This window comes from Fictibacillus macauensis ZFHKF-1 (genome assembly GCF_000269865.1).
Taxonomy (GTDB): domain Bacteria; phylum Bacillota; class Bacilli; order Bacillales; family Fictibacillaceae; genus Fictibacillus_C; species Fictibacillus_C macauensis.
The window spans coordinates 57,672-170,677 of record NZ_AKKV01000025.1 but is presented as its reverse complement, the minus strand read 5'-3'; the positions used below and the strand labels follow the sequence as shown (position 1 = coordinate 170,677).

The 113,006-nt window shown below is 41.2% G+C and carries 127 protein-coding genes, 1 tRNA gene, 3 riboswitches and 2 other annotated features (2 of these 133 cut by a window edge); of the genes, 80 read left to right on the top strand and 48 right to left on the bottom strand.

The genetic code is table 11. The features are described 5' to 3' along the window. The 12 genes from A374_RS10160 to A374_RS10115 all read left to right on the top strand — a co-directional run. Positions 1-831 carry the 3' portion of a Na+/H+ antiporter NhaC family protein gene (locus tag A374_RS10160; protein WP_007202117.1) on the top strand. It extends 468 nt beyond the left edge of the window, so the window shows 831 of its 1,299 coding nt (coding positions 469-1,299); its start codon lies off the left edge, out of view; it ends in the stop codon at positions 829-831. Positions 832-912: 81 nt separating this feature from the next. After that, entirely contained in the window at positions 913-1,914 is a 1,002-nt protein-coding gene (locus A374_RS10155) for an LLM class flavin-dependent oxidoreductase (protein WP_007202116.1), read from the top strand. Positions 1,915-2,245: 331 nt separating this feature from the next. Then, positions 2,246-2,376, top strand: a riboswitch (cyclic di-AMP (ydaO/yuaA leader). A 71-nt stretch (positions 2,377-2,447) separates the two neighbouring features. Then, a riboswitch (cyclic di-AMP (ydaO/yuaA leader) is annotated at positions 2,448-2,609 on the top strand. Positions 2,610-2,718: 109 nt separating this feature from the next. Next, on the top strand, positions 2,719-3,129 hold the full coding sequence (locus A374_RS10150) for a hypothetical protein (RefSeq protein WP_007202115.1): 411 nt from the start codon (positions 2,719-2,721) through the stop codon (positions 3,127-3,129). A gap of 25 nt (positions 3,130-3,154) precedes the next feature. Then, complete coding sequence (locus A374_RS20605) at positions 3,155-3,292, top strand: hypothetical protein (protein ID WP_156793194.1); 138 nt, start codon at positions 3,155-3,157, stop codon at positions 3,290-3,292. Between the two features lie 49 nt (positions 3,293-3,341). After that, the gene (locus tag A374_RS10145; protein WP_007202114.1) at positions 3,342-3,626 is read left to right on the top strand and encodes an HPr family phosphocarrier protein; all 285 of its coding nucleotides are present in this window, start codon (positions 3,342-3,344) and stop codon (positions 3,624-3,626) included. Positions 3,627-3,743: 117 nt separating this feature from the next. Then, entirely contained in the window at positions 3,744-3,821 is a 78-nt protein-coding gene (gene kdpF / locus A374_RS21455; RefSeq protein WP_083842010.1) for a K(+)-transporting ATPase subunit F, read from the top strand. A 33-nt stretch (positions 3,822-3,854) separates the two neighbouring features. Further along, positions 3,855-5,534, top strand: a complete 1,680-nt coding sequence (kdpA, locus tag A374_RS10140) for a potassium-transporting ATPase subunit KdpA (protein ID WP_007202113.1) — start codon at positions 3,855-3,857, stop codon at positions 5,532-5,534. A 16-nt stretch (positions 5,535-5,550) separates the two neighbouring features. Continuing rightward, entirely contained in the window at positions 5,551-7,587 is a 2,037-nt protein-coding gene (gene kdpB / locus A374_RS10135) for a potassium-transporting ATPase subunit KdpB (protein WP_007202112.1), read from the top strand. Between the two features lie 17 nt (positions 7,588-7,604). Then, positions 7,605-8,168: a potassium-transporting ATPase subunit KdpC gene (kdpC, locus tag A374_RS10130; protein WP_156793193.1), complete on the top strand. Its 564-nt coding sequence runs from the start codon at positions 7,605-7,607 to the stop codon at positions 8,166-8,168. Between the two features lie 10 nt (positions 8,169-8,178). Further along, the gene (kdpDN, locus tag A374_RS10125) at positions 8,179-9,375 is read left to right on the top strand and encodes a KdpD-like non-kinase potassium sensor (protein ID WP_050979735.1); all 1,197 of its coding nucleotides are present in this window, start codon (positions 8,179-8,181) and stop codon (positions 9,373-9,375) included. Positions 9,376-9,522: 147 nt separating this feature from the next. Next, positions 9,523-9,768: a hypothetical protein gene (locus A374_RS10120; RefSeq protein ID WP_007202109.1), complete on the top strand. Its 246-nt coding sequence runs from the start codon at positions 9,523-9,525 to the stop codon at positions 9,766-9,768. A gap of 10 nt (positions 9,769-9,778) precedes the next feature. Beyond that, a complete protein-coding gene (locus A374_RS10115) occupies positions 9,779-10,108 on the top strand; it encodes a hypothetical protein (protein ID WP_007202108.1) in 330 nt (109 codons plus the stop codon). Here the strand turns inward: A374_RS10115 and A374_RS10110 are convergent. From A374_RS10110 to A374_RS10100, 3 genes are read right to left on the bottom strand one after another with little or no spacing between them, the layout of a single operon-like run. After that, entirely contained in the window at positions 10,105-10,416 is a 312-nt protein-coding gene (locus A374_RS10110) for a hypothetical protein (RefSeq protein WP_040340500.1), read from the bottom strand. The two genes, A374_RS10115 and A374_RS10110, sit on opposite strands and share 4 nt — an antisense overlap. Position 10,417: 1 nt before the next feature. Then, positions 10,418-10,789, bottom strand: a complete 372-nt coding sequence (locus A374_RS10105) for a hypothetical protein (protein ID WP_050979734.1) — start codon at positions 10,787-10,789, stop codon at positions 10,418-10,420. Between the two features lie 29 nt (positions 10,790-10,818). After that, complete coding sequence (locus A374_RS10100) at positions 10,819-11,046, bottom strand: hypothetical protein (RefSeq protein ID WP_007202107.1); 228 nt, start codon at positions 11,044-11,046, stop codon at positions 10,819-10,821. Between the two features lie 41 nt (positions 11,047-11,087). Between A374_RS10100 and A374_RS10095 the strand changes: the two genes are divergently transcribed. Beyond that, entirely contained in the window at positions 11,088-11,594 is a 507-nt protein-coding gene (locus A374_RS10095) for a hypothetical protein (protein WP_007202106.1), read from the top strand. On the opposite strand, the gene A374_RS10090 is transcribed toward A374_RS10095, so the two are convergent. Next, a complete protein-coding gene (locus tag A374_RS10090; protein ID WP_007202105.1) occupies positions 11,569-12,018 on the bottom strand; it encodes an Hsp20/alpha crystallin family protein in 450 nt (149 codons plus the stop codon). The two genes, A374_RS10095 and A374_RS10090, sit on opposite strands and share 26 nt — an antisense overlap. Positions 12,019-12,213: 195 nt before the next feature. On the opposite strand from A374_RS10090, the gene katA reads away from it, so the two are divergent. From katA to A374_RS10075, 3 genes are all read left to right on the top strand, one after another. Continuing rightward, positions 12,214-13,668, top strand: a complete 1,455-nt coding sequence (katA, locus tag A374_RS10085; protein ID WP_007202104.1) for a catalase KatA — start codon at positions 12,214-12,216, stop codon at positions 13,666-13,668. A gap of 89 nt (positions 13,669-13,757) precedes the next feature. After that, a complete protein-coding gene (locus A374_RS10080) occupies positions 13,758-14,183 on the top strand; it encodes a Fur family transcriptional regulator (RefSeq protein ID WP_007202103.1) in 426 nt (141 codons plus the stop codon). 82 nt (positions 14,184-14,265) lie between these two features. After that, entirely contained in the window at positions 14,266-14,958 is a 693-nt protein-coding gene (locus A374_RS10075; RefSeq protein ID WP_007202102.1) for a DsbA family oxidoreductase, read from the top strand. A 21-nt stretch (positions 14,959-14,979) separates the two neighbouring features. Here the strand turns inward: A374_RS10075 and A374_RS10070 are convergent, their stop codons facing one another. The 11 genes from A374_RS10070 to A374_RS10025 form a co-directional block, all read right to left on the bottom strand. Beyond that, positions 14,980-15,669: a DUF421 domain-containing protein gene (locus A374_RS10070; RefSeq protein WP_007202101.1), complete on the bottom strand. Its 690-nt coding sequence runs from the start codon at positions 15,667-15,669 to the stop codon at positions 14,980-14,982. A 12-nt stretch (positions 15,670-15,681) separates the two neighbouring features. Further along, positions 15,682-16,062, bottom strand: a complete 381-nt coding sequence (locus A374_RS10065; protein WP_007202100.1) for a DUF4363 family protein — start codon at positions 16,060-16,062, stop codon at positions 15,682-15,684. Between the two features lie 442 nt (positions 16,063-16,504). Then, positions 16,505-18,262: a metallophosphoesterase family protein gene (locus A374_RS10060; RefSeq protein ID WP_007202099.1), complete on the bottom strand. Its 1,758-nt coding sequence runs from the start codon at positions 18,260-18,262 to the stop codon at positions 16,505-16,507. Between the two features lie 147 nt (positions 18,263-18,409). Next, positions 18,410-18,562, bottom strand: coding sequence for a YpzG family protein (locus tag A374_RS20000; protein ID WP_007202098.1), 153 nt, complete (start codon positions 18,560-18,562; stop codon positions 18,410-18,412). A 95-nt stretch (positions 18,563-18,657) separates the two neighbouring features. Continuing rightward, positions 18,658-19,953, bottom strand: coding sequence for an MFS transporter (locus tag A374_RS10055; RefSeq protein WP_007202097.1), 1,296 nt, complete (start codon positions 19,951-19,953; stop codon positions 18,658-18,660). Between the two features lie 39 nt (positions 19,954-19,992). Then, on the bottom strand, positions 19,993-21,303 hold the full coding sequence (locus A374_RS10050) for an alkaline phosphatase family protein (protein WP_007202096.1): 1,311 nt from the start codon (positions 21,301-21,303) through the stop codon (positions 19,993-19,995). 179 nt (positions 21,304-21,482) lie between these two features. After that, positions 21,483-22,556, bottom strand: coding sequence for an ABC transporter substrate-binding protein (locus tag A374_RS10045; protein WP_007202095.1), 1,074 nt, complete (start codon positions 22,554-22,556; stop codon positions 21,483-21,485). Beyond that, complete coding sequence (locus A374_RS10040) at positions 22,553-23,356, bottom strand: ABC transporter permease (protein ID WP_007202094.1); 804 nt, start codon at positions 23,354-23,356, stop codon at positions 22,553-22,555. The genes A374_RS10045 and A374_RS10040 overlap by 4 nt, the downstream gene beginning before the upstream one ends. 4 nt (positions 23,357-23,360) lie before the next feature. Continuing rightward, positions 23,361-24,164, bottom strand: a complete 804-nt coding sequence (locus A374_RS10035; RefSeq protein WP_007202093.1) for an ABC transporter permease — start codon at positions 24,162-24,164, stop codon at positions 23,361-23,363. Further along, entirely contained in the window at positions 24,154-25,260 is a 1,107-nt protein-coding gene (locus A374_RS10030; protein ID WP_007202092.1) for an ABC transporter ATP-binding protein, read from the bottom strand. The genes A374_RS10035 and A374_RS10030 overlap by 11 nt, the downstream gene beginning before the upstream one ends. 383 nt (positions 25,261-25,643) lie before the next feature. Further along, entirely contained in the window at positions 25,644-26,372 is a 729-nt protein-coding gene (locus A374_RS10025; protein ID WP_007202091.1) for a hypothetical protein, read from the bottom strand. Between the two features lie 219 nt (positions 26,373-26,591). Here A374_RS10025 and A374_RS10020 point away from each other — a divergent pair, with 219 nt between their 5' ends. Both A374_RS10020 and A374_RS10015 read left to right on the top strand, forming a co-directional pair. Further along, positions 26,592-27,449: a DUF4396 domain-containing protein gene (locus A374_RS10020; protein ID WP_007202090.1), complete on the top strand. Its 858-nt coding sequence runs from the start codon at positions 26,592-26,594 to the stop codon at positions 27,447-27,449. Positions 27,450-27,642: 193 nt separating this feature from the next. Next, positions 27,643-28,311: a C40 family peptidase gene (locus tag A374_RS10015; protein WP_007202089.1), complete on the top strand. Its 669-nt coding sequence runs from the start codon at positions 27,643-27,645 to the stop codon at positions 28,309-28,311. A gap of 167 nt (positions 28,312-28,478) precedes the next feature. Here the strand turns inward: A374_RS10015 and A374_RS10010 are convergent. Further along, positions 28,479-28,554 (bottom strand) — tRNA-Ala (locus A374_RS10010). Positions 28,555-28,685: 131 nt separating this feature from the next. Between A374_RS10010 and A374_RS10005 the strand changes: the two genes are divergently transcribed. From A374_RS10005 to nagE, 8 genes are all read left to right on the top strand, one after another. Then, positions 28,686-28,952: a hypothetical protein gene (locus tag A374_RS10005; RefSeq protein ID WP_007202088.1), complete on the top strand. Its 267-nt coding sequence runs from the start codon at positions 28,686-28,688 to the stop codon at positions 28,950-28,952. A gap of 16 nt (positions 28,953-28,968) precedes the next feature. Next, positions 28,969-29,307 carry a spore coat protein gene (locus A374_RS10000; protein WP_007202087.1) on the top strand — a complete coding sequence of 113 codons (339 nt, stop codon included), beginning with the start codon at positions 28,969-28,971 and terminating at the stop codon, positions 29,305-29,307. A gap of 159 nt (positions 29,308-29,466) precedes the next feature. Next, complete coding sequence (nagA, locus tag A374_RS09995) at positions 29,467-30,675, top strand: N-acetylglucosamine-6-phosphate deacetylase (protein WP_007202086.1); 1,209 nt, start codon at positions 29,467-29,469, stop codon at positions 30,673-30,675. Continuing rightward, complete coding sequence (gene nagB, locus A374_RS09990) at positions 30,653-31,408, top strand: glucosamine-6-phosphate deaminase (RefSeq protein WP_007202085.1); 756 nt, start codon at positions 30,653-30,655, stop codon at positions 31,406-31,408. The genes nagA and nagB overlap by 23 nt, the downstream gene beginning before the upstream one ends. Further along, positions 31,398-32,126 carry a GntR family transcriptional regulator gene (locus A374_RS09985; RefSeq protein ID WP_007202084.1) on the top strand — a complete coding sequence of 243 codons (729 nt, stop codon included), beginning with the start codon at positions 31,398-31,400 and terminating at the stop codon, positions 32,124-32,126. The genes nagB and A374_RS09985 overlap by 11 nt, the downstream gene beginning before the upstream one ends. Positions 32,127-32,147: 21 nt before the next feature. Then, entirely contained in the window at positions 32,148-33,545 is a 1,398-nt protein-coding gene (locus A374_RS09980; protein WP_007202083.1) for a PTS transporter subunit EIIC, read from the top strand. Continuing rightward, the gene (gene murQ / locus A374_RS09975) at positions 33,542-34,444 is read left to right on the top strand and encodes an N-acetylmuramic acid 6-phosphate etherase (RefSeq protein ID WP_007202082.1); all 903 of its coding nucleotides are present in this window, start codon (positions 33,542-33,544) and stop codon (positions 34,442-34,444) included. The genes A374_RS09980 and murQ overlap by 4 nt, the downstream gene beginning before the upstream one ends. 17 nt (positions 34,445-34,461) lie before the next feature. Further along, positions 34,462-35,826 carry an N-acetylglucosamine-specific PTS transporter subunit IIBC gene (gene nagE, locus A374_RS09970; RefSeq protein WP_007202081.1) on the top strand — a complete coding sequence of 455 codons (1,365 nt, stop codon included), beginning with the start codon at positions 34,462-34,464 and terminating at the stop codon, positions 35,824-35,826. 42 nt (positions 35,827-35,868) lie between these two features. On the opposite strand, the gene A374_RS19995 is transcribed toward nagE, so the two are convergent. After that, positions 35,869-35,988 carry a YjcZ family sporulation protein gene (locus A374_RS19995; protein ID WP_083842006.1) on the bottom strand — a complete coding sequence of 40 codons (120 nt, stop codon included), beginning with the start codon at positions 35,986-35,988 and terminating at the stop codon, positions 35,869-35,871. Positions 35,989-36,318: 330 nt separating this feature from the next. On the opposite strand from A374_RS19995, the gene A374_RS09965 reads away from it, so the two are divergent. After that, positions 36,319-36,972: a 3'-5' exonuclease gene (locus A374_RS09965; protein ID WP_007202080.1), complete on the top strand. Its 654-nt coding sequence runs from the start codon at positions 36,319-36,321 to the stop codon at positions 36,970-36,972. A gap of 209 nt (positions 36,973-37,181) precedes the next feature. After that, positions 37,182-37,409, top strand: coding sequence for a hypothetical protein (locus A374_RS09960; protein ID WP_007202079.1), 228 nt, complete (start codon positions 37,182-37,184; stop codon positions 37,407-37,409). 37 nt (positions 37,410-37,446) lie between these two features. Here A374_RS09960 and A374_RS21295 read toward each other — a convergent pair whose 3' ends face one another. After that, positions 37,447-37,581 carry a hypothetical protein gene (locus tag A374_RS21295; protein WP_274517054.1) on the bottom strand — a complete coding sequence of 45 codons (135 nt, stop codon included), beginning with the start codon at positions 37,579-37,581 and terminating at the stop codon, positions 37,447-37,449. Positions 37,582-37,825: 244 nt separating this feature from the next. Here A374_RS21295 and A374_RS09955 point away from each other — a divergent pair, with 244 nt between their 5' ends. The 4 genes from A374_RS09955 (at position 37,826) to A374_RS09940 (ending at position 41,302) form a co-directional block, all read left to right on the top strand. After that, positions 37,826-39,709 (top strand): OPT family oligopeptide transporter, encoded by a 1,884-nt coding sequence (locus A374_RS09955; RefSeq protein ID WP_007202078.1) that lies wholly within the window; start codon positions 37,826-37,828, stop codon positions 39,707-39,709. Further along, on the top strand, positions 39,706-40,056 hold the full coding sequence (locus tag A374_RS09950; RefSeq protein WP_007202077.1) for a PqqD family protein: 351 nt from the start codon (positions 39,706-39,708) through the stop codon (positions 40,054-40,056). Before A374_RS09955 ends, A374_RS09950 begins: the two co-directional genes overlap by 4 nt. A 70-nt stretch (positions 40,057-40,126) precedes the next feature. Continuing rightward, entirely contained in the window at positions 40,127-40,879 is a 753-nt protein-coding gene (locus A374_RS09945; RefSeq protein ID WP_007202076.1) for a GDSL-type esterase/lipase family protein, read from the top strand. A gap of 129 nt (positions 40,880-41,008) precedes the next feature. Then, on the top strand, positions 41,009-41,302 hold the full coding sequence (locus A374_RS09940) for a ribosomal eL19 family protein (protein WP_007202075.1): 294 nt from the start codon (positions 41,009-41,011) through the stop codon (positions 41,300-41,302). Between the two features lie 125 nt (positions 41,303-41,427). Here A374_RS09940 and A374_RS09935 read toward each other — a convergent pair whose 3' ends face one another. Then, positions 41,428-41,622 (bottom strand): hypothetical protein, encoded by a 195-nt coding sequence (locus A374_RS09935; protein WP_007202074.1) that lies wholly within the window; start codon positions 41,620-41,622, stop codon positions 41,428-41,430. Positions 41,623-41,812: 190 nt separating this feature from the next. Between A374_RS09935 and A374_RS09930 the strand changes: the two genes are divergently transcribed. Next, positions 41,813-42,499, top strand: coding sequence for a hypothetical protein (locus A374_RS09930; protein WP_007202073.1), 687 nt, complete (start codon positions 41,813-41,815; stop codon positions 42,497-42,499). A 39-nt stretch (positions 42,500-42,538) separates the two neighbouring features. Here A374_RS09930 and A374_RS09925 read toward each other — a convergent pair whose 3' ends face one another. Next, entirely contained in the window at positions 42,539-43,138 is a 600-nt protein-coding gene (locus A374_RS09925) for a DNA-3-methyladenine glycosylase (protein WP_007202072.1), read from the bottom strand. A 106-nt stretch (positions 43,139-43,244) separates the two neighbouring features. Between A374_RS09925 and A374_RS20600 the strand changes: the two genes are divergently transcribed. After that, the gene (locus A374_RS20600; RefSeq protein WP_156793192.1) at positions 43,245-43,409 is read left to right on the top strand and encodes a hypothetical protein; all 165 of its coding nucleotides are present in this window, start codon (positions 43,245-43,247) and stop codon (positions 43,407-43,409) included. Between the two features lie 109 nt (positions 43,410-43,518). Here the strand turns inward: A374_RS20600 and A374_RS09920 are convergent, their stop codons facing one another. After that, on the bottom strand, positions 43,519-43,731 hold the full coding sequence (locus tag A374_RS09920; protein ID WP_007202071.1) for a hypothetical protein: 213 nt from the start codon (positions 43,729-43,731) through the stop codon (positions 43,519-43,521). Between the two features lie 176 nt (positions 43,732-43,907). Here A374_RS09920 and A374_RS09915 point away from each other — a divergent pair, with 176 nt between their 5' ends. From A374_RS09915 to ytkD, 3 genes are all read left to right on the top strand, one after another. Beyond that, entirely contained in the window at positions 43,908-44,201 is a 294-nt protein-coding gene (locus A374_RS09915) for a holin (RefSeq protein ID WP_007202070.1), read from the top strand. A gap of 74 nt (positions 44,202-44,275) precedes the next feature. Continuing rightward, positions 44,276-44,788, top strand: a complete 513-nt coding sequence (locus A374_RS09910) for a hypothetical protein (protein ID WP_007202069.1) — start codon at positions 44,276-44,278, stop codon at positions 44,786-44,788. 188 nt (positions 44,789-44,976) lie between these two features. Further along, on the top strand, positions 44,977-45,447 hold the full coding sequence (gene ytkD / locus A374_RS09905) for an RNA deprotection pyrophosphohydrolase (RefSeq protein ID WP_040340519.1): 471 nt from the start codon (positions 44,977-44,979) through the stop codon (positions 45,445-45,447). A gap of 42 nt (positions 45,448-45,489) precedes the next feature. Here ytkD and A374_RS09900 read toward each other — a convergent pair whose 3' ends face one another. Genes A374_RS09900 through A374_RS09890 form a run of 3 tightly spaced genes read right to left on the bottom strand, consistent with a single transcriptional unit; the run spans position 45,490 to position 48,085 of the window. Continuing rightward, a complete protein-coding gene (locus A374_RS09900) occupies positions 45,490-46,287 on the bottom strand; it encodes an ABC transporter permease (protein ID WP_040340518.1) in 798 nt (265 codons plus the stop codon). Next, the gene (locus tag A374_RS09895; RefSeq protein ID WP_007202066.1) at positions 46,274-47,053 is read right to left on the bottom strand and encodes an ABC transporter ATP-binding protein; all 780 of its coding nucleotides are present in this window, start codon (positions 47,051-47,053) and stop codon (positions 46,274-46,276) included. Before A374_RS09895 ends, A374_RS09900 begins: the two co-directional genes overlap by 14 nt. A 21-nt stretch (positions 47,054-47,074) precedes the next feature. Further along, positions 47,075-48,085: an ABC transporter substrate-binding protein gene (locus A374_RS09890; RefSeq protein WP_007202065.1), complete on the bottom strand. Its 1,011-nt coding sequence runs from the start codon at positions 48,083-48,085 to the stop codon at positions 47,075-47,077. A gap of 105 nt (positions 48,086-48,190) precedes the next feature. On the opposite strand from A374_RS09890, the gene A374_RS09885 reads away from it, so the two are divergent. Continuing rightward, the gene (locus tag A374_RS09885; protein WP_007202064.1) at positions 48,191-49,000 is read left to right on the top strand and encodes an alpha/beta hydrolase family protein; all 810 of its coding nucleotides are present in this window, start codon (positions 48,191-48,193) and stop codon (positions 48,998-49,000) included. Here the strand turns inward: A374_RS09885 and A374_RS09880 are convergent. The 3 genes from A374_RS09880 to pckA all read right to left on the bottom strand — a co-directional run bounded on the left by A374_RS09880 (position 48,995) and on the right by pckA (position 52,545). Further along, on the bottom strand, positions 48,995-49,624 hold the full coding sequence (locus tag A374_RS09880; RefSeq protein ID WP_007202063.1) for a TetR/AcrR family transcriptional regulator: 630 nt from the start codon (positions 49,622-49,624) through the stop codon (positions 48,995-48,997). The two genes, A374_RS09885 and A374_RS09880, sit on opposite strands and share 6 nt — an antisense overlap. Beyond that, complete coding sequence (locus A374_RS09875) at positions 49,560-50,834, bottom strand: MFS transporter (RefSeq protein WP_007202062.1); 1,275 nt, start codon at positions 50,832-50,834, stop codon at positions 49,560-49,562. The genes A374_RS09880 and A374_RS09875 overlap by 65 nt, the downstream gene beginning before the upstream one ends. Positions 50,835-50,958: 124 nt before the next feature. After that, positions 50,959-52,545 (bottom strand): phosphoenolpyruvate carboxykinase (ATP), encoded by a 1,587-nt coding sequence (gene pckA / locus A374_RS09870; RefSeq protein ID WP_007202061.1) that lies wholly within the window; start codon positions 52,543-52,545, stop codon positions 50,959-50,961. Positions 52,546-52,840: 295 nt separating this feature from the next. Further along, positions 52,841-52,973, top strand: a riboswitch (SAM riboswitch). Between the two features lie 191 nt (positions 52,974-53,164). Here pckA and metK point away from each other — a divergent pair. Further along, positions 53,165-54,364: a methionine adenosyltransferase gene (metK, locus tag A374_RS09865; RefSeq protein WP_007202060.1), complete on the top strand. Its 1,200-nt coding sequence runs from the start codon at positions 53,165-53,167 to the stop codon at positions 54,362-54,364. A 121-nt stretch (positions 54,365-54,485) separates the two neighbouring features. Here the strand turns inward: metK and A374_RS09860 are convergent, their stop codons facing one another. Genes A374_RS09860 through A374_RS09850 form a run of 3 tightly spaced genes read right to left on the bottom strand, consistent with a single transcriptional unit; the run spans position 54,486 to position 55,578 of the window. Continuing rightward, positions 54,486-55,055 carry a manganese catalase family protein gene (locus tag A374_RS09860; RefSeq protein ID WP_007202059.1) on the bottom strand — a complete coding sequence of 190 codons (570 nt, stop codon included), beginning with the start codon at positions 55,053-55,055 and terminating at the stop codon, positions 54,486-54,488. 20 nt (positions 55,056-55,075) lie between these two features. Then, positions 55,076-55,342: a spore coat protein CotJB gene (locus A374_RS09855; protein ID WP_007202058.1), complete on the bottom strand. Its 267-nt coding sequence runs from the start codon at positions 55,340-55,342 to the stop codon at positions 55,076-55,078. A gap of 5 nt (positions 55,343-55,347) precedes the next feature. Next, a complete protein-coding gene (locus tag A374_RS09850) occupies positions 55,348-55,578 on the bottom strand; it encodes a spore coat associated protein CotJA (protein WP_040340498.1) in 231 nt (76 codons plus the stop codon). Positions 55,579-55,724: 146 nt separating this feature from the next. Here A374_RS09850 and A374_RS19540 point away from each other — a divergent pair, with 146 nt between their 5' ends. Then, complete coding sequence (locus tag A374_RS19540) at positions 55,725-56,048, top strand: VOC family protein (RefSeq protein WP_007202056.1); 324 nt, start codon at positions 55,725-55,727, stop codon at positions 56,046-56,048. Position 56,049: 1 nt separating this feature from the next. Here A374_RS19540 and A374_RS09840 read toward each other — a convergent pair whose 3' ends face one another. Next, a complete protein-coding gene (locus A374_RS09840) occupies positions 56,050-56,565 on the bottom strand; it encodes a gamma carbonic anhydrase (protein WP_007202055.1) in 516 nt (171 codons plus the stop codon). On the opposite strand from A374_RS09840, the gene A374_RS09835 reads away from it, so the two are divergent. Together A374_RS09835 and A374_RS09830 are read left to right on the top strand one after the other, a co-directional pair. Continuing rightward, the gene (locus tag A374_RS09835; RefSeq protein ID WP_007202054.1) at positions 56,548-57,444 is read left to right on the top strand and encodes an alpha/beta hydrolase; all 897 of its coding nucleotides are present in this window, start codon (positions 56,548-56,550) and stop codon (positions 57,442-57,444) included. The genes A374_RS09840 and A374_RS09835 overlap by 18 nt on opposite strands. 41 nt (positions 57,445-57,485) lie before the next feature. Beyond that, a complete protein-coding gene (locus tag A374_RS09830; RefSeq protein WP_007202053.1) occupies positions 57,486-58,550 on the top strand; it encodes a tetraprenyl-beta-curcumene synthase family protein in 1,065 nt (354 codons plus the stop codon). Between the two features lie 55 nt (positions 58,551-58,605). Here the strand turns inward: A374_RS09830 and mnmM are convergent, their stop codons facing one another. Next, on the bottom strand, positions 58,606-59,181 hold the full coding sequence (gene mnmM / locus A374_RS09825; RefSeq protein WP_007202052.1) for a tRNA 5-(aminomethyl)-2-thiouridylate-methyltransferase MnmM: 576 nt from the start codon (positions 59,179-59,181) through the stop codon (positions 58,606-58,608). 3 nt (positions 59,182-59,184) lie between these two features. Next, positions 59,185-60,135, bottom strand: a complete 951-nt coding sequence (gene mnmL, locus A374_RS09820) for a tRNA modification radical SAM protein MnmL/YtqA (RefSeq protein WP_007202051.1) — start codon at positions 60,133-60,135, stop codon at positions 59,185-59,187. Between the two features lie 135 nt (positions 60,136-60,270). Between mnmL and A374_RS09815 the strand changes: the two genes are divergently transcribed. From A374_RS09815 to A374_RS09790, 6 genes are all read left to right on the top strand, one after another. Next, positions 60,271-61,464, top strand: a complete 1,194-nt coding sequence (locus A374_RS09815; RefSeq protein WP_007202050.1) for an MDR family MFS transporter — start codon at positions 60,271-60,273, stop codon at positions 61,462-61,464. Positions 61,465-61,477: 13 nt separating this feature from the next. Beyond that, complete coding sequence (locus A374_RS09810) at positions 61,478-62,146, top strand: site-2 protease family protein (protein WP_007202049.1); 669 nt, start codon at positions 61,478-61,480, stop codon at positions 62,144-62,146. Positions 62,147-62,257: 111 nt separating this feature from the next. Continuing rightward, positions 62,258-62,494 (top strand) — a binding site (T-box leader). 74 nt (positions 62,495-62,568) lie between these two features. Further along, positions 62,569-64,986: a leucine--tRNA ligase gene (gene leuS, locus A374_RS09805; protein ID WP_007202048.1), complete on the top strand. Its 2,418-nt coding sequence runs from the start codon at positions 62,569-62,571 to the stop codon at positions 64,984-64,986. Between the two features lie 25 nt (positions 64,987-65,011). Beyond that, positions 65,012-65,311 (top strand): rhodanese-like domain-containing protein, encoded by a 300-nt coding sequence (locus tag A374_RS09800; RefSeq protein ID WP_007202047.1) that lies wholly within the window; start codon positions 65,012-65,014, stop codon positions 65,309-65,311. 154 nt (positions 65,312-65,465) lie between these two features. Further along, positions 65,466-66,074, top strand: coding sequence for a hypothetical protein (locus A374_RS09795; RefSeq protein WP_007202046.1), 609 nt, complete (start codon positions 65,466-65,468; stop codon positions 66,072-66,074). A gap of 286 nt (positions 66,075-66,360) precedes the next feature. Then, on the top strand, positions 66,361-66,555 hold the full coding sequence (locus tag A374_RS09790) for a sporulation protein Cse60 (RefSeq protein WP_007202045.1): 195 nt from the start codon (positions 66,361-66,363) through the stop codon (positions 66,553-66,555). 562 nt (positions 66,556-67,117) lie between these two features. Here A374_RS09790 and A374_RS09785 read toward each other — a convergent pair. Further along, positions 67,118-68,374, bottom strand: coding sequence for a BaiN/RdsA family NAD(P)/FAD-dependent oxidoreductase (locus tag A374_RS09785; RefSeq protein ID WP_007202044.1), 1,257 nt, complete (start codon positions 68,372-68,374; stop codon positions 67,118-67,120). A 196-nt stretch (positions 68,375-68,570) separates the two neighbouring features. On the opposite strand from A374_RS09785, the gene A374_RS09780 reads away from it, so the two are divergent. Beyond that, on the top strand, positions 68,571-70,208 hold the full coding sequence (locus tag A374_RS09780) for a putative polysaccharide biosynthesis protein (protein ID WP_007202043.1): 1,638 nt from the start codon (positions 68,571-68,573) through the stop codon (positions 70,206-70,208). Positions 70,209-70,258: 50 nt separating this feature from the next. Here A374_RS09780 and A374_RS09775 read toward each other — a convergent pair whose 3' ends face one another. After that, positions 70,259-70,687, bottom strand: a complete 429-nt coding sequence (locus tag A374_RS09775; RefSeq protein ID WP_007202042.1) for a DUF6884 domain-containing protein — start codon at positions 70,685-70,687, stop codon at positions 70,259-70,261. A 114-nt stretch (positions 70,688-70,801) separates the two neighbouring features. On the opposite strand from A374_RS09775, the gene A374_RS09770 reads away from it, so the two are divergent. Then, positions 70,802-71,524, top strand: a complete 723-nt coding sequence (locus A374_RS09770) for a pseudouridine synthase (protein ID WP_040340513.1) — start codon at positions 70,802-70,804, stop codon at positions 71,522-71,524. 39 nt (positions 71,525-71,563) lie between these two features. Then, the gene (locus A374_RS09765) at positions 71,564-72,208 is read left to right on the top strand and encodes a PRC-barrel domain-containing protein (RefSeq protein ID WP_007202040.1); all 645 of its coding nucleotides are present in this window, start codon (positions 71,564-71,566) and stop codon (positions 72,206-72,208) included. A gap of 50 nt (positions 72,209-72,258) precedes the next feature. Here A374_RS09765 and A374_RS19985 read toward each other — a convergent pair whose 3' ends face one another. Next, on the bottom strand, positions 72,259-72,477 hold the full coding sequence (locus A374_RS19985; protein WP_007202039.1) for a DeoR family transcriptional regulator: 219 nt from the start codon (positions 72,475-72,477) through the stop codon (positions 72,259-72,261). Positions 72,478-72,897: 420 nt separating this feature from the next. Between A374_RS19985 and pepV the strand changes: the two genes are divergently transcribed. Both pepV and A374_RS09755 read left to right on the top strand, forming a co-directional pair. Beyond that, entirely contained in the window at positions 72,898-74,295 is a 1,398-nt protein-coding gene (gene pepV, locus A374_RS09760) for a dipeptidase PepV (protein ID WP_156793191.1), read from the top strand. A 40-nt stretch (positions 74,296-74,335) separates the two neighbouring features. Beyond that, positions 74,336-75,520: an MFS transporter gene (locus A374_RS09755; protein ID WP_007202037.1), complete on the top strand. Its 1,185-nt coding sequence runs from the start codon at positions 74,336-74,338 to the stop codon at positions 75,518-75,520. 18 nt (positions 75,521-75,538) lie between these two features. Here A374_RS09755 and cysK read toward each other — a convergent pair whose 3' ends face one another. Beyond that, a complete protein-coding gene (gene cysK / locus A374_RS09750; RefSeq protein ID WP_007202036.1) occupies positions 75,539-76,480 on the bottom strand; it encodes a cysteine synthase A in 942 nt (313 codons plus the stop codon). A 124-nt stretch (positions 76,481-76,604) separates the two neighbouring features. Between cysK and thpR the strand changes: the two genes are divergently transcribed. The 4 genes from thpR to A374_RS09730 all read left to right on the top strand — a co-directional run bounded on the left by thpR (position 76,605) and on the right by A374_RS09730 (position 79,267). Further along, positions 76,605-77,168 carry an RNA 2',3'-cyclic phosphodiesterase gene (thpR, locus tag A374_RS09745; protein ID WP_007202035.1) on the top strand — a complete coding sequence of 188 codons (564 nt, stop codon included), beginning with the start codon at positions 76,605-76,607 and terminating at the stop codon, positions 77,166-77,168. Positions 77,169-77,230: 62 nt separating this feature from the next. Next, positions 77,231-77,605: a CidA/LrgA family protein gene (locus A374_RS19980; protein WP_007202034.1), complete on the top strand. Its 375-nt coding sequence runs from the start codon at positions 77,231-77,233 to the stop codon at positions 77,603-77,605. Then, positions 77,598-78,275, top strand: a complete 678-nt coding sequence (locus tag A374_RS09735; protein ID WP_007202033.1) for an LrgB family protein — start codon at positions 77,598-77,600, stop codon at positions 78,273-78,275. Before A374_RS19980 ends, A374_RS09735 begins: the two co-directional genes overlap by 8 nt. A 215-nt stretch (positions 78,276-78,490) precedes the next feature. Continuing rightward, positions 78,491-79,267, top strand: coding sequence for a phosphotransferase family protein (locus tag A374_RS09730; RefSeq protein WP_007202032.1), 777 nt, complete (start codon positions 78,491-78,493; stop codon positions 79,265-79,267). Positions 79,268-79,285: 18 nt separating this feature from the next. On the opposite strand, the gene A374_RS09725 is transcribed toward A374_RS09730, so the two are convergent. Further along, on the bottom strand, positions 79,286-79,570 hold the full coding sequence (locus tag A374_RS09725) for a YtzH-like family protein (protein WP_162098293.1): 285 nt from the start codon (positions 79,568-79,570) through the stop codon (positions 79,286-79,288). A gap of 191 nt (positions 79,571-79,761) precedes the next feature. Between A374_RS09725 and trmB the strand changes: the two genes are divergently transcribed. The 3 genes from trmB (at position 79,762) to A374_RS09710 (ending at position 81,990) form a co-directional block, all read left to right on the top strand. After that, the gene (gene trmB / locus A374_RS09720; protein ID WP_007202030.1) at positions 79,762-80,406 is read left to right on the top strand and encodes a tRNA (guanosine(46)-N7)-methyltransferase TrmB; all 645 of its coding nucleotides are present in this window, start codon (positions 79,762-79,764) and stop codon (positions 80,404-80,406) included. 109 nt (positions 80,407-80,515) lie between these two features. Then, positions 80,516-81,355, top strand: coding sequence for a YtnP family quorum-quenching lactonase (locus A374_RS09715; protein WP_007202029.1), 840 nt, complete (start codon positions 80,516-80,518; stop codon positions 81,353-81,355). A 98-nt stretch (positions 81,356-81,453) separates the two neighbouring features. Beyond that, the gene (locus tag A374_RS09710; RefSeq protein WP_007202028.1) at positions 81,454-81,990 is read left to right on the top strand and encodes a hypothetical protein; all 537 of its coding nucleotides are present in this window, start codon (positions 81,454-81,456) and stop codon (positions 81,988-81,990) included. Positions 81,991-82,035: 45 nt separating this feature from the next. Here A374_RS09710 and A374_RS09705 read toward each other — a convergent pair whose 3' ends face one another. Continuing rightward, a complete protein-coding gene (locus tag A374_RS09705) occupies positions 82,036-82,344 on the bottom strand; it encodes a PepSY domain-containing protein (RefSeq protein WP_007202027.1) in 309 nt (102 codons plus the stop codon). A gap of 243 nt (positions 82,345-82,587) precedes the next feature. On the opposite strand from A374_RS09705, the gene queD reads away from it, so the two are divergent. The 5 genes from queD (at position 82,588) to A374_RS09680 (ending at position 86,127) form a co-directional block, all read left to right on the top strand. After that, positions 82,588-83,070 carry a 6-carboxytetrahydropterin synthase QueD gene (queD, locus tag A374_RS09700; RefSeq protein WP_007202026.1) on the top strand — a complete coding sequence of 161 codons (483 nt, stop codon included), beginning with the start codon at positions 82,588-82,590 and terminating at the stop codon, positions 83,068-83,070. Beyond that, positions 83,054-83,785, top strand: coding sequence for a 7-carboxy-7-deazaguanine synthase QueE (locus A374_RS09695; protein ID WP_007202025.1), 732 nt, complete (start codon positions 83,054-83,056; stop codon positions 83,783-83,785). Before queD ends, A374_RS09695 begins: the two co-directional genes overlap by 17 nt. Before the next feature lie 2 nt (positions 83,786-83,787). Beyond that, a complete protein-coding gene (gene queC / locus A374_RS09690) occupies positions 83,788-84,465 on the top strand; it encodes a 7-cyano-7-deazaguanine synthase QueC (RefSeq protein WP_007202024.1) in 678 nt (225 codons plus the stop codon). A gap of 98 nt (positions 84,466-84,563) precedes the next feature. Next, entirely contained in the window at positions 84,564-85,628 is a 1,065-nt protein-coding gene (locus tag A374_RS09685) for a M42 family metallopeptidase (protein WP_007202023.1), read from the top strand. Position 85,629: 1 nt separating this feature from the next. Continuing rightward, on the top strand, positions 85,630-86,127 hold the full coding sequence (locus A374_RS09680; RefSeq protein ID WP_007202022.1) for a DUF84 family protein: 498 nt from the start codon (positions 85,630-85,632) through the stop codon (positions 86,125-86,127). Between the two features lie 37 nt (positions 86,128-86,164). Here A374_RS09680 and A374_RS09675 read toward each other — a convergent pair whose 3' ends face one another. Continuing rightward, the gene (locus tag A374_RS09675; protein ID WP_007202021.1) at positions 86,165-88,111 is read right to left on the bottom strand and encodes a methyl-accepting chemotaxis protein; all 1,947 of its coding nucleotides are present in this window, start codon (positions 88,109-88,111) and stop codon (positions 86,165-86,167) included. A gap of 133 nt (positions 88,112-88,244) precedes the next feature. Between A374_RS09675 and A374_RS09670 the strand changes: the two genes are divergently transcribed. From A374_RS09670 to murC, 6 genes are all read left to right on the top strand, one after another. Further along, positions 88,245-88,568 carry a thioredoxin family protein gene (locus A374_RS09670; protein ID WP_007202020.1) on the top strand — a complete coding sequence of 108 codons (324 nt, stop codon included), beginning with the start codon at positions 88,245-88,247 and terminating at the stop codon, positions 88,566-88,568. A 75-nt stretch (positions 88,569-88,643) separates the two neighbouring features. Continuing rightward, positions 88,644-89,060 (top strand): preQ(1) synthase, encoded by a 417-nt coding sequence (gene queF / locus A374_RS09665; protein ID WP_007202019.1) that lies wholly within the window; start codon positions 88,644-88,646, stop codon positions 89,058-89,060. 66 nt (positions 89,061-89,126) lie between these two features. Then, complete coding sequence (locus A374_RS09660; RefSeq protein WP_007202018.1) at positions 89,127-89,924, top strand: DUF1444 domain-containing protein; 798 nt, start codon at positions 89,127-89,129, stop codon at positions 89,922-89,924. 227 nt (positions 89,925-90,151) lie between these two features. Further along, positions 90,152-92,692: a DNA translocase FtsK gene (locus A374_RS09655; protein ID WP_007202017.1), complete on the top strand. Its 2,541-nt coding sequence runs from the start codon at positions 90,152-90,154 to the stop codon at positions 92,690-92,692. Between the two features lie 197 nt (positions 92,693-92,889). Beyond that, entirely contained in the window at positions 92,890-94,008 is a 1,119-nt protein-coding gene (locus A374_RS09650; RefSeq protein WP_007202016.1) for a nicotinate phosphoribosyltransferase, read from the top strand. 186 nt (positions 94,009-94,194) lie between these two features. Further along, positions 94,195-95,514 (top strand): UDP-N-acetylmuramate--L-alanine ligase, encoded by a 1,320-nt coding sequence (gene murC, locus A374_RS09645; RefSeq protein ID WP_007202015.1) that lies wholly within the window; start codon positions 94,195-94,197, stop codon positions 95,512-95,514. A 37-nt stretch (positions 95,515-95,551) separates the two neighbouring features. On the opposite strand, the gene A374_RS09640 is transcribed toward murC, so the two are convergent. Further along, a complete protein-coding gene (locus A374_RS09640; RefSeq protein WP_007202014.1) occupies positions 95,552-96,664 on the bottom strand; it encodes an aminopeptidase in 1,113 nt (370 codons plus the stop codon). A 189-nt stretch (positions 96,665-96,853) separates the two neighbouring features. Here A374_RS09640 and A374_RS09635 point away from each other — a divergent pair, with 189 nt between their 5' ends. From A374_RS09635 to A374_RS09615, 5 genes are all read left to right on the top strand, one after another. Continuing rightward, positions 96,854-97,300, top strand: coding sequence for a DUF948 domain-containing protein (locus A374_RS09635; protein WP_007202013.1), 447 nt, complete (start codon positions 96,854-96,856; stop codon positions 97,298-97,300). 11 nt (positions 97,301-97,311) lie between these two features. Then, on the top strand, positions 97,312-97,716 hold the full coding sequence (locus tag A374_RS09630) for a YtxH domain-containing protein (RefSeq protein WP_007202012.1): 405 nt from the start codon (positions 97,312-97,314) through the stop codon (positions 97,714-97,716). A gap of 73 nt (positions 97,717-97,789) precedes the next feature. Further along, positions 97,790-98,116 (top strand): bacillithiol system redox-active protein YtxJ, encoded by a 327-nt coding sequence (gene ytxJ / locus A374_RS09625; protein WP_007202011.1) that lies wholly within the window; start codon positions 97,790-97,792, stop codon positions 98,114-98,116. A gap of 223 nt (positions 98,117-98,339) precedes the next feature. After that, positions 98,340-99,347, top strand: a complete 1,008-nt coding sequence (ccpA, locus tag A374_RS09620) for a catabolite control protein A (RefSeq protein ID WP_007202010.1) — start codon at positions 98,340-98,342, stop codon at positions 99,345-99,347. A gap of 23 nt (positions 99,348-99,370) precedes the next feature. Further along, the gene (locus A374_RS09615) at positions 99,371-100,072 is read left to right on the top strand and encodes a 5'-methylthioadenosine/adenosylhomocysteine nucleosidase (protein WP_007202009.1); all 702 of its coding nucleotides are present in this window, start codon (positions 99,371-99,373) and stop codon (positions 100,070-100,072) included. 26 nt (positions 100,073-100,098) lie between these two features. On the opposite strand, the gene A374_RS09610 is transcribed toward A374_RS09615, so the two are convergent. From A374_RS09610 to A374_RS09600, 3 genes are read right to left on the bottom strand one after another with little or no spacing between them, the layout of a single operon-like run. Next, positions 100,099-101,259 carry an acetoin utilization protein AcuC gene (locus tag A374_RS09610; protein ID WP_007202008.1) on the bottom strand — a complete coding sequence of 387 codons (1,161 nt, stop codon included), beginning with the start codon at positions 101,257-101,259 and terminating at the stop codon, positions 100,099-100,101. After that, positions 101,256-101,903: an acetoin utilization AcuB family protein gene (locus tag A374_RS09605; RefSeq protein WP_007202007.1), complete on the bottom strand. Its 648-nt coding sequence runs from the start codon at positions 101,901-101,903 to the stop codon at positions 101,256-101,258. Before A374_RS09605 ends, A374_RS09610 begins: the two co-directional genes overlap by 4 nt. Positions 101,904-101,936: 33 nt before the next feature. Next, on the bottom strand, positions 101,937-102,569 hold the full coding sequence (locus tag A374_RS09600) for a GNAT family N-acetyltransferase (protein WP_007202006.1): 633 nt from the start codon (positions 102,567-102,569) through the stop codon (positions 101,937-101,939). Positions 102,570-102,739: 170 nt separating this feature from the next. Here A374_RS09600 and acsA point away from each other — a divergent pair, with 170 nt between their 5' ends. Beyond that, a complete protein-coding gene (acsA, locus tag A374_RS09595) occupies positions 102,740-104,455 on the top strand; it encodes an acetate--CoA ligase (RefSeq protein WP_007202005.1) in 1,716 nt (571 codons plus the stop codon). A 107-nt stretch (positions 104,456-104,562) separates the two neighbouring features. Here acsA and A374_RS09590 read toward each other — a convergent pair whose 3' ends face one another. Continuing rightward, positions 104,563-107,259 carry a transglycosylase domain-containing protein gene (locus A374_RS09590; RefSeq protein WP_007202004.1) on the bottom strand — a complete coding sequence of 899 codons (2,697 nt, stop codon included), beginning with the start codon at positions 107,257-107,259 and terminating at the stop codon, positions 104,563-104,565. 149 nt (positions 107,260-107,408) lie between these two features. Next, positions 107,409-107,629: a binding site (T-box leader), on the top strand. A 45-nt stretch (positions 107,630-107,674) separates the two neighbouring features. Between A374_RS09590 and tyrS the strand changes: the two genes are divergently transcribed. Beyond that, a complete protein-coding gene (tyrS, locus tag A374_RS09585; protein ID WP_007202003.1) occupies positions 107,675-108,934 on the top strand; it encodes a tyrosine--tRNA ligase in 1,260 nt (419 codons plus the stop codon). Between the two features lie 162 nt (positions 108,935-109,096). On the opposite strand, the gene rpsD is transcribed toward tyrS, so the two are convergent. Further along, positions 109,097-109,699, bottom strand: a complete 603-nt coding sequence (gene rpsD, locus A374_RS09580) for a 30S ribosomal protein S4 (protein WP_007202002.1) — start codon at positions 109,697-109,699, stop codon at positions 109,097-109,099. A 322-nt stretch (positions 109,700-110,021) separates the two neighbouring features. On the opposite strand from rpsD, the gene megL reads away from it, so the two are divergent. Continuing rightward, a complete protein-coding gene (gene megL / locus A374_RS09575) occupies positions 110,022-111,236 on the top strand; it encodes a methionine gamma-lyase (protein ID WP_007202001.1) in 1,215 nt (404 codons plus the stop codon). Positions 111,237-111,300: 64 nt separating this feature from the next. On the opposite strand, the gene A374_RS09570 is transcribed toward megL, so the two are convergent. Continuing rightward, complete coding sequence (locus tag A374_RS09570) at positions 111,301-111,786, bottom strand: GAF domain-containing protein (protein WP_007202000.1); 486 nt, start codon at positions 111,784-111,786, stop codon at positions 111,301-111,303. Between the two features lie 152 nt (positions 111,787-111,938). Here A374_RS09570 and refZ point away from each other — a divergent pair, with 152 nt between their 5' ends. Next, the gene (refZ, locus tag A374_RS09565; protein WP_007201999.1) at positions 111,939-112,601 is read left to right on the top strand and encodes a forespore capture DNA-binding protein RefZ; all 663 of its coding nucleotides are present in this window, start codon (positions 111,939-111,941) and stop codon (positions 112,599-112,601) included. On the opposite strand, the gene hisJ is transcribed toward refZ, so the two are convergent. After that, positions 112,587-113,006 carry the 3' portion of a histidinol-phosphatase HisJ gene (gene hisJ, locus A374_RS09560; protein ID WP_007201998.1) on the bottom strand. 417 nt of this gene lie beyond the right edge of the window, so 420 of the gene's 837 nt are visible here — the last part of the coding sequence; its start codon lies off the right edge, out of view — the gene reads right to left on this strand; it ends in the stop codon at positions 112,587-112,589. The genes refZ and hisJ overlap by 15 nt on opposite strands.

Sequence of the window (113,006 nt, the reverse complement as noted above, 5' to 3'; positions counted from 1 at the left end):
GCTGTGATTGGTGGTGCCATGTTTGGAGATAATTTATCCATTATTTCTGATACGACGATTGCTGCAGTTCGTACACAACAAACACAAATGCGCGATAAGTTTAAGGTGAACTTTATGATTGTTTTACCAGCTGCCATTATAACTTGCCTCATTTTATTTTTTGTAACGATGGGAAATGTATCACACGTTACAAGCGGATCATATACGATCATTAAACTATTACCTTATGTGCTCGTATTAGTAGCGGCACTGCTTGGACTTAACGTATTTATCGTTCTTGGCGGAGGGATCGTTCTTTCTGGAATCATCGGCTTAGCAGATGGAAGCTATCATATAACAAGTTTCTTAAAAACGATAACAGATGGCATGTTTGGCATGTCAGAGCTTGTTTTTTTAGCGATTTTTATAGGAGGAACGGTTGAGCTTATTTCCTATAACGGTGGTATTTCTTTTCTGCTAAATATTTTTACAAAGCGAATTTCTACGAAAAAAGGAGCGGAATTTGGTATTGCGGGTCTTGTTAGTGCGACGAACCTATCGACCGCAAACAACACAATTTCAATCATAACGGCAGGACCGTTAGCGAAGCAAATTGCAGATGAGTATGGAATTGATCGCCGTAAATCAGCGAGTTTGTTAGATATATTCTCTTGTAGCATTCAAGGTTTAATTCCTTATGGTGCTCAAGCATTAACCGCTGCAAAAATCGGTAGTATTTCGCCTGTAAGCTTGGTTGGTTATTCGTTTTATCCAATTTTGATTGCATTGTGTGGAATGGGCGCCATTTTAATCGGCTATCCAAAGCGTTTATCAAAAAATAAGGGAGAATGAAGCAGTTTTTGAGCAAATTATTTAGTAACTGAAACATTTATTGTTACAATCGATGGTAAGAAAACGAAGGAGAGATAATTGATGAAGAAATCTTTACAAGATATTCGCTATTCTGTGCTTGATCTTTCTCCTATAAAAGAAGGAGAAGAAGCGACGCATGCTCTTCGAAATTCTTTAGATCTTGCACAACATGCTGAAAAATGGGGATTTAATCGGTATTGGGTTGCCGAACATCATAGTATGCCTGGCATTGCAAGCTCAGCAACATCGGTTGTTATTGGTCATATAGCGGGAGGCACTTCGACGATTCGCGTTGGATCGGGAGGCATTATGCTACCCAATCATTCTCCGCTTATTATCGCTGAACATTTCGGTACGCTAGAGTCTTTATACCCGGGGCGAATTGACCTAGGATTAGGACGAGCGCCAGGTACAGACCAAACGACCGCTCGTGCTCTCCGACGTGAAAATATGAGCAATGGCGAAGACTTTCCTGAGCAAGTTGACGAGCTTCGTCAGTATTTCCAACCTGTAGAACAACAACCCGTGCGCGCCATTCCAGGAGAAGGACTTCACGTTCCGATCTGGCTATTAGGCTCAAGTGGTTTTAGTGCCCGCTTAGCTGCGCAACTAGGATTGCCATTTTCATTTGCTAGTCATTTTTCACCAGATAATACGTTACCAGCACTCGATGTTTATCGCCGCAACTTTAAAGCAAGTGAAGAATTAGCGAAGCCTTACGCCATGGTCGGCGTAAATATTATTGCAGCAGATACAGAAGAGCAAGCACAATTCATCGCTACAAGTATGCAACAACAATTTCTAAATTTAATTCGTGGCATTCCTTCTAAGTTAAAAGCGCCTGTTTCATCGATGGAGGGACTTTGGTCACCATTTGAAAAAGCAACGCTCATGCAACAGCTGCGAACGACGTTTATAGGGACAAAAGAAACAATAGCAGAAAAACTTCAAACCTTCATTGAAGAAACGCAGGCAGATGAATTAATTGTTAATGCCCAAATTTACGATCACGAAGCACGTCTTCGTTCGTATGAACTTGTTTCTGAACTGATGAAAAAGTAAGAAATAAAGATACTCCATTGTTCAAATATGAGCAGTGGAGTATTTTTTTGCAATAATAATCAGAAGGCAATTCCACCGATAGTTTTTACAAAAGAAGGCAATAAAATGGTAAATTTTAAGAAAATTATAACAGTTTTATTTTCAGGTACCTTTAATAAAAAAAGGAGAAAAAGGATGAAATAAGTTGATTAGGTATGTGTAAATTCATTAAAATACACATAAATCCCATGAAATGATTGTATTTTATCGGATTTAGCGTATTTTATTAGCTTTACAAGTGCCTATAACGAGAGTAAGATAAATTTCATCAACAACACGATAGCCACACAGAAATGCTTAAACGCTGAATCGATTAAAAAGAGCGGAGGAACCATGTACGTGGGGTGAAGCAATTTTTTTGCCAGGCGACCTTTGCCGTCTGAACCCGTCAGCTAACTTCGTAAGCGTGGCAAGGGAGAAGGTGAATACGTAAGAAATCAATAGTATGAATAGCAATAAACCGATTGGATCCGTTTAAAACGATCCAAAAACTAGCGTCTATTTCGCTTAATTCTCTATGACTATAGAGAAACGGGGGAACCAACCGTAGTTAGTAATAACTACATGGGGTGAATCTTGAACGATAATGTTCGAGTAGGGCGACTCTCACGCCCGAATCCGTCAGCTAACCTCGTAAGCGTACCGAGAGAGGCAACAAATTCCGTGTGTTTGCACGCTTATTTAGCTGTGCTTAGAAGCCGCGTGAAGAGTTCCTCTTCGCAAGGCTTCTTTTTTGTTGCTTTTTTTTATAGGAGGAGTAAATAAATGGATGTAAACAGTGGAGACATTCTCATTATGTTTCCTGATGAAGTGTCGGAGCACATCGTTTCAAAGCTAACAAGTCTTGAGAAACAATCTATTATGCTATGTGTGCCGAGCTGGTCAGAAGCAGAGAAGTTAGAAAAGGAAAACTACAAGCAAATTTACGTGATGCCAACGCTCCGTAATACAAAAGTGCCTGAAGTTTTTCATCGTCCGCTTTCAAAGGTCATCATTGTGGAAACATCGTTTGTAGGCTGCTGTAATGCCATCGAATGGATCCGAGCATTTTATGATCTTCCTGTGTTCGTCATTAAATCGGATACGCACTATCTCTCGAGGATCTATAAAGATCTAGGCGCAACTTATATTATTCACAACAAAACTGGTAATTTATCATTTTTACTTTCTTCATAAAAAGAATGAAAAGGAGACTTGGAAAATGAAAATGAGTCCTAGTGAAATTGATACGTTAGTGAGTAAAGCGATTCGAGATCAACAATCTGCGTCGATTGCACGTCTAGTAACTGCGCGTGTGACGAGACCGTTTGTCCCAGGAGAAATACGTAAAGACAAATAAAAGGTATGAGGGGGGAGCCCCCCTTCATGCTTTAACAGGAGGATAAAAAATGGGGATTCCAAATTCCGTTCAAATGATGATTGCCTTTCCGAATCGGTTGTCTAGAGAACAAATGCTCGAATTTGTTACAGCTGCCGGAAGTTTTGAAAGCAATGTCTTTATCTGTGATCAGGAGGTGCGCATCAACGGTAAAGGGTTGTTAGGAATGAACTTATTCTTTTTATCACATAATTCAAATGAAGCTTTTCGTACCATTACATTAAAAATTGATGGCCGCGATGCAATGGCCGCTTCAGAATATTTATCAAATTTAGTGAAAAGTTACTTGAACTAAGGCGGAGGTGAAGATGTTGCTCGATGTGTATATGATTGTGCTCCTAGCAGCTTGTTATAGTTTGTATTTAGGATTCGTGAAATGGAGCAATGGCATTGTCGGAGGTGACAATGAGTCATGATTTTTACACTGATCGTGTCGGCGCTCCTCCTAATCTATTTAGGGTATGCGCTCATTCATCCTGAAAAATTTTAATATGAAGCACTATAAATAGGGGGAACTAACAACATGGGTGTTTTACAAATAGCAGTAGTGATACTTCTGCTGCTTCTCATCGTAAAACCGCTAGGAACGTATATGTATCATGTGTTTTCCAATCAACCGAATAAAACAGATAAAGTGTTTGGTGGATTTGAAAAACTCATTTATAAGATCAGCGGTTTAACGGAAAGAAAAGCAATGACTTGGAAGAAATATACGATTTCATTAATTTTAACAAACGTTGTTTTAGTAGCTGTAGGCTATTTAATCTTACGTTTACAAAACTATTTGCCGTTTAATCCAAATGGTATTGATAATATGGAACCGACAACGGCATTTAATACGATTATAAGCTTTATGACGAATACAAACCTACAGCACTATAGTGGGGAAACGGGCTTATCGTATTTTGGTCAGATGGCTGTCATTATTATGATGATGTTTACATCAGCTGTGACGGGAATCGTTGTTGCCATTGCCTTTATTCGTGGGATTACGTCTAAAGGAAAAACACTCGGTAACTTTTTCGAAGATTTTGTAAAAGGCCACACACGCTTACTACTTCCGATGGCTGTTGTCGTGACACTCGTGCTCGTCGGCTTGAAAGTGCCGCAAACACTAGATGCTAACATTACGGTAACAACTGTAGAAGGCGTTAAACAAACGATTGCTACAGGACCGGTTGCATCCCTCGTGTCAATCAAGCATTTGGGCACAAATGGTGGTGGATTTTTCGGTGTAAACTCTTCACATCCTTTTGAAAATCCAACGCCTTTAACAAACGTTATTGAAATGCTTTCCATGTGGTGTATTCCAGCTTCACTGACGTATACGTATGGAAAATTTGCGAGAAATCGTAAGCAAGGCTGGGTCATTTTTGGAGCGATGAGCGTATTGTTCTTACTGTTCTTATCGCTAGCTTACGTTTCAGAAAGCAATGGGAATCCTGCGTTAACAAAACTTGGCTTGAACACAGAGCAAGGAAGCATGGAAGGAAAAGAAATGCGTTTTGGGATTGCCCAATCAGCTCTTTTCACGACTGTGACGACGGCAGCAACAACAGGTACCGTCAACAATATGCATGATACACTTACGCCGCTTGGTGGTATTACACCACTCGCTCAAATGATGTTAAACGTTGTTTTTGGGGGCGATGGGGTAGGTCTTGTAAACATGCTTATGTATGCGATTATCGGTGTGTTCATTTGTGGCCTTATGGTAGGGCGTACACCAGAATTTCTAGGCAGGAAAATTGAGCCTAAAGAAATGAAGCTAATTACAGTAGCCTTGCTAGCACATCCTTTAATTATTTTAGGACCTACAGCTATTGCATTCTTAACAGATTTAGGAAAAGGAGCGATTAGTAACCCTGGTTTTCATGGAATCTCGCAAATTCTTTATGAGTACACTTCTTCTGCGGCGAATAACGGGTCGGGATTTGAAGGATTAGCGGACGGTACAACCTTCTGGAACGTAACAACGGGTCTTGTCATGCTCTTTGGACGATATATTTCCATCGTAGCACTATTAGCGGTCGCTGGATCGCTTGTGAAGAAGCAACCTGTTCCAGAAACAATCGGTACATTCAGAACAGATAATACACTATTTACCGGGATTCTCATCGGAGTGGTTTTAATCATTGGAGCGTTAACATTCTTACCTGTTATCGCACTCGGCCCGATCGCAGAATACCTGTCCATTCGCTAATAAAGAGGTGTGAGGAATGAATCAATCGAATAAAGGGAGCTTAAACGCTACATTAATAAAAACAGCAATAGTGGATAGCTTTCGGAAATTAAATCCACTTGTTATGATGAAAAACCCTGTGATGTTCGTCGTTGAAGTAGGAACGATTCTCGTGTTCTTAATGATGATTTTACCGTCTTATTTTAACGCAGAAGGTCGCTTTGGTTATAACTTAGCAGTATTTTGTATTCTGTTCTTTACGATCTTGTTTGCCAACTTTGCTGAAGCATTGGCAGAAGGACGAGGAAAGGCACAAGCGGATAGCCTAAAACAAGCTAAAAAAGATACAGAAGCTAAAAAGCTACAAAAAAATGGAACGATTAAAGTTGTTTCGTCAGAAACGCTGCGAAAAGGCGATATTGTCCTCGTAGAAATCGGCGACCTAATTCCTGGAGACGGAGAAATTATCGAAGGATTAGCATCCATTGATGAATCTGCCATTACAGGGGAATCCGCTCCTGTAATTAAAGAAGCAGGTGGTGACTTTAGCTCGGTAACCGGGGGAACAAAAGTAGTCAGTGATTCTATTAAAGTGAGAATTACAGCTGATCCGGGAGAATCGTTTTTAGATAAGATGATTTCTCTAGTTGAAGGTGCTAAACGCCAAAAAACACCAAATGAAATTGCGCTAAATATTTTATTAGTTACTTTAACGATTATCTTTTTACTCGTCGTCGTAACGCTCGTACCGATTGCAAAATACGTCGGTGTAAATCTTGAAATATCAACACTCGTAGCGTTGCTCGTTTGTTTAATACCAACGACAATAGGTGCCTTATTATCAGCAATCGGTATCGCTGGTATGGACCGCGTCACGCGCTTTAATGTGTTAGCTATGTCAGGTAAAGCAGTGGAAGCAGCCGGCGATATTAACACAATTATTTTGGATAAAACAGGAACGATTACGTTTGGTAATCGTTTGGCGGCACAATTTGTACCAGCCGGTGATGCTTCAGAAAATGACGTTCGAGAAATGGCAGTCATTACGTCCCTATATGACGAAACACCAGAGGGAAGATCGGTGTTAGAACTTGCGAAAAAGCAAGGCGGACAATGGGATGCTACGCATTACGAAGGCTGTGAAATCATTCCTTTTACTGCGGAAGAGCGCATGAGTGGTCTTGATTTAAATGGAGTAAGTTGGCGTAAAGGGGCGGTTGATTCCATTCGTCAATATGTAACGAAGCTTGGTGGTAAAGTGCCCCATGATTTACAAGAGAAAAGCGATGAGATTTCTAAAAAAGGCGGCACACCGCTGGCAGTAGCAATTGATGACCGTATTGTTGGCTTAATTTATTTAAAAGATACAGTAAAACCTGGTATGCGTGAACGCTTTGATGAATTGCGTAAGATGGGAATTAAAACGATCATGTGTACCGGTGATAATCCATTAACAGCAGCAACAATTGCAAAAGAAGCAGGAGTCGATGAATTTATTGCTGAATCGAAGCCTGAGGATAAAATCCGGGTGATTCGAGAAGAACAAGAAAAAGGAAAGCTTGTTGCGATGACAGGCGATGGGACGAACGATGCCCCAGCACTAGCGCAAGCAGATGTTGGATTAGCGATGAACTCTGGCACAATTGCGGCAAAAGAAGCTGCTAATATGGTGGACTTAGACTCCGATCCAACGAAAATTATTGAAGTCGTTGCCATTGGTAAACAGCTTCTCATGACGCGTGGATCGTTAACAACCTTTAGTATCGCCAATGATATTGCGAAGTACTTTGCCATCATTCCAGCGATGTTCATGGTAGCCATTCCACAAATGCAAGTATTAAACATTATGGGACTTCATTCCCCGACAACAGCTATTTTATCGGCGTTAATTTTTAATGCGATTATTATTCCATTGCTCATTCCATTAGCGATGAAAGGTGTTAAATACGTACCGATGAGCGCAAATAAACTGTTATCACGCAATATTTTAATCTATGGTTTAGGCGGTGTGATTGTACCGTTTGTCGGTATTAAAATCATCGACTTACTCGTTACGTTATTTACAGTAAGCTAAAATATGGGGGGTTCACCTTGTTTAAAATAGTAAGGTTATCATTAATTATGATTGTAATATGTGGGGTTATTTATCCGCTAGCAATGACGGGAGTTTCTCAGCTTGTATTTCCAGATCAAGCAAATGCCAGCTTGACTAAGAATAAGGAAGGAAAAGTCATCGGTTCTGAACTCATTGGTCAAGATTTTAAAGGTAAACAGTTCTTCCATGGCCGTATTTCTTCTATTGAAAATAATGCAGCGGCATCTGGATCAAACAACTATGCTCCTTCAAATAAAGATTTAATTAAGCGCGTCGAAAAATCGATTGTTGCTCTAAAGAAGGAAAATGGAAATGTAGAAACGAAAGATATACCGGTTGATCTCTTAACAAATTCGGGTTCGGGATTAGATCCGCACATTTCTGTTGAAGCGGCTAAGTTTCAGGTTCCGCGTGTGAGTAAAGAAGCTGGAATCAGTATCGAAAAACTCGATGAACTCATTAAAGATACGACGGAAAAACGAAGCCTTGGTGTATTCGGAGAACCGCGTGTAAATGTTTTGCTATTGAATTTAAAGGTGCAAGAACTACAAAAGAAATGAGCATGGGAGGATGGCTATTATAGTCATCCTCTATTGCCCTGTAGAGGTGAGAGAATTGGTTCCGGGATACAAACGAAAAACACCGGAGGAAATATTACAAGAAATTGAGCAATTGAAGTATGGCAAGTTAAAAGTGTATATTGGCTCTGCCCCAGGGGTAGGGAAAACGTATCGGATGCTACAAGAAGCGCATGAACTTGTGGCAGAAGGTGTCGATGTTGTTATTGGCATTATAGAAACACATAATCGTAAAGAAACGGCTGATCTCGTTTCATCGTTAGAAATCATTCCAAAGCAACAAATTCAATACAAAGGACATATCCTTGAAGAATTAGATACCGAGGCGATCATTAAACGGGCACCAGATGTCGTTCTTGTGGATGAGCTTGCACATACGAATGTTCCAACTTCAGCGCGTGAGAAACGCTACATGGATGTTGAAAAAATATTGCAGGCGGGCATTAATGTGCTATCAGCGGTTAATATTCAGCATCTTGAAAGCTTACATGATATCGTTGAGAAAATTACAGGTGTAAAAGTGAGAGAGCGTATTCCGGATAGCTTTTTGCATACTGCTGATGAAGTTATCTTAATTGATGTGACGCCAGAAATCTTAAGAAAACGCCTAAAAGAAGGAAAGATCTATCATCAGAGTAAAATCGAACAATCATTAGCGAATTTTTTTACAAAAGGAAACTTAAGCTCGTTACGAGAGCTTTCCTTGCGTGAAGTGGCAGATGATGTAGATGAACGCAGTGAAAAAGCAAAGCTTCGTGATGGGCAAACAGGTCCGATTGGTACACATGAAAAAATCATGGTTTGTGTTCAACATGGAGGTAATGCAGAGCGCTTAATTCGTCGCGGCTGGCGAATTGCGAGCCGTTTAAAAACGAGCTTAACCATTTTGCACGTATCAAATGAAGCATCGATGAATCGTTCACAGGAAGAACGGAAAAAAATTCAAGATTGGAAAAAGTTAGCGACTCAATTTAATGCCAGTTTTATTGTGGAGCAAATGAATAAACGGAAAATATCGCAAGTTATTACAGACGTAGCTGTTTCAGAAAAAATCACTCAAATTATACTAGGACAGTCTGCGCGCACCCGCTGGGAAGAAATAAAAAAGGGCTCGATCGTGAATAACATTATGAGAGAAGCAACGGGCATTGATATTCACATAGTCTCTGATCAAACGAAACGAGGTTGAGGGGAGGGCGGCATTATGCCGCACCTTCTATATTTTTATTATACATATAGAACGTACGTTCGTAAATAACTTTTCACAAAAAAAGTGTAAATGAATAAGCTAATGAATAATCACAGCCCGTAAAATAGGGAAAGTGGAGGGTTGCCCGTGCCGGTTTCAGTCGTATTTAATCAGATTAATATAAATAACCAAGAAGGCAACGCTGCTGTATCGGCAGGTCAAAACAATATGCCCGATTGGACAGCAATCGTAAAGATTAACCATGGCAATGGATCTCAAGTTGGAATTTCGTTTACTTCCGGTAATATAAATACAGTGTTTGATAATGATGTTACCGATACACCGGTTGCTCAGCCTGAGTTCGGTAATCCGCAACCGACTTCGCAAATTTAGGAGGACGCGCATGAAGAAAGACAAGATGAACGTCCTTTTTCATTGTATTAATGTGAATGTCATCGCCCAAAATGCTGGGGTATTTGTGGGAACCAATACGCAACTTAATTGGAATTCAATCGTAAAAATGAATACAGGAGCCGGCAATGTTGTAGGCTCCAGAAATTTTTCTCTCTATAATAAAAACGTTTTATACGATAACGATGTAGTGGATACGTACTATAGGCAAAATCAATACAATGATGATGATAGTTTTCCCAGTGAATCCAGTGAGCAAAATGAACCCCCATCCTTTACGGAGACGGCTCCGCCACTAGAGGAGGAAGATTCCTCTTCTTAAGCATTGCTTGCTGTGGGTGATTCCTCTTTTTCTTCGGTGAGTTTTTCTTGAATCAGTGATTGAATCCAGGGAGGAATGGATGAATCGCCTCCTTGTGTTAGCATATCAATGACGTCAGCATCATCTAACAGTGTGCGCAATCCATCAAATTGATTATTGTCACCACTAATAGTTCCAAGACCTTGATTTTGTTTTTTATGACTTTTGAAATTAACAGGAAAGTTATTTCCCATATTAATGCACGAGGCACCTTCGACAGAACCAATTCGAAAGGTGCCGATGAAGAAATTAGGATTGAGTGAGGACATATTACTCTCCTTTCTGGTTGCGTGCAAAACTAAAGGAGTAGCCAGATTCATTTTTGGTCATTGTGCCCTGTGAGAACAGAGATTGATTTTCTCGTTGTTCCCTCTCTTTCGTTGAAGTGGTTTGATTGTCAACAGACACGCCGAAATTATTGCCAAGATTTAAGGCGCCACTCAGTTCTTCTATATCAATGGACTCTAAATTGAAGGAAAGGTTTTCAATCATCGGCTGTTGTAGCTCAATCTTTTCAATATGATAATGATGGTGTGTAGAAGCTGTTAATTTCTCTATCATCGTTTCTAATTGTTGAATACGGTTTTCTAACGATTGTGTATATTCTTTATTCATTTCGTTACGAGGAAACCAATTAGCCATTGCAATCACTCAGTTCTTAACCGTTTTTTCTAGCTTTTTGACTGTTGCTCTGTTTCATGTTGATAAAAGTCATATTCATCGCTATCAATGACGAGGGAACGATTATTCACACTTATGGTTCGAGAACCTGAGATTCGTCCTGTTCCTTCGTTATGTTTGCCGATGGCCGATGTACCGATGTGAATGTTTTCGCCAGAAAAAACACCAGATGATTGCGATAACTGATCAATAATAAGGTCATTAAATACAATACGCATTTTGTCATCATCCTTTATGTTAGATTGGAGGGACTTCTTTAATGACATCATTTTTTAAATCTTTTGATCCATTCAAATGGGTACAAAGTCAAAGTGAAGCGTACAATCACAATCAACAAGCTTTTGATCCTTTTAAATGGCTAGAAAATCACCTCACTCCCACTCACGATCAAGCATCGTTTGATGTGCGAAACCACGTGCAGCAATCAATGACGCAATCGCTAGTAAACACAGGTTATCATGAACGCAGTAACGAGCAAGAGTATAATTATGAAATTCATGATTTGAATGAGTATATTGTTGTTCGCATGACGCTATCCCATGAGAACGATCTCTCAATGATTTCACTGTACCAAAGTAACATTGAGCTCGTAGTTGCCAACAGAGCAACGGGACGAGAAACAAGAATTCCACTTCCAGCAGTTGTCAGCAGTCAGCATGTAACGGCACATTTTCATGCACCTGTCGTAGAAGTTACGTTACCTAAAAAAAGACGTAGCGATCAACTTCGAGAAATTCATATTACGATGGATCAGCGCCATCCTTAGTAAACGAGACTGAAATCGGTTTCGTTTTTTTTATTTTAACTAAACGAATTTCTAACAATCCTTGTTTGTAGGCTGCTGAAACTTGATCTGGGTGATACAAAAAAGGAATGTGTATTTCTTTCGTAAAAGGACCCGTTAATCGTTCTTGCATGGTAAGCTCATCTTGACTCACAGGATAGCGGTACGGAATATTTCCTTGGACTATAAGTTTGTTTGATTCTAAGGAAATGGACAAATCCTCCGTCGATGATAAACCTGGAAGTTCTATTATAACTACACCTTCCGTATCATTTTCGTATAAGTCTGTGCAGGCAGTTCGTTTCGGGACGACACGATTTAACTCGTGCCAAAATTCACTTCCAAGAACTGAATCCACTTTGTCTTGAAGCGATGCCCAGTCGAAATGGACCTTTTTCTTGCTCATGAGAACCTCCTGATTTCTTGTTTAAAGTCAGTTTATGCGGGGAATGAGATAAAATGATGGATGAGAAAGGTAAAAAGTTGGTAAAAATTAAAGTGGTTATTTTTTTATAATCATTATAAAAAAGTATTGATTTTATTTTAAGAAGTGATAGTATTAGATTATAGTGATTCTAAATAACTTTCCGAGGTGATTTTCATGGCTAACAATAAACATTTAACAACAAGCTGGGGTGCACCAGTTGGTGATAACCAAAATTCCATGACGGCAGGTTCTCGAGGGCCAACCCTCATTCAAGATGTTCATTTATTAGAAAAGTTAGCGCATTTTAATCGCGAACGTGTGCCTGAACGCGTTGTGCATGCAAAAGGTGCAGGTGCACACGGATACTTTGAAGTGACAAATGATGTTTCTAACTATACAAAAGCAGATTTGTTTAATGGACTTGGCAAGCAAACGCCACTTTTCATTCGTTTTTCAACGGTAGCGGGCGAAAATGGTTCAGCGGACACGGTTCGTGATCCCCGTGGTTTTGCCGTGAAATTTTATACAGAAGAAGGCAACTATGACATCGTAGGAAACAATACACCAGTCTTTTTTATTCGCGATGCGATTAAGTTTCCTGATTTCATTCATACACAAAAAAGAGATCCGCAAACACATTTAAAAAACCCAACAGCTGTATGGGATTTCTGGTCTCTTTCGCCAGAATCACTTCACCAAGTGTCCATCTTAATGAGCGATCGTGGGATTCCAGCAACATTCCGTCATATGCACGGATTTGGTAGCCATACGTTTAAATGGGTAAATAAAGCAGGTGAAGGCTTCTGGGTGAAGTATCACTTTAAAACAGAGCAAGGTGTGAAAAACTTATCACCTGATTTAGCTGCGAAACTTGCGGGCGAAAACCCAGACTATCATACAGAAGACTTGTTTAATGCGATTGAAAAAGGGGAGCATCCATCGTGGCGTCTATGCGTGCAAATTATGCCGCTTGAAGATGCAAATACGTATCGTTTTGATCCATTTGATGTGACAAAAGTATGGTCACAAAAAGACTACCCGCTAATTGAAGTAGGTCGCATGGTGTTAAATAAAAACCCTGAAAACTACTTTGCTGAAGTAGAGCAAGCAACCTTTTCACCAGGAACGCTTGTACCAGGTGTAGAAGTATCTCCAGATAAGATGTTACAAGGTCGCTTGTTTGCATACGCAGATGCACATCGTTATCGCGTGGGAGCAAATCATCAAGCATTACCGATAAACGCACCTAAAAACGGTGTTCATAACTATCAACGTGATGGTCAAATGCGCTTTGATAGCAATGGTGGTCGCAGTGTATATTATGAGCCAAATAGCTTTGATGGACCACAAGAATCACCAGAAAACAAGCAAACACCGTATCCGGTGGAAGGAAATGCGGATGCCGTTGGCTACGATCATCATGACCACTACACGCAAGCGGGAGATTTGTATCGCTTATTAACAAAAGACGAACGTACACGTTTAGTTCATAACGTTGTCGAAGCAATGAAGCCTGTAGCGTTGGAAAAAATTAAACTTCGCCAAATTCAACACTTCTACAAAGCTGATCCAGAATATGGAACGCGTGTAGCGGAAGGCTTAGGATTAAGCGTTCCACAAGAAGTATAATATTCTCAATTAGCTTTCATTTTCTCAACTAACAGGTATTCTTTTCCGAAAGAATACCTGTTTTCTTTTAGGAAAGGGGTTAGAAGCAGGTGAACGTGGAGGAAAAGGTTAAACGTACGTTAAAAGAACATGACTTACGAATTACACCACAGCGAGTGGCCATTCTGCAGGCGATTTTTTCGGCGGAGGTTCATCTTTCAGCAGAAGATATCCATCGCCAAATGCCGCCTTATATGACTCTTGCCACCGTATATAATAATTTAAAAACGTTTATTCAACATGAGATTATTAATGAGCTTTCTTTTGGGGAAGGAAGTAGCCTATATGAAGTAAACCGTTCGCCCCATTATCATGTTATTTGTGAGCAATGCGGGATGATCGTTGATTTTCATTATCCGGTATTAGATGAAGTTGAGTCTGTGGCTGCTAAATGGGCCGATTTTGATATTCGTGGTCATCATTTAGAATTTTATGGTACATGTACAGCGTGTCAAGCAAAGCAACAAAGAGCATAAGTCACCTCAGTAGTGATTTATGCTTTTTTTGTGCTTTTGGTGACCGATACGGATACAATAGAGAGAAAGGGAGGAGAACGATATGAAAGTTGATATTTGGTCAGATTATGCGTGTCCATTTTGTTATATTGGGAAGCGTGAATTTGAAAAAGCGTTGCAACAGTTTGCTGGCAAAGAAAACGTAGAAGTGACATATCGTAGCTTTGAATTGGATCCACATTTTTCAAATGAAGCGCAAGCAAGTGCTGTTCAACTCTTAGCACAAAAATTTGGCATGTCAGAGCAACAAGCAAAAGAGATGATGGGACAAGTAGCTGCACGAGCGCAAGAAGTGGATTTAGCGTATAACTTTGAGGAGATGGTGCCAGCGAACACGTTTGATGCCCATCGCTTATCTCACTACGCAAAAACAGTTCAAGCAGCGAATGAAGTAACAGAAAAGCTGTTACGAGCTCATTTTATCGAGGCGAAGGATCTTGATGATCATCAGACGTTGCTACAAATAGGGGAGTCATGTGGGCTGGACCGTGAAGAACTAACGGCTTTATTGCAAGGTGACCGATTTGCAGACGACGTTCGAAGAGATGAAGCGTTCGCACAACAGCTTCAAATTCAAGCGGTTCCGTTTTTCGTTTTTAATGATACATATGGTGTATCTGGTGCACAGCCTGCTGCTATTTTTAGCGATGTGCTACAAAAAGCATCGGAAGATTCTCTTTCTGCTGAAGGAAAAGAAGCTAGCACAACAGAAGCGTGTCGTGAGGATCACTGTTAACGCAACAAGGAGGCATCGCAATTATAGAGATGCTTCCTTGTTTTTTTTGTATAAGTCTACGAAAAGGACATGATTGTCATCTACTTCGGCATATAACACATCAGAAATGTGAGCTTGATACTGAACCTGCAATTCATGAACAAGCCATTGTTTCGTTAAGTGGACGGCGCATAGCGCTTGCTCTGAGAGTTGTCCATCAATAATTACTGCATACGTTAACACCTCTTCCGCAGGAGAAAGCGTTAAGTCTGAGGTCGTCACAGGTCGAGCGCTTGCTTTTGGAATAATGGCAATGTCTCCTGTTGTTTCAAGAACAGCGTAGCGGATGTCGGCGAGCTTAAAATAACCTTGCACGCGCAGTAAAGAACGCAACATGTAAATGCTCATGCGATTTTTTTTTAATTCAGCTTCGTTTATACGCCCATTTTCAATAATAACACTAGGTGAGGAATCTAATTTGTAAAAGACTTTTAGCAAGGAAAGGCGTGCAATTAAGACGATGCTTAAGCCGAGAAGAATCATGCCAAAAGCAGTTTTAAATGAATCATGGCTTACAAGTGGCTGAGCAGCTACATTTGAAATAATAAATAAGATGGCTAAATCATAAGGCGTAATTTGGGCAATAGATTTTTTTCCGATAAAATTAGTTATGAGCCATGTAGCAAGAATAATAATGAGGCAGCGAATGATAAATACGAATAAATCCGTCATTTCCTTGTCCCCCTATGAACTACGCGGTGAAATAGAAGTTATGTTTTCAAATAAATAAAGCGTCGTTTTCACACTTTTCGCTGCTGTATGAGGATCACGTGTGCGAATGGCAGCTTTTAGTTCACCTAAAGCGATATTAAGTAAGGTGAAACTACTGCCAGCATATTTTATCGAAATAAGCACTTCGCCTTTATTCCATTGTTTTTCAACAAGCTCTGCTTCGTGAAGTGCTTCGTTCCATTTCTCAGCTTCTATGTAGCGTTCGGTTGTCCGTAGGCGCACTATAAAGGAAGATGATTTCTGAAAAAACAGCTCATGTTGCATATAAAACATTACACTAAAGAGGAGAAGAAGAGTGAGTAATAATGCTAAGGTAATGGATCGCTGGGTCATCTTTATAGTCATCCTTTTTTACCATCAGCATCACCTAGAACGAGAGGACCTATACGTTCTTACGAAAAAAGACTTGGACACAATACTCCCTCTGTTTCGTGGCATGTGGGGAATTGACTTGATTGTACACGAATGAACCTGTCCGTGCGCTGCACTCTTTCGGAATGGTTAAACGCATTGAAGAGCTTTACGCTATTTCTTCTCATTTTTTGAGCGCATTTACGAGAGGATCTCTTCATTTGCTCTAACTTTCATCCCTTACCTACGTTGGTAGAAGCCATTTACCTGGTCTGCGCGTGTTTACAGAAGACTCCAATTTTTGGTGCATTCGCTGGCTGCATACATACGCAAGACAATCTAAAACAAACGAACGAGCGACATGAAAAAAATGGCTTGATCACCGAAACGGATGATGAAGCCATTTTTTATGTGCTTAGGCTGTTTATGTCCCAGCCGGCGTTACTTGTATTGTTTTTGAACTGTTTTTAGGAATGGTGATGACAACTTCTAGTTTTTGTATGGTGCCAACAGCCTCGTTTGTTTTAATTGTGCCATCGGATACGCGATACGTTCCTTGCGCTAAATAAAGAGGAACGGTAACCGTCATATCTTCGTGAAAGCGATTTGTAAGGGTGACGGTTTGTTGCTTTTGTGTTCCATCATTTGCTTGGGCATAAATTGCTTCCAATGACATCGTCCCCTCATAGGAAATGCCATTCGCATACACCGGCTGAGAAGCGTGCGTACCTTCATAAACGTACGATGTAAAGGAAGGTTGATTTGTTTTCTTTTGAAAAATACGATAGCCAACCCACGGCTTGCCATCAAGTTCGATTGATGCAGTCGTTGCGTAGAGGATGCCATCTTTTTCCGTAATATGATCAGCATGTGTATGACCGTGAAGTGCAAGTGTAACATCGTTGTCATGCATTAATTTGATAAGATCATCAGCGCCTTCACCGTGCCATTGCTGATCGTATTTTAAGCCAAGAAACTGTCCTTTAATTAGCGTGGATAGACGCTGTGGATTATGTTGTTGATCATACTCTTTCCAAAACGAAGCGACTTTTGCATCGGATGCGGGCCAAATGTCACGGTCTTTCCATAAAGGATTATGATGAGAAAACATGGCGCGCACTTGATCAGGTGATTTCTTTGTTTTTTGCCAATCTTCTTTTAGCCAATTTAATTGGTCTTGGCGCACTTGACCTCCCCATGTTGGAACAAAAAGTCCACTATGACCTTGGCGATCAAATGTATTCCAGTCATAAGAGTTGTAACCGACCATGTGTGCATAGGGACCGTAATCAAAAGAATAATAGCTCGGCCCAAAGTATTGACTCCAATATTTCGCGCCATCAGTCAGCATGGCATCTTGTGCATACAAGTCATGGTTACCAGGAACAACGTAGACAGGCACATTGAATTTTTTTAGCATACGAAAGGCTTCTTTATATTCATACGTATACTCTAAAGGATTAAGTTGACCATAGACAAGGTCACCCGTTAATACTACAAAATCGGGCTTCAGTAAGTTCACTTCTTGGATGGTTTTTTGCAAGTATAGCCATCGTTTGTTTTCTTGTGGGTGCCAAAAACCAGCTTCTTTAGCATTGCGTAGGTCACTTAGATTTCGCGGTGAACCAACGTGAATATCGGAAAGGTGTATAAAACGGAAATCTTTTTTGAAGGCGGTTACAATCTGAAGAGCATTCGGTTGTTCATCGGTAATTGTTTTTCCTTTCGTATCATATGTAACCAAAACATTATAGAGCTGATCGCGTAAGGTAGTTGGCAACGAAACCGTCACATCGTATATGGATTCGCTTTTGTGCCAATAAGAAGTTCCTTTTGAGACGTTTTGAACAGGAAGTGATACTTGCTGTTTCGTTGGTGAATCTTCTTTGTCTTTTACGATAACGTTCCAATTTGACGGGACGTCACCTTTTGTATCCACCTGAAGAGTTAGGGTGCTGCCACTTTTTTTAATGGCGGGTGTTGAAAGCAGTGGATAGATTATTTTATCAATGGTTACACTTCCGGAAAAAGGGCTAGCTTCTGGGTTTCTCGTTGCAATGTGTGGTGCTTTTAACCCACCAATAGACGCATCAGGATGAGTCGTGCGTTCGGCTGCATAAACAGCAGGACTAAACGAAGAAAAAGAAAAAAGTAAAAGCAGTAATGAGAGTAATTTTTTCAAAAGAACGCCTCCTTTTCATGTATAAGAAAAGTATAGCAAAGCTAAGTAAGAACGGTATGAAGAATTCATTTAAATTTTGTAAAAAAATGTAGAAAAGCTGTTCGAAAGGTTGCTTTCGAACAGCTTCCATTGTTTCTTTTTTCTATCTTACCAGTGATGGGCCTTGGCGTTGGCTTTTAGGATGATGTTCTGTTGAGACATTTCCGTATGGCCATTTACTTGGGATTTCCCACGCTTGGGGCGTGTCCAATTATGGTGAAACTTACTTGAGTGTGGATCTAAATGATCTTTATAGCTCATGCTTTTTCACCTCATTCGTAAGAATAGGACATAAGAAACAGGGATGATGTTTGCATTGCAACATCATCCCTTATCGTTTGTTGTTAGCCTGTTATTTATGTGAGTGGTTCTACTTTTTTTTCATCGCTCATCGACGTTGCACCGAGCTTTTTATCACTTGGTACGTAGGCAAGGAGAATCATACCAATTAAGAACAAGAAAATTAAGCTAAAGACACCGCTGCTCGTGTTTCCAGTAACTTGTGCCGTGATACCGACGAGCAAGGGACCAAGCACCGAAGCAAATTTTCCAAAAATACTATAAAAGCCAAAAAACTCATTTGCATTGTGCTTGGGAACGAGTTTGGCAAAGTATGCACGACTAATTGCTTGAATGCCACCTTGTGAAGAGGAAACGAGCATCGCAATAATCCAGAAATCTAACGTTGTTCGTAAGAAGTAGGCATAAATGCAAACAAAAATATAAATAATGATTCCAACGTAAAGCATCACTTTACCGGTGTATTTCTCTGCTAATTTTCCGTAGAGAATGGCACACGGAGCGGCGACAACTTGGTTAATGAAAAGGATTATTAACAAGCTCGTGGAGCTAATCCCTAAATCCGTTCCATAAGCAGTAGCTAGTGAGATAATCGTACCTACACCATCAATAAAGAAAAAGTACGCAAATAAAAAGAGAAATAATGATTTGTATGCGCGTATTTGCTTAAACGTATTTCCAAGTCGCTTAAAGCTTGCGCGAATCAACCGCGGTTCTCTCTCTACGTAGTATAATTGTTTAACGTTACGAAAGAGCGGAATCGCAAAGAGTCCCCACCATACAGCTGTAAGTAAAAAGGCAATGCGACTTGCTGCTACGACCGAAAGTGGAATCCATTCATTTTGGGCAAGAACAATAATGGCAATTGCAAGTAAAAAGGGAATGGTCCCCCCGACATAGCCTAGGGCAAAGCCACGTGCAGAAACGTTATTCATACGCGCTTCTGTCGTAACATCAACGATAAATGCATCATAAAACACAATGGAGCCGTTAAAACCGAGAGCTGTTAACGTATAGAAGATGAGCAACAACATCCAATCATCGCTCGGTATAAATACGAGCGCGGCGGTTGATAGGATCCCCATACTAAAAAAGAAGGTGAAAAAACGTTTCTTTAAGCCTTTGTAGTCAGCGATTGTTCCTAAAATAGGTCCAAGCAAGGCTAATATAAAGGTTGTAATTGCAAGCGTATAGCCAAGATAAGCTGTTGAATCCGCAGGACGGATGCCAGCATTTGTCGCGGCCGCTTTATAAAAGAGTGGAAAAACAGCGGTTGTAATGATGATCGAATAAGCAGAGTTTGCCCAATCGTAATACATCCAACTTCGTTCTTCCTTAGAGTAAGGTTTCATTTTCTGATCCCCTTTTTTTCATTTCGATACATAAATTGTTTAGTCGTAGTGTAATAATTCTTCAATAACATTTCCATCTGTGTCACCGAGGGAGAGTCCGAGGAGACGAGCGAACGTCGGTCCTTCATCGACCAGACGCATAGATGAAATCTCTTGATGTGGTGTAATGCCTGCACCGGCCGCGATAAAGATTGTATCATAGTTCTCCTTTGACGGCGAATAGCCATGTGTTGCTAATGTATATTCGTGGCGATCAGCTTCTTCTTGTGTTACTTCATGGAGAAAGCCACCATGCAGCGCTTCGCTAAAATAAAAGCCTTTTTTTGCCTCAAGCATAAACGTACACTGACCATCCGCTCCACGTTTGTTCGCTTCTTCACCTGAAATCATCGCTTCTATACCATTGGCTTCATCTTTCATTTTCTCTTCTAACAACTGTTTTACCTGCTCTTTAAGCGCTGAATCTGCTTGTTTGTGAAGATAAATATAGGCAGAACCATCGCAGGAATGACAAAATGCTTGCCATTTCGTTACTTTATTTGCTTCATTCATGGTGATTAGTCCTTTTTCTAAAAAGAGTGTATTCACTTGAATGGCGATTGATTCATCAAGTGCACTATGATCACCTAAGGCAACGAGTGTTGAAGATTCATACAAATCGTTTTCCTTTAAAGCTTGCATTATACGTCCTAACCGCACATCGTGCCGACGAAGAGACGCTAGTGCTTCTTCTGATGAAAAGCCGTGATAATGACGTTGCGTATCAAGATCTGTGAAATGAATAAGCATTAAATCGGGTTGTTTCGTTACCAGTGTATGTACTGTAGCTTCGAGTACAAAGTCATCAAGTGCAGGTTGATGAATGCCATTACGAATGTGTCGGAAGCGGCGATGCATATCTAGCTGAAAGCCCATGCTACCATTCCATAACGAAACAGGAATTTGGAATTGCCATGGTCGATTAGCGAAGATCTCCGGCATATTGTAATCTATTTTGGCACGTGCCGTAACAGGCCAAAGTAAGGCGGCTGTTTTCATGCCCGCTTTTTTGGCTTCATCGTATAAGGTCGTCCCATTAATATCTTTGCGATGCCAATGCCAATCCGGGGACAGTGCACCAGGCTGAATGTACGTATTATTAACAATGCCATGTTTGTTTGGAAAGTTACCAGTAACAATAGACGCATGCGATGGATACGTAACAGAAGGGTAAATCGGTTCCACACTCTTACAATAGGAACCTTGTTGTAAGAGTTCTTTAAAATGCGGAAGCTCTTTAAGCATAGGTAAATCGAGCGACGATAAGCAATCAAAGGATATTACGATTAAACGTTTTGTTAGTCGTTTCATAGATAAAGCCTCCAACTTCAAAAGTAGTTCTCATAAATGATAGCATATTTTAAGTTCTCATTTAGGGAAAATGCATAGAAAGATAAAAATGAGTAAAAATTGCTAGAAATTAGGGGTTTACCCGTTCATATAAAAAAGTTCTGATCAACAACAGTGATCAGAACTTCTTTTATTAGTCTTTATTTTCGATGCATTTTAAATTCAAGAAACAGCTCATTAAAATAAGAAATGTCCTTTTGACTTAAGTTTCGATAGACTTCAAGTTGATCTGTTATTTTTTTTGGAGGATAGAAACGTTTGTCCGTTGAAATTTCTTTAGGCAAATACTTCAATGCTGCTTTATTAGGTGAAGAGTAGTGAACATATTCCGTATTTTGAGCGGCTACTTTTGGATCAAGCATAAAATTCATAAACTGTAGCGCTGCTTTTTTATTTTTGGCTGTTTTTGGAATAACCATGTTATCAAACCATAGGTTAGAGCCTTCTTTTGGAATAACATAATCTAAATCAGGATTCTCGTCAATAATTTCAGCGGCATTTCCTGACCAGCCAATGCCAATAGAGGCATCACCATTTGCTAATAATAGCTTCGTTTCATCCCCTACTATGGCGCGAACGTTAGGAATTAACGTGTCGAGCTTACGCTTCGCTTTTTGGAGATGCTGATGATTCGTATCATTTAAGGAATAGCCGGTTGTCGTTAAACCGATTCCCATAATTTCGCGTACCCCATCAACGAGGAAAATTTTATTGCGTAAATCTTTATCCCATAAATCTTGCCAACTTGTAATGTTTTTATTACCGAGCAATTTTTTGTTATACACAATACCTACCGTTCCCCAAAAGTACGGAACAGAATACGTATTGCCTCGATCGAAAGGCAGGTCAAGAAACCGTTTATCGATGTTTTTTATATTTGGAACTTTTGATAAATCAATCGGAAGCAATAAATGTTCTTGCTTCATTTTTTCAATCGTGTACTCAGAAGGGATCGCAACATCATACGTTGTACCACCTTGTTCAATTTTCGTTAACATCGCTTCATTGGAATCAAATGTTTCGTATATAACTTTAACGCCCGTCTTTTTCTCGAACTTTTTAATCAAATCAGGATCAATATAGTCGCCCCAGTTATAAATCGTTAACGTGTTTTTACTCGTATAGCCTTGAGACGTGTTTACTTGTGAAACAATGTAAAATAAAATCCCAGATAAAACGATGATCGTAATAAAGAAACGAAGCAGTTTACTCATTTCTTAACCCCCAATCTACTTGACTTGTTTCGTTGGGAGATAAAATAATACACAACGACTAACAGCATTGTAACGAGAAACATTAAAGCAGACAACGCATTAATGTTTAAGGAAATACCACGTCGTGCAAGTGAATAGATTTCTACGGATAACGTAGAGAAGCCGTTCCCTGTAACGAAAAAAGTCACCGCAAAATCATCAAGTGAATACGTGAGTGCCATAAAAAATCCGGCAAAGACACCTGGTGTTATATAAGGGAAAATAACTTTTGTGACTACGTTCCAGCGACTTGCCCCAAGATCTCGTGCCGCATCAATAAGCGATGGGCTCATCTCTTGTAGCTTTGGTAGTACCATAAGGACGACAATCGGGATACTAAAGGCAATGTGTGACAACAGAACAGAGCCCATACCAAGCTTAATTCCAGCGAGTGTAAAAAGAATTAAAAAAGAAGCACCAACAACGACGTCTGAGCTAACAATTAATACGTTATTTAAAGCAAGTAACGCATTTTTTGGACGCTTCTTTCGAATAGAATGAATGCCCAGCGCACCAAATGTCCCTACAATACAAGCAATTAATGATGAAAGCAAAGCAACGAGAACGGTATTGAGAACGATAATTAACAACCGAGAATCGTGAAATAGCTCTTTATACCAATCAAGTGTAAATCCTTTAAAATGGTTCATATTGCCACCGCTATTAAAGGAATAAAAAATTAAAAAGAATATGGGTGCATATAAAATCAAGAAGATGATGAGTAAAAATAATTTAGATAATGGTGTGTTCTTTTTATCCATCACATTACACCCCTTTCTTTCTGCTGCCCGTAATGGTCATAATTAACACCATAATGATAATTAAAAAGACAGCAATTGTAGCGCCCATGCCCCAGTCTCTTGTCACAAGAAAGTGCTGCTCAATCGCTGTACCGAGCGTAATGACACGGTTACCGGCAATAAGGCGTGTGAGCATAAAGAGCGAGAGGGATGGAATAAATACAACTTGACAGCCAGCCTTTACTCCATCAATCGTTAACGGGAAAATGACACGGCGAAACGATGTCCACTTTGAAGCACCTAAATCATTGGCTGCATCAAGGAGTGTTGGATTTAGCTCATTTAAGCTATTAAAAATAGGTAATATCATAAATGGTATAAAAATATAAACAGACACAAAAATAAAGCTAAAATCAGTAAATAAAATTTCTTGCTTACCAATTCCAACGGCTTCAAGAAAAGCATTTGCAAACCCTTGTTGTCCGAAGATCCCGATAAACGCATACGCTTTTAACAACAGATTAATCCACGAGGGGACGATAATTAACAATAGCCAAAGTTGCTTATGCTTCGTTTTTGTTAGTAAGTAAGCGGTAGGATAAGCAACAAGCAAAGACATGACTGTAATTAAAAAAGCGTACCAAAACGAACTAAACGTCATTTGTAAATAAACAGGCGTAAAGAAGGTTTTGTAATTAATAAAAGAAAAGTTTCCATCAACATCAAAAAATGAATAATAAAGAACGAGTATGATTGGTGCAATAACAAAAAGCACAATCCATAGGACATAAGGAAGTAAATACAGATTACGTGTTACTTTATTGTTCATGGGCATCTCCGTGATCATACGCTTCTAAACGGCGATCAAAATCAGCCTCTGATTCCCCAAAACGCATAACATGAATGGCTTCAGGATCAAAGTACAAGCCGATCTCGTCTCCAACATTGGCTTTTTTCGTGGAATGAACAAGCCATTCGTTTTGATCCTCATCATAGCAACTAATTTCATAATGCACACCTCTAAAGAGCTGTGAATCAACTTTTACTTTAAGCTTTCCACGTTCTTTTGTCGTAATTTCTAAATCTTCTGGACGAATAACGATTTCGACTGCTTCATTTGGATTAAGCCCTTGGTCTACACACTCAAAGCGACCCCCAACAAATTCAACAAGGTAATCTTCAATCATTCGGCCTTCTACAATGTTTGATTCACCAATAAAGTCAGCGACAAAGCGATTAATCGGCTCATCATAAATATCAATAGGTGTTCCACTTTGTTGAATTTTACCGCGATTGAGTACGAAGATCTCATCGCTCATCGCAAGCGCTTCTTCTTGGTCATGTGTAACAAAGATAAACGTAATGCCCAGACGACGTTGCAGTTCACGAAGCTCGTACTGCATTTCGGTACGAAGCTTTAAATCGAGGGCAGACAATGGTTCATCTAAAAGAATTACTTCTGGTTCATTGACGATTGCTCGTGCAATGGCCACACGCTGCCGTTGTCCACCTGACATTTCGCGAATTTCACGATTTTCATAGCCAGCCAAGTTTACAAACGTTAACGCTTCTTGCACTTTTTGCTTAATAACGCTCTCTTTTAACTTTTTAATGCGTAAGCCAAAGGCTACATTTTCAAACACATTCAGGTGAGGAAAAAGTGCATAATCTTGAAAGACCGTGTTTACTTGCCGCTTGTTAGCTGGCACATCGTTCATTTTCTTGCCATCAAAATAAATATCTCCTACGGAAGCCTCAGTAAAGCCGGCAATTAAACGTAGGATGGTTGTTTTTCCACAACCAGAAGGCCCAAGCAATGTATAAAATTTACCGCGTTCAATTTCAAAGCTGACATGGTCAAGAACGGGAGAATCATTATCATACTGCTTTGTTACATTTTTAAATTCAATAATTGTATTCGTCATAGCCACTCCTCATCTATCGTTCGATCTATTTTCTTCAATAAAACATCGACATTTTCCAACGAAATGATTCGGAACAATTATACATGAAAACTTCTTAATATTTAACGAAAAACTTATAAATGGCGTGATTTTCTAAAGAAAAAGTTTGGAAATTCCGTAATCTACCTTTGTTTAACTCTTGAAATGCTTTGAAATTCATTGAAATACGTTCATTTTCTTCTTCTTACAAAAATGAAAGCAAAGGAGGAAGAAAGAAAAAAAGTTTTTTAGCAAGGCGGTTAAAATAGCGCTTACATGAAAGTTGCGGGAGAAATGTTAAGAGAGAGGTAAAGAAGAAAAAGAGCGGAAGGTACTAACCTTTTTCCGCTCTTTTGTGTTATGAATTATTCCATGTCTGATGCCATTTCTTTATTGATTTTTTTTAACTCTTTTAAAGTAAAGTCTTGATATTTCTTCTGATCTAAAGATGAGTGCTGTACAAGCAAATTAAATTGAATGGCATTTTTTTTGGCTTGCTCTAGGTACTCTAGTTTGAGGTGATTCATTTTTTTGCGAGATGCGCCTGCATTCTTCACAGAAAGCTTGTGGATAATACCAATCATCTGGTCAACAATCTTCATATAATCTTTGTGCGTGTCAATTAATTTTTTAATTCCCTTTTGATCAGAGAGGTCTGATTGATTTAATAGTTGATAAGCAAGTGCTACTTGTTTGCGTAACTTTTGATCATACTGTCCTTCACTTTTCTTTAATGAATATTTTACAGAGTCAACGATGTTCTGATTAATGCCATTTTGAATTAAAACTTCAGCATTACCAATCGACATGTCAAAGGTCACGGTCACTTTATAGAGCAAGGCATTTACTGTTCCAAGCTGAGCTTCTGGAGCTAACGTATCATAGATTTCTGGTAGCTTTTCATAATTGACCTCTTCAGGGAATGTTTTTTTCTCTTGCGCAGGCGCTGCTTCTGTTTTTTCGTTACTTTTTAGCTCATGTTTCGCCGTGTCATTTGTTTTTTGTTTTGAAACAATAGTCTTTTCGTTCATAGAACAACCACTTAGAACGATGCTTCCTGTAACCGCAAAGCTAACCCACATTTTTTTATTCATCGCAAAAAGGTCCCCTTTTTTATGTAATCGTACACACTCTAAAGTGTAAGTTAAAATTTGTAATTACTCATTATTCCAAACTACTCATTTATTTAGAAGGGCGGTGTAGCGGGATTTTTTATGAAGAAAGGGGTATTTTATACTATGAATAAATGTGATTTGCCCTAGTGAGGGTAGGGAATAGAAAAAGAAATAGCAGAGAAAGGAAGTAGGATACGAATGTTACTCGAAACGTGGTCATGGTTATCAAAAGTAAATCTTATAGGCATTAGTTGGCTAGTTCTGTGTGGATTATCAACGCTATACGTTGCTCTTCATCAATTTCGCTATAATCCCGAACCGCTTGTTATGAAATGGGGTTTTCTCCTCATTACTTTATATATGGGACCACTTGCTTTTTTATTGTATGTGCTCGCTGATCAAGAGCCATATCGAGGAACGCATGAAAGGTTTATAAAGCCTTTATGGAAGCAAGGGGTCGGCTCGACTGTTCACTGTATTGCAGGTGATGCCACAGGGATTATTGCTGCCGCTCTTATTACTAGCACCTTTCAACTCCCAATGTGGGTTGATCTATTAGTGGAATATGGCGCTGGTTTTCTATTTGGCTTATTCATTTTTCAAGCATTGTTTATGAAAAAAATGATGGGTGGTTCGTATTGGCAAAATGTAAAACATTCGTTTACGCCTGAATTTATATCAATGAATGCGATGATGGCGGCGATGGCACCGGTTATGACAATTAGCATGATGAAAAGCGGAGAGGCGGCAATGGATCCAGCACAACCTCTTTTTTGGCTCATCATGTCTTTAGGCGTAACGATTGGCTTTATTGTTGCGTATCCGTTTAACGTCTGGATGGTACAAAAAAACATGAAGCACGGTCTTATGACAGAACGGAAGCAAGAAATGATTCACGAACATCACGAACATCACGAGCATCATGAACATCACCATGCTGCGGAAGCTAAAGAAGATCAAGTCTTTAACGTGACGACTACACAACGGGTGGCAATGGTGCTCTTTACCCTTATCCTTCTTTTTATAGGAGGAATGACCCCGTTACTTTTGTTATAGAATGGGAGAAGATTAGTCGAAAGCTGTCAAGTTGACAGCTTTTTTTCTGTCTAATTTTGTCGAAAAAAGAAGAATACTGATGAATTTGTGAAAAAAATGTAACCTAGTTGTAATCTGCCTAAAAAGGAACTGTTACAAATAAATAGTAGAATGATGGTACAAATGATAGAGATCGTAGTGGAGGGAACATACATTGAAAAAAAGTTTAGTAACAGCAGTACTTGCTTGTAGTTTATTTGCAACAACTTCAGGAGTAGGTCATGCTGCTTTAGGTGATCAAACGTTAAAAAAAGGGATGACTCATCCTGACGTTCAAGAGTTACAAAAGGCGTTAAAAGCAAAAGGCTATTTTTCAGAAAAGAACGTAACAACTTATTTTGGAACTGTAACCGCTTCAGCTGTCGTAAAATTCCAAAAAGAAAAGAAGTTATCAGCGGATGGCATTGTAGGACCAAAGACCTTCCAAGCACTTGGAGTTAAAAATAGTCCAAAACCAAGCCAAACGAATCCACAGGAATTAATTAAAGCTGCTAAAAAATACATAGGTGTTCCTTACGTATGGGGGGGGATGTCGCCAAAAGGCTTTGACTGCAGTGGCTTTATAAAGTATGTGTTCGATGAAAAAACATCGGTAGCCTTACCGAGAACAGTAGCGCAAATGTATGAAAAGGGCGTAAAAGTATCTTCACCAGCAGTTGGGGATCTCGTCTTTTTTGAAACGTACCAACCAGGCGCATCTCACGCTGGCATTTACATTGGTAACAATGAGTTTATCCATAGCGGCTCTTCGACAGGCGTAACGGTTAGCTCGTTGAAAAATACGTACTGGGGCCCAAGATATCTCGGCGCTAAAAAAATGTAAACGATGACAAACGAATGAAGTGAAGTGTGGCGACGCATTTTACTTCGTTTTTTTTTATGGGGGAAAGGGCTAGAGGATTTATTTTATATGGTTAGACAAATAAAAAAACCCCCATCATCTGTATGCAGACAGTGGAAGGAATCGAATTTCTTTATAGTCAATAAAAGTGGTGGAGCATAGCGGGATCGAACCGCTGACCTCTACGCTGCCAGCGTAGCGCTCTCCCAGCTGAGCTAATGCCCCACAATCTCTGACAAGAAAAATTATACAACGACCTCCGTTTAAATGCAAGACTATATAAAAAAATGTATAGTTCTTTATTGCCCTAGGAAAGCTATTTCTGATGAACGAAAAATGAAAAGGAGGTAGGAAAAATGCAATTTCAACATGAACAAGAGGGAACGAAAACCCCTTCATTTACACAACCCCCTGCAGTCATTACAACAAAAGACTATAGCTATCTAACGGATATGCTGTCTTGGAACTTGCTTGGCTTTAAGAAAGCGCATTTTGCAGCAAATCAATGTACCGATCCTGATGTGAAAAAGGTGTTAGAAGAAGCATGTCATTTGCATGAAAAACATTATCAACTGTTATTAAATAGATTAGTGCCACCAAGTCAAGAGTATTGTAACCAATAAGGAGCGACGATAACGAATGAAGCGGCAACCTACGAAAATTCAAAATCCTGAAACTCCGATTTCAAAAACGCCGGAGATGAATGATCGAGATCATTTAAATGATCTACTAGCGTATGAGAAATATATGACAGCTTCTTATTCTACTGCCATGAATGAAGCGAGTCATACCGCATTATACGAAGAAATTCATCATATTTTTGATGAAACGAAAACGATGCAACGCACACTTTATGAACTTATGTTTCAAAAGGGCTGGTATGCGCTAACGCCTGAACAACCTGAAACACTACAACAGGCTAACCAACAATTTACCGGGTACATGTCACAATTTCCCCACCAACCGCCAATGCAGTAAGAAAAAAACGCTCGATGTGACTGTGAAGTGACGTCGAGCGTTTTTTTCTTTTCAAAAGCACAAATCAATGTTATTCTACAAAAAAATAAACTGGTCTAGACAACTAGTTATATTACACGTATAGGAACGATACATTAGTAAAGGGGGGACGAATAAAACATGAAGCCAATCCTACTAAAAGGCGGAACCATTTACACTGAAAAGAAAGCGATTACAAATGGTTATCTGCTCATGGAGGGAGAGAAAATAGTTAGCATCGGTGAAGGAGATAGCCCTGAACCGATAGCTGCTATGACCGTCATTGAACTTCCAACTGAGGCGAAAATCTTACCAGGAATGATTGATCTGCACATTCATGGGGCTGGTGGCTCGGATGTGATGGATGCTACAGAAGATGCTTTAACGACAATGGCCACGCTGCTTCCAAAAGAAGGAACAACAAGCTTTTTGGCAACGACGATGACACAGCGTCCTGTTGCGATTGAAGCAGCCTTAACTACTATTGAACGCTATCGAAAAAAACAAAATAAGCCAGGCAAAGCAGAAGTACTAGGTGTTCACTTAGAAGGTCCGTTTCTTTCTCCTAAGCGGGCGGGCGCACAACCAACTGAATACATTACACCCCCACAAATCGCATTGTTTTCGCAGTGGCAACAGTTAAGTGGAAATAGTATTAAGCTTGTCACATTCGCTCCTGAAGAACGGGATGGTCTTCTTTTTGCACACTATCTTCAACAACAACAAGTAATAGCGTCAATTGGACATTCAGATGCGACGTATGAAGAAGTGAAGAGAGCGATTAAAGCGGGTGTTACCCATGCGACACACGTATACAATGGCATGAGAGGCTTGCATCATCGTGAGCCAGGTGTTGTAGGTGCGGTTTTTTTACATGAAGAAATAACGGCTGAAATCATCGCTGATGGTATTCATGCTACGCCAGAAATGGTAAAGCTTGCTTATCAAAATAAAGGAAGTGAGCGACTAGTACTCATTACCGATGCGATGCGCGCTAAATGCATGGGAGATGGCACATATATTCTCGGTGGGCAAGATGTCATTGTAAAAGGTAAGAAGGCAACGTTAGCTTCAGACGGAGCACTCGCAGGATCCATCCTCAAAATGAACGAAGCTGCGAAAAACATGCAACAGTTTACCCGTTGTTCAACAGAAGCAATCATTCAAATGACGGCAAGCAATCAAGCAAAAGAGCTTGGCATTTATCACAAAAAAGGGAGTTTGACAGCAGGAAAAGATGCCGACGTTGTCGTGATGAACGAAGCATCTCAAGTGCTCTACACGTTTTGTCGAGGAAAGCTTGCCTATAGGATAGAGGAGGGAAATGATGAAAATTGTAGCAGTCGCTGATTATGAAGAGATGAGCAAAGTTGCCGCAGCGTATATTGTTAGTACCATTCGCTCTTCTTCCTCATTTTCCTTAGGGTTAGCAACAGGGGGAACGCCACTCGGTGTTTATCAACAACTGATTAAGAATTACCAAACACAGCAAACTTCGTATGCACACGTACAGACGTTTAATCTTGATGAATATGTGGGCTTATCGCCTCAAGATGATGAGAGCTATCACGCTTATATGAATCATCATCTGTTTCAGGCAATTAACATACCACCTGAGCAAACTCATGTTCCAAATGGGATGGCAGTGAATTTAGAAGAAGAATGCGTACGCTATGAAAACCATTTACAAGAACGGGGAGGTGTTGATTTACAACTATTAGGAATAGGGCAAAATGGCCATATCGGTTTTAATGAACCAGGAACATCATTTGCTTCAAGAACGCATGTTGTTAAGTTAACACCATCAACGCTTGCGGCCAATGCCCGCTATTTTCCTCCTTCAAAAAAGCAACCGACACACGCTCTCACGATGGGCATTGCAACCATTCTTCAAAGCAAGGAAATAATCTTGCTTGCTTCGGGTGAAAAAAAACAACAAGCGATGAATCAGCTGCTGAACGGTCACATGAGCGAATCAGTGCCTGCAACAGCCTTAAGAATGCATGGCGCTGTAACCATTGTTGCCGATCGGAAAGCGCTACAACTCGCTTTAGCGCAGCGGGAGGATTACGATGATCGATAAGCAATCTCCTTTACCCATTTATTATCAAATTGAAAAAGACTTAAAAGACCGTATCGAGCGGGGAGAATGGCAAGAGGGACATATGATTCCATCAGAGCGAGAATATGCCGAACATTATAACGTTAGTCGCATGACCGTTAGACAGGCGATAACGAATCTTGTTAATGATGGCTTCCTAAGACGACAAAGAGGAAAAGGTACGTTTGTTGCCTCAAAAAAAATCCAGCAAAAAATGGTACGACTTACGAGTTTTACTGAAGATATGAAACAACGAAATATGATCGCGACAACGAAAGTTCTTTCTTTTACATTGATGAAAGCGGATTCATTAACGGCAGCATTGTTTCAAATGAATGAAGGGGAAGAGATTGCGGAAGTTCAACGAATGCGTTTGGCAGACGGTTTACCGATGGCACTAGAAACGAGCAAATTAAATCTTCGTCTTCTTCAAGGAATTACAGAAAAAGTGATTCAGCATTCTTTATACGATTATATAGAACATACGTTGAACTTAAAGGTAGGAGCAGCTGTTCAAAAATTGGAGGCCTCTGTTGCTCGCCAACATGAAAGTGCTTTATTACAGATTACAAAAGGATCACCTGTCCTGCTCATGACTCGAGAAACAAAGCTTAAAGATGGGCAAGTATTTGAAAGCGTTAAATCTGTTTATCGTGGCGATCGCTACGCGTTTGTGATGGAAATGAACAGAGAGGGATGACTTTTTGTGGGAGGGAGTAACATGGGGAAAGAGCGCGAACTGGCTCGCACCATTTTACAACACGTTGGAGGACCAGAAAATATAACCAGTGTAATGCATTGCATGACCCGACTGCGTCTTTCGATTATAAATGACGATTCCGTATCACTAGATTCATTGCGCAACGTAGACGGTGTTCTTGGCGTCATAGAAGATGATACGTTGCAAATTGTACTCGGACCTGGAGTAGTAGCCGTCGTAACGAATGAAGTGAAAGACTTAATGAAAGAAAGCAAGAGCTCAAGCGCATCTGCTTCCAAGGAAAAGAATTTAAAGCAAGCACAAGATACGAATTCTGCTATAAAGCGTTTTCTGAAAAAGCTTGCAGCTATTTTCATTCCCCTCATTCCAGCAATCGTTGGCTCAGGATTAATTGCTGGCATTACGAACGCCCTTGTAAATGCGGGTGTTTCTAAAACGTTACCCATTATGCAAATGCTTGAAATGATTGGGATGGGTTTATTCGGATATTTGGCGATTTTCGTTGGAATTAATACTGCTAAAGAATTTGATGGCACACCGGCTTTAGGTGGAGCGGCTGGGATTCTAATCATGAATCCGGCGCTCGCTAGTATTACACTGTTTGGCGAAAAGCTATTACCGGGGCGCGGCGGCTTAATTGGCGTCATCTTTGCTGCTTGTTTCATCGCTTTTTGTGAAAAACGCATCCGGCGCTTCGTACCCGCTTCACTCGATATTATTATAACGCCGACACTTTCTCTGTTAGTAACTGGTTTCGTAACGTTATTCATTTTGCAACCTGTTGGCGGCTTACTGTCTGATTTCATTACAAAAGGTTTGCTTCACATGCTAGACGTTGGCGGGATTGCAGCGGGTCTTGTTCTCGGCGGCACATTTTTACCGCTTGTCGTTACAGGATTGCATCAAGGGTTAACGCCGATTCATATGGAGCTGTTAAATGCCATTAAAAGTGACCCATTGTTGCCGATTTTAGCAATGGGCGGTGCTGGTCAAGTAGGAGCAGCCTTTGCAATCTATTTTAAAACAAAAAATAAACGACTAAAGAAACTCATTAAAGGGGCTCTTCCGGTAGGCTTGCTAGGTATTGGAGAACCGCTTATTTTCGGAGTGACGTTGCCGTTAGGGCGTCCGTTCTTTACCGCTTGCTTAGGGGCGGCAATTGGTGGTGCCTTTCAAGCTGTCTTTAAAGTAGCAACGGTATCAATCGGCGTCTCAGGTTTGCCGCTTGCCTTTTTAATTCATGGCACAGCGGGGCAAATTGTCTATTATCTTTGTGGATTATTACTGGCCTATGTCAGTGGCTTTATTCTCACATGGTTATTTGGCTTTAAAGAAAATCAAGCCAAAGCCTTTACACAACCGGCAGAGAGCAACAAGAAAGGAATTAGCATGCTATGAACATACAGCATTTAAATACAGAACAAAGAAACCCCAATACACTTGAAATTGATGAATGTTCAACGATCGAGTGCTTAGAGAAAATAGCGAATGAAGACGCAGTAGTCGCGGGCATCGTTCGGCAGACACTTCCGTCCATAGCGACTGTCGTTGATCATGTAGTGGCGGCTTTTCAAAAAGGAGGTCGATTAATTTATGTAGGAGCGGGTACAAGTGGTCGTCTTGGCGTGTTAGATGCTTCAGAATGTCCACCGACGTATGGTACACCAGCAACGATGGTAGTAGGTATTATTGCAGGTGGCGAGCGAGCGCTTACGTCGGCTGAAGAAGGCATTGAGGATGATGAACAAGCAGGAGCTGACGATGTTGCCAGGCTTGCCGTTGGGAGAAATGATGTAATTGTAGCGATTGCAGCGAGTGGCCGCACGCCGTATGCGCTCGGTGCGTTACGCTCTGGAAACATAGCCGGTGCGGTTACCGTGGCACTCGTTTGTACGGAAAAGTCGCCAATGAGTAAAATGGCCATGCATACAATTGAAGCGGTCACAGGACCTGAAGTGATTACGGGCTCTACACGAATGAAAGCAGGCACCGCACAGAAACTCATCTTAAATATGATTAGTACAACGAGCATGATTGGGATTGGCAAAGTATATAGTAATTTAATGGTAGACGTGCAGCCTTCCAATGAAAAGTTAGTGAAGCGATCTCAACAGATTGTTATGGAAGCAACTGGTTGTACGGCTGCTGAGGCACAAGCGGTTCTACGCGATCAAAGCGGTCATGCGAAAACGGCCATTTTTCAATATTTATCGGGCTTATCACCAGAAGAAGCACGTCTTCAATTGCAACAGCATGACGGTAAATTAAAGCAAGCTTTACAACATACTGCACGTTAATAAAAGGGGGAAACGGTATGTTAGGTTCTTTGCAACGAATTGGTAAATCTTTAATGCTTCCGATTGCTGTTTTACCAGCAGCAGGGTTATTGCTTCGTTTAGGAGATTTATGGCATATTACCTTTATGGCAAGTGCGGGTAAATCTATTCTCGATAATTTAGCGATGATTTTCGCAATTGGTGTAGCCATCGGATTTGCCAAGGGTGGCGATGGAGTTGCTGGCTTAGCGGGAGCGATCGGTTATTATATTCTTGTGAACGGAACGCAAGCCATCGATAAAAGTATTAACATGGGAATTATCGGCGGAATTCTAAGCGGGATTGTGGCAGGTCTGCTTTACAATCGGTTTCACGCCATTAAACTACCAGACTATTTAGGGTTTTTTGGTGGAAAGCGGTTCGTACCAATTGTAACTGCTGCTGCCATGATTTTATTAGCGTGGGTGTTCGGCTATGTGTGGCCACCCGTTCAACATGTGATTAATGATATTGGTCATTGGATTGTTAATTCTGGAGCTGTTGGAGCTGGTGTGTTTGGCTTCCTCAATCGCTTGTTGATTCCTTTTGGGCTGCATCATATTTTGAATAACTTTATCTGGTTTCTTTTTGGAGACTATCATGGTGCAACGGGTGATTTAAATCGCTTCTTTGCAGGCGATCCATCAGCAGGAATCTTTATGGCAGGCTTTTTCCCAATCATGATGTTTGGGTTACCGGCAGCGTGTTTAGCTATGATTATGGCCAGTAAGAAAGAAAAGCGTAAAGTAATGGCAGGGATGCTTGGCGGATTAGCCTTTACGTCCTTTTTAACAGGTATAACGGAGCCGATTGAATTTTCATTTCTATTTTTATCGCCATTGCTTTTTGTTGTTCATGCTCTCTTAACCGCCTCGTCACTAGCGTTAGCGGCCTTCTTAGATATTCACCAAGGCTTTACGTTTTCTGCGGGAGCGATTGACTTCTTCTTAAACGTTAACATAGCACAGAAACCGTGGCTTCTGCTGCTCATTGGTCTCGTGTATGGTGTCATTTATTACGTAGTTTTCTACTATTTAATTACAAGACGAAACATTAAAACACCGGGTCGTGAAGACGAAGAGGAAGGTCCTAAAGACGTGGTAAAACAAACAGGTGATCAAAAGTATGAGACAGCTGCGCTTCAGTATATTGAAGGTCTTGGAGGAGTGGAGAATATCCTGATTTTAGATCATTGTGTTACCCGTCTTCGCATGAAGGTCAAAGACATGAGTCTTGTCCAAGAGGATGTTTTGAAAAAAGCAGGTTCTAAAGGCGTCATTAAATTAAATAATCAAGAGCTGCAAGTCGTGGTCGGCACGAACGTGGAAGCTGTTGCACAAGCAATGCAACGGCATTTAACGTAAAAAAAAGCGGTTGGAGTGAATACACTCCGACCGCTCTTTTCATTACCAGCCACAACCGCCCCAGCCGCCGCCACACGCGCAGCCGATGATGATCAACAGAATGAATAAAACGACTAGTAATGCAAAGCTATTTCCTAATCCAAAACCATTACCACATGACATGAGGATCACTCCTAATAATTGTGTCTAAGAGTCTGCTCTCTTCCCTTTTATACTATGAAAAGTCAGCAAAGCGGATACGGGGCAAAAGCGGAATTTTAAAGAGAAGGAGCGCCTATCTTAAAGCGAACAATAAACGGTTAACTTTTTTTAAAAAGGATCATAGTGTATAGGCAATAATTACAGGTAAGGTCATACAATAAAAAGATAGCGGTGCTCTGTTGTGAATCTTGAACTGTAAAGTGTGTGCTAGTCATTCCCATACATTCTCCGATTGTTTAAAATGAAAAAGAAACCAATTATGGAAAAAAGAATGGGATGGAGTGAAAAAGGATGGATTATATTGTTTACGATTTAGAAATGACGAATCGTTTATCGGAAATTATAGAAATTGGTGCTGTGAAGTTACGGGATACAGAGGGGAAATTGCAAGTAATTGATCAATTTCAATCATTTATTCAACCGAAAATGGATACGTTAAATACACGGATTATGAATTTAACAGGCATTACAAAAAAAGATGTTATGAACGCACAGCCCTTTTCAGCTGTCATCGAGCTATTTCGGCAATGGATCGGCGAAGAAGAGTATTATTTATGTTCATGGGGACCCGAAGATAAATGGGCTCTAATCACGGATGCCACGTTTCATCACACACCGATTGATTGGATTATCAATCATAATGACTTACAGTTTTTATTTAGCATGTTACATGATAGTGAAAAAGGATTTCGCTACGGATTAGCTCGTGCTCTAAGCAAGTTAGAGATGACTCCGGAAGGCTCGCTCCATCGTGCACTTGATGATGCCCGCAATACAGCAAAAATATTTGCTACCATTTTTCAGCAAGTTACTTTAGAAAAAAATCCACACTCGTACCGAGAATCAAAAATATTTGAACCAGAAAAGCTCGTCTATCAGTCAAAGGATGAAGAGGCAGGCGACAATGTATCCCCATTTGCCTCACTTTCTAATTTATTTGGCTAGCTCCTATAAAAAAATAGGGCATTGTAAGGAGGATAATAAAGGAAGAATGATAGGACAAATGATTGGGAGTTGCGACAAGTTACGACATAAGGGCTAGGAAAATAGCGGGGGTTAACCAAATTAAGTAAGTTATGTCGGCATTTGACGAATTGTTTTTCTAGGAAAATGACCTTATTTCTACAATAATAGGGTGTAGGGGGTGATTAAAGTTGGATTATACTTATTTTATTACCAATAAAGACAACCAACTTTTGCAACTGATCAATACGATAGATTATGTAACGGATGAGGTTACTCAGGAAGAGCAGGATTGCATCGTGAAGCTGAAAGAAGAATTGATTGCTTTGGACGGCATTCATGTAACACCCGAACAATACAACTGTATTATTTCTGTGTTATTAAAATTCGTTCCATCGTACATAAAAAATGTAAGTTAAAAAGAGAACCGTGCAGTCACGGTTCTCTTTTGTTTATTTATTTATCTTTTTTCTGATCCGATTCTTTCTTTTGATCTTTCTTCGTGTCGTTACGTTCCTCGATTGTTCCTTGTTGAAATAAATCTTGTATGTCTTCTTTTGTTTCTTCGTTTCCTTTTTTATTGTTTTCCATTGATAGACTACCTCACTTTCTATTGAGTTCCATAAAGTTATGCTTAGCAATAGCATTCCTTTTCTTTTCGTAATGTAAACATCCTTTCTGCAAAAAATGTAGAAATAGAGGGATAAAAAAGAGAAAAGTAGGGAAGATGAAAAGAGACGATATCGCCTTATATAGGTGCAAAACGTGTTGTGCTGTGGTATATTGTTGGATTAGTAAATGATATTACAATAATAATATTTTAGGCGGTGAGTAAATGAAAGAAAACAAGGAAGGAAGAGAGCCCTTTGTTCCGTACGTACCTTCTTCACGTTCATTACCGGAACTAACGGCAGTAGCTATTATTTTTGGGATTATTTTAGCGGTCGTATTTGGGGCCGCCAATGCTTACTTAGGATTGAAAGTAGGACTAACTGTATCTGCTTCGATTCCAGCGGCAGTCATTTCAATGGGCGTATTGCGCGGTTTATTTCGAAGAGATTCCATTTTAGAAAATAATATCGTTCAAACGATGACAACGGCAGGGGAAGCGATTGGTGCTGGGGCCGTGTTTACATTGCCTGCATTTTTCTTAATGGACATTAGTATTTCGCAAACTGTTATTATTTTTATCGTCCTAACGGGTGGATTGTTAGGCGTATTTATGATGGTGCCATTGCGCCAAATGCTCATTGTTAAAGAACATGCGACCTTACCTTACCCTGAAGGAACAGCCTGTGCGGAAGTGCTAAAGTCAGGGGAAAAAGGTGGCGCAAGTGCAAAGACCGTTATTTATGGTTTTGTCATCGGCGCACTCGTTAAAGTGTTTGGTGATGGCTTTAAGTGGTTTAAAACAGAAATTGAAACAGGTGTTGGAAAAGTTAAAGGAGCCGTCGTTGGCATGGATATTTATCCAGCGCTTCTCGGGGTAGGATACATCATTGGTCCGAGAATTGCTGGGCAAATGATTGCTGGGGGGTTACTGGCATGGGTTGTGCTTATTCCGGCTATTGCCTTTTTTGGAGGCGACAGTTCCGCGGTTATTTTCCCAGCAGAAGCTCCGATTAGCAAATTGGATGCATGGGGCATTTGGAATAATTATATTAAGTACATTGGCGCTGGCGCAGTGGCAGTTGCTGGCTTAATTACACTTTTGAAATCAATGCCAACCTTATTTGGCACAGCTCGCCAAATGGTAAAAAACTTTTCTGGTGCTGGTCAGGGAACAATTGAACGAACGGATCGAGATATTCCTACTCGCTTTGTTTTATTAGGAGTTATTGCGTTAATTATTATTATCGCAGCATCACCAGTGACGAATGTTGGTATTATTGGGGCGATTGCGATTGTTATTTTTGGCTTCTTATTCGTAGCAGTAGCTTCGCGGATTGTCGGCGTAGTAGGTAGCTCCTCTTCTCCCGTTTCAGGAATGACGATTGCTACGTTATTAATCGTTACACTGCTATATAAGCTTAGCGGAATGACAGGCTTAGAAGGAGCAAAAGCATCGCTCACGGTAGCTGCCATCGTCTGTACGGCGCTTGCGGTTGCTGGCGATATCTCTCAAGATTTAAAAACCGGTCATTTGATTGGTGGAACGCCATGGAAGCAGCAAGTAGCCATGTTAATTGGTGTTGTAGCTTCAGGGCTTGTTATCGGCGTCATCTTAATCGTACTGGATCATTCATATGGTCTTGGATCAAAAGACTTGCCTGCTCCAAAAGCGGCCATTATGAAAGTGTTAGTAGAAGGCATATTTGGCGGTAACTTACCGTGGAATTTACTGTTTATCGGGGCCGCCATTGCAGTAGTCATTGAGTTTCTCGGTCTTAATTCATTAGTTGTGGCGGTAGGTTTATATTTACCTGTTCACATTTCAGCTCCTGTTATGTTTGGGGGCGCTGTACGCTGGCTTGTGGAACGTGGGGTAAAATCACGTGAACAACGTGAAGCGCGCATTGATAAAGGTGTTCTCTTTGCGTCTGGATTAATTGCGGGTGAGTCCCTGCTTGGCGTTTTCATTGCCGTACTCATTTTCTTCAATGTTCATATTCCTGATGTACCCTATACGGATTTACGTTGGATTCCATTTGTCGTGTTCTTACTTGTATGTGGCTTATTATATTGGTCATCTGTTTCGGCGAAAGGTCATAAGAAATGAGTAAGCGGCAAAAGAAAAACTTGCTTACGTTAAAACCAACGTTAAAAAAGGGGTACTACAAAGAAGTAAGACAGGATGGTGCTCCCTATTTAATGGTGCCACGAAACAATTGGTTAGAGAAACTTTCTATTAGACTTTTGAAGCAACCTCGTTATTATCCCGTAAAATTAGATGACCTTGGCGGTTTTGTTGTGGATCATTTAACAGGCAACGAGACAGTAGCGGAGATTGCTACACACATCGAAAATGAGTTTCATGAAGCTGCTAAGCCAACATTACCGCGTTTAGCCAAATTTATTGAAATTCTTGAAGTGAATGATTGGATTACGTTTAAAGAAGAGGGCTAATGCCCTCTCTCTTTTCATTTTAAGCAGTAATTGGATGATTTCGGCAAGAATGGCGTAAGGAGGTTTCTTTTTGTTAAGAAAAAAAATGATGGCATGGTGTGTAGTAGGCGTAATGTCTCTCGTTATCGGAGGATGCAGCAGTAATGAAGAGGAGAAAATCGATACGCCACTACCGGAGCATCAGCCTATTCATCAACTACAAATCGTTTCATTGGGTGATTCGTTAACGTATGGAAGAGGCGATCCAACGCGCAAAGGCTACATTGGACGCGTCAAAGATGGGCTGGAAAAAGAAATGCATAAGCCCATAACACTTCATAATTTTGGCGTGCCAAAGCAACGATCCGATCAAACGTTAGCAGCGTTGTCGAAGCCATCGATTGCGAAGGCCATTAGCCGCTCACATTCTATCTTTTTGTTCATTGGAACGAATGACTTTAGAAAAACGGCGCAATGGAATTTTAAACAACTTCAGCCAGAGACGATGCAAGAAGGGCAAAAAACAATGGCTCGTAACGTTACGAAAATTATGGAAACGCTGCGACAGCACAATAAAAAAGCACACATTTATGTGCTCGGATTGTATAACCCGTACACGACGAGTGTGGATGATGTGCTTTCTGCTGATATTATTAAACAATGGAACGTATCGATTAAAAGCATTGCGGATGCAACACCGAATGCTTCGTACATTCCAACGTATGATTTGTTTGTTAATGTTTCAAAAAAGGAGTATTTCTTTGATGCAATTCATCCGAATCCAAAAGGCTATCGTCTGATTGCTAAGCGCGTCATGTCGCAGTTAGATATGAAACAATCATAATCAAGCAATACAAATAGATATTAGAACTTTGGACACAATATTTCCTCTATTTTGTAGCACATTTGCCGAGCTTTGCGCTTAATTTGCTCTCTTTTTGATCTCCTGCTCGTGCTCTGAGGTGGATTCCGCTTGTTTGCGCGCGAATCGAGTGGTCCTGCGCGCGAATCGAGTGGTCCTGCGCGCGAACCGGATGGTCCTGCGCGCGAATCAGGTGGTCCTGCGCGCGAATCAGGTGGTCTTGCGCGCGAATCGAGTGGTCTTGCGCGCGAATCGAGTGGTCCTGCGCGCGAATCGAGTGGTCCTGCGCGCGAATCGAGTGGTCCTGCGCGCGAATCGAGTGGTCTTGCGCGCGAACCGAGTGGTCCTGCGCGCGAATCGAGTGGTCCTGCGCGCGAACCGGATGGTCCTGCGCGCGAAACTTGAACGCAAGACAATCTAAAATAAAATAACAAGCGACATCATAAAAATGGCTTCAGCATCGAAAACCGATGCTGAAGCCATTTTTATGAAAGATAGGGCTATTTATGTCCCAGCCTTTTAGTAGTTTTTTAGCGTTTAATTTCATGCTCAAGCTGACCATTCATATCTATCATAAAGCCAATTTCACGGCCAAGTAATCCGCTAAGCTCTTTTGCTTTTTTGTCGCTTTCATTTTTAATTTGCTCGATCGTTAAATCTCCCTTTAAACGAGAAGCACCCACGATGATACTGAGCTCACCTTTTTCAAAAAATACAATTCTCATACTGTCTCCTCCTAGTTGTCGTTCAGCGTTCTTTATATTTTTCGGTTCATGGTAAATGTCTTTGGGGGAATGGAAGATATTACTCCATGAGCGAATGGTTTTCTACGGTTTGTTTTCCAATAAATCATGCTTTCTTTGTCCAAAAAGTGGTATAGTAATGTTGGGAATTCTTTGTACAGGAGGAAATCATGTGTCGCAACTATGGGAGCTGTTTGTACTAATCGGTAAAATTATATGGAGTAAGACAAGTGCTAGTTTCTTTGCTATTGATGCGTTTTTTACATCTATTTCTGCATATTTTTTCGTGCAAGCTCTGTATGCCATTGTAGTGGGGCTAGTGGTGTTAAAGCTCATTCATAAAGTTACAAGCTATTATTATGATTATAATTACATTCATCGTTCGTTAAAAAGCAGTATTGGCAGTCAGCGTGATCTTGCCGTCTTTTTACAGCCGCTTCTTCGTAAACAACGTTCGGGTGGCTTAATGAACAATTTATTAGAAGTTCGCAAATACTTGATGCATTTACGTCCAGCTGAACTTCAGCTCCTCGGAACGTACTTTAAAGGAAGTATTGCTGCTGTTAAATATCGCAAGCTCCTAGTCTATGCAGGTGCTGTACTTCTTGGTTTACTAACGAGTATGGCACTTGGCATCGTCTCGGTACAAAATATAACCTTTACGCAAACGAGCGCTATCAAAACAGTTGTTCTGATCTTAATCTGGCTTATGCTCGTCTCGATAACGATGCAAAAGAAGCTAAGTCAACTCATTCAACTGCATGGAATGGTGGAAACTTGCTTACAAGAAAAAAAGGACGATCCTTTTGAACCTAATCAAAAACCGTTACAAGAAATTGTTTACGAAACAAGTACGTAAGCATCGTATAAAAAAAGCTCCTTCAATAAGGCGCTTTTTTTATTTAGATACAAATGGATTATTTTTAAGCCAAAAGCGATACGGATAGTGAATGGCTTCTTGTGCATAAGAAATATTAATTCGTTTGCCAGTGGCAATGTTGTTGTTACAAATGGAAAGGCCTTCTTCAAGGTGAAACGCTGAATCGTTCATTTTGGCACCATAGTCATTCATTGTAATGCCAAGTGCCTGACAAAGCTTGCCGGGGCCGTTTGTCAGTTTTTTCTTGAGAGTCGTTGTTGGAGGAGGATGAACGATGTTCCGACGCTGACACATGAGATGAAGACCTTTGTTCGGCTGAAGCGCGCGAATTAAGATTGCTTCCGGCTTTCCCTCGTCTCCAGAGACGATATTAAAGCATGTATGCATGCCATAAATAAAGTATACATAGACGTAGCCAGGGGGTCCGAACATCACTTCTGTTCGCGGTGTTCGCCGTCCTGCGAAAGAGTGAGCAGCGCGGTCTCCAGGTCCGATGTAAGCTTCTGTTTCAACAATATATCCGGACGTCGTTCCTTCCTTTGTTTCGTGAATAAGCTCTTTGCCAAGAAGCTGTTGCGCTAAGGTGAGGGTAGGTAAACCAAACAAAGATGATTTCATGGATAACTCCTTTCTTGCGATAATTGTCAGAATTTTTAGTATGATAACAGAAGGAAATTGAAGTATTTAACAGAATACTAGTATGTAAAGACAGGGGGCGATTCAGGTGGATGATAAAGTGAAAAAAACAGGCATCTATGAAAATCTCTCAAAACGACGCTATGAATATTGGTATGTGAGCAATACTGGTATGAAGCTTATGGTATCCTGGCTTTGTTGGAATGCACCTCAAGCAGTGATGGAGGAATGGAGCAATTCGGTTAGTCAATAATTGAAGTTGTTTAACAATATAACGTAGCTTTATGATGAAAGCAAACAACAAGCTGTCTCTCCTTATATAAAGAAGAGACAGCTTGTCACATTCCAAACGAAATCGTTGTTTACGTATCAAGCAAACCTTTACGTCTTGCTTCCATGCGCCATTCTGCTTCTTTTACGATGCGCTTTGGTAGCTTGCCTTTATTTCTTAAAAAAGACCAGTATGTTTTATATTGTTTCGGCCGCATGCTAGGGGAGACTTTTCTGGCATATTCCCACCAAGTAAGGTCATTCGACTCGAGCATGATCAAATATAGGTCATCTTCTCTTTTCATCAAACGTCACTCCTGTTGAACATGTGAGTTATTTTCTTCTAGTATGCACCATTAATATGAAAATATTTCATACTAACGAATTTAATATATGTGGAAGTTATAAAAGGGTACGGGCTGTCTCTTTTTTAAATGGTCCATAGGATGAACAATAACTATGAATGCGAGGAGGGAAAAGCATGGAACAAATGCTAGCGTTTGCGTCAGTATTAGCGCCAATTGTAACGGGGTTCGTACAACTTATTAAACGTACATTCCCGTTTCGTAAAAAATTCATTCCTCTTTTTAGTTTTTTCGTAGGAATTCTTATTGGTGTGTTGTCTTTTCCTTTAACAGAATTAGAGCTAACGGTTCGAATATGGTCAGGCGGCCTTGCGGGGCTTGCGGCTACAGGTCTATATGAGGCTGGAAAACATAGCTTTACAAATAAGGCGGCGAGGACAAGTAAAGAGAAAGCTTCTGTCGAAAAATAAAAAAAGAGGTTTTCCAGCGGTGATTAACAGGAATGCTACTACTAAGACAATCAAACTATAGGTGGTGTTTTACCGTGAAGAATGTAGTGAACAGATGTCTAGTAGCCCTAGTTACCGTTGGAATGGTTTCAATGAGTGGAGGGATCGCAAATGCTTCAACTGAGAAAGCTGCGCAACCTTCACATAAAACGCAGAAACGAGTGGAAAGTAAGTCTCCGAATGTCGAAAAGCTTGCTGCGACTTTTTTAAAAGACTTACAGCCGAAAAGTGATTCTCATAACAAGGTGTTGCATTATACGACGAAGCGAGCCGTCGTTCATCATATGAACCGAGTGGCTACGAAGAGCGTAGCGTCACGTTATGTGAATGCATTGTTTACAGAAAAGCATGGGAAGTTGTATGTGGTTCCACAAGATCTTCCACCGTGGTTTCAAAAAGGACATCATTATTCTGTAGAGAAAGCCTCTAAACAGCGGTATAAAGTGATACAACATAACAAAAATGAATTATATGGAAAATATAGTATAACGCTTTCTTTTGCAAAAGTGAATAGTCATTGGGTCATTACTTCTGTTCACGTTTCCTAATTCAGAAGGCTTGATTTTCGCTCTTAATCGGACGAGTACAACGGGATTGTTCACACGTTGTCATCTCGTTCGATTTTTTTAGGTATTTTTTAGCGATATTCGGAAAGGCTTTTAAGGAATTGGACAAAAGCATGTTACCTTCTTTACAATAGACGTAACTAGAGCGATTTGGAGCTATGAATATGGATATGATAACTTTTAAAGATTATTATGATAACACAGTCAATCTGTCATTTACGGACCATCCTTTTTCACACGAGCCGAAGCATGTCTGGGTGTTATGTCGGTTTCGAGATCAGTGGTTACTTACCGATCATCCTCGCCGAGGTATTGAATTTCCTGGTGGCAAGGTAGAACCCGGAGAAACAGCGGATGAAGCAGCCGTTCGTGAAGTATTTGAAGAAACAGGTGGACATGTCGCCACGCTTCATTATCTCGGGCAGTATAAAGTAGATGGTAAAGGCGGACTTATCATCAAAAATATTTATTATGCTACTGTTGATCGAATTCTTCTTAAAGAACGCTACTATGAGACGAATGGCCCGGTTTTTTTTCAAACGTTTCCTGATCATTTTGATCGCGATAAGAAATTTAGCTTTATGATGAAAGATCAAGTGCTTATTCGAAGCCTAGAAAAAGCAAAAGCTACCTTTTTGTAAGTCTATGTAAGGCAACAGTGAAGCGCTGTTGCCTTTTTTTCGTTAGTGGTGATGACGAATGAGTTTCTTCTCAAGTACCTCTACGATCTTATACATGATCGTCGCTAAGATGGCGATGACGAGTAGACTCATTAAAACGAGAGTAAAGTTAAATACTTGAAAGCCATAAATAATTAAATAGCCAAGCCCCTCTTTGGATACGAGAAACTCTCCGACGATGACCCCGACCCAGGATAATCCAACATTGACTTTCAGCGATGAAATGATCGCTGGAAAACAAGCAGGTAAAATCACTTCTTTAAAACATTGATACTTTGAACCACCAAACGAACGAATGACCTTTACATAATTTTCATCCACGCCTTGAAATGCGGTGTGAATAACGAGTGTCGTAATGATAATGGAGATTAGAATCCCCATCGCAATAATGGATGTAATGTTCGGACCTAGTGCGACAATTAAGATGGGTCCTACCGCTACTTTTGGCATCGCATTGAGAATGACTAAATAAGGATCAAGAACGCGTGCGAGAAATGGAAACCACCAAATAAGCGTGGCTAGCAATGTACCGAATAGGGTGCCTAGAACAAATCCAATGGCTGTTTCACTTAATGTCATACCAATGTGGGAAAATAACGAACCATCGATCATTTTGTCATAGAGAAGCGTTACGATTTTCGCTGGGGAGCTAAATAACAACGGATCGATCCAGCGTTCAGTTGAACTAAGCTGCCATAACCCGAAAAACAGAAGAAAGATAATCACTTGTGTTATGCGTACATAAATTGTTTTTTTTCGAAGTTGTTGCACATACGAGGCGAGAGGGTCAGTCGGCGTCATTTTGTTCAATTTGCTCCAACTCCTCCCATATTTCTTGAAACATCATACTATAATCTTCATGCTGACGTGCTTCAAAAGGTAGCCTGCGCCGCAACGTCTCCGTGACGGAAAACGATCGAAATAAACGACCGGGTTTCGTTGAAAATAAAATAATACGATCACTCATAGCGATTGCTTCGCCAATATCATGCGTAACGAGAATCGCTGTTTTTCCATGTTCCTTAAGGGTAGACGAAACTAAATCTTCAAGCTTTAACTTCGTTTGATAGTCTAAAGCAGAAAAAGGTTCATCTAGTAGCAGTAATTTCGGATTGGTTGCTAGTGTGCGCACGAGTGCAACCCGTTGCCTCATTCCACCTGACAATGCCTTTGGATATAACGAAAGGGTATCAGATAAGCCAATTTCTTTCATAAGTGCTAGTGTATACTCAATCCGTTCAGGCGTCAGTTGATGTTGAAGCTTTAAGCCGGTCATAATATTTTCCTGAATGGTTTTCCATGGAAACAAGTAATCTTGTTGGAGCATATAACCGATCTTTGGATGAGGCTTTGTAATGTGCTGTCCTCGCAAGGTGACGGTGCCCGTCGTCGGACTAAGCAATCCAGCGATGATGGAAAGCAACGTTGATTTTCCACAACCACTTGGCCCTAGAAAAGAAATGAATTCGCCTTCTGCAACCGAAAACGTAATGTCTTCTAGAGCTGTAGTGGCCGCTTGCTTAGAGTAGTAGGTTTGACCAATGTCTTTCAATTGCAAGAAGGCCACGTTTTCATCCCTCCAAGATGTTTACTTGATAGCGTTTTGTGCAAAGGTTGTATTGACGTATTGCTTATATGGTGCTGGGTGATCTAGCTCTTTGGCACTTTTCATAATACGTTGTAAGTTATTCCATGCTTCTTCTTGTAAAAGTGGCGTTTTGGCATAGCTATGCTGCTCTTTATAACGTTGCACGACTTTTTCAATGAGCGTAACGGACGTATCTTCGAAATAAGGTGCAATAAGCTTTGCTGTTTCTTCAGCAGAATGACTTTCAACGAATTGTTGGGCTTTGTAGAGCGCTTTCGTATAGCGTTGTAAGACGTCACCGTGGCTTTTTAAGAAGCTTTCTTTTGCCATGTATGACGTGTACGGAAGCTTACCAGATTCTTTACCGAACGAGGCAACAACGTGACCAATGCCTTTTTGTTCAAACATACTGGCTTGTGGCTCAAACAATTGTACGAAGTCGCCAGTTCCAGAAGCAAAGGCGTTAGCGATGTTAGCGAAGTCGATGTTTTGCAGTAAGGTAACGTCCTTATGCGGATCGATGCCATGCTTTTTAAGGCTGTATTCACCGGCCATTTGTGGCATACCGCCTTTACGTTGTCCTAGAAACGTTTTTCCTTTTAATTGTGACCATGAGAAATTTTTGAGAGATTTACGCGATACTAAAAAAGTACCATCAGTTTCTGTTAATTGGGCAAAATTAAGAATAGGATCGTTCGTTCCTTGACTGTTCACATAAATAGACGTCTCAGATCCAACAAGGGCGATATCGGCACCATTTGATAACAGTGCTGTCATTGTTTTGTCGCCACCCCATGTTGTTTTTAAATCGATATCAATGCCCGCCTGTTTAAAGTAGCCTTTCTCGATAGCTACATATTGTGGCGCATAGAAAATAGAGCGTGTTACTTCGGCAATTCGAATCTGATCGCGCTTGTTTTCTTTTTCGCTAGCCGTACATGCTGATAGGAAAAGAGAAAGTGAGACAGCCAGAACAACGAGCAGTTTACTGCTTATTTTCAAATGTTTCATGAAAAGGGGCCTCCTTTGGTAACATGTAAAGGACTCGTAATATAGCGTATGTGAGAAAGGAGATTGTGTGTTTGCCTAGAGGAGAAAATTTAAAGGAGGAAAGAGATGAAAATCCAAGGGAGACATCTAATAAGTGCTACACGTTTTCCGTCACCGCACCCACGCATTACGTTATTCAGAATTACGTATAGAAGTGAGGGATTGTCTGTAAAAGGGCTCTTAGCGGTTCCGGATGAGGACAAGAAACGACCAGGGCTTCTTTACTGTCGCGGAGGCATCAAAAAAGTAGGCATGGTTCGAATTGCTCGTGTCATTCAGTTGGCAAGCAATGGTTTTGTGGTGATGGCTCCTTTTTATCGTGGCAATGAAGGTGGCGAAGGAAACGAAGATTTTTGTGGCGAAGACGTTGCTGACGCAACATCCGCTTATGAACTATTGCGCTCGTTAGCATGCGTTGATGAAAGTAACCTACATATCTTTGGTTTTTCGCGAGGCGGTCCAATGGCTTACTTTACGGCGTTAAAACATCCAGACGTTTCTTCTGTTGTTATTTGGGGAGGCGTTTCTGATATGACCCTTACCTATGAAGAACGCGTTGATTTACGGCGAATGATGAAGCGAGTCATTGGCGGCACACCGACAAAGAAAGAAGCGGCATATCGTCAGCGTTCTCCGCTTTACTATAGCTCAGCGTTTGAAGTGCCGCTGCTACTTATTCACGGCAGTAAAGACAAGAATGTAAGTGTAACACATAGCTTGCGTTTAAAAGAGGTGCTAGAGGCAGAGGGCAAACACGTAGAAAGTTGGTTTTTTCCACAGTATAATCATCACGTTCCTCCGCGGGAAAATAGAATCGTAACGGATGCCTTTTGTCGTTGGATGAAGACTCAACAAGAGGAAAAGCCGGATTTATAAAGAGTCCGGCGCCTCTTTTCCTAACATTTGTGCAAGTGAAAGAATAAATAAATCAAGCTGGTCAGAAATAGATGGTGAATGCGTTGTAAGCATAAGTTGGCTAATAGCAATGCCATCTAAAAACGTAATGCAGTAGGAGCTAATCTGTTGGAGTGGGGCAATCGGTTGAAACTCACCAGAAGTAACGCCTTTTTGTAAAAGCGACGTGTAGAGAGCCAGTCCTTGTTGATAACGATCGGAAACAAAGGCTGAATTCTCTGGCCTGCGACCATAAATATACATATATTCTGTAATGGCTGCTGTGAGCTTAGGTATTTCGCTCGTAACCGGTCGATAGGCATGAATGATTGTAAGCAACGTTTGCCAAGCCTTTTTGTTCGTCTGTTCATATACGGTAGCTACCCACTTCGCTTGCTCTTCCATCAATGTTGCTAATAACGCATGAAAAATAGCCTCTTTATTAGCAAAGTACGCATAAATACCACCTCTACTACTCTTCGTAACGTCCATAATGTCTTGAATCGTCGTAGCTTCATAGCCTTTTTGAGCAAAAAGAGTTTTAGCGGCTGTGAGAATTGTATCTCTGCGCTGTTGTTTGTGTGATGCCGGAACTTTTGGCGCCATGTGATGTATCGCTCCGATCTCGGTTTTTATTCCATAATAGAGCAACAATGGAAAGAATGGCAAGACAAGTTCCTACACTTGAAAATAAAAAAGGCAAGCCAAGCAGTTCACCGACTACACCGCCAAGAGGTGGCCCGATTAAAGTGGCAATTGTCGTTAAACTGCTTGATAACCCCATCACTCGTCCAATAAATGCTTCTGGTGTGTTTTTTTGTAGCAGAGATTGATAGGGAATGAAGACAAAGCCAGCCCCAAATGTTGCAGTCATGGTGATGATTGGCAGCCATACGTACGGATAAGGAAGCTCAAAGTAACTGCTAAAACCAACGCCTAAAAAAACGCAACCAATTGTTGCAATGCCGCCAATCATGGCAGCAAGCGTGTTTTTAATGGCGTTTTTCGCTAGCCATAAACTGGAACATAAAAAGCCAGCGCCAGAACTAGCGAGCACGATGCCGGTAAGTGATGGACCAGCATGAGGAAGGGACGCGCTAAGTAAAGGAATTTCGGGATCAGCGCTTTGAATAAGGAGCATCGCTAAAAACAACAAAATGGTACTAACTAACACAAGCGGGTGTTGAGACATAAAAGCCAGTCCACCTCTCATATCTGTAAAAAAGGATGACGGTTGTGGTGGTGAGGATGCTCGCTTTTTTTGTAGTGGTAGTAGCAAAAGAAAGCTTGCGGATAGCAGAAAGCTTAGGCTGTCGATTAGAAATAGAAAAGAAAGGGGGATGAACTGTAACAGTATACCAGCCAGTGCTGGACCGACTATGCGACAGCTATTTTGAATAATGGCCATAATACTATACGCGGATTGTAGCTGTTCTTTACGAATCAGTTGCTTAATCACCTTTGCTTCTGCTGGGGTAAAAAGAGAAGAACATAAACCTAAAAGGAAAAGGAGTACATACATGTGCCATAGTTCGCTGACAAAAAGGAGTAAAAATACCCATAGTGATGAAAGGATATCGGACGAAAGCAGCAGCATCTTTTGCGGAAGACGATCGGCTAAAGTACCAGCGATCGGTCCAAAAAGAGCGGATGGAGCGCCCAAAGAGAGAATCACAAAACTTAGTTGCAGTGGTGAAGCATGATAGTGGAACGTAACCATCGTTAAGAGTGTAACGAGGGTTAGTGCGTTACCGAGATTTGAGATGAATTGAGCAGCGAGTAAGTGTAAAAAAGGTTTATTTCCCCTTAAAATCATTGTAACAGCCTCCTTTAGTTTAAAAAACGACACTCATGTCATTATAATAAATGACATGAGTGTCGTTTTCAACTATTTTCCATAAAAAAAGCTTCGTGCTTGTGGCACGAAGCTTTTTGCTAGGTTATTGACACTGAGGTCCTGCTTTTTTGATTTCGTCGGTTACGTTCGTAAATTTCGTAAAGTTTTGCGTGAATTTAAGCGCTAATTCATTCGCTTTACGATCGTATTCTTCTGGATGATCCCACGTTTTCTTTGGCTGTAACACTTGATCAGGAACACCTGGGCAGTGAATTGGAATATGAAGACCAAATATAGGGTCGGTTACCGTTTCCACTGATTTTAACTCACCTTGTAGCGCTGCTTGCACCATCGCACGCGTGTGTGATAGATTCATGCGTTTACCAACGCCGTATTCTCCGCCAGACCAGCCGGTATTTACTAAGAAGACGTCTACTTCATGATTATCAATTTTCTCCCCAAGCATTTCCGCATACACCGTTGCTTCTAGTGGTAGGAACGGAGCTCCAAAGCACGTAGAGAAGGTTGCTTGTGGAGAAGTGACACCGCGCTCTGTTCCAGCTAGTTTACTCGTATAGCCAGAAAGGAAATGATACATCGCCTGTTCCTTCGTTAGTTTACTAATTGGAGGCAACACACCGAACGCATCCGCTGTTAAGAAAATAATTGTAGTTGGGTGTCCCGCAACACTCGGTTGTATAATATTTGGAATGGCTTGAATCGGGTAGGCTGCGCGCGTATTTTCTGTTAAAGAACCATCGTTGTAATCAGCAATTCGTGATGTTTCATCAAGCACGACGTTTTCTAGCACACTACCGAAGCGAATCGCATCCCAAATTTGCGGTTCTTTTTCTTCAGATAAGCTAATGCATTTTGCATAGCAACCGCCCTCTACGTTAAAGACACCTGTATTAGCCCAGCCGTGCTCATCATCTCCAATTAGAGAACGATGAGGATCAGCGGAAAGTGTTGTTTTACCCGTGCCAGACAGTCCGAAGAACAACGCTACGTCGCCTTCTTGACCGACGTTCGCTGAACAATGCATCGACAGGATGCCTTTTTCAGGTAGAATATAATTCATGACAGAGAAAATAGACTTCTTAATTTCTCCCGCATATTCCGTTCCGCCGATTAAGACAATGCGTTTTTCAAAAGAGATAATAATAAATGTTTCAGATAGAGTGCCATCAACAGCAGGATCTGCTTGGAATCCTGGTGCAGATACAACCGTAAATTCCGGTGTGATTGCTTTTAGCTCTTCTTCTGTTGGGCGAATAAACATTTGATGCGAGAATAGATTGTGCCATGCAAACTCATTTACGACTTGAATCGGCAAGCGATAGGAGTGATCAGCACCTGCAAAGCCTTTAAAAACAAAGAGTTCTTCTTTTTGTCCTAAGTAGTGAAGTACCTTTTTGTAAAGGTTTTCAAATTTAGTTGCATCAAACGGTTTGTTCATTTTACCCCAAGCAATTTTGTCTCTGCTCGTAGGTTCGTCCACGATAAATTTGTCTTCTGGAGAGCGTCCTGTATACTTACCTGTGGTGGCTCTGAGAGCGCCGGTTGAAGAAAGAATTCCTTCATTTCGGAGAAGAGCCTTTTCTACGAGCTTCGGTACAGGAAGATTCTCGTGTGTAGAAGCGTTGTTTAAAAGATCGTCTAATGTCGTCGTCAAATCAACCGTATTCATGTTCGCAAAACCATCCTTTTTATATAATAATCATTTCCATTAATTTCACATTTAGTATCGAAAATAGTATAACACATTGGTTTAAATAATGTATACTATTTTATTTCTTATTTTTGTATTTGGTTCATAAAAGGGGCTTAATCTTTTTCAATAGCACCAAACCCCTTGGTAAATAAGGATTCTTTATGATTTTTTAAAATGATTTCAGAGGAAATCACAGGAGATTTCTTTCCAAGTAAAGGATTTTTTGTTGACACTTTTCTTGAAGTGCGCTATTATATTTCCCGAACGGCTACTCTTATTCCGAGTAGGTGGAGGGACAGGCCCTATGAAACCCAGCAACCGACACTTCAACACCAACAGCACGCTCGTGCAGTGAAGTGAAAAGGTGCTAACCTGCAAGGTGAATGAACCTTGAACAATAAGAGGTGAAGGCGTAGACAAATACCTTTTCCCTCGTAACGTTTTACATTCAGGGAAGGGCTTTTTTTATGCCTTAAAATAGTTTGAACCTGAACGATTTACTATATAAAAGAATCACATATAGGAATGAGTACCGTATCTTATAAAAAATCGCTCTCTAGTCGAAAGTCTATAGAAGCGAAGGAGGATTCTACCATTGTCTAAAAGTCGTCGTCTTTTTACATCTGAATCAGTAACGGAAGGACATCCAGATAAAATTTGTGACCAAATTTCGGATGCGATTCTTGATGAAATTCTTGCAAAAGATCCAAATGCACGTGTAGCGTGTGAAACGTCTGTAACAACAGGTCTCGTGCTTGTTGCTGGGGAAATCACGACGTCTACATACGTAGACATTCCAAAAGTAGTTCGTGATACGATTAAAGAAATTGGCTACGATCGTGCAAAATATGGCTTTGATGCGGAAACGTGTGCTGTGCTAACGTCTATTGACGAACAATCGGCGGATATTGCTGCTGGTGTTGACCAAGCGCTTGAAGCACGTGAAGGATCTATGACGGATGCTGAAATTGAAGCAATTGGTGCAGGTGATCAAGGATTAATGTTCGGTTTTGCTAACAACGAAACGAAAGAGTTAATGCCATTACCGATTTCCTTAGCACACCGTCTATCTCGTCGTCTTACAGAAGTGCGTAAATCAGAAGAAGTACCTTACCTTCGTCCGGACGGTAAAACGCAAGTAACGGTAGAGTATGATGAAGATGACAAACCGGTACGCATTGATACGATTGTTATTTCGACGCAACATCATCCAGAAGTAACACTTGCTGAAATTCAAGCAGATATTAAAGAAAAAGTAATTAAACCTGTCGTACCAGCTGAATTAATTGATGAGAACACAAAATATTTCATCAATCCAACAGGTCGTTTTGTAATCGGTGGACCTCAAGGTGATGCGGGTCTAACAGGTCGTAAAATCATTGTTGATACGTACGGTGGTTATGCACGTCACGGTGGTGGAGCATTCTCTGGAAAAGACGCAACGAAAGTGGACCGCTCAGCAGCGTATGCGGCACGTTATGTAGCGAAAAATATCGTAGCCTCAGGTCTTGCTGATAAAGTAGAAGTTCAACTGGCGTATGCAATCGGAGTAGCGCAACCAGTATCGATTGCAGTGAATACATTTGAAACTGGGAAAGTATCAGAAGAAGTACTTGTTGAACTTGTGCGTAATAACTTCGATCTTCGTCCAGCTGGCATCATTAAAATGCTTGACCTACGTCGCCCGATTTACAAACAAACAGCAGCATACGGTCACTTTGGAAGAACAGATATCGAGCTTCCTTGGGAACAAACAGATAAAGCGGACGTATTAAAACAACAAGCAAACGTATAATGAAGCATCATGAGACCTTATTCTTCGGAATGAGGTCTTTTTTATACTCTTTGCAAAAAGGAAGATCGTACATAGGGAACATAAACGACAGGCTCCTCGATTGATGAGGAGCCTGCAGCTATTAAAAAAATACTTTTCGGTCGCGTTCTTCTTTTAAGATTTCTACCGCTTCGCGGAAGCGGAGCGAATGAATGATTTCTCGCTCGCGTAAAAAGCGCAAACTATCGTTAAGATCAGGATCATCCGACATATCGATAATCCACTGATACGTGGCCCGTGCTTTTTCTTCAGCAGCAATATCTTCATATAAATCAGCAATCGGATCGCCTTTGGCGGCGATATAAGCTGTTGTAAACGGCACGCCGGATGCATTGTGATAAAACAAGGCGCTATCATGACTGGCATAGTGGGCGTCGAGTCCCGCTTGCTTCATTTGTTCAGGTTTTGCGTCTTTTGTTAGTTTATAAATCATCGTTGCGATCATTTCTAAATGCGCAAACTCTTCGGTACCAATATCGGTTAATAAGCCGATTACTTTATCAGGAATGCTATACCGCTGATTTAAGTAGCGCAAGGCGGCTGCTAATTCGCCGTCCGCACCGCCATACTGTTCGACGAGAAATTTAGCGAGCATCGGATTACACGTGCTTACTTTGACTGGATATTGCAATTTTTTTTCATACAGCCACATACATTCATCCCCCTCTTACATTAAACTTGCCACGGCCACGGACCGTCACTCCAATTCCACTTGTCAGTAGCAGAATAGCTATTGCCGTATTGTTGCAGCGGCCCGTAGGAACGTTCGATTTGTTTTTTTAATTTCTTTCGCTCGCTACTATAATGATTGAATTGCTTGACTGCTTCTTCATCGGTTGGATGGGTGTCTAAGTAGAGTGTGAGTTCTACTAACACAAAATCGACTGCCTGCAAATCATGTAATAACCGATAATAGTCATCAGGCATACTTGTAGGCATGACGTTTAGTTCCCCCTTTGTCGATACGGATTGTCATAATAATCGTAAAAAGCAGGCCAAAGCGTTCCTTTTGCGAGCGCTTCTTTCGGTGAGTATTGTGGTAAGTTTGCTGGTTGAAAAGGGATATAAAGCTGTGGTGGCGTACTATAATACTTCTTTCCAATCGGTGGACAAGGATCATTGGGGCTGTGATAGGGTGTATATTCTTTCATTCGTTTCACAGACACACCTCCCATATTTTTATACTCTTATCACCGTATGGAATGACCGTTAAGAATATGACAGTTTCCGTGATTTCTAGGCATAGGTAGGCGGTACTGTAATACGCTATATAGAGGAAGACTATTTAGACTTTGTGATATGATGGGAGAGAGATTGTAAAATGATGGAGACAGCTTGCTGTACCTTACACGTGCGCAGTTTAAAGCAAGCGCTTTACTTCTATGAAGGGTTGTTAGGATTTGAGATGTGTAAACGTCGCCCGCAACTGAATTACCCAGGCGCATGGTATGAGTTAGGTGAAATGATTTTAGAAGTAGCGGAACAAAAAGGGGCGATTGCGCATACAGAGGTGACCATTAGTGGTATGGATGATACGTCTATAAAACGAAGACTGGATCACTTTGGAATTGCCTATACGATGGAAGCACAGGCTTTACTTCTTAGTGATCCAGAAGGTCATCTTCTTCGCTTTGTAAGAGCGTAACTTATTTTTTTTGCAGCGATTTATAATATTGCCCCTTTTCGTTATATTCACGGCGAATGCGATTCATATCCGCTACATCTTCTTCTGTTAAAGCACGAATCACTTTTGCTGGACGCCCAAAAGCAAGGCTGTGAGGTGGAATGACTTTTCCAGGTGGAACGAGGCTACCGGCGCCAATAAACGCGCCTTCCCCGATCTCAGCTCCATCTAAAATGAGTGAGCCCATGCCGATAAGTGCGTTTTTACGAATGATACTGCTATGTAAAATCACGCTATGTCCTACAGTAACGCCGTCTTCAAGAATAAGCGGTGCATTGGGACTTTGATGCAAGACAGAATTATCTTGTACATTGACGTTATTGCCAATGATCGTTTTAGACACATCACCACGAATGCTCGTATTAAACCAAATGGAGCTATACTCCCCAATTTCAACGTCACCAGTAATGGTCACATAGTCTGCAATAAAAGCAGTTTTTGCAATGGCAGGGTGTTTGTCATGAAATGGATAAATCATACAGTCACTTCCTATTCTAGTGTTAGTTCCGTTCATACCGTCATCATACCATACGAAAGCATGCTAAAAAATGGAGAAGGAGCGGTCGTTATGATTACAGAAAAAGCGGTCGGACAACCTGTTGGAACGGTTGTCATCGTGCATGGTGCAGGAGAGCATCATGGAAGATATGAGTGGGTTAGACAACAATGGCAGAGCCATGGCTTTCATGTCGTAACGGGTGATTTGCCGGGTCAAGGACGGACGACAGGACGAAGAGGACATATTTCCTCTTTTGCACAATACGTAGATACGATTAAACAATGGGTGCTAGAAGCGCAAGAGTATTCTTTACCAGTATTTTTGTTTGGACATAGTATGGGTGGGTTAGCCGTTATTACAACCGTTATGAAAGAACCACCGGTCGTCGATGCGATAAGAGCCGTTGCGTTGTCCTCACCATGTCTTGCTCTTTATCATCCGATCAATAAAGGGTTAGATCGCTTATCGCGCATCTTAAATGTAACCCTTCCTACCGTTCGCTTTCATGCCGGACTTAAGCCGCAAAATAAAACACGCAATCAGATGGTTTTGGCGCGAGATGAACAAGATCCTTTGCTTGTTGAGGCGGTGTCCGTTCGTTGGTATCGTGAACTTGTAGAAGCGATGACGAATGCACATGCGCACGCGGCTCATTTTCCAGAAATACCACTTTTCGTCATGCAAGCGGGCGATGATAAAATTGTTGAAAAATCGTCAGTGTATAATTGGTTTAAGGAAGTGGGACACAGTGATAAACTATATAAAGAGTATCCCGGCTTGTATCATGAATTGTTAAATGAACCAGAGCGCGAAGACGTGTTTAACGATGTGCTCTGTTATTTTCAACGTTTATTGTAGGATACAGATACGTTTTTACTATTACTATAGGGGTGGAATGAATGAGTGTACCGAATCAACCTTGGGCTTTAATGTACCGCATCTATCGTCATGTTCTGCCCGATGTTGCCTTTTATTTGGAGCAATGGCGTGAACGCGCTGAAAAAATTCCAAATGAAGAATTGCGAAAACAAGCTTTGATGAGTATTGATACGAAGGAATTTCATTGTCAAGGTGGCGGTATATTAGCGCTCTTGGCTGGAAGTAGACGGAATGAAGTAATTGAGTTTATCGTTGCGTATCAAACGATTAGCGATTATTTAGATAACTTATGCGATCGTAGTACATCGCTTGATCCATTGGATTTTGAAGCGTTACATGAAGCGATGCTTCATGCCTTAACACCGGGAGCAAAGCGACAAAATTATTATCGTTTGCGTGAAGATCAAGATGATGGTGGTTATTTGTGGCAGCTTGTGGAAACGTGTCAGCGGGTGCTGCAACGTTTGCCACACTATGAGTGCATTGCAGAAGAATTAATTGAGCTTGCTCGTTATTATTGTGACTTGCAAATTCATAAACACGTCGTCATTGAAGAGCGAATTGGTCGCTTAGAAGCGTGGTTTGAGAAACATAAGTCTAGCTTGCCGCCGATGAGCTGGTATGAATTTTCAGCATGTGCGGGTTCGACGCTTGGTATTTTTTGTTTAGTATCGTATGCAGCGCAACAAGAGCTATCAAAAGAACATGTACAAGCGGTTAAGGAAGGTTATTTTCCATGGGTACAAGGTCTTCATATCTTGCTTGATTACTTTGTGGACCAAGAGGAAGATCGCCTTGGTGGGGATTTGAATTTTTGTACGTATTATGAAGATGCATCACGCATGGTTGAACGCTTTCGTCATTTTGTGCGACAGGCTGATCAAAGTATTAATGCGTTACCGGATGCAAAGTTTCATAAGTTAATCAATCGTGGTTTACTAGGCATTTATTTGGCAGATGAAAAAGTGAAAAGCACACCGGAAATTCATCGAGCTGCGCTAAAAATTCGCCGCTTCGGTGGTTCGACTACGTTGTTCTTTTATATGAATCGTAAACTCATGCAACGGTTTAAACCGTCTGTGTAACCGTAAAAAGGGTCCGCGTCATTGGTGATGCGAACCCTTTTTTTAGTGAATGACGTTATCCTCGTTTTTCGATCGCCACAATAAATGGTGGGGTATTGCTTTGATTAATAAAGCCGTATTGCAAGACGTGCGCTTCCTTTTGCGGAAGATTGCGTGCAAACTGTAAGACGGCTTCTTTTTCTTCACGTCCGCCTTCATGACCATGATATATGACTAAGACGATGATGCCACCTTCTTTTAGATAAGTTAGTAGCTGTTTTACCGCTAGGATCGTCGTTTCACCTTTCGTTACGATTGCTTTATCGCTACCAGGTAAGTAGCCAAGGTTAAAAACAGCGCAGGCAACGCGCCCTTTAGCATCAGCAGGCAGAAGGTGTTCTAGTTGATGATGACCTTGTTGAAAGAGTGTAACCCGCTTGAGAAGGGAAGCGGCTTCTAGGCGCTCGGTCGTGACAGCAATGGCTTGCTCCTGAACATCAAAGCCATAGACGTGTCCTGTTTCACCGACAAGGTTGGCTAGAAAAAGCGTATCATGACCATTGCCGCATGTGCCGTCTACCGCGATCTCTCCTTCGTGACAGACGGATTGCAGCAATGTTCGCGTAAACGGTAAAATTCCTTGAACGTTCATAATCTATAATTCCTTTCCTTGATAATGCTTCCCTTGATAGCTTTGGCGTCGCTCTAATTCGCGGTCAATGCTGTTTAATACATTCCATTTATTTGTGCTCCACATTGGACCGATTAAGAGATCCGCGGGTCCGTCACCAGTTAGACGATGAATCATCATGTGAGGAGGTAACACTTCTAATTGATCGCATACGATTTGAATATACGTTTCAAAATCAAGAAAATCGAGTAAGCCTTGTTCATATTGTTTCACCATTGGCGTTTTCTTGAGAAGGTGTAGCAAGTGAATCTTAATTCCTTGAACGTCTAAGTTTGCTACTGCTTTAGCGGTTTCGAGCATCATTTCTGGTGTTTCTTGCGGCAAGCCATTAATAATGTGGCTGCAGACGGCGATATTATGCTTGCGAAGCTTTTGAACACCTTCAACATATACGTCAAATGAATGAGCGCGATTAATGAGCGTAGCTGTTTGTTCGTGAACGGTTTGTAAGCCTAGCTCTACCCACAGGTATGTTTTTTTATTTAATTCAGCTAAATACGCAACGACATCTGGAGGCAAACAGTCAGGGCGCGTAGCAATCGCTAACCCAACGACATCTTGCTCTTGAAGAACCGTCTCGTACATAGCTTTTAACGTTTCAACCGGTGCATACGTGTTTGAAAAAGCTTGGAAATAGGCGATGTATTTTCCTTTTTTCCATTTCTTTGTCATACGTTCTTTGACGGTATGAAATTGTGTCATCACATCTTCTGCTCGGCTGCCGGCAAAGTCTCCAGAGCCGCGTTGTGAACAAAATGTACAGCCGCCAAAGGCTACTTTTCCATCTCGATTAGGGCAATCAAAACCGCCATCTAGCGGGATTTTTATGATTTTTTCCTGAAAATGAGCTTTCAAATGGGTATTCCATGTATAGTACCGTTTATCACCAAAATGAAGTGGTGGTGTTTGTCGCATGATTTATTCTCCTTTATGCTAAAAAACCAATTGCAGCGGCTTTGAAAAAGAAGCCTCAAGCCATTTTAGCATGTTTTAGCATTGCGGTGCTTACTGAAAAGAAATACAATACAGAAGGGAATGGAGGAGATTTCTGTGCCAAAATCATTATGGATACTTGTTATAGCTATGGCGCTTAACGTAACAGGTACGTCTTTTTTATGGCCAATCAATACGATCTACATTCATGAATATTTAGGAAAGTCGATGACGGTTGCCGGCATCGTTCTGCTATTTAATTCTGGAGCAGGCGTGCTTGGTAATCTAGTAGGTGGCTCTCTTTTTGATAAATTTGGAGGATATAAGACGATTGTGGCTGGAGCCTCGATTAATTTAGCGTGTCTGCTCTTGCTCGTCCTCTATCATGACTTTACGATCTATAGTGTACTATTAGCCATTATTGGATTTGGAAGTGGTGTAACGTTTCCAGCTATGTACGCTTTAGCGGGAACACTTTGGAAAGAAGGAGGACGCAAAGCATTTAATAGCATTTATGTCGCTCAAAACGTCGGCGTTGCGTTAGGAGCTGCCGGGGGAGGATTTGCCGCTTCTTATTCTTTTCAATGGTCCTTTATTGGCAATGCGATTTTATCCGGGGTGTTTCTTCTATTGGCAATCTTTGGATTTCGCAGTTTTGCGATGAAAAATGATAGTGTGAGCGCTCAACGCGCGACGGAAGTTTCAAAGAAAATGAAAAAGAATACGGTGTTTATCGCGCTGCTCATTTTATGTGGCGGCTATTTGCTTGCTTGGATGAGCTATGTGCAGTGGCAATCAACAATTGCCGTTTATACACAAGAAGCAGGCGTTTCTAAACGGTTATATAGTCTGTTATGGACGGTAAATGGAGCGTTAATTGTCCTCTTGCAACCAGTATTAGCTTTTATCGTAAAAAAGTGGATTACGTCGGTAAAAAAACAAATTTTAACAGGTTATGTTATTTTTATGATCTCTTTTTGGTTAGCAGGCTATGTTCATGAGTTTCCGGGTTTCCTAGCAGCGATGATTATTTTAACGCTTGGAGAAATGTTCGTTTGGCCGGCTGTGCCTTCCATTGCAAATGATCTGGCACCAAAAGGGAAAACTGGCTTTTATCAAGGTGTGGTAAATAGTACAGCCACAGCTGGAAGAATGATTGGTCCGCTATTTGGAGGCATGATTGCTGACATTTGGGGAATGAATATTGTTTTTATTGTACTAATAGGCTTGTTTGTGATCAGCATTGTGCTGACGCTACTCTATGATCGTGTGTTGCCAACGAAAGCTAATTATATGAAAAAAACGGGTTGAGATAGGGGATTTCATGGATAACTATTTTGCATTTAATTTAGATCAATTACCTTTTGTTATTATTGCTCTCATTCTAGCGTTTACCGTTCACGAATTTGCGCATGCCATTGTTGCCCATTGGTGTGGTGATTCGACTCCGAAAAATATGGGGCGCTTAACGTTATCACCAGTGCGACACCTTGATCCAATTGGAACGATTCTTTTATTAATTGCGGGGTTTGGCTGGGCACGTCCTGTATTAGTGGATCGCCGTCAATTTAAGCATCCGCATTTATACAGTATTTTTGTTTCCATTGCAGGTCCGCTTAGTAATCTACTGTTAGCAACGCTTACGATTGCTTTTTTATATGTGCTTGCTTTTACCGGCTTGTTAGCGCAAATGCCCGATTCACTCGCTGAATTTGTCCAACGCTTGCTGTCGATGATGTTTTATATGAATGTCATGTTATTCGTCTTTAACTTGTTACCTGTACCGCCATTAGATGGCTATCGCATCTTAGAAGACTTAGCACCAGATTATATTCGCAAACGTATGATTCAATATGAATATGTAGGTGTATTAGTATTTCTAGTATTACTCGTAACGCCCCTGAAAAATTATACGCTAAACCCCATTTTATCGAACATTATTCCGAGCGTAATGAATGTTATAAATCAATTTGTGCGCGGGTTGTTTACGTAAAGACGCTGTTGGTAATAGTAAGAGTGTAGAAGGCATTAGTGTTTTGCCTTATTTTTCTAACGATACTTGACAATCACCGCAAACCTTCATACAATACAAATTAAATAGAACCAATCAGCGATGACAAGGAATAGTAGAGAAGGCCACGGCGAAAATAGAGAGTTGACGGTCGGTGCAAGTCAACCCGAATCCTTTTTGAACTCACCTCTTGTAGCTGCATGAGTGAACAGAATTACTGTAGCTTTTGCCGTTTCCCCGCGTTAAGGGTTGATAAGCGAGCGCTTAGTAGCGCTAATGTGGGTGGTACCGCGGAAGTATGTTGTAGAAGCATAACCTTTCGTCCCTAAAGAACGATTTTAGGGATGGAAGGTTTTTTATTTTGTCTTGGCAGCGATGTTAAGGCTATTAGGAGGAAGAAAAAGATGCATTATAATCACAGAACGCTAGAGCCGAAGTGGCAACGTTATTGGCAAGAACACAAAACCTTTAAAACAGAAGATGAGCTTGGTAAAAAGAAATTTTACGCGCTTGATATGTTTCCTTACCCATCAGGAGCAGGCTTACATGTAGGCCATCCTGAAGGCTATACTGCGACCGATATTCTTTCGCGTATGAAGCGAATGCAAGGTTATAACGTTCTTCATCCAATGGGTTGGGATGCGTTCGGCCTTCCAGCTGAGCAATATGCGCTTGATACTGGGAATGATCCAGCTGAGTTTACTGAAAAAAATATTCAAACGTTTCGTCGTCAAATTCAAGAGTTAGGTTTTTCTTATGATTGGGATCGTGAAGTGAATACAACCGATCCAGACTATTACAAGTGGACACAGTGGATTTTTATCCAATTGTATAAAAAAGGTCTCGCATATGTAGATGAAGTACCTGTAAACTGGTGCGAAGCGCTTGGTACAGTTCTTGCGAATGAAGAAGTTATTGATGGTAAGAGTGAGCGTGGTGGACATCCAGTCGTTCGTAAACCGATGAGACAATGGATGCTTAAGATTACGGCATATGCTGATCGCTTGTTAGAAGATCTAGACGAACTAGACTGGCCAGATAGCTTGAAAGAAATGCAACGCAACTGGATTGGCCGATCAGAAGGAGCAGAAGTACATTTTGCGATTGACGGTCATGACAAGCAAGTAACGGTATTTACAACGCGTCCTGATACGTTATTTGGTGCAACCTACTTAGTATTGGCACCAGAGCATGCGTACGTTGACGACATTACGACGGATGCGCAGCGCGAAGCCGTTCAACAGTACAAAAATGCTGTAGCGACAAAGTCCGATCTAGAGCGCACCGAGCTTGCGAAAGAAAAAACAGGTGTGTTTACAGGCGCATATGGTATCCATCCAGTAACAGGTCAACAAGTTCCGATTTGGATTGCAGATTATGTGCTCGCAACGTACGGAACAGGAGCGATTATGGCGGTGCCTGGTCATGATGAGCGCGATCATGAGTTTGCTCAAGCTTTTGAGTTGCCAATTGTAGAAGTCGTAGCTGGCGGCAATGTACAAGAAGCAGCATTCACTGGTGATGGAGCTCATGTGAATTCTGATTTCTTAAATGGTTTAATGAAAGAAGAAGCCATCGAAAAGATGAATAACTGGCTGCAAGCCGAGAAAAAAGGAGAAAAGAAGATTACGTATCGCTTACGTGATTGGTTATTCTCTCGTCAGCGTTATTGGGGTGAGCCAATTCCAATTATTATTTGGGAAGATGGCACAATGACACACATTGCAGAAGAAGAACTACCTCTTCGTTTACCTGAAGTAGAGGAAATTAGACCGTCTGGAACGGGTGAGTCTCCATTAGCGAATGTTGCAGACTGGGTCAATGTTGTTGATCCTGTCACCGGTAAGAAAGGACGTCGTGAAACGAATACGATGCCACAATGGGCAGGAAGCTGCTGGTATTACTTGCGCTATATCGACCCGAACAACACAGAACAACTAGCGGATCCAGAGAAAGTGAAGCATTGGTTGCCGGTTGATATGTACATCGGTGGTGCAGAACATGCAGTACTTCACTTGCTTTATGCTCGTTTTTGGCATAAAGTGTTGTTTGATCTAGGTGTTGTGCCGACAAAAGAGCCGTTCCAACGTCTCTTTAACCAAGGTATGATTCTTGGTGAAAACAATGAGAAGATGAGTAAATCAAAAGGAAACGTCGTGAATCCGGATGAAATCGTCGCTTCTCATGGAGCAGATACACTTCGCATGTATGAAATGTTTATGGGGCCGCTTGATGCATCGATTGCTTGGAGCACAAATGGTTTAGATGGCTCTCGTCGTTTCCTCGATCGTGTATGGCGCTTATTTATTCAAGAAAACGGTGAGCTCAATGCACGCATCCAAGAAACAGCTGGAGAGGCTTCATTCCAACGTGTGTATCATCAAACGGTGAAAAAAGTAACCGAGGATTACGAAGGTCTTCGCTTTAATACAGGTATTTCACAACTCATGGTATTTGTAAATGAAGCCAACAAACAAGAGGTCTTGCCGAAAGAACTAATGGAAGGCTTTGTGAAGCTATTGTCACCAATTGCCCCTCACATGACCGAAGAATTATGGGAAAAGCTTGGTCACAGTGAAACGATTGCTTATGCAGCATGGCCAGTATGGGATGAGGCAAAACTTGTTGAAAACGAAGTAGAGATTGTCATTCAAGTGAACGGTAAAGTAAAGGCGAAGCTATCGGTTGCCCGCGATGTAACGAAAGAGGCGATGGAACAAGTCGCTATGGAGCAAGAAGCTGTTCAAGCAAGCATTGAAGGCAAGACGGTCCGTAAAGTCATTGCCATTCCTGGTAAGCTTGTTAATATCGTAGCTAACTAAAAAAAGAAAGCGAGGCTGTTTAACGATGGAATTAGGAACAATTACAGCACAAGAAGTAAAGGAACGTTTAAAAAAGGGAGAAGAACTTTCTTTAATTGACGTTCGTGAAGATGAAGAAGTAGCGGAAGGCATGATTGAAGAAGCGGTTCATATTAAAATGATGGATGTACCAAGCCGTTTGTCAGAAATTGATGCGGACAAAGAACACATTATCGTGTGTCGCTCAGGAAAACGCAGTGAAAATGTTGCGTACTTCCTTCTCGATCACGGTTATACGGTAAAAAACATGACAGGCGGAATGCTAGCCTATAACGAAGCGGAATAAATGGAGAAGAGATGTGGTCGATTGACTGCGTCTCTTTTTTTATATGCTTTTTAAAATATGGTATATTTTTACTTTTATGGTATTGTATAAAGAGATGTGTATTCTGATTGTGAGTGAAGCAGTGCAACAAAATAATTGTTGGAGGCGTGTTTAAATGAAAAATCAAGATAGAGTACACAGTAGTTTTGAAATAGGAGTCAATGCACCTTTCTCGTTAAATTATTTAATCTATATGCAAAACATAGTGTTGAACAGCAGAAGTGAAGATGAAAATCCTTTATTTCCGTACTTAGATCGTTCAAAATGGGGAATTTTAGATGATGGATTTGAACAAATTTTTCAAGAAGTTTGGGAAGTAGTGGTACATCATAACTTTTGTAATGATCAGTATGACCATTATGGAATATTGGATTCGGACAAAGCTTTATTCCAACGATTATTTGAAGACAATGAAAAAGGTGTTTTCGGATATTCAGAAAGTGTTACGTCCTTTTTAGCTTGGTGGAATGGAATTTATGGAAGGATAGCCATTGAGGGTATATTTGATGCAGATGGAATGAATACGGTTTATAAGGAATTATCGAAATCAATAAAAGTTGATAAAAGACTTAAAATTGATTTGATTTATGATAGGGAGATTTTTACTAAGCAAATTGAAAATTCTTGGTATGCTATTCTAACAATTCAAGATGTTTTTGCTTTTAGGTACAACCAAAAACCAGAGCTAATTCCAGGTTTATTAAAGTGTTGTGAGGTTAAGTGAGTGATGGCTTTATAGGAATAGGAAATACAGTCTTTTCACCATAGGCATGGCCGTTTTTTTCGAGAGCGAATTTTTTGTAGTTCTTTGTTACACGACAAGGTCAAGCTAGCCACCACCATATGCAAATATATTTTTCGCGAGTTCCTGCACTTGTAGTAACCGTGGAGTAGAGGTCCTTTAGCTTTAAGAAATCACCTCAATGGGAAAACAGTTTTTTTCTTATAGAAGTTTCAAGGGATTTTTAACTAATGTGTGGAAAATAGTTACTCATGAAAGGGGTGGGGCGATGTTGAAGGTGAAGATTTTTGATGAAGAGCATGAAGCTGATTTAGAAGAAGCGGTGAATGCATTTTTGGAGAGTGTGCCAGAATCGCGCATTCGAGATGTGCAATATCGCGTGGCGGTAAGTGATAGTTTAAGGCGCGATGATGAACCGACGATTTATTGTTATTCGGCGCTTATTTTATATCGCTCTACGTAAAAGGAAAGATTGGGAAACAAACCTTCCTCTGTTTCGTTGCGCATGCGGGGAATTGATTTGGTTGCGCGCGTATCGAGGGCTTCCGCTCGCGAATCGGAATCTCTTGTGCGCTTTACTCTTTTCGTCATCATTGAAGAGCTTTTACGCTCTTTCTTCTCATTTTTGAGCGTATTTACGAGATAATCTCTTCATTTTCTCTATTTTTCATCCTTTACCTACGTTGTTGGAAGCAATTTACCTGGTCTGCGCGCGAATCGAGGGCCCCTGCGCGCGAACGGACCTGGTCTGCGCACGAATCGGGGGCTCCTGCGCGCGAACGGACCTGCTCTGCGCGCGAATCGAGGACTCCTGCGCGCGAACGGACTTGGTCTGCGCGCGAATCGGGGTCTCCTGCGCGCGAACGGATCTGGTCCCCGCGTGTTTACAGAAGAGTTTGCTCTCTATTCCAATTTTTGGTGCATTCGATGGCTGCTTATATACGCACGACATAAAAAAATGGCTTGATCACCGAAACGGATGATGAAGCCATTTTTTATGTGCTGTCCCAGACTCTTCTCTTGCTTTAGTGTTGTGCAGCGTTCGTTCCGGCAAGATGTCCGGTAACGAATGCGACGGTAATGTTATAGCCTCCTGTGTAGCCATGCAAGTCAAGCACTTCTCCACAGAAGTATAATCCTGCTTTTTTCTTAGAAGCCATTGTTTTCGGTTCTATTTCTTTCACGGAAACACCTCCACCTGTTACGAAGGCTTTCTCTATGGATAAGGTTCCATTGACTTCAAAGGTGAACTTCTTAAGTAGTGTTACAAAGTCACGAAAGTGTTGTTTTGGTAAATGTTCGCCTGTAACGTCAGGAGATAATCCTGCTTTTTCTACTAAAAAGAGAAGATAGCGTTCAGGTACAATGCCTTTTAACACGTTTTTAAGGGCTTTTTTCGGCTCATCTTTAAAGAGTGCGTTAAGTTCTTGGAACAGCGTTTCTTCATGTTTGTCTGGAAAAGCATCAACAGCCATCGAAATTGTAGTTGTTTTGAATTTTTTGAGCGCTTTGACAACATATTGGCTACAGCGTAAGGCGGCTGGTCCAGAAATGCCAAAGTGCGTGAAAATCATATCGCCACTGTGTGCTTTAATGAGCTTTCCTTTTGGATTCCATACCGATAAGGAAATGTTTCGTAAGGAAAGACCTTGTAACGTTTTAGAGGTAACAAAGGCTTCTTTTGACGTAATCGGTACTTCGGTAGGATATAAGTCGGTAATCGTATGGCCAGCTTTTTTTGCCCAATGATAGCCGTCGCCTGTTGAACCGGTATGAGGAACAGACTTGCCGCCAACAGCAACAATTACAGCTTTGGTTGGTAGTACGGTTCCGTTTTTCAACACAACAGCGGTAACAGCTTCTTCGTCATATTGAATCGTTTCTACAGGAGTATTACTCCAAATAGTCACGCCTAGTGCTTTGATTTTATTTAGTAGGGCAGCGACGACATCGCTCGCTTTATTACTAACGGGAAACATGCGCCCGTTATCTTCTTCTTTTAAAGCAATGCCTAAGCCTTCGAAAAAAGCAATAATATGTTCATTGTTGAAAATGGAAAAAGCGCTATATAAAAAGCGGCCGTTTCCGGGAATATGTTGAATGATTTCATCTACTGGGAGACGATTCGTAACGTTACAGCGCCCTCCTCCTGAAATGGCCAGCTTTCGACCTAGTTTATCTCCTTTATCAAGAAGGAGAACGCGCGCGCCATTTGAGGCGGCAGCCACTGAAGCCATTAAACCAGAAGGGCCTCCTCCGATTACGATTACATCATATTTCATGTGTTACATACACCTGCTTCCATCATAATACGAGCGAAACTTTCGCTATTTTTACAACATATCATATAAATTGTGAAATGAAAAACTCTGTTTCCAATACAGGCTTATGTTACAATACTATTGGTGTTTTGATTGTGCAGGTTTGTACAATGTCTTTGCTAATACTAGCAGCATTTTATAAGTAGGAGATGGATTCATGTCCCGGTTATTACGTGGAACTTTAATTTTAACAGCAGCTACCTTCTTTTCTAAGTTTATCGGACTTATTTATATTGTTCCGTTTAACGCTCTCGTTGGAACGAAGGGATTGGCGCTGTATGGCTATGCTTACAATCCATATACGATTCTTTTAAGCATTGCCACAATGGGCGTACCGCTCGCTGTTTCAAAATTTGTATCAAAGTATAATGCGCTCGGTGATTATATGACAGGGCGACGGATGTTGCGTTCAGGTCTAGTGGTGATGACCGCAACTGGTATCATCGCCTTTATCATCCTCTATGTAATTGCGCCAAGCATCGCCGGCAACATTTTAGGAAGTCATAAAAGCGGGGATGGCAATACGGTTGACGATATTACGTACGTCATTCGCATGGTCAGTACGGCCCTTATTTTTGTGCCAGCTATGAGTTTAATTCGCGGCTATTTCCAAGGCTTTCAATCGATGGGACCGACCGCTGTTTCTCAAGTAATTGAGCAAATCGTCCGGATTGTTTACATTTTAGCGTCGGGTTACGTGATTATTCATATTGTAAATGGCACGCTAACGTCAGCGGTTGGACAAGCGACGTTTGCGGCGACATTAGGCGCGATTGCAGGTCTCGTTATTTTATTATGGTATTGGTATAAAAGGCGCTCTTATTTGCGCGAAATGTATGCCCAATCGGTCACGAAGACAGAAATCTCGCTTCCAGCTATCTATAAAGAAATTATTTCCTACGCCATTCCATTTGTAGCTGTAGGACTAGCGATTCCTCTTTATAAAATTATTGATCAGTTCACGATTGTTGATACGTTGCAAAATGTTGGCTATTCAGCTGCTAAAGCGGAAAATGTATTTGCGATGGTTACGCAAACATCGCATCAGCTTGTAATGATTCCCGTTTCATTAGCAACAGCGTTTGCCCTAACGCTGATCCCAGTCATTACAAAATCGTATACGGAACGCGATTTTGATGCGTTAAATCAACAAATTACGCAAGCCTTTCAAATTACATTATTCTTAACTGTGCCGGCTGCAGTGGGCTTATCTGCCCTCGCATATCCGGCCTACGGTACACTCTTTAAATTAGGAGATATTGATCTTGGGGGAAACCTCTTGCGCTGGTATTCGCTTTCGGGTGTTTGGTTTGCTATGTTTACAGTTACTGCGGCCATACTCCAAGGGTTAAATCGTCAAAAGTTTGCGTTGTTAAGTATGTTAGTTGGCATTCTATTTAAATTATCTTTAAACATTCCTTTCATTTACTTATGGCAAGGAACAGGTTCCATTATTGCAACCAATATTGGCTATACGGTATCAATTGCTATTAATTTATATGTAATTCGTAAATATGGAGAGTTTCAATTTAAATGGGTGCTGCGAAGAACAGCGTTGATTGTGGTCTTTTGTATAGCAATGGCTGCTGTCGTATTGCTCGTAAAAGCGCCGATTGAAGCATCCTTTAATGATGTCTACACAAAACTGCGAGGAATCGAAGTTCTGGTCGTTGGCATCGTCGTTGGAGGCATAACGTATGTAGTGCTATCTATGCGTTCGGGTTTGCTGCAAATCGTGCTTGGACAGCGTTTAGGCTTTTTAAATCGGAAGCGTAAAACGAAAGCATCCTCATAAATCGAAGTGTAAAAAGAAGGTCCTTTTAGTGTGGAAGGACCTTCTTTCTTCTATCGTTTGTTTTGTTCATCGTACCATTTAAGTTGATTGCCGATGCTATACCCTTCGAGAGGAACTTCAAACGTATAACCAGCTGCTTGTAAAGCAGGCTGTAGATGTTCACGGTACACCATACCACCATGTAGGTAAATATGACAGCCGCTCGGTTGTTCGTGGGTTAAAAGCTGTTGAACTACTTCATGGGCCCATTGTCGTTTTTCTCGTGATGAGAAGTTTTTAATGGAAACGTTATATGGCTCTATTTGCTCATCCACTGTTACGAGTCCTTCTTTTGCACTATAGAAGTAGAAAGCGTCATATGTTTGTTTGGCGTAATGAACAGATTTCACAAACAGAGGGCTTATGTATAAATCTATGGCGGCAGCTGAATGTCCTAGTTTTTTTCGAGCAGTAGCTAAAAGTCCTATTTTGCGTTTCATGAGTAAATCTCCTCCTATAGTACTAAAATACCCTCAATTACTAATTATAAAGCAATAATTTGAAATTTTATAGGAAAATATGCTTAATACAAAAGAAAGTGGGTTGGAATGTTCATGAGAATTGATAAGTTGTTAGCACATACTGGATTTGGAAGTCGTAAAGAGGTAAAGCAACTCTTAAAATCAGGCTGTGTGAAAGTGGATGATGTAGCCGTGAAAGATAGCAAAGTACAGGTAGATCCGCAAAAACAAAAAGTAACGGTATATGATGAAGTCATTGAATATAAAGAGTACATTTATTTAATGATGAACAAACCAGCAGGTGTAATCTCTGCAACAGAGGATGCTCATCAGGAAACAGTTGTGGATTTATTGACCGATCAAGATGCGGTATTGGAACCTTTTCCGGTTGGTCGGTTAGATAAAGACACGGAAGGATTGCTAATATTGACTAATAATGGTCAATTATCCCACATGCTTTTATCCCCTAAAAAACATGTCCCTAAAACGTATTATGCGAAAATTTCTGGCGTAGTAACCGAAGAGGATGTGTTAGCTTTCAAACAAGGGGTTATTTTAGAAGATGGGTATGAAACGAAGCCTGGTGAGCTAACGATTTTGCATAGTGGTGAACAATCTGAAATTGAGCTTGTTATTACAGAAGGAAAGTTTCATCAAGTAAAGCGAATGTTTCAAGCGGTCGGTAAAGAGGTTGTGTATTTAAAGCGTACGAAAATGAATCACTTACCGCTTGATGAGACGTTAGCGCTCGGTGAATATAAAGAATTAAGTGCAGAAGAAATGGCGCAGTTAACGGGAAAAGAAGGTTTAGAATAAAAAGGATAGGGTACTTTCCATAAAAAGGAGGTACTACGTATGCTAATTAAAGGATCTACACTCTTAAATAGACCACTCGTATTAACAGAAAATGATCAAGAAAAACACTTTGTGGACAACATTCTGCTCAATCAATATGACTTTTCACTATGTTACGTTGTTTTTGAGCAGAAAGTACTAGCTGATGAAGGAAGGGGAGCTGTATCTGCGCCAATCGATGAAAGCGTGCTCAATATGCAAGTGGCGACGAGTGGAATTGGTTCACAATCAACACCGTTAAGTGGCGTTGGTTATCCAGAAACATCAACCTCCCCACGTACAGAAGTTCGTTATGTACCGTGGTTCAATGTTGTGAATATTGGTGAAAGCATTGAATATAAAGGGTATGATCAGCAGATTGAAGAGCCGAAAGAATGTATTTCGCTCACCTCCTTTTTTGGTTGGAGTGTTGAAAATGAAGCGGGCGAGAAAATCGGGAAAATTAAAGATATTATTATACAAACGCAAGATCAGGTCGGCGTTGCCTTTGAAATTACAGAAGGTGTATTCTCGACGCTGTTCGGTGAAGGTCATAAATACATGAAAATGAATGGCGTGCCCAAGTGGGCTGAGCAAAAATGGATTGTTTCATCTGCGTGGAACGGAGTGCTCGTTAAAGAAGTGGACGACCTCTATACGCTGTAAAGCAAAACAAAAAAAGCCCCCCTCTTTAAAGGAAGGGGGGTTATTTCCATTTATGATACTTTAACTTTCTTAGAAGTTGCTTGCCATAGCCCTCGACTTGGGCTTGTAACAAGTTTATTGTAGGCTAATACGTTCAGATCTCGTTGGATAGTGCGCTGCGTAGTCCCAAATTCTTCAACCAATTCTCGCGTTGTAACGGTCCCTTTCTTTTTAATAAAAAGATACATGGATTTTACACGGTTCAACATACGGTTAGTTGAAGGACTCAAAAAACCACTCCCTATACAAGTAATGTCGTTCATAATAAATTATAGGTAAAAAGATGGTAATTTATTATGAAAAAAGCATTAAACTTTTATGAAATTTCTTATAAAAAGGAAATAAAAAAGCGAAGATAACCCGTGGTAGGTTTCCTCGCTGCTTAGCCATGATTTCGTCATGAATTTATCTATGTCTTTGGTGAAGTATTGGTGGCTTAGCAGCAGTTATGTGCCCTTTGTTCCAAACAAAATGCTCATCTTACTAGTATAACCTGCACCTCCTATTTACGCGATATTATAAATGATAAAATGATTTTTGTCAATAGAAAAGTTAAGAAGGAGGATATGGAAGAGAAAATGACGATAAACGTCTTTCGGTCACAAGAAAAACATGAGATGATATGACTAGCTAGGAAAGAAAGGTGATAAATCATGAAAATTGATTGGAAAGCAGAAGTAGTCAAACGAAAAGAGGATTTGTTGAAAGAAACGCAAGGATTACTGCAAATTCGCAGCGTTCTAGACGAGGAACACAACGCTGCAGAAGCACCATTTGGTGAAGGCATTGCAGAAGCGCTGAACTATATGATGAAGCTAGGTCATTCGGCTGAAATGACCGTGAAAAATGTAGAAGGCTATGCGGCTCATTTAGAAATGGGGCAAGGAGAAGAACTTGTAGGCATTCTCGGTCATTTAGATGTTGTACCAGAAGGCGACGGCTGGAGTGTTGATCCTTTTGGCGGAGAAATTAAAGATGGCAAGCTTTATGCGCGCGGGGCGATTGATGATAAAGGGCCAACAATGGCAGCTTTTTACGCGATGAAAATTGTGCAAGAACTAAAGCTACCTCTTTCTAAACGAGTTCGTCTTATTTTAGGAACAGATGAAGAAAGTCAATGGCGTTGTGTGAAGCGCTATTTTGAAAGTGAAGAGATGCCAAGCATTGGTTTTGCACCTGATGCGGATTTTCCTATTATTCATGCAGAAAAAGGTATGCTTAACGTAGAGTGGACAGGTCGTCCTAATGTGGCCTCACTAACAGGAGATTATGTGCTGCAATCGTTTCATTCGGGTCGCCGGTTAAATATGGTTCCTGACGTTGCCGAGGCGGTCATTTCTGGAGACGCTGCTCTTTGTAAAGCTTTTGATGCGTATCTTGCACAACATCAAGCAGCAGGATCATCCGAAGTGAAGGGTGAACGTATTCATTTAACATTACAGGGAAAATCAGCACACGGAAGTACACCGGAATTCGGAATCAATGCTGGGGTTATGCTGGCGCAATTCCTTTCGACACAAGCGTTAGATGAAGCAGGGAAACAGTATGTTACATTTGTAGCGACGTATGTACAAGAAACGCAAGGTGTTGCATTAGGCATTGCTTCTGAAGATGAGGTCAGTGGACCACTCACTGTTAATGCAGGTGTTTTTTCTTATGAACACGGTAAAAGTACTATCGGTTTAAATGTTCGCTACCCTGTTCAACATGATGGTGACCAAGTATTAGCGAAAATGCAGCAGCTTGCAAGTGACCATGCCTTTGACATTTCAATTATTAAGCATACGCGTCCGCATTTTATTGATGAAAATCATACCTTAGTGCAGACGTTACGAAAGGTATACGAAGAACAAACGGGTCTATCCGGTAAGCCTATTGCCATTGGTGGAGGTACATATGCACGCTCCTTAAAGGCTGGTGTTGCATTTGGAGCCTTATTTCCAGGACGTGAAGACGTTGCTCACCAAAAGGATGAATACATGTTTGTAGAGGATCTCATTAACGCTTGTGCCATATATGCGGAAGCCATTTATGAATTAGCGCGCTAAACAGAAATAAGGGTTAAAAGAAAGAGGGGACGAGACAGTAGTGAACAGTCATAAAAAAACCTCGTTTAGTTTAAAATCGTTTTATGTGCTGTCATTTTTCGCATTTGGTAGTTTATTTCCATTGCTAGGTGTATACTTTAAAGATGTTACAAAATTATCGGGAACTGAAATTGGCACGCTTATGTCAATTAGTCCAGTTGTTATGATTTTTGCACAACCACTTTGGGGAATGATTACAGATTTCACGAGAAAGCCAAAACATGTGCTAGCTTTTTCGGTTGTTGTGACCGGTTTGTTAGGCTTTCTTGTGCTGTATGTTCATCAATACGTTGCTTTAATTTTCATGTTGATTGCGTTGGCTATTTTTCAAAGCGCGATCGTACCTGTTTCTGATAGCATCGCGTTAACATATGTTCATGAAATGAAAGAGGACTATGGAAATTACCGATTATTTGGTGCGATTGGCTTTGCCATTGCTGTATTTGTAATGGGGAAATTAGCGGGATCCTCTGGCGTATCGGTCATTTTTTATTCCTTCGCCATCAGTCTTATTCTTTGTTTTTTTATGGTGAAAAATATGCCAAACGAAGGGCAAATGATGAAAACCGATTTGCGGTCTGGTCTTGCTACGCTCGTGAAAATGCCTAGTTTTATGCTCTTTTTGTTTACGACGTTTCTTGTGTTTGGCCCTATTTTTGCGAATAATTTTTATTTTAGCTTCTATATTCAAGGAATTGGTGGCTCGCTTGCTGCTGTGGGGATTGCATTTCTGCTCGCGGCAGGAAGTGAAGCACCCTTCATGAAAATTGCCGGTTTGGCGCTACGAAAATTCGGTATTATGAACGTTATGATGTTCGCAGCGGCTATTTCTAGCGCCCGCTGGTTGTTTTACTTTTTTGAACCATCCATTACCATTGTAATGATTACTACAATTGTTCAAGGATTTTCCGTTGGCTTATTTATTCCGGCGGCGATGGAGTATATTCGAGGAACGACGCCGACCAATGTTAGGGCAACCGCCGTTTCTTTATATACGGCGGTTGGAAATGGCCTTGGTTCTTGGTTTTGTACGTTTGTTGGAGGAATCATTTTTGATTATTACTCCATTTTTACAACATATTTATTATTTGGAATTTTATCTACGGCTGGACTTGTAACCGTCTTCATCCTCGTGCGATGGCAGGCGAAAACGCCAATGATCGTAGAAAACAGAGAGCTCGGTTAAAGAGCTCTCTGTTTTTTTTTATTTCTCTTCAAATTGAAATAAATCGGTAGATAAATAACGCTCGCCAGAATCGCACGTCATGCAGACGACGATTTCATCACTAGGTAACGATTTTGCAATTGAAAGCGCGGCAAACACAGCGGCACCTGATGAAGGACCAACGAGAATGCCTTCTTCTCGTGCCAATTGACGAACCATTTGATAGGCATCCTGATCGTCTATCGGAAGAATTTGATCATAAACGTTTTCATTGAGGATGCTTGGGATAAAGCCGGGACTCGTTCCTACTAATTTGTGAGGACCTGGCTTACCTCCTGATAATACAGGTGACCCTTTAGGCTCTACAACATAGATTTTTAAATCAGGATAAGTTTCTTTTAGAACTTCCCCAGTACCTGTAATCGTACCGCCTGTTCCGGCAGGTGCAACAAAGGCTGCTAGCGGCTTTTGAAGTTCATGCATCGCTTCGATAATTTCACGTGCTGTAGTCGTCCGGTGTGCGTCCGGATTTGCTTTGTTTTCAAATTGCATCGGCATAAAACGATGGTCTGGATCTTCTTCCAGTAGTTCTTTTGCTTTTTTGATCGCGCCTGGCATTTTCTCTTCACCTGGGGTTAAAACGACTTCTGCGCCATATGCTTTTAATAAATTAATGCGTTCTGCACTCATCGTGTCTGGCATGACAATGATTGCGTTGTAGCCTCTTGCGGCGGCATTCATTGCTAAGCCAATACCGGTATTTCCAGAAGTGGGTTCAATAATTGTGTCCCCAGGCTTAAGAAGACCTGACTGTTCAGCTTGTAGTAGCATATTGTACGCGGCGCGATCTTTGAGACTGCGGCTTGGATTATAATACTCTAGCTTTACATAAACGTTTGCTCCATTTGGATCGGCGACTTTATTTAGTAAAACGAGCGGTGTGTTGCCGATCAGTTCTGCCATGTTTTGAACAACCTTCATAGTGGACACCTCGCTATTTTTTCGTTCATAAAGTATAGCAGATAATGGTGAGAGGTGAAAGTTGTGGTGAAAGTTTGTTATGATAGTAAAAGGAGATGGTCAGTAAGAAGGGAGGGAATGGTAGATGGCCGCACATTTTTTTATTGCGATTCCTGTCTCACAAACGGTGCGAACAGCAGTTCAGGAAGCTACCCCCCGCTTGAAAGGAGCGCTTCCGTATAAAGAGTGGGTGCATGAAGAAGATTTACATGTAACGATTTCATTTTTAGGTAGCGTCACTGATCAGGAGTTGCAACAATTAAGGATTGCGTTGCGTACTGTTTGTCATGAAAGTACTTCGTTTACCTTAACAACTAAAGGCGTTGGTTATTTTGGTCAGCCAACACAACCTCGCATTTTTTATGTTGCACTAGATGAGCACGCGGCTCTCTTTACGTTGCAAGCAAAGGTTCAAAGGCTCTGTGAATCGCTCGGTCTTCAAGTGGATGACCGACCGTATACGCCACACATAACGCTAGCAAAGAAATGGAAGGACTCTGCCGTACAGCTTCAAAAAACGGTGGTTGACGAGCTTTGTGTACCGGTAGCACAGCAAACCTTGACCGTGTCTTGTCTTCACTTGTATGAAATAAAACGGAATGAGTTGCCGAAGTATGCGGTAATAGACACATTTCCTTTAGGAACATAAGAATATGATGCGCAGCATAAGCGCGTCTTTTTTTGTTGCGTTCGTGAAAGGTTAGGATTAGTATGAGAAAAATCATCATCATTAGTATACAAATTGGTTTATTGTTTTTGTGCAATGAAGTGGGAACGTATCTTTCTAAAGAATTCCACTTAATGATCCCAGGTAGCGTCCTCGGGATGATCCTTTTATTCGTCCTTTTATGTACGAAGGTGCTTCCAAGTCGGTCGGTAGCATCAGGAGCTACCTTTATGATGGCCTTTTTACCACTTTTTTTTATCCCTATAACAGTTGGTGTGATGCATGAAGGAAAATTGCTTTCTTTTACAGGTGTAGGCCTAATGATTGCCATTGTTATTTCCTCCTTTCTTGCGGTGGGGGCTACAGGTTGGGTTAGTCACCTGCTTTCGCGTGAAAAAGGAGTGATGAACAATGAGTAGTTTTTTATTTATCGTAGTAACGGTTTTCGTTTATTTGGTCATGAAAGCTTTGTATCAACGTTGGTCCAATCCAGTACTCATTCCGGTCATAACAGCTACAGCAGCCATCATCGCCATCCTTCTTGTGTTTCACATACCGTATCATGACTATATGCAAGGAGGAAAATGGATCCAAAAATTGCTTGGACCCGGTGTGGTGGCTCTTGCTTATCCGTTATATAACTACAGAAGCAAGCTAAAGAAACACGTTGTGTCCATTATTATAGGTGTATTTACTGGAACAATAACTGGCATTCTAACCATTTTGCTTTTTGGTCAGATGCTCGGAGTAGCGCGCCCTCTCCTCATTTCATTGCTACCTAAATCGATTACGACACCGGTTGCTATGGAAGTGGCACGTCTAACGGGGGGCTTGCCAGCGTTAACGTCTGTTTTCGTCATTGTAGCGGGCATATCGGGTGCTGTATTCGCCCCGCTTTGGTTTAAGTGGCTTCGATTGCAAACGCCGCTAGCTCGAGGGCTAGGGATTGGAACATCATCTCATGCAATAGGCACATCTAAAGCAATGGAGTTTGGGGAAGAAACAGCAGCATTCAGTTCTGTAGCGATGGGTTTAAGTTGCATTATTGCTTCACTTATCGTTCCTGTTGTTGTGTTGTTATGCCTTTAACTCTTTTTAGGAGAAAGTAAAGGGAAGATCAACCTAAAAAAATAGAAAAAGAGTACATGGGAATCTTTTACTATATGGTATGTTCTATAGGAAAGCTAATAAATGTGTACGATTTTTTCTCAGTCTGTGTTAAAATAATGTATTCGTAGAGGTTACCGTCTAAAATGTATGAACTATGATTATAAATTTTCCGCATGAGATTGAAGGTGAACGATTTGGAACATCTACTAGGAAATGGCTGGGAAATCAAGCCGGCTGGTGGAGCAACTGGAGAGGCGTATCAAGCTAAATATGAAGATCAAACGCTTTTTTTAAAGCGCAATTCGTCACCTTTTCTTGCGGTCTTGTCGGCGGAAGGCATCGTTCCTAAATTGCTTTGGACAAAACGGCTAGGCAACGGCGATGTAATTACCGCACAAAAGTGGTTGAACGGAAGAGAATTAAAAGCAACAGAAATGAACAGAGAAGAAGTAGGGAAACTACTGCAACGCATTCATACATCAACAGAATTAAAAGCAATGTTGCAACGATTAGGGAAACAGCCGTTAACGCCAGCAAGTATTGCAGATGAATTAGAACGTAAAGCGTTAGAATTGCAACCTGTGCCGCCAGTAATTCTTGAAAGCTTAGCGTATATAAAAGAAGAAATGGCAGCTATTTCTTCTAATCATGAAGTAGTCTGCCATTGTGATGTGAATCATAATAATTGGCTAATGAGTGATCGTGGTGAACTGTTTTTAATTGATTGGGATGGAGCGATGATTGCCGATCCTGCTCTTGATCTTGGTATGCTGCTTTATTGGTACATTGATAAAGACCACTGGGAATCTTGGTTAGCAACGTACGGAGTAGCACTCACGCAAGATTTACAGCGTCGGATGCATTGGTATGTTGTTGCGCAAACGATTATTTCTATTTTTTGGCATCATGAACGCAAACAATTTGCAGAAAAAGAGTACTGGTGTCAATTTTTGAAAAAAATCCAATCGTAAGCATTTATTTCCCGGGTATTAAAGAGACGTTCCATCAATGGTTTGTAACCAGTTTTCGATATGCTCTTTATGATCGGTTATATGCTGAGATAAATTTTGATGAGTTGAACCATCGTGGCTGTATGTTGTAATGTAGGATAAAGCATCTTTTACATCTGAGGAGATGCTTTCTTGCGCTATAAGCTGTGCCGCTAGCCGTTCTAGCTGAGCACATTCTGATGCTGTACCGTTGCAGTCTGTATGATGGTCTTGTAAGATGTCACGCAAAATGGTCATTTGATGTGTATAATCTAAAGGCATCATGATCATCCTTTCTTTTAAAAGTGTGGATACCGTTAGCATATGGAATGCACGTTAAATTATCCGAACGAAGAGCCTGTTACAGGTTCTTTTTTTATGATAAAAAACAGAACGGAAGCTTTTTCTTTTCGACATTTCATGATAAAATGTCGAAGGAATTATGAGGAGCTTGTAATGAGAGAGGAAGAGGAAAAATGCGTCAGCGTTTTAAACCGTGGGCAAAAGAAAAGTTGGCAGAACATGCACAGATTGCAGTAGCCGACCCAGCTGCTCTTAAAGGAAAATGGCATGAGTTTTTTGGGAATCATCATCCCATTCATATAGAAGTAGGAACTGGCAAAGGGCAGTTTATTACAGGAATGGGCACGGTCAATCAAGATGTAAATTACATTGGTATGGAAATTTACGATAGCATTATCGTTACCGCGCTTGATCGTATTATCGAAGCAGAGCTACCTAACGTAAAGATCATTCGTGAAAATGCACAAAAATTAACTGAGTTTTTTGAAGAAGGAGAAGTGGATCGTGTTTATTTAAATTTTTCTGATCCATGGCCAAAGAAAAAGCATGAAAAAAGAAGACTAACACATGAATCCTTTCTTTCCATTTTCGAGCATATTCTTGTGGATGAAGGTGAAATTCACTTTAAAACCGATAATCAAGGGTTATTTGAATATTCATTGCACAGCATGTCCAAATACGGTATGACATTAAATCAAGTATGGTTAGATCTTCATGCGAGTGATTATGAAGGCAATATTATGACCGAGTACGAAGAGAAATTTTCTGCTAAAGGCTTTCGAATTTATCGAACAGAAGCACAATTTAAAAAACGTTAATTTCTTATTAAAAAAGTTTGCTTGTACTGTAAGCAAGCTTTTTTTTGTTTTCTAACAAGAGACAAATTATGCTAAACTTAAAAGGAAAATGAGAAAGGAGCCTGTGATAATGGATCAGTGGAAAAAAGGGAAGTTAACCTTTACATGGTTAAACGGCGGCGTTACGCACATGGATGGTGGCGCGATGTTTGGTGTTGTTCCAAAGCCCCTCTGGAGTAAAAAATATGCAGTCAATGAGCTGAACCAAATTGAATTGCGTACAGAACCGATTTTAATTCAAGGCTTAGGCAAAAATATTTTGATTGATGCAGGAATCGGTTTTGGAAAATTGACTGACAAGCAAAAACGAAATTATGGCGTAAATGAAGAATCGTCTATTCTTTCTAGCTTAGAGGAGTGTCATTTAACGCCTGCTGACATTGATTTAGTATTAATGACACATTTGCATTTTGATCATGCGAGTGGTTTGACAGCAAAGAAACAAGATACGTTTGTTTCTGTTTTTGAAAACGCTACCATTTATGTATCAGAAGTAGAATGGAAGGAAATGCAGCATCCAAATATTCGCTCGAAAAATACATATTGGGAAGAAAACTGGCAACCCATTGCCCATCAAGTAACAACGTTTCAAGAGAAAATAAGTCCACTGGAAGGAATTACGATGATTCATACCGGTGGACATAGCGATGGCCACTGCATTATTGAAATTGAAGAAGCGGGTGAGAAGCTGTATCACCTAGGTGACATTATGCCAACGCATGCTCACAAAAATCCATTATGGGTACTAGCATACGATGATTATCCGATGACGAGTATTGCTGCTAAAGAACAGTGGATTAAACCTCATACGTGGTACGTTTTTTATCATGATAGCGTCTATCGGGCTGTGAAATGGGATGAAGACTATCAAATCATTGATCATGTACGCCGAACACGAAATGTCACATAACAGACACAATATTTCCAAGAACAAGTGGGTATGAGTGAAAGAGAAATATGTTATGATGAAGGCAAGATGGAAGTCATTGTAAAGCAAGGAGGATTAGGATGAAAAAGAAACTAGTAGCGATTTTATCTGCTATGATGGTCATTTTGTCATTCGCTCCGTTTGCTTTTGCTGCCGATGGGGATCAAGCAATGAAGGCGGCGATGGAAAAGGGGTTAAAGGACAAGTATTATGATTTGAAAAGTGGAAGCCTTTCAATTGAAAGTGCTAAAACCTTTAGTAACGAAGATGCGAAGCTTGAGACAGACAGCGTTGTTGCAATGGTTGTAAGCTATCAAACCGTGCGGGATGGCATTTTCTATACAGATCATAAGGAGCTAGGCTTTTATGATCCGAAAGGAAATAAAATGCTAGCTGAGCAACAAGTTGCAAAAGCAAATCCAGCGTTGCTGCAATACAAGAAGGCGCATGAAGGAGAACTTGGTTCTACGATGCACTATACGGCGATTCTTCTTTTATTAGCACTCGTACTACTTATTCCCCTTTATTTACTAGGCATTTGGGAAAAAGGTCAATATTTAACGACAAAGTTTAAAATTAAAAATAACGTGTATAACCATACGAAAATGTATCAGTAACAAAGAAAAGGGACGCATCAGTTGATGCGTCCCTTTGTGTTGGTTTTAGGCATGTTCAGAAATATCAAGAATGGCACCTGATTCTGCATCTACCATGAAATCATATTGCGTAATAACAGCATTTTCAGCGCTTGATAATCCACCTTTATATACTTTAAATGGAATGCCAAAGCGTTTCACTTCTTCAGGGTGGACCCCGATCCATGAACCTGTAACTTTAAATTCGTCCTTTGCTTGGTTTTTTACAAGCTTAAGTGCTTTCTCAGGCGTCATATGCTTAGGAACTTGCTTTGCTGCAAGATAGCCTGCCGCGAAGCCTGCAACACCGGCAAGAATCAGTTTACTTGCTTTCATATTTTGCATCTCCTTTTTTGTCCTGTAGACGGGTTCTTCTACAGTATAACAAAAAGGTACTTCAAATTTCCCGTATTTATGTGCTATGCTAGGTGAGGAAAAGATCATGAGGGTTCGAAATTCCCACCCCTCGCTAAAAAAAACTAGGGAGCGTGAACATACGTGGGATGATGTCACCTCTCTTTTTGCTGCAAAAAAAAGAGAGCTTTTTTGTGTTTACGTTCTGACTAAAAGGATGAGAAGATGGAATTTACTATACCGAAAAAAGTACAAACGCTAGGGCAAGATATCGAGCAACATCAGTTAAAATATCATCATAAACGTGTAGCGGTAACGAAAGAGTTTACTTTTGATGCCGCGCATCACCTTCACTGCTATGAAGGAAAATGCAAAAGTCTACACGGTCATACGTATAAGCTCATTGTTACCGTTAGCGGGTTTGTAGATGAGATTGGTATTTCAATGGATTTTGGAGATTTAAAACGCATTTACAAAGAAACGATTGATGCAAAACTTGATCATCGTTACTTAAATGACGTTCTCCCTCTCATGAACACGACAGCAGAAAATATGATTGTTTGGATTTGGGAGCAATTTGATGACAAACTAGCCTGTTATGGATGGAAAGATAAAGCCTTTCGAATCGAAGAAATGGTGCTTTATGAAACGCCCACAAGCTATGCCACAATGAAAAGGGAGTGGATGGAAGATGACCGCTCGCTTTAATCTCCCAGAACCTGAGCGCTATATGCAATGGGAAGTGCCAATGGTTGAAATTTTTGAAACCATTGAAGGAGAAGGAACAGGAGCGGGGTTTCCGACCGTTTTTGTTCGCGTATTTCATTGTAATCTTCGCTGTACATGGTGCGATACGCCCTATAGCTATGCACCTGCTAAACCTGAATTTCACGCGACCATTGCTGAAATTATTGAGACTATTCAACAGTTTTCCTCTAAACGCATTTGCTTTACAGGAGGGGAGCCTTTAATTCATAGAGAAAAATCAGCGGCTTTATTAAAAGCGATGGCTGATCTCGAACATATTGAAGATATTCATATTGAAACGAACGGTGCCATTGCGCTGGCCCCATTTGAGCAACTGCGAAATGAAGATGAGATGATCAAACAAAAAGCGCGGTTTGTCATGGATTATAAACTGCCAGCATCTGGTGAGATGAATCGTATGATTACAGATAACTTTCTTTCGTTGCGCGCACAAGATGAGATTAAATTTGTGATTGGCAGTGATGAGGACTTCAAGCTTGCTTGTGAAGTCGTTGATTGTCACCACGAGGCAGGTCAAGTGTTATTCAGTCCAGTATGGGAAACGATGCCACCAGCAACGCTTGTGGAAAAAGTATTAGCTGAAAAACGAGCCGACATTCGTGTCAATATTCAATTGCATAAAATCATTTGGGATCCAAATAAGAGAGGGGTATAACGATGAAAAAAGCTGTCATCGTATTAAGTGGTGGATTAGATAGTACAACGTGTATGGGAATTGCTGCGGAACAAGGCTATGCGCTTTATCCATTAACGTTTCATTATGGTCAAAAACATAATCGCGAAGTGGAGCAAGCGAAGAAAGTGGCTGCTCACTATCAGGTAAGCGAGCATCGTATTGTCGACATTGCTTTTTTGAATCAAATCGGAGGCAGTGCGTTAACGGATTCTTCGATTGCTGTTCCAAGCGAGCAAGACGACAAAGAGGAGATTCCTGCAACGTACGTTCCGGCTCGCAATATGATTTTCTTATCGCTTGCAAGTGCGTATGCTGAAGTTATTGGCGCACAAGCGGTGTTTATCGGTGTGTCCGCCGTTGATTATAGCGGCTACCCAGATTGTCGCCCTGAATTTATTCAAAGCATGGATGAAACCATCAATTTAGCAACAAAAGCTGGCACAACAGGAGAGCGTATTTCCATTGTTGCTCCGCTTATGCATTTAACAAAAAAAGAAACGATTGAAGAAGGATTAGCACTAGGCGTACCCTATGAACTGACGACCTCTTGCTACAATGGCGAAGAAGAAGCATGTGGGACGTGTGACAGCTGTTTACTGCGCTTAAAAGGCTTTGAAGAGGCGGGTGGGCGCGATCCCATTGCTTACGCAAGCCGTTAAGACAGGTAAGATCATCTAGATTGTTCGTTGGCATTCTTTCACTGCCAGCGTTACAATATGGATGTACATACGCAAAGTCAGTGAGAGGAGTAAGCATATTGAATAAAGAAACGTTACAGTTATTTAAAACGCTAACCGAGCTTCCTGGTGCACCTGGATTTGAACATGAGGTTCGTAAATTTGTAAAAAAAGAAATTCAACCTTATTCAGATGAAATCATTACGGACCGCCTCGGTAGCGTGTTCGGCGTAAAGCACGGAGAAGGTCCAAAGATTATGGTAGCCGGTCATATGGACGAAGTAGGCTTTATGGTATCGAAAATTACAGCAACAGGCTTGCTACACTTTGAAACATTAGGTGGTTGGTGGAGTCAAGTCTTACTCGCCCAACGGGTTCAAGTCATTACAGACAAAGGACCAGTAACAGGTGTGATTGGTTCGATTCCGCCACATTTGCTTCAAGACAGTCAAAAGGCAAAGCCGATGGATCTTAAAAATATGTATATTGATATTGGTGCTGATGACCGTGAGGATGCTTTAGCCATTGGCATTCGACCGGGACAGCAAATTGTACCGATTTGTCCGTTTACGCCATTAGCTAATCCTAAGAAGATCTTAGCAAAAGCATGGGATAATCGTTATGGCGTGGGCTTGGCCATTGAATTGCTAAAAGAATTAAAAGATACGAAGCTTTCAAGTACCCTTTATGCAGGTGCTACTGTTCAAGAAGAAGTGGGTTTACGTGGTGCGAAAACAGCAGCCAATATGATTGCGCCTGATATTTTTTATGCATTAGATGCAAGTCCTGCCAATGATATGACAGGGAATCCTAATGAATTCGGTCATCTCGGTAAAGGGACGTTGTTGCGCATATTGGACCGTACGATGGTAACGCATAAAGGATTACGAGAGTTTATTTTAGATACAGCCGAAACTCATCGTATTCCGTATCAATATTTCATTTCTCCAGGTGGAACAGATGCTGGAAGTGTTCATTTAACAGGAAACGGTGTACCTTCCGCTGTCATTGGTATTTGCTCACGTTACATTCATACGCATGGATCGATTATTCACATTGATGACTATGCTGCGGCTAAAGAGTTGCTTGTGAAACTTGTTAAAACGACCGATGCTTCTACGCTAGCATCCATTTTAGAGGACTAACATGAAGATTGTCGTTGGTTCTAGCAATCCGGCGAAAATCCGCGCTGTAGAACAGTGTATGCCGTACCCTGTTACAGGTGTAGAGGTAGCATCAGGCGTTGCAGCTCAGCCATTTTCAGACGAAGAAACGAAACAAGGTGCAGAAAATCGTGCAAAGGCGGCGGTTACGCAAGGCGCTGAAATCGGCATTGGTCTTGAAGGTGGCGTTGTCGAGATGCAAGATGGATTGTATTTATGTAACTGGGGAGCTCTTGCAACAAAAGAAGGAGCTGTGTTCGTGGCAAGTGGTGCGAAACTGCCGTTACCAAAAGAGGTAGCGGCTGCCCTTTTTAACGGAGAAGAGCTTGGTCCAGTGATGGATCGCTTCACTAAAGCGCAAGGCATTTCAAAAAAAGAGGGTGCGATTGGTGTGTTCACCAATGGAGTCATCCATCGTGATGAAATGTTTACACATATCGTAAAAATGTTATGGGGACAATTTCTATATCACGCAAAATAAGCAAAAAAACCGGAGCGAGTGCTCCGGTTTTTTGCGATTATTCATAGGTGTTCACTTCGTTTCGTAAAACGGTTGCGAGAGATTGGAGATTATGAGCCGCTTCATTCATGTGTTGAACATCGTTTTTTTGCTTTTGACTTGAAGCATTGACTTGTTCACTACTTGCCGCTGATTGCTGGGCAATGGCGCTTACTTCAAGCAAGTTATGAGCGAGTGTATGATTGGCTTGCTGCGCATTGTTCATCGCTTGCTGAACGATTTGATTGCGTTCATGAATGGACGATATGCAGTTTGAAACCGTTTGAAAAACAAGCTCAGTCATTTCTACCGAATGGTTTTGATCGATGCTCTGTTTTTCAAACTGAACCGTTTCCGTTGTAAGTTCCTTCATTTGTGTACTAATGGAGGCAATTAATTTTTGAATGCGCTTCGCTTCGTTTTTAGAGCGCTCAGCTAGCTTTCGGACTTCGCTTGCAACAACTGAGAATCCGCGGCCTGCTTCTCCTGCACGTGCGGATTCAATGGCGGCGTTTAAGGCGAGAAGATCGGTGCTTCGCGCGATTTCTTGTATGGAATGAACGATGCTATGTATTTCATTCGTGCGCTCACTAATATGATTAATTTGTCCAATAAGCGCTACAGAAAGCGATGTAAAGCGCTCTGAATGCTCTTTTAAATAGGTGACCGTATGAAGGCCTGCTTGGCCCGCATCTTGTGCCTCTACTGATTCATGGGCCATACGTTGAGAGGCTTCTGTAGCATGATCAATGGCGGCGGTCATCTCTTCTAGAAGGCGTGTGCTCTCTTGAAGATGTAGGGCTTGTGTTTGCGCTCCGTGCGCAACATCTTGCATCGCAACAGCTGTATCTTCCGTTTGTGCAGCCGTTTGTTCAGAAAAGCTAAGTAGGTCGTAAGAAGAGCTGCTAAGTTGTTCAGAGGCAAGTGATACTTCACGAATGCTATGCTCCATCTTTTCAGCCATCGTATTAAATGCAAAGGCTAGCTCACTCATCTCATCGTTGCCAATCGGTAGGACGCGATGTTGTAGCGAGCCGCTGCCGATTTTTATCGCTCCTTCTTTTAACGAAGAAATCGAACGACGAATGGAACGAAGCATGTAAAAGCCGACCGTAATGGCAGCCGAAGTGGCGACTAGGAAAATAATAATCATTAAATAACGTAACAGCGTGTTCATGTGCTCTTGCTTTTCGTTTTGCTCTTGTTGTTGCTGTTTGCTTTTTCCTTCGATTTTTTTTATCGCTTCATGGATCGAAGTAGAAGCGTTCTCGAAGTTCTCTACCATTTGTTCAATTTGCTGATTCGTATCATAAATCGATCCGACATAAGAATCGTAGGAAAAAAGGGCGCTTTCTAGGTCGTATTTTTCTTTAGCGGTTTTCACGGACTGACGCAAATCTTTCAAGAGCGCTTTACTGTACTGTAATAATTGTTTTTTTGTATCGTCATTTGGATCTAAATAAAAGGAATATTCACTCCGAGTCATGCGCAAAAACCGAAGATAATCTTGTTCATTGGAGCGCTTTGCTAGTTGTTTTTCAATTGTAGTAGAGACGCTCATCATCTTTCGTTGTAAGTAATCAATTTGGGTAGCCATGTTGCTCGTCGTAGCAAAACGATCGCCATAGTCTTTAATATTTTCAGCGATTTTTTTATAATATGTAGCCGTTGTTGCCTCACTTTTCTTTGCCACCTGTTCGACATCGTTAAGCAGCTTGCTTGTTTTAGCAGAAATGTCCTCCCCTTCCTTAGCAGAAGGTGAACGTAAATATTTTTGCTCACCTGCTCGAATGACGGCAAAACGGTTATCAAAGTCCTTCATTACTTCGTTCGATTGTTGCAAGTGTGCGGTTTCTTTTTGTACGGAAATGCTAGACCAACTATAGTAAGCTGAAAAAAGCATCATTAGTAATAATGAACTCACGCTTACGATCATGAGCATTTTAATTTTTTGTTTAATTGTCATGAACAAAAGCCCCCTTTACTACTATTATCGGATTCTTGGGTATAATGTTGATGAAGAAGCGCAGATGACTGGATTGTTCAGATAAAGTTTGTTATTTTGTAAGAAAGAATGTGAACTTAGGAGAGATGTTACGATGAAAATGATTCAAAGTCATGAAGAATTTAAGACGGCAATTAGCACGGGAACGTCGGTTGTTGTATTCTCAGCCGATTGGTGTCCAGATTGTGTAGTTATTAAACCTATTTTGCCAGAAATAGAAGAAGCATTTACTCAGTATCAATTTCTATATGTAGATCGCGATCAGCATATTGAGCTATGTCAAGAGCTAGACATTTTTGGCATTCCAAGCTTTGTTGTTTTTCATAACGGCGAAGAAATAGATCGCTATGTTGATAAACAACGTAAAACAAAAGAACAAATTACAGCTTTTCTAAATAATTTATCGTTTAACGCCTAGAACGCTAGAAAATATGATAAAATGTACTATAGTTTGTAACTATAAAGCGAATAAAGAAAGGGCGTTACAAGAGTTATGGCAAAAGTAGAAGTTAACCATCAGAAGTATGAAGGTATTCGATTTGATATAGAAGATGAAAGTGTTATTCTTGTAGATATTCTTGAAACAATTCCATATGAATATGTAGGAAAAGATACACTTGTTACGATTCCAACGACAGAATTTACATCTGTTTGTCCATGGTCAGGATTGCCAGACTTCGCGGACATTATTATTAGCTATATTCCAAGTGAAGAGCTAGTTGAAATGAAGTCGCTAAAGTATTACTTAACGTCTTACCGCAACGTTGGAATTTATCAAGAGCATGCAACGAATCGTATGTTAGACGATCTTGTTCAGCTACTTAAGCCAAAACATATGAAAATTACCGCTACATGGAATGCACGCGGTGGTCTTGGAACAGAAGTAGTAGCCGAATACAATCGAGACTAATCTGCGCCTTAAACCTCCGCTTTAGGAGGTTTTTTTCATATCTAGAAAGAAGAGGAGGGAACGATCGTGACATCACTAAAATTAAAGAAACAACTAGAAGCGAGATTGCAACGTCCGCAATGGACGACGGCCTATGATCGGGAAACAGAAGAGTTTCGTGTCGAGGATGTGACAACGAAAAAGGGGATTACCTTATCGTTAGCAGGCTTGTCTGCGCAATGGGATCAAAAGAAAGAAGCGCTTATTGATGAGCTTGTCTATCATGTAGAGGAAGCGCTCACTGCGGCGACGAAAACCGTTACGAGCGCTATCGAAAAAGTAATTTTTCCCGTCATTCGTTCGACGTCATTTCCAAAAGAAACACCTGAACATGAACCGCTCATTTATGATGAGCATACAGCGGAGACGGCGATTTATTATGCTGTTGATCTCGGTAAAACGTATCGTTTGTTAACAGAAAAACTCATGCAGGAATACGGTTTAAAAAGAGAACAAGTGAAGGAAATTGCGCTGTTTAACGCCCGTTCGTTAACGACTTCTCTTAAAAAGGATGAGGTAGCTGGAAATATCTTTTATTTTCTAAATCATAACGACGGTTACGATGCAAGTCGCATTTTAAATACGGTTTGGTTAGATGAAATGGCAAAGCAAATGCAAGGAACGATGGTAGTTGCTGTTCCTCATCAAGATGTGCTTATTTTGGCTGATATTCGTAACAATCAAGGATATGATATTGTAGCACAAATGGCGATGCAATTTTTCATGAATGGTCGCGTACCGGTTACGGCACTACCATTTATTTATGAAAATAGTACGTTGGATCCGATTTTCATTCTTGCAAAAAACAAGCCAGTAGAAGAATAGAGAAACAACAGGGCTCGCGTCCGTCATAAAAGACGAAGCGAGCCCGAACTTTTATGATGCAACCTTTTTGTTGATGATCTAAAAAATTGAGAAGAAAACAGCGATCCGCTAGACGATAGGCTAGTGGTTTTTATCTTTTTTTCATTTGTTGGAATTTATTCTTAAATAAAAGCCAAACTTCCGCTACAATAATAGTAATAAAACAATTGGGAAAAGAAGGTGATGCTATGAGTTGGCTAAAGAAATTAATGAACTTAATGTTTGTCGAAGAACCTTCCGAAGATGAAGAAGAAGTACATACGCCGAGAAAAGAAACGGAAAAATCACAAACAAAACGTAGCGTTGGTCGGTTTCAGAGTAGCCAGCATAGTGCATCAGCAAAAATGGTGAGTCGCTATCCGGAAGGGAATTTTCGTTTTCCCCTCATTGGCGATGATGAGCATATTGGACACGAAAGTGAACGGCGTTCAACGGCTTCTCAAGAGCGAGCGTTGACGGTGGAAAATGAAACGATAAGCAAACCGGAACCGAAAGTAGAAAAACGACCGTTTCAGCCGTCACAAATTCCATCGCCGGTGTACGGGTTCTCTAAGCGTCAAGAACTCCGTTCACAGCAAGAGACGCCTATGCCTCATGAGAATAGACAAACGCAGCCTGTACAAGATTCTTCAACGCGTTCATTGTACGAAAGTCGTCCGAAAAGTCACTTTAAACCGTCCGAAGTCCCATCCCCTATTTATGGCTATCGTGATCGCTCGCCCGATACCATTTTAAATCCAGGGTTGTGGAAAGCATCTGAACTGCAAAAAAAAGCACCGATGCCGCCAGTAGCAGAACCAACCGTTTTGCTACCGAACGACGAAACAAGATCGGCTCCGCTACTAGAACTAACAGATACAGAGCAGCAAGAGTCATTAGTGCTCCCCGACGTGTCGAGTGACGATGTCATCATTGCGCGTGAAGTCCCACAATCTCTTGAAGAAGAGCAAGATCGGCCGAAACTGATGCTCATTGAACATGAAGAAGAGGACGTTGTCAGCGTAGATCCACCTAGTGTACAAGCACCCGAAACCGTTGCCGAACGCGTGACTGAAGTACCGCCGTTAGAAGAACCACCAGCACCAAAACTACAACAACAACAGCCTAAGCGTGGCGGGACTTATGTACCATTTAATGTGTTAATGTTAAAAAACGATCGGAAACGAGAGAGTAAGAAACAAGGTGTTGTCACAGAAATGCGTTCGCCCGAACCCGAACCTGTAACGGAAGCACCGCCCGTTATCAACGCACCTGTGACAGAGTCACGTGCACCCTTAACGACACCAGAATCTTCATGGGATGACCCGTCGTTTCCAACACTAAGCTTTTTACATGCTCCACCGATTGAAACAGAAGATGATAGTGTGTGGATGGAAGAACAACGAGATTTATTGCAAATGACGTTAGATAACTTTAACGTGAATGCTGAAGTTGTGAATATGACGAAGGGACCTTCTGTAACTCGCTTAGAAGTGCATCCGGCTCCAGGCGTTAAAGTCAATAAAATCACGAACTTAAGCGATGATATTAAATTAAGTTTGTCTGCAAAAGACATTCGTATTGAAGCGCCAATCCCAGGTAAAAATACGATTGGGATTGAAGTGCCTAATCGCTTCAGTCAGGCCGTTTATTTACGAGAAATACTCGAAAGTCCCGAATTTCAACAGAGTGATTCACCACTAACGGTAGCGCTTGGACTTGATCTTTCTGGTCAGCCCGTCGTGACCGATTTGCAGAAAATGCCGCACGGACTGATTGCTGGAGCAACTGGATCAGGGAAAAGTGTTTGCATTAACTCCATTCTCGTTTCACTTATGTATAAAGCGTCTCCCGAAGAGGTGCGATTATTGCTTGTTGATCCAAAAATGGTAGAGCTTGCACCGTACAATCAAATTCCTCATCTCGTTACACCGGTGATCACAGATCCGAAAGAAGCGACTAGCGCGTTAAAGTGGACCGTTGAAGAGATGGAACGGCGTTATGAGCGCTTTGCTGCGACAGCTGTTCGCGATATTAAACGCTACAATCAGAAGATGAAAGAAGAAAGACATGACGACCAAAAAATGCCCTATATCGTCGTTGTCATTGATGAACTCGCTGATTTAATGATGGTTTCTCCTGGCGATGTTGAGGAAGCCATTTGTCGTATAGCTCAAAAAGCGCGGGCGTGTGGCATTCATTTATTGCTTGCTACTCAGCGTCCATCTGTGGATGTCATTACAGGCTTAATTAAAGCCAATATTCCAACCCGCGCAGCGTTTGCCGTCTCTTCGGCGGTAGATTCACGCACCATTCTTGATATGAGCGGAGCGGAACGATTGCTTGGTCGAGGCGATATGCTCTTTATGGAAAATGGCTCTAGTAAAGCGGTACGCATTCAAGGGAATTTCGTATCAGATGAGGAGATTGAACGCGTAACGACTTTTGTAAAAGAACAATATCCAACAAGCTATTTGTTTACAAAAGAAGAGCTATCCTACTCTAGTCAGGCATTTGATCCAGAAGATGATTTATTTGAAGAAGCATGTTACTACGTATTGGACGTTGGTGCGGCTTCATCCTCTAGCATTCAGCGCCGCTTTCGGGTTGGATTTAATCGCGCCGCCCGTCTCGTTGAAATGATGGAGGCATGTGGGCTCGTATCAGAAGCGATGGGAAGCAAGCCGCGAAGCGTACTACTAACAGCAGAAGAATTTGAAAACAAAATGTATCATGAACAAGAAGCCTAATAGCTAGGAAAAGAAGACGAGACGATGCACGGTGGTAGCTCTCGTCTTTTTTTTGTTCGTGATGAACGGGTTTTCATCGGAAAAACAGCGTTATTTTCTTGTTTTCTGAAGAGGAGTTCTATATTATAAGGTAGGATAAGTGGATTCCACTTATAAAAGGTTTACATTTCTTTTAGGGGATGACGAGGAGTACAGGTATGAAAGAAATTGAATTGAAGCTACAAGGAAAAATAAAACGTCTTACTAATAAAACATTTAAATTTGATGAACGCGTAGGAGACGGTTGGTTTTCTGCTGTCTATTTTTTGAAAACGTGTGAAATTGTGAATCGTTATCAGGAAGATAATTCAGTAACAATGCAGTTTTTTCAAAAAAAAGATGCGGTATTATGCGGTACAGATGAAGCGATTGCGCTCATCCATACGTTTGCAAAAAATCCGCATGAATTAGAAATTTATTCATTAAAAGATGGTGACCGCATCGCTCCATTTGAAACGGTTCTGACGATTACCGGTCCATATCAAAACTTTGGCTTTTTAGAAGGAATGATTGATGGCATTCTAGCGCGCCGCACGTCCGTAGCGACGAACGTCTATAATGTTGTAAAGGCAGCTAGTATTTCTGGTGTACAAAAGCCGGTTATTTTCATGGGAGACCGCGATGATCACTTTGCCCAACAAGCAGGAGACGGCTACGCGGCTTACATGGGTGGATCGACAGCACAAGCGACGCATGCGATGAGTGAATGGTGGGGAAAAGAAGGAATGGGTACGATGCCACATGCTCTTCTTCAACTGTTCGGCGGGGATATTGTTGCTGCAACGAAAGCCTATCAAGAAACCTATCCAAACGATGAACTCATTGCGCTTGTTGATTACAATAATGATGTGATTACGGATGCCCTTAAAGTAGCGCAAGCTTTTGGCGCTGATTTAAAAGGTGTGCGCATCGATACGTCACGCACGATGGTCGATCAATACTTTTTCCGCAATCATGAGGAGTTAGGAAGCTTTGATCCACGCGGCGTTAATCCAGAGCTTGTGTTTGCGCTACGCAAGGCGTTAGATCAAGATGGTTACCAACACGTTAAGATTGTCGTAAGTGGTGGTTTTACAGAAGAGAGAATTACGCAATTCGAGCGCAATGGTGTACCTGTTGATATGTATGGCGTTGGCAGTAATTTGTTGAAAATTACGACAAGCTTTACTGGCGATAATGTGCGCATGCATGGCAAACATCAAGCGAAAGCAGGTCGTTATTACCGTCACAATCCTCGTTTAGAAAGAGTAGAAGAAGAAGTGACGATGGATGCTTAAGGCGCTTGAAAGGAAAGCATAGAGAACACGTTGTTTTTTTGCTATAATGGAAAGATGGAATACGAGATCTGCTGAAATGATCATAATTGTTTCAGCGGGCATATACTGACAGAAAATTGGCCTTGGAAAAATGGATCGTCCTCACTGGACAATTCACTAAAGGGTTTCGATTGTGGAGGTCTTACTATGACACATTATCACTTTGTGGGAATTAAGGGGACTGGGATGAGCGCACTCGCGCAAATACTTCATGATATGAAGTATGATGTTCAAGGTTCAGATTATGAGAAATATTTCTTTACGCAACTAGCGCTTGAACAACGAAACATTACCATTCTCCCATTTGACAAAAACAATATTAAAGAAGGACAAACGATTATTGCCGGTAATGCTTTTAGCGATGATCACGAGGAAATTGTTGCTGCGCGCGAACTAGGACTGCCTCTGTATCGTTATCATCATTTTCTCGGAGACTTCGTTAAAAAATATACAGGCATTGCTGTCACGGGTTCACATGGAAAAACCTCAACGACAGGGCTGCTTGCTCACGTTTTAGGAAGTGCTGAACCTACGAGTTATTTAATTGGCGATGGCACTGGAAAAGGTGTTCCTGATAGCAAATATTTTGTCTTTGAATCATGCGAATATCGTCGTCATTTTCTTTCGTATGAGCCGGCTTATGCTGTTATTACGAATATTGATTTCGATCATCCAGATTACTTTAAAGATTTAGATGATGTGATTTCGGCATTTGAAGAAATGGCAGCAAAAGTAAAAAAAGGCATTATTGCTTGTGGAGATGATCCGCACTTGCAAACGTTTAAGACAGATGTTCCTGTGACGCGTTATGGCTTTGGCGATCATAATGATGTTCAAGCGCGTAATGTCAATCGTCATGAACACGGAACGACGTTTGATGTGTATATGAATAACGAGTTTCATCATACATTTACAATCACAACGTACGGTACGCATAACATATTAAATGCGTTGTCTGTTATTGCTATTTGTCATTTTGAAAATGTCGCACCGACAATTGTAGAAGCGCATTTAAAGACATTTGGTGGCGTGAAACGACGCTATTCAGAAAAACCATTTGGCAGTCAAGTACTTATTGATGATTACGCCCATCATCCAACTGAAATTTCGGCGACGATCGAGGCTACGCAGTATAAATATAAAGAGCGCGAAGTAGTAGCGATTTTCCAACCGCATACGTTTACGCGCACGAAAACATTCTTACATGAGTTTGGCGAAAGCTTAAAAAAGGCAGATGCTGTTTACTTATGTGATATTTTTGGCTCTGCTCGCGAAAATGCAGGCACGCTAACGATTAAAGATTTACAAGATCAAATTCCAAACGCCCAGCTTTTAAAAGAAGAGGATGTTCAGGTGCTAACAAAGCATAAAGACGCCATTCTACTCTTTATGGGTGCAGGCGATATTCAAAAGTTTCAAAAGTCTTACGAGCAACATGTGGAAGACGCTGATTCTAAAATAGGGTAAAAAAAACGTCGGTGTATACACCGACGTTTTTTTCATATTATTTAAGATTTTCGGGATTAAGCATTTCAAGCTCTGGCAATACGAAACGGCCATCTTTGCGAATGAGCACGTCGTCAAAGTAGATTTCACCGCCGCCATAATCAGGGCGTTGAATCATGACCATATCCCAGTGAATATCGGAAACGTTGCCGTTATTTGCTTCTTCATACGCCATTCCTGGTGTGAAGTGGAAGCTGCCATCGATTTTTTCGTCAAATAAAATATCTTTCATTGGATGTTGAATGAATGGGTTCACACCAATAGCAAATTCACCAATGTAACGTGCGCCTTCATCTGTATCGAAAATTTTGTTAATGCGTTCAGCATCATTGGCAGTCGCATTGACAATTTTTCCGTTTTCAAACGTAAGCGATACGTTTTCAAATGTAAAGCCTTGGTATGGAGACGGTGTATTGTAAGAAATCGTTCCGTTCACGGAATCACGAACAGGAGCGGTAAATACTTCTCCGTCTGGAATGTTATTTGCGCCCGCGCAACGAACAGCAGGAATGTCTTTAATAGAGAATGTTAAGTCAGTTCCCGGTCCTTTCAGTTGGACTTTATCCGTTTTGTTCATTAAGTCTTCAAGTGATTTCATCGCTTCATCCATCTTGCCATAATCAAGGTTACATACTTGGAAGTAGAAGTCCTCAAATGCTTCTGTGCTCATGCTCGCTAGTTGCGCCATCGCTGCATTTGGGTAACGAAGAACGACCCATTTTGTTTTCTTAATGCGAATTTCACGGTGCATCGCTTGAATTGTTTTTTCATAAAGAGCCATTTGCTCAGAAGGGACATCAGATAGCTCGCTAATATTGTCTCCAGAACGAAGACCGATATAAGCATCCATTTGCGACATAAGATCCCCTTCATGCTTTGCCATCATTTCCATTTGCTCTTGAGATGCGCTCATATACTGTTCACGCATGACGGAGTGATCTTTCAAAAGAACGAATGGATGACCACCTGCAGCGTATGCTTCTTTAACAAGTGCGTTGACTAGCTCTTTTTGAAAGCCGAAGTTTTCAATTAGAACTTTTTCACCTTTTTGCAAGTTCACAGAATATGTAATGAGATTTTTCGCAAGCGTTTCAATACGTGGATCTTTCATGAATAGTTCCCCCTTATAAAATAAATGCCGTACTCTTATAGTTTAACGCAATTAAAACGATTTGTAATCTTGTAACTGCTTAGGTGATGCAGGATTTCGTAAAAAGTTATAGAATAGTAGGATACATGTTTTAGTTTTACGGGGATAGGGTATTTTTTTAACTAATTACTCAGGAGGTGTCGTAGGAACATGAACATTATTATCCCAGTGAGTGTAGCCGTAGTTGCCCTCGCATTTGCTGTACTCGTGTATTTCTTATCGCGCACATTAAAATCATTGCAGTTAACACTGGATAATGTGGCTAAGACATTAGACGGACTTGAAACGCAAATGACAGGTATTACGAAAGAAACAGCAGAGCTTCTTCACAAAACGAACCGATTGGCAGATGATGTTCAATCGAAAGCCGATTCTCTAAATACGGTATTTACAGCGGTACAAGAAGTAGGAACGTCCATCCGCACTGTCAATCAGTCCGTTCGTAAAGTAACGGATAAGATCTCTGCAGGGGCGGATCATCAATCTGAAAATATTACCCAAGCCGTACAATGGGGAAATGCTGCCATGCAATTGTGGGAAAAGTGGAAAATGCGCAAAGCTACACATGAACTAGAAAAAGAGCGACACTACGAATAGGGGGAGTTAAAATGAGCGAGAATAATAACAACAATAATAATGCAGGCATTAATAGCAAAGATTTTTTAATTGGAGCGTTGATCGGTGGGTTTGTTGGTGCAGCTTCTGCACTGCTACTAGCACCGAAAAGCGGTAAAGAATTAAGAAGCGATATTAATGAACAAGCGTCAACGGTTATGGATAAAGGTAGCGAGTGGACGAGCATTGCTAAGGATAAATCGTCTACGATTGCTAAAGCTGTGACAGAGCAATCCACGCAAGTAGCGGGCAAAGTAAAAGAGCTTTCGCAAAGCCTTCGTCGTGATATTGATAATTGGCGCAATAAAGGAGCAGAAGTTCTTGATGAAAGCGCATCTGCTATGAGTGAAATGGCTACTGAAATGAAATCAGAAGAGGAACTTGTGAAGCAAAAATAATAGACTTCAGAGTACCGAACGGAGAAGGACCAATGTCCTGCTCCGTTTTTTCGAAAGATAAGGAGAGAATACGATGTCGTTAGAAAAAATTAATGATATGCCTGCGTTGCAAAAAGGGCTAGAAAACAGTGGGAAAGTGTTGCTTATGAAAAATAGCACGACGTGTCCAATTAGCCACAATGCTTTTTCAGAGTATCAGAAATTTGCACAAGATCAAGAAGCGGTGCTGTATTATTTAAATGTTCAAGAAGCTCGGCCGTTATCAAATGAGATTGCCGAAATGTACGGTGTGAAACATGAATCACCACAAGTATTGCTTTTTGAACAAGGGCACGTTACATGGACGACTTCTCATTGGTCCATTACATACGGTGCACTGCAAGAACAATTCAATAAGTAAATTATGATAACTCTTCAGTATGACTGGAGAGTTATTTTCATGAAAAAAGTGTGAATGGTAAAAGAATCCGTGGTAAAAACTATAAAAAAAGAAGGTAAAACCCAGATTGGTTAGCGATTTTTCTTTGAAGCACTGCTTTTATTGCCTACAACGGTGCTTTACTGTATGATATCAATAACATTACATAACCTGTCTGGATTGTGGAATTACAAGGAGGATTATTTTGAATACAACTATTTATGATGTGGCTCGCGAAGCAGGCGTTTCTATGGCAACTGTTTCTCGTGTCGTTAACGGAAACCCAAATGTAAAACCGTCAACACGAAAGAAAGTATTAGAGGCAATTGAACGTCTAGGCTATCGTCCAAACGCAGTAGCTCGAGGGTTAGCAAGTAAGAAAACAACGACAGTTGGCGTTATTATCCCTGATATTTCCAGTATTTTCTTTGCTGAATTAGCGCGAGGTATTGAGGATATTGCGACTATGTACAAGTACAATATTATTTTGTGTAACTCGGATCAAAATAAAGAAAAAGAAATTCACCTGTTAAATACGTTACTTGGTAAGCAAGTAGACGGCATTGTCTTTATGGGTGGAAAAATTACAGATGAGCATGTGGAAGAATTTAAAAAATCACCTGTTCCGATTGTAATGGCAGCAACTGTTGATATGAATGAAGAAATTCCGTCTGTTAATATTGATTATCAAAAAGCGGTGTATGAAGCAGTTGAACACCTGCTACAAGGTGGTCACGAATCGGTAGCGATGGTAACAGGTCCACTTGAAGATCCAATAAACGGCTATCATAAGTTTACTGGCTTCCGTAAAGCAATGGAAGATGCGGGCAAAAAGGTAGACGAAAAGCAGGTTTTCGTTGGTGACTATACGTATGATTCTGGGATTGAAGCTGTTGAAACGTTTTTAGAAAGCGGAACGATGCCTTCTGCAATCTTTGTCGGAACAGATGAAATGGCGTTAGGCGTTATTCATGGCGCACAAGATCAAGGTTTATCGGTGCCTGAAGACTTAGAAGTAATCGGTTTTGATAATACGCGTCTTGCTACGATGGTTCGTCCAACGTTATCAACTGTTGTGCAACCAATGTATGATATTGGTGCCGTGGCCATGCGTTTATTAACAAAGCTTATGAATAAAGAACAAGTGGATGAAAATACGGTCGTTCTTCCGCACCGCATTCAGTTTAGAGGCAGCACAAAAAATAACAGCTAAGACACCTTAGAGGGGGAAGAACGGTGAGAATTGGGATCATTGGGGCGATGGATGAAGAAATTCATTCCATGAAACACGTGTTTGATTTTTATGGACAATGTCTCTATGCGCAAACAACATTTTATGAAGGAACGTACTTCGATCAAGAGGTTGTTCTTTGTAAATCAGGTGTTGGTAAAGTGAATGCAGCCATTGCTGCACAACTATTAGTTGACCGGTTTCAAGTTACACATATCATCTTTACAGGGGTTGCAGGTGCGGTGGACCCATCTCTAGACATTGGTGACATCGTTATCTCAACGAGTGCTATTCAGCATGATATGGATGCCTCAAAATTATCTGCACAGTATCCGCAAGGTACAATTCCAATGTTTGATCACCCTTCTGATTTTATAGCAAATGAGCATTTAATTCAGTTAGCGGATGATGCGGCACAGTCGTTAGGTGATGTGGCTGTTGTACGAGGACGTATACTAAGCGGTGATCAATTTATTGCTGATGGTGAGCTAGTGGCTACCTATCATGAACAATTTCAAGGAAGCTGCATTGAAATGGAAGGGGCAGCTGTTGCGCAAGTCTGTTATTTAAATGAAATTCCTTTTGTTATTGTTCGTTCAATTTCTGACAAAGCAAACAGTGAAGCGACGGTTAATTTCACAGAATTTACAAAGCTTGCTGCTCAACGCTCGTCACATATTGTCGAAGAAATGATTAAAAAGTTATAATGAAAAACCTGATCAGCCATTGTTGATCAGGTTTTTTTATGATAAGGACGAATATGGAACAGTGCTTTTTCAAGGGTTAGGTTATTTTTGTCGGTAATCTCTTGTTTACGCGGAATGGGCTTATACATACCTGGCGCATCTTCCCATGTCGTTACAAGCTGTACAGGCGCTTCTTTTTGCCATGTTTGTAACCACTCGATAGGCAAGTTGCCTGTTGGTGCTTGTTCGTTCATAACGGCCCATATATAGCTCCAGGCACGGGGGACAACACGCCATATATCATAGCCTCCACCACCGGTAGCAATCCAGCGTCCTTGACAATAGCGATCTGCAAGCGCTTTCGCTAGTTTTGGCACGGCTTTATATGTATCCATCGTAACGGATAGATGTGTCAGTGGATCGAAGTAGTGAGCATCGGCGCCATTTTGAGTCATGATTACATCTGGCTGGAAATAGTCCATTACTTCTTGTAGTGACGTCGTATAAAGCTGAAGCCACGATTCATCTTCTGTAAACGCATCAACAGGGATGTTAAATGAATAGCCGTAGCCGTCTCCTTGTCCTTTTTCCATCACACTACCTGTACCAGGAAATAAGTAACGACCGGTTTCATGAAGGGATAGCGTGCAAACACGTTCATCTTCATAAAAGGCCCATTGAACCCCATCTCCGTGATGCGCATCCGTATCCACATACAGTACTTTAACACCATAGTTACGTTTTAAATATTCAATGGCAACAGCACTGTCGTTGTATATACAAAAACCAGAGGCTTTACCTCGAAAGCCATGGTGAAGCCCTCCGCTTGGATTAAAGGCGTAGGTGGCTTTTCCCTCCATGACAAGATCGCAGGCGGTTAACGTTGCTCCTGTAATAAGGGCACTTGCTTCGTGCATACGCGGAAAAATAGGCGTATCTTCTGTACCAAGGCCATGGTTCGCGGCTACCGCTTCATTTAATGTTCCTGCGCCCGCTTTTTTGACGGCTTCAATGTACGAGACGTCATGAATAAGCGCAATTTCCTGATCAGTTGCTATTCTTGGTGCAATGATTTGTTCGTTAGATAACAACCCAGAAGCGCTCAGCAAATCATACGTTAGTTTTACACGCAGCTGATTAAATGGGTGGCCATCACTAAATTTATAGTTTAGCATGTCTGTTGAGTAAATGAAGGCCGGCTTCGTCATTGCGATAACTCCGCTTCTTGTGGCCAAAGCACGTCATAGCCGTGTGCGCGAAGATCGTTAGCTATGCGCAATGGATTCATTGTATTGATGCGCAGGACGATAATTTTATACGCTTCCTCATCATTGCTCGGATAGACGAGCACGCTATTAATATTAATCTTATATTTCTTAATATGGTTTGCCACATCTGCCAGTTTCCCAGCAATGTTTTCTACGCGGATTTCTAGGTGTGAGCTAGGCTGATGAGCCCCTGTGAGTTGAATGAGTGTATGCAGCATATCGCGTTCTGTAATAACGCCAACGAGGCGGCCATGCTCCACGACAGGAAGGCAGCCGATTTGTTGATCATAGAAAGTACTTAACGTATCTTCCACAAAATCAAGTGGATGCGCTGAGATTACATCTTTTTTCATAACCTCAGACAGTGAACGCTCAAACGCTGCTTGATGATCTTCTCCATCAAAAATAGATGGACTCGCATCGCGTAAGTCACGATCAGAAACGATGCCAAGCAATTGCTTAGCACTGTCGACAATCGGCAGATGACGAATGTGATGATGACGAAGCAAGATAAAGGCTTCTTTAATGGTCGTATGAGACTCGGCGGTGATTGGTTTCTTATTCATCATATCTTGAACAATCATACTAAAAAGCTCCTTTCAACGATGAGGTACTTCTTAATACATAAACCGATTTTGAAAGCGGATACGGTCAAAAGCTTGGGCATCTTCAAGCGTTGTACGCTTGCCCATGCGAACCATTAAACAGTTGGCAGGATGAGAACTAATTTCAGGATCATCGGTCGCCATATATTCTAAGCCACCTGCGTTCATCATCTTCTCCATAACTTTGCGGTAATCCCATACCGATAAACCGGTTCCTTTTAAATCCCAATGCCAATAATATTCGGTGGTGATAATGATATAATCTTCCATCGCATCGTCCATCATTGAAACTTTTAAAAGATTTTTTCCGATTTTTGCGTTGCGATAGTCGGCAATCACTTCAATGGCACCGAGTTCTAGTAAATTTTCCATATTGCCTTCTGACCAACGTTCCATAGGGTCAGGATAGACATACGTTACATAGCCAATAATTAGGTCTTTATTGCGGGCAATGATAATGCGCCCTTCTTCTAGCTTGGCAATTTCCACAAGTGCTGCCTGCTGTTCTTTATGTGGACGAAAGGCGTGAAGCCCAGGATGGAATTCATAGGAAGCAAGTCGTTCAGAGGAAATGGGCCCTTCAATCACAACTTTACCAGCGGGAGTGTCCATCGCTAAACAGTTATAGGTTTTCTTGTGAATCATTCGTACACCACCTATTTTAAAAAAATTCGATCATCTCTATTATACATAAAGAAGCGCTATTGTACGTGATTTTAAAGCGCTTAAAATGTGACAATTCAAATGAGTTCAAAAATTCAAAAGCAATGTGGTATAATAAGGATGTATATTATGATGTAGGAGGAGATTGACCAATGAAAGTGGAAGCGCTTCCGAGCATAAAAGGTGACTTTAATTTAGAGAACTATCAAGCAGCCTACGAATCATTTGACTGGACAACTATCGAAAAAGAATTCTCCTGGTATGAGACGGGGCGGGTCAATTTAGCCTATGAAGCCATTGATCGTCATGCACAAGGCGATCGAAAAAATAAAGTAGCTCTCTATTTTTCTGATCAAAAGAGGGATGAGAAGTATACATTTAAAGAAATGCAAGAGTACTCCAATAAAGCAGGCAATTTGCTGCGTCAGTTAGATGTGGAAAAAGGCGATCGCGTCTTTATATTTATGCCACGTTCACCAGAGCTATATTTTACATTGCTTGGTGCCATTAAAGTAGGCGCCATCGTAGGGCCTTTGTTTGAAGCCTTTATGGAAGGAGCGGTTCGCGATCGCTTAGAAGATTCGGAAGCGAAAGTCCTTGTGACAACGCCAGAGCTATTAGAGCGCGTTCCTGTTAGTGAGCTACCTCACCTCAAGCATGTGGTGCTGATTGGTGAGCATGTAAAAGAAGAAGGCCCAATCGTGGACTACCATTCACGGATGGAAAAAGCAGACAAGAAGTTGGCGATTGAATGGGTAGATCGTGAAGACGGTTTAATTCTTCACTATACATCGGGCTCTACAGGAAAACCAAAAGGCGTACTTCATGTTCACAATGCGATGCTGCAACATTATCAAACGGCGAAGTGGGTCCTTGATTTAAAAGATTCAGATGTGTATTGGTGTACAGCTGACCCTGGTTGGGTGACAGGTACATCGTACGGTATTTTTGGTCCTTGGTTAAATGGCGCAAGTAATGTCATTCGTGGCGGTCGTTTTAGTCCAGAAGATTGGTATGGAACGATTGCGAAATATGGTGTTACAGTGTGGTACAGTGCGCCAACCGCGTTCCGTATGTTAATGGGAGCGGGCGATGAAATTGTGAAGAAGTTTGATCTTGCTTCGCTTCGCCATATTTTATCCGTCGGTGAACCGTTAAATGCGGAAGTCGTACGCTGGGGTGTAAAAGTATTTAATTTGCGCATTCATGATAACTGGTGGATGACAGAAACTGGAGCTCAACTCATTAGTAACTACCCAGCGATGGAAATTAAGCCAGGTTCAATGGGCAAGCCGTTTCCAGGTATAGTAGCAGCCATCATTGATGATCAAGATAACGTGTTACCAGCTAATCGAATGGGAAATCTAGCGATTAAAAGTGGCTGGCCTTCGATGATGCGCTCGATTTGGAACAATCCACAAAAGTACGATTCTTATTTTACACCAGGTGGCTGGTATGTTTCTGGAGACTCTGCGTATATGGATGAAGATGGCTACTTTTGGTTCCAAGGACGTGTGGATGACGTTATTATGACGTCTGGTGAACGCGTTGGTCCTTTTGAAGTGGAAAGTAAGCTTGTGGAACATCCGGCCGTTGCCGAAGCAGGGGTAATTGGTAAACCGGATCCTGTTCGTGGAGAAGTGATTAAAGCATTTATTGCGTTGCGTGAAGGGTACACGCCAAATGAAGAGTTAATTCAAGAAATTCGCAGTTTTGTTAAATCAGGGTTAGCGGCGCATGCGGCGCCTCGTGAAATTGAGTTTCGTGATAAGCTTCCGAAAACGAGAAGTGGTAAGATCATGCGCCGTGTGTTAAAAGCATGGGAGCTTGATTTGCCAACAGGCGATTTATCAACAATGGAAGATTAATAGAGAGATGTGTGTTTTCGAGGTTATGAAAACACACATCTTTTTTTTCACATTTAAAAACCCTCTTTAATCTACTAGGACAGTAAATAAAAGAGGGTTTCAGGTCATTAATGTGTTTTCTTTTTCTTTGGTGGTTGTTGTTTCGTTGGTTTTCCAGATGTGACAGGCGGAGATGGTTTCGATTCATGTCCAGATACATCTACCGCAGTTACGTAATAAATTCCTGTGGAAGCAGGGAATGAAGCTTGATCAGATGTGACACTGCCCACTTTTTTCAGAGGACCTTTTGGACTGCTCGCCTGATAGATGCGATAGCCGATGACGTCAGCATCTGCAGATTTGCTCCACGATACTTTTCCTGCACTATAGGAAGCGATCACTCCTCCAGGCGCTCTGCCGTTATCGGCGAGCGGAGAAGAAGAGTATGGCATCGTCGCACCACCTGCGCCATTGCCATAGAGCTCACCACCGATGATCACTCCTTTTTTAATAAATTCTTTCGGTGTTCCTTGCCCAGCTTTATAGCGTTGGCCGTTTGCAATAATATATTCACCTGTATCTAATTTCACATGATCTTGAGCAAATCGTGTATTAAACAGATCGGTTCGAAGTTGTCCTTTGACGAGACAAAGCTCTCCGGATACTTTAACAGAACCACATACGGCGCGGCGAACAATTCCATCGGGCATGTTAAAATGACTGCTTGGTGCGACTAACGATGGTGCTGCTTTATAGGCGGCATTAGCAAAAGCGGCCCAAAGGGATAAGCTAATTTGTCGTTCTCCAGTTGGGATTGAGTCTGGCTTATCATACCCATGCCATACACCGAGTGTTACATTTGGATTAGTTGCAACGAACCAAGAATCACGGTATTCCTGAGTAGACCCTGTTTTACCAGCCCAGTCCGCTGAAAAGGCAAGCTTACCAGCTACTGGTGAGGCGGTTCCACCTGGTTTTAACACATCTCTCATCATATCAAGCATTAAGAAAGACGTTTGTGGTGAAAAAACGTGAACAGGTTTTACTTTATGTTGATAAAGCACTTTGCCATCTTGCGTTTCAATCTTATCAATTAAGTAGGCATCCACAAAGTTTCCGCCATTCGCAAAAGTTGCGTAGGCATTCGTGTTTTCTTCAACGGATACCCCGTAATGAATCCCGCCAATGGCCGCTGCTTTTGCCGTGCGATCTTCGTCGGTAAGCGAAGTGAAGCCCATTTTTTCTAAAGCATGAAACGATTCGGCTTGATTTGAGTTTAAATACGTACGAACAGCTGGTGTATTGTACGATTTAGCAAGAGCTGTTCTAGCCGTCATTAATCCGTGATAACGATCATCAAAGTTATGCACTTGCCAGCCGCCCAATTGCAGCGGCTTATCTTCTAAAATAGACCCAGGTTGTACTTTGCCTTGTTCCATCGCTGGGGCATAATCTAAAAGAGGTTTCATCGTTGATCCATTTTGACGAATCATCTGGGTGGCGTGATTCGTTTTGGAACGATCATAGTTACGACCACCAACAAAGCCAACAATCGCGCCCGTACGATTTTCAATAAGCATTGCGCCTGTATCTTGACGTTCCAGAACAGACACTTTTTTGCCTTTATTGTTTTCTTTTGAAACATAATGAGGTGAGCCGAAAAGGTAATCTTTTTTAGCGGCTGCATTCATCTCTTCATACACATCTTTATTGATCGTTGTGTGTATGTTTAGACCTTGTTGACGCATTTGCTTTGTCGCATTTTCTTCATAATCACGTTTCAGTTTTTTGTCGAGTTTATCGAAGTTTTTGCCATCTTTTTCTGCACCTTTTCGGGCGAGAAGATCAACGGCTCTTCGCTCAATTTCCATGCTAAGGTACGGGTACTTTTCATACGACGATTTCTTTTTTGTTGTTAAATTTTTGCGAACATTATACGTAATGGCATCCTTATATTGCTTTTCGCTAATAACTTTTTGTGTTCGCATCCGGTTTAACACCGTTTTCATTCGGTTCACACCAGGAGAGAGGTCTTTTTTTACTTCACCTTTATTCGTAAATGGTGTGTAAACAAATGGATTTTGTGGCATCCCAGCTAAAAAGGCTGCTTGTGGCAATGTTAAGTTTTTCGCATCTACACCAAATACCCCTTGAGCCGCGGCTTGAATGCCGGCAACATTCATACCAGAAGAGTTACGTCCAAATGGCACGATGTTTAAATACGCATTTAAAATTTCTTTCTTACTCAGCACCTTTTCCAGACGAAGAGCAAGCAGAATTTCTTTTGCTTTCCGATCAAACGAAACTTCATTCGTTAAAATCTGGTTTTTAATAAGCTGCTGTGTAAGGGTACTCCCGCCGGACCGGCTGTCAGAGGCACTTACTTCTTGAAAAACGGCGCGGAAGATGGCTTTCGGAACGATACCATCGTGTTCGTAGAAGTTGCGATCTTCTGTAGAAATAACCGCCTTTGTTACGTTGGGTGAGATATTTTTTAATGAGACTTCTTGACGATCAAGATCGGCACGTAGCTTGCCAATCAGCTGATTCTTTGCAAAGTACATGCGGCTTGTCTCTTCGTAGTTAAAGATTTGATGTTTCATAGAGCTGTACGAACGTACGGGCTCTTTTTGCACAAGAGAAGCAAAGTATCCTGCGCCCGCTCCAACAGCGAAACACGCACCGAACAAAAGCAGAACAATGAGAATTAAAAATGAGTTCCATGTAACTTTAAATGTCTTGTCAGCTTTTTGAAGGATACGTTTTTCTTCAAGAAAATGAAGAAACTTATTCCACTTTTTTTGTGCTTCCTTTAGATGAGACATATGTAAATTCCCTCCTATCGGACGTATTATACCATAATAGTAGACGTTGAGTGCTAACGTGAAATGATTTTTGCAAAGTTTAAAAAATTCGTTTCATTGACAGCGCACCGGGAATATGGTAAAAAAGAAACTAGAATCTTTAATAAACGTAAAATGCGACGAACAGAGCGAAGTAGGCGCGTTCTTCTTGTTTCAGAAAGCTGGTGGTTGCTGTGAACCAGTACAGAGGATGAGGCTGAATTACACTCTTGGAGCTTTCTTTTTTATAGGTAGATCTTGTAAAAAAGAACGGTGATAAACCGTTATGAATGCGAAGTGGAAGAACAGTGTTCTTCAACAAGGGTGGTACCGCGTGCATCACGTCCCTTTTTTAGGGGCGTTTTTTTTATGTTTAAAATTTGAAAGGAGTATGGTGATGGGTATTTTACAGGAATTAGAGTTTAGAGGCCTCATTAATCAAGTAACAGATCGAGAAGGGCTAGAGGAAAAGTTAGCAAAGGAAATGACGCCATTTTACTGTGGATTTGATCCGACAGCAGATAGCTTACACGTTGGTCATTTACTCGTTGTGATGACGATGCGTCGCTTGCAACAAGCCGGACATCAACCGATTCCACTCGTTGGCGGCGGAACAGGGCTAATTGGCGATCCGAGCGGAAAGAAAGCAGAGCGTACGCTCAATGAAATGAGTGTTGTGCAAGACTGGAGCGATAGAATTAAAGAACAGCTTTCAAAGTTTCTTGATTTTGAAGCACCAAAAAATCCAGCAAAAATGGCTAATAACTATGACTGGTTAGGCGGCATTAATGTCATTGATTTTCTGCGTGATGTTGGGAAGTACTTCCCATTAAACTACATGCTTGCAAAAGATTCCGTAAGTTCACGCTTAGAAGCGGGGATTTCTTTTACAGAATTTACGTACATGATCTTACAATCATACGATTTCCTACAATTATACCGCCAAGAAGGATGTCGATTGCAATTAGGTGGCAGTGATCAGTGGGGGAACATTACGTCAGGTCTTGAATTAATTCGTAAAGCAGGGGAAGAAGAGCGTGCATTCGGCTTAACGATTCCACTCGTTACGAAAAGTGATGGTACGAAGTTTGGTAAAACAGAAGGTGGCGCCATTTGGTTGGATCCAGAAAAGACAACGCCATACGAGTTTTATCAATTTTGGATTAACACAGATGATCGTGATGTGATGAAGTTCTTAAAATACTTCTCATTCAAAAGCCAAGAAGAGCTTGATGCGCTCCAAGCAGAAGTGGCGGCTGCACCTGAAAAACGCGCTGCTCAAAAAGCGCTTGCAGAGGAATTAACAGCGCTCGTTCATGGCGAAGCTGCTCTGCAACAAGCGGTGAAAATTTCGCAAGCGTTATTCAGTGGACAACTAAGTGACCTTACAGGTGCTGAAATTGAGCAAGGCTTTAAAGATGTTCCATCTGTAGACATGGCTACAAAAGAAGACATAAATATCGTTGATCTTCTCATTGCTAGTAAAGTGGCACCATCAAAACGCCAAGCGCGTGAAGATGTAACGAACGGAGCGATTTACGTAAATGGAGAGCGCGTGCAAGATCTTGATGCAATGGTTGGTGAAAGTCACCGCATTGACGATCGTTTCATCGTTTTACGTCGCGGCAAGAAAAAATACTTCTTATTGAAATACTAAGAACTCAGGCTGCTTAGAGTGTAGATGCTCTAAGTAGCTTTTTTTATAGTGTTGTGGTTACACAAAGCCACGGTAAAAAAACAGTTCAGGCACTGTGGAAATTTCCAGCAATATCACAAAAAAACCCTTTTGGAGCAAAAGCTCCGAAAGGGTTTTAAAGGATTAACGAGAGTAGTACTCTACGATTAATTGCTCTGAAATTTCAGCCGGTAATTCAGAACGCTCTGGTAAGCGAGTGAATGTACCTTCAAGTTTGTTTTCGTCGAATGTTAGGAAGTCAGGTACGAAGTTGTTTACTTCAACTGCTTCTTTCACAGCGCTCAAGTTAAGAGACTTTTCGCGAACTCCGATTACAGCACCTGGTACAGCGCGGTATGAAGGAATATCAACGCGTTTTCCATTAACTGTTACGTGACCGTGGTTTACTAATTGACGAGCTGCACGACGTGTGCGAGCTAAACCAAGACGGTAAACTAGGCTATCAAGACGAGACTCAAGAAGAATCATGAAGTTTTCGCCGTGGATCCCAGGCATTTTGCCAGCATCATCAAAAATACGACGGAATTGACGCTCATTTACTCCGTACATGTGACGAAGTTTTTGTTTTTCTTGAAGTTGAAGACCGTATTCAGAAAGTTTTTTACGTTGGTTAGGACCGTGTTGTCCTGGAGCGTAAGGACGCTTTGCTAATTCTTTTCCTGTGCCGCTTAGAGAGATCCCAAGACGACGGGAGATTTTCCATGTAGAACCTGTATATCGAGCCATGAATGACTCCTCCTTCACTTGTTTTGTTTTTTTGTAAAACAACAAACAGTGACTGTTTTCTTTTCAACCGCTCATTTTATTGACCTATACCTTCACTTCAGCAGCCTATGAAGCTACGCGATATACCATATCGTTCATGAGATATGTAACAAAATGAAACGACTGACGAGCACAGTGCCGCTTTATTTTACACAAGCTTTAGTATATGTTTTTTCGCAATGCAAGTCAAGCGTGACTTTTGCTGCGTAATATAAAGGGGAAAAGCAATGCTTTGTAGAAGGGGTATAAGGTTTATTTATTCTAGAAAGGGTGTTTAACAATCATGAAGTACGAACATTTTGAAACGAAAGCAATTCATGTAGGTCATGATCAATCACAACATAACGATAGCTTAGCGGTGCCTATTTATCAAACATCGACGTTTGTGTTTCCGAGTGCAGAAAGCGGAGAACGGCGCTTTGCTGGTCAAGAACAAGGGTACGTTTATTCGCGGTTAAGCAATCCAACGGTTGCTTGTCTGGAAGAACGAATGGCGGCGCTTGAAGGCGGCGATCGAGGCTTGGCATTTGCCTCAGGCATGGCAGCTGTTTCCGCTGTTTTGTTAGGACTTGCGAAAACAGGGGATCATATTCTCTGTTCAGAAGGTGTCTACGGTTGTACGTATGGACTTCTACATTATATGGAAGAAAAATTAAACATTAGCCATTCGCTGTTGTCCATGGAAACGAAAGAAGAGATTGAACAAGCGATTGTGCACAATACGTCACTCATCTATATAGAATCACCAATCAATCCGACGATGAAGCTCGTAGATCTACAAATGGTAGCACACGTTGCCAAGGAAAAAGGGATTCCTGTCATTGTGGATAATACGTTTTGTTCCCCCTATTTACAACAACCTTTAGCACTTGGGTGTGATCTTGTTTTGCATAGTGCGACGAAATATATTTGTGGCCATGGTGATGTAATTGGTGGCATTGTTGTCGGGCGGGAAGACGTTATGAAGCAGCTCGCCGCAACCGTTCAAAAAGATATTGGTGGGGTTATGGCGCCGTTTGATGCGTGGTTATTATTACGCGGCATTAAAACGTTGGCCATACGGTTAGATCGCCATTGCGAAAATGCTGAGAAAATCGCAGCGCTCTTAAAAGGACATCCACATATAGAGTCCGTCTATTTTCCAGGCGATAATCAATTTCCGCAATACGCGTTAGCGCAGCGACAAATGAAGCGCGGTGGTGGCATGATTAGCTTTACAATAAAAGGAGGAAAGGAAGAAGCACAGCAATTTATGAATGCGCTTTCATTAATAAAGATTGCAGTAAGCTTAGGAGACGCAGAGACGCTCATTCAGCATCCAGCGACGATGACACATGCGGTTGTTGCTGAAGAAGACCGTGAGAAAATGGGCATTGGTCAGAATTTATTACGACTATCACTTGGCTTAGAAGCGTGGCAAGATATTTGGGAAGATTTAGAACGAGGTTTCACCGCCTTGCAAAATATGCCGACTGTTACAAACTACGAAAGCAACTAGCAAATCATAAAAAAATCCGAATGTGTGGGCCTTTGTAGGCTTCTCATTCGGATTTTTATGGTTATTATAAGTGTTTATTTAGTTCAACAACGAAGCGCTCAAGACCTACGCGATCAATTTCATCAAAACGACCGGTTTCCGGAGAATCAATATCAAGCACACCAAATAGATGATCACCTTTTACGATCGGCACAACAATTTCAGAACGAGAAGCGGCATCGCACGCAATGTGTCCTGGGAATTGATGAACGTCTTCAACAACGATCGTTTCTTTTTTGGCAGCTGCTGTTCCACAAACCCCTTTACCAAGCGGAATTCGTACACAAGCTGGCAACCCCTGAAACGGCCCTAGTACAAGCTGATCAGACAGCTCTTCATACTCATAAAAACCGACCCAGTTAACGTTACTTAAAAATTGATTTAACAGCGCAGAGGCGTTTGCCAAATTAGCCGTAATACTTGTTTCTCCCTCTAAAAGAGCACGAAGCTGCTTGAGCAATAGCTCATAGCTTTCTGCACGATTCTCGCTGTAATTTTCGACGGTAAACATGAACATCCCCCTCTAAATGCTGACTTTCGTCTTATATCTTATCAGAAAATGTTGAAGAGTACACCTGTAGTGATGTATTTGTCGAGCGATTCGTAAAGGGAAATGACGTTTACCAAAGAAAAAAGTAGTATGAAGAAAGGGTGACGGATGTTATGACGAACGTTCGAATGGAGACAAAAATTCAAATTGCTCAAGCAGCCGTGCAGCTGTTTACGAACCAAGGATATAAAGGGACAAGTGTGCGCCAAATTGCGCAAAAAGCAAATGTAAATATAGCGCTTGTTTCGTATCATTTTGGCGGTAAGCAAGGTCTTCTTGAAGAACTCATTTCCTCATTTTATGAAGGCTATATTCAAAAAATCGAAACCGTCTATTCCTCGTATAGCTTTTCAACCGTGAAGGAACAGCTCTTAGTTATGATTGAGCATGTGTTGCATTACCAGCTCCAGCAACCCGAGCTCTCTCGTTTCGTTCATCGCGAAATGACACTCGATTCGACCCTTGTTCGGGAAGTGATGACTACCTACTTAACGAAAGAAAAGTTTGTTTATGATTCGATTTTTGAAAAAGGGATGAAGACCCGTGAATTTATACGCCAGCCTGTTATGCTATTAACGTTGCAGCTTCGCAATTTAATGATTATGCCGTTTCTTCATCCTCTTTATATTGCAGAGGTGTTTCATGCGGCACCCCACGATCCTCTGTTTTTAACATCGTTTGTTGGGTTTATTAATAAATGGCTTGAGCAATCCGTCTGTGTTCGCCAAGAAAGTCGCCTCGGTCAAGCAGCGGGGGCACCTTTATTGCCGTTGTAATGTTTGTGGTATACTAAGTGAAATGCAAGGTGACAATTGATCACTTCCTTGATGTAATCCCTTGAAACTATGGGCATCTGATCCATAGATAAGAGGGATTTTTTGTTTGGCGGCCTCTTTTGCAACCCACTGTGGTGGATACGTTTCTTGACAGTACGGTTTCGTACTGCCGGCGCCGTTATAGTCTAATTCTTCTCCTCTCGTCTTCACAAGTTGTAAAAGTGTTAGAAATTCTTTTTCATAAGAACGAGGAGATGGGAACTTTTTCTGGAATTTATGAATAAGTGAGATATGACCATAGCGTTTCGGCTTATAAGGACCGAGGTTGCTCGTAATGGAGCGACTGACGGTAGCAAAATACGCATCATACACGAAAGCTAGACTACCGAACTGTTCGACGATGTG

Bases quoted from the DNA above. Each gene is read 5' to 3' on its own strand.
- A374_RS10155 (WP_007202116.1), top strand. From the start codon at position 913: ATGAAGAAATCTTTACAAGATATTCGCTATTCTGTGCTTGATCTTTCT.
- A374_RS10150 (WP_007202115.1), top strand. From the start codon at position 2,719: ATGGATGTAAACAGTGGAGACATTCTCATTATGTTTCCTGATGAAGTG.
- A374_RS20605 (WP_156793194.1), top strand. From the start codon at position 3,155: ATGAAAATGAGTCCTAGTGAAATTGATACGTTAGTGAGTAAAGCGATT.
- A374_RS10145 (WP_007202114.1), top strand. From the start codon at position 3,342: ATGGGGATTCCAAATTCCGTTCAAATGATGATTGCCTTTCCGAATCGG.
- kdpF (WP_083842010.1), top strand. From the start codon at position 3,744: ATGATTTTTACACTGATCGTGTCGGCGCTCCTCCTAATCTATTTAGGG.
- kdpA (WP_007202113.1), top strand. From the start codon at position 3,855: ATGGGTGTTTTACAAATAGCAGTAGTGATACTTCTGCTGCTTCTCATC.
- kdpB (WP_007202112.1), top strand. From the start codon at position 5,551: ATGAATCAATCGAATAAAGGGAGCTTAAACGCTACATTAATAAAAACA.
- kdpDN (WP_050979735.1), top strand. From the start codon at position 8,179: ATGGCTATTATAGTCATCCTCTATTGCCCTGTAGAGGTGAGAGAATTG.
- A374_RS10115 (WP_007202108.1), top strand. From the start codon at position 9,779: ATGAAGAAAGACAAGATGAACGTCCTTTTTCATTGTATTAATGTGAAT.
- A374_RS10110 (WP_040340500.1), bottom strand. From the start codon at position 10,416: ATGTCCTCACTCAATCCTAATTTCTTCATCGGCACCTTTCGAATTGGT.
- A374_RS10105 (WP_050979734.1), bottom strand. From the start codon at position 10,789: ATGGCTAATTGGTTTCCTCGTAACGAAATGAATAAAGAATATACACAA.
- A374_RS10100 (WP_007202107.1), bottom strand. From the start codon at position 11,046: ATGCGTATTGTATTTAATGACCTTATTATTGATCAGTTATCGCAATCA.
- A374_RS10095 (WP_007202106.1), top strand. From the start codon at position 11,088: ATGACATCATTTTTTAAATCTTTTGATCCATTCAAATGGGTACAAAGT.
- A374_RS10090 (WP_007202105.1), bottom strand. From the start codon at position 12,018: ATGAGCAAGAAAAAGGTCCATTTCGACTGGGCATCGCTTCAAGACAAA.
- katA (WP_007202104.1), top strand. From the start codon at position 12,214: ATGGCTAACAATAAACATTTAACAACAAGCTGGGGTGCACCAGTTGGT.
- A374_RS10075 (WP_007202102.1), top strand. From the start codon at position 14,266: ATGAAAGTTGATATTTGGTCAGATTATGCGTGTCCATTTTGTTATATT.
- A374_RS10070 (WP_007202101.1), bottom strand. From the start codon at position 15,669: ATGACGGATTTATTCGTATTTATCATTCGCTGCCTCATTATTATTCTT.
- A374_RS10065 (WP_007202100.1), bottom strand. From the start codon at position 16,062: ATGACCCAGCGATCCATTACCTTAGCATTATTACTCACTCTTCTTCTC.
- A374_RS20000 (WP_007202098.1), bottom strand. From the start codon at position 18,562: ATGAGCTATAAAGATCATTTAGATCCACACTCAAGTAAGTTTCACCAT.
- A374_RS10055 (WP_007202097.1), bottom strand. From the start codon at position 19,953: ATGAAACCTTACTCTAAGGAAGAACGAAGTTGGATGTATTACGATTGG.
- A374_RS10050 (WP_007202096.1), bottom strand. From the start codon at position 21,303: ATGAAACGACTAACAAAACGTTTAATCGTAATATCCTTTGATTGCTTA.
- A374_RS10045 (WP_007202095.1), bottom strand. From the start codon at position 22,556: ATGAGTAAACTGCTTCGTTTCTTTATTACGATCATCGTTTTATCTGGG.
- A374_RS10040 (WP_007202094.1), bottom strand. From the start codon at position 23,356: ATGGATAAAAAGAACACACCATTATCTAAATTATTTTTACTCATCATC.
- A374_RS10035 (WP_007202093.1), bottom strand. From the start codon at position 24,164: ATGAACAATAAAGTAACACGTAATCTGTATTTACTTCCTTATGTCCTA.
- A374_RS10030 (WP_007202092.1), bottom strand. From the start codon at position 25,260: ATGACGAATACAATTATTGAATTTAAAAATGTAACAAAGCAGTATGAT.
- A374_RS10025 (WP_007202091.1), bottom strand. From the start codon at position 26,372: ATGAATAAAAAAATGTGGGTTAGCTTTGCGGTTACAGGAAGCATCGTT.
- A374_RS10020 (WP_007202090.1), top strand. From the start codon at position 26,592: ATGTTACTCGAAACGTGGTCATGGTTATCAAAAGTAAATCTTATAGGC.
- A374_RS10005 (WP_007202088.1), top strand. From the start codon at position 28,686: ATGCAATTTCAACATGAACAAGAGGGAACGAAAACCCCTTCATTTACA.
- A374_RS10000 (WP_007202087.1), top strand. From the start codon at position 28,969: ATGAAGCGGCAACCTACGAAAATTCAAAATCCTGAAACTCCGATTTCA.
- nagA (WP_007202086.1), top strand. From the start codon at position 29,467: ATGAAGCCAATCCTACTAAAAGGCGGAACCATTTACACTGAAAAGAAA.
- nagB (WP_007202085.1), top strand. From the start codon at position 30,653: ATGAAAATTGTAGCAGTCGCTGATTATGAAGAGATGAGCAAAGTTGCC.
- A374_RS09985 (WP_007202084.1), top strand. From the start codon at position 31,398: ATGATCGATAAGCAATCTCCTTTACCCATTTATTATCAAATTGAAAAA.
- A374_RS09980 (WP_007202083.1), top strand. From the start codon at position 32,148: ATGGGGAAAGAGCGCGAACTGGCTCGCACCATTTTACAACACGTTGGA.
- murQ (WP_007202082.1), top strand. From the start codon at position 33,542: ATGAACATACAGCATTTAAATACAGAACAAAGAAACCCCAATACACTT.
- nagE (WP_007202081.1), top strand. From the start codon at position 34,462: ATGTTAGGTTCTTTGCAACGAATTGGTAAATCTTTAATGCTTCCGATT.
- A374_RS19995 (WP_083842006.1), bottom strand. From the start codon at position 35,988: ATGTCATGTGGTAATGGTTTTGGATTAGGAAATAGCTTTGCATTACTA.
- A374_RS09965 (WP_007202080.1), top strand. From the start codon at position 36,319: ATGGATTATATTGTTTACGATTTAGAAATGACGAATCGTTTATCGGAA.
- A374_RS21295 (WP_274517054.1), bottom strand. From the start codon at position 37,581: ATGGAAAACAATAAAAAAGGAAACGAAGAAACAAAAGAAGACATACAA.
- A374_RS09955 (WP_007202078.1), top strand. From the start codon at position 37,826: ATGAAAGAAAACAAGGAAGGAAGAGAGCCCTTTGTTCCGTACGTACCT.
- A374_RS09950 (WP_007202077.1), top strand. From the start codon at position 39,706: ATGAGTAAGCGGCAAAAGAAAAACTTGCTTACGTTAAAACCAACGTTA.
- A374_RS09935 (WP_007202074.1), bottom strand. From the start codon at position 41,622: ATGAGAATTGTATTTTTTGAAAAAGGTGAGCTCAGTATCATCGTGGGT.
- A374_RS09925 (WP_007202072.1), bottom strand. From the start codon at position 43,138: ATGAAATCATCTTTGTTTGGTTTACCTACCCTCACCTTAGCGCAACAG.
- A374_RS09920 (WP_007202071.1), bottom strand. From the start codon at position 43,731: ATGAAAAGAGAAGATGACCTATATTTGATCATGCTCGAGTCGAATGAC.
- A374_RS09915 (WP_007202070.1), top strand. From the start codon at position 43,908: ATGGAACAAATGCTAGCGTTTGCGTCAGTATTAGCGCCAATTGTAACG.
- ytkD (WP_040340519.1), top strand. From the start codon at position 44,977: ATGATAACTTTTAAAGATTATTATGATAACACAGTCAATCTGTCATTT.
- A374_RS09900 (WP_040340518.1), bottom strand. From the start codon at position 46,287: ATGACGCCGACTGACCCTCTCGCCTCGTATGTGCAACAACTTCGAAAA.
- A374_RS09890 (WP_007202065.1), bottom strand. From the start codon at position 48,085: ATGAAACATTTGAAAATAAGCAGTAAACTGCTCGTTGTTCTGGCTGTC.
- A374_RS09885 (WP_007202064.1), top strand. From the start codon at position 48,191: ATGAAAATCCAAGGGAGACATCTAATAAGTGCTACACGTTTTCCGTCA.
- A374_RS09880 (WP_007202063.1), bottom strand. From the start codon at position 49,624: ATGGCGCCAAAAGTTCCGGCATCACACAAACAACAGCGCAGAGATACA.
- A374_RS09875 (WP_007202062.1), bottom strand. From the start codon at position 50,834: ATGATTTTAAGGGGAAATAAACCTTTTTTACACTTACTCGCTGCTCAA.
- pckA (WP_007202061.1), bottom strand. From the start codon at position 52,545: ATGAATACGGTTGATTTGACGACGACATTAGACGATCTTTTAAACAAC.
- A374_RS09860 (WP_007202059.1), bottom strand. From the start codon at position 55,055: ATGTGGCTGTATGAAAAAAAATTGCAATATCCAGTCAAAGTAAGCACG.
- A374_RS09855 (WP_007202058.1), bottom strand. From the start codon at position 55,342: ATGCCTACAAGTATGCCTGATGACTATTATCGGTTATTACATGATTTG.
- A374_RS09850 (WP_040340498.1), bottom strand. From the start codon at position 55,578: ATGGGAGGTGTGTCTGTGAAACGAATGAAAGAATATACACCCTATCAC.
- A374_RS19540 (WP_007202056.1), top strand. From the start codon at position 55,725: ATGATGGAGACAGCTTGCTGTACCTTACACGTGCGCAGTTTAAAGCAA.
- A374_RS09835 (WP_007202054.1), top strand. From the start codon at position 56,548: ATGAAATGGATAAATCATACAGTCACTTCCTATTCTAGTGTTAGTTCC.
- A374_RS09840 (WP_007202055.1), bottom strand. From the start codon at position 56,565: ATGATTTATCCATTTCATGACAAACACCCTGCCATTGCAAAAACTGCT.
- A374_RS09830 (WP_007202053.1), top strand. From the start codon at position 57,486: ATGAGTGTACCGAATCAACCTTGGGCTTTAATGTACCGCATCTATCGT.
- mnmM (WP_007202052.1), bottom strand. From the start codon at position 59,181: ATGAACGTTCAAGGAATTTTACCGTTTACGCGAACATTGCTGCAATCC.
- mnmL (WP_007202051.1), bottom strand. From the start codon at position 60,135: ATGCGACAAACACCACCACTTCATTTTGGTGATAAACGGTACTATACA.
- A374_RS09810 (WP_007202049.1), top strand. From the start codon at position 61,478: ATGGATAACTATTTTGCATTTAATTTAGATCAATTACCTTTTGTTATT.
- leuS (WP_007202048.1), top strand. From the start codon at position 62,569: ATGCATTATAATCACAGAACGCTAGAGCCGAAGTGGCAACGTTATTGG.
- A374_RS09800 (WP_007202047.1), top strand. From the start codon at position 65,012: ATGGAATTAGGAACAATTACAGCACAAGAAGTAAAGGAACGTTTAAAA.
- A374_RS09795 (WP_007202046.1), top strand. From the start codon at position 65,466: ATGAAAAATCAAGATAGAGTACACAGTAGTTTTGAAATAGGAGTCAAT.
- A374_RS09790 (WP_007202045.1), top strand. From the start codon at position 66,361: ATGTTGAAGGTGAAGATTTTTGATGAAGAGCATGAAGCTGATTTAGAA.
- A374_RS09785 (WP_007202044.1), bottom strand. From the start codon at position 68,374: ATGAAATATGATGTAATCGTAATCGGAGGAGGCCCTTCTGGTTTAATG.
- A374_RS09780 (WP_007202043.1), top strand. From the start codon at position 68,571: ATGTCCCGGTTATTACGTGGAACTTTAATTTTAACAGCAGCTACCTTC.
- A374_RS09775 (WP_007202042.1), bottom strand. From the start codon at position 70,687: ATGAAACGCAAAATAGGACTTTTAGCTACTGCTCGAAAAAAACTAGGA.
- A374_RS09770 (WP_040340513.1), top strand. From the start codon at position 70,802: ATGAGAATTGATAAGTTGTTAGCACATACTGGATTTGGAAGTCGTAAA.
- A374_RS09765 (WP_007202040.1), top strand. From the start codon at position 71,564: ATGCTAATTAAAGGATCTACACTCTTAAATAGACCACTCGTATTAACA.
- cysK (WP_007202036.1), bottom strand. From the start codon at position 76,480: ATGAAGGTTGTTCAAAACATGGCAGAACTGATCGGCAACACACCGCTC.
- thpR (WP_007202035.1), top strand. From the start codon at position 76,605: ATGGCCGCACATTTTTTTATTGCGATTCCTGTCTCACAAACGGTGCGA.
- A374_RS19980 (WP_007202034.1), top strand. From the start codon at position 77,231: ATGAGAAAAATCATCATCATTAGTATACAAATTGGTTTATTGTTTTTG.
- A374_RS09735 (WP_007202033.1), top strand. From the start codon at position 77,598: ATGAGTAGTTTTTTATTTATCGTAGTAACGGTTTTCGTTTATTTGGTC.
- A374_RS09725 (WP_162098293.1), bottom strand. From the start codon at position 79,570: ATGATGCCTTTAGATTATACACATCAAATGACCATTTTGCGTGACATC.
- trmB (WP_007202030.1), top strand. From the start codon at position 79,762: ATGCGTCAGCGTTTTAAACCGTGGGCAAAAGAAAAGTTGGCAGAACAT.
- A374_RS09715 (WP_007202029.1), top strand. From the start codon at position 80,516: ATGGATCAGTGGAAAAAAGGGAAGTTAACCTTTACATGGTTAAACGGC.
- A374_RS09710 (WP_007202028.1), top strand. From the start codon at position 81,454: ATGAAAAAGAAACTAGTAGCGATTTTATCTGCTATGATGGTCATTTTG.
- A374_RS09705 (WP_007202027.1), bottom strand. From the start codon at position 82,344: ATGAAAGCAAGTAAACTGATTCTTGCCGGTGTTGCAGGCTTCGCGGCA.
- queD (WP_007202026.1), top strand. From the start codon at position 82,588: ATGGAATTTACTATACCGAAAAAAGTACAAACGCTAGGGCAAGATATC.
- A374_RS09695 (WP_007202025.1), top strand. From the start codon at position 83,054: ATGACCGCTCGCTTTAATCTCCCAGAACCTGAGCGCTATATGCAATGG.
- queC (WP_007202024.1), top strand. From the start codon at position 83,788: ATGAAAAAAGCTGTCATCGTATTAAGTGGTGGATTAGATAGTACAACG.
- A374_RS09680 (WP_007202022.1), top strand. From the start codon at position 85,630: ATGAAGATTGTCGTTGGTTCTAGCAATCCGGCGAAAATCCGCGCTGTA.
- A374_RS09675 (WP_007202021.1), bottom strand. From the start codon at position 88,111: ATGACAATTAAACAAAAAATTAAAATGCTCATGATCGTAAGCGTGAGT.
- A374_RS09670 (WP_007202020.1), top strand. From the start codon at position 88,245: ATGAAAATGATTCAAAGTCATGAAGAATTTAAGACGGCAATTAGCACG.
- queF (WP_007202019.1), top strand. From the start codon at position 88,644: ATGGCAAAAGTAGAAGTTAACCATCAGAAGTATGAAGGTATTCGATTT.
- A374_RS09655 (WP_007202017.1), top strand. From the start codon at position 90,152: ATGAGTTGGCTAAAGAAATTAATGAACTTAATGTTTGTCGAAGAACCT.
- A374_RS09650 (WP_007202016.1), top strand. From the start codon at position 92,890: ATGAAAGAAATTGAATTGAAGCTACAAGGAAAAATAAAACGTCTTACT.
- murC (WP_007202015.1), top strand. From the start codon at position 94,195: ATGACACATTATCACTTTGTGGGAATTAAGGGGACTGGGATGAGCGCA.
- A374_RS09640 (WP_007202014.1), bottom strand. From the start codon at position 96,664: ATGAAAGATCCACGTATTGAAACGCTTGCGAAAAATCTCATTACATAT.
- A374_RS09635 (WP_007202013.1), top strand. From the start codon at position 96,854: ATGAACATTATTATCCCAGTGAGTGTAGCCGTAGTTGCCCTCGCATTT.
- A374_RS09630 (WP_007202012.1), top strand. From the start codon at position 97,312: ATGAGCGAGAATAATAACAACAATAATAATGCAGGCATTAATAGCAAA.
- ytxJ (WP_007202011.1), top strand. From the start codon at position 97,790: ATGTCGTTAGAAAAAATTAATGATATGCCTGCGTTGCAAAAAGGGCTA.
- A374_RS09610 (WP_007202008.1), bottom strand. From the start codon at position 101,259: ATGACGAAGCCGGCCTTCATTTACTCAACAGACATGCTAAACTATAAA.
- A374_RS09605 (WP_007202007.1), bottom strand. From the start codon at position 101,903: ATGATTGTTCAAGATATGATGAATAAGAAACCAATCACCGCCGAGTCT.
- A374_RS09600 (WP_007202006.1), bottom strand. From the start codon at position 102,569: ATGATTCACAAGAAAACCTATAACTGTTTAGCGATGGACACTCCCGCT.
- acsA (WP_007202005.1), top strand. From the start codon at position 102,740: ATGAAAGTGGAAGCGCTTCCGAGCATAAAAGGTGACTTTAATTTAGAG.
- A374_RS09590 (WP_007202004.1), bottom strand. From the start codon at position 107,259: ATGTCTCATCTAAAGGAAGCACAAAAAAAGTGGAATAAGTTTCTTCAT.
- tyrS (WP_007202003.1), top strand. From the start codon at position 107,675: ATGGGTATTTTACAGGAATTAGAGTTTAGAGGCCTCATTAATCAAGTA.
- rpsD (WP_007202002.1), bottom strand. From the start codon at position 109,699: ATGGCTCGATATACAGGTTCTACATGGAAAATCTCCCGTCGTCTTGGG.
- megL (WP_007202001.1), top strand. From the start codon at position 110,022: ATGAAGTACGAACATTTTGAAACGAAAGCAATTCATGTAGGTCATGAT.
- A374_RS09570 (WP_007202000.1), bottom strand. From the start codon at position 111,786: ATGTTTACCGTCGAAAATTACAGCGAGAATCGTGCAGAAAGCTATGAG.
- refZ (WP_007201999.1), top strand. From the start codon at position 111,939: ATGACGAACGTTCGAATGGAGACAAAAATTCAAATTGCTCAAGCAGCC.